At 66.5% G+C, this 115,343-nt stretch carries 94 protein-coding genes and 2 pseudogenes (1 of these 96 running past the window's edge); 33 read left to right on the top strand and 63 right to left on the bottom strand.

Going from position 1 to position 115,343, the window contains the following annotated elements; genetic code table 11:
- A protein-coding gene (locus tag F8S13_17185; protein KAB8141869.1) for a DUF4268 domain-containing protein crosses the window boundary here: on the bottom strand, positions 1-1,482 show its 5' portion. The gene continues 312 nt to the left of window position 1, outside the view; 1,482 of the gene's 1,794 nt are visible here — the first part of the coding sequence; it begins with the start codon at positions 1,480-1,482; its stop codon lies off the left edge, out of view.
- A gap of 197 nt (positions 1,483-1,679) precedes the next feature.
- Between F8S13_17185 and F8S13_17180 the strand changes: the two are divergent.
- Positions 1,680-1,859: pseudogene (locus F8S13_17180) on the top strand (peptidylprolyl isomerase).
- Positions 1,860-2,374: 515 nt separating this feature from the next.
- Here the strand turns inward: F8S13_17180 and F8S13_17175 are convergent.
- The 13 genes from F8S13_17175 to F8S13_17115 all read right to left on the bottom strand — a co-directional run bounded on the left by F8S13_17175 (position 2,375) and on the right by F8S13_17115 (position 15,840).
- Entirely contained in the window at positions 2,375-3,493 is a 1,119-nt protein-coding gene (locus F8S13_17175) for a WD40 repeat domain-containing protein (GenBank protein ID KAB8141868.1), read from the bottom strand.
- A gap of 100 nt (positions 3,494-3,593) precedes the next feature.
- Complete coding sequence (locus F8S13_17170; protein KAB8141867.1) at positions 3,594-4,679, bottom strand: WD40 repeat domain-containing protein; 1,086 nt, start codon at positions 4,677-4,679, stop codon at positions 3,594-3,596.
- A gap of 86 nt (positions 4,680-4,765) precedes the next feature.
- A complete protein-coding gene (locus tag F8S13_17165; GenBank protein ID KAB8141866.1) occupies positions 4,766-5,623 on the bottom strand; it encodes a hypothetical protein in 858 nt (285 codons plus the stop codon).
- A 166-nt stretch (positions 5,624-5,789) separates the two neighbouring features.
- A complete protein-coding gene (locus F8S13_17160; protein KAB8141865.1) occupies positions 5,790-6,227 on the bottom strand; it encodes a hypothetical protein in 438 nt (145 codons plus the stop codon).
- Complete coding sequence (locus tag F8S13_17155) at positions 6,224-6,667, bottom strand: NlpC/P60 family protein (protein ID KAB8141864.1); 444 nt, start codon at positions 6,665-6,667, stop codon at positions 6,224-6,226. The genes F8S13_17160 and F8S13_17155 overlap by 4 nt, the downstream gene beginning before the upstream one ends.
- 61 nt (positions 6,668-6,728) lie before the next feature.
- Positions 6,729-7,166 (bottom strand): hypothetical protein, encoded by a 438-nt coding sequence (locus F8S13_17150; GenBank protein KAB8141863.1) that lies wholly within the window; start codon positions 7,164-7,166, stop codon positions 6,729-6,731.
- A gap of 153 nt (positions 7,167-7,319) precedes the next feature.
- Entirely contained in the window at positions 7,320-8,876 is a 1,557-nt protein-coding gene (locus F8S13_17145) for a hybrid sensor histidine kinase/response regulator (GenBank protein KAB8141862.1), read from the bottom strand.
- 7 nt (positions 8,877-8,883) lie between these two features.
- Positions 8,884-9,324: a response regulator gene (locus F8S13_17140; GenBank protein ID KAB8141861.1), complete on the bottom strand. Its 441-nt coding sequence runs from the start codon at positions 9,322-9,324 to the stop codon at positions 8,884-8,886.
- Positions 9,321-11,609, bottom strand: coding sequence for a GAF domain-containing protein (locus tag F8S13_17135; protein KAB8141860.1), 2,289 nt, complete (start codon positions 11,607-11,609; stop codon positions 9,321-9,323). Before F8S13_17135 ends, F8S13_17140 begins: the two co-directional genes overlap by 4 nt.
- Before the next feature lie 591 nt (positions 11,610-12,200).
- On the bottom strand, positions 12,201-13,094 hold the full coding sequence (locus F8S13_17130; GenBank protein ID KAB8141968.1) for an EamA family transporter: 894 nt from the start codon (positions 13,092-13,094) through the stop codon (positions 12,201-12,203).
- A 469-nt stretch (positions 13,095-13,563) separates the two neighbouring features.
- Complete coding sequence (locus F8S13_17125; protein ID KAB8141859.1) at positions 13,564-14,364, bottom strand: glucose 1-dehydrogenase; 801 nt, start codon at positions 14,362-14,364, stop codon at positions 13,564-13,566.
- Between the two features lie 9 nt (positions 14,365-14,373).
- Positions 14,374-14,859, bottom strand: a complete 486-nt coding sequence (locus F8S13_17120; GenBank protein KAB8141858.1) for an ester cyclase — start codon at positions 14,857-14,859, stop codon at positions 14,374-14,376.
- 81 nt (positions 14,860-14,940) lie between these two features.
- A complete protein-coding gene (locus F8S13_17115; protein ID KAB8141857.1) occupies positions 14,941-15,840 on the bottom strand; it encodes a helix-turn-helix domain-containing protein in 900 nt (299 codons plus the stop codon).
- 73 nt (positions 15,841-15,913) lie between these two features.
- Here F8S13_17115 and F8S13_17110 point away from each other — a divergent pair, with 73 nt between their 5' ends.
- Positions 15,914-16,333 (top strand): ester cyclase, encoded by a 420-nt coding sequence (locus F8S13_17110; protein ID KAB8141856.1) that lies wholly within the window; start codon positions 15,914-15,916, stop codon positions 16,331-16,333.
- Positions 16,334-16,389: 56 nt separating this feature from the next.
- Here the strand turns inward: F8S13_17110 and F8S13_17105 are convergent, their stop codons facing one another.
- From F8S13_17105 to F8S13_17075, 7 genes are all read right to left on the bottom strand, one after another.
- Positions 16,390-16,719: a type II toxin-antitoxin system PemK/MazF family toxin gene (locus tag F8S13_17105; GenBank protein ID KAB8141855.1), complete on the bottom strand. Its 330-nt coding sequence runs from the start codon at positions 16,717-16,719 to the stop codon at positions 16,390-16,392.
- Positions 16,707-16,970: an AbrB/MazE/SpoVT family DNA-binding domain-containing protein gene (locus F8S13_17100; protein ID KAB8141854.1), complete on the bottom strand. Its 264-nt coding sequence runs from the start codon at positions 16,968-16,970 to the stop codon at positions 16,707-16,709. The genes F8S13_17105 and F8S13_17100 overlap by 13 nt, the downstream gene beginning before the upstream one ends.
- Before the next feature lie 1,021 nt (positions 16,971-17,991).
- Positions 17,992-19,035 (bottom strand): amidohydrolase family protein, encoded by a 1,044-nt coding sequence (locus F8S13_17095; GenBank protein ID KAB8141853.1) that lies wholly within the window; start codon positions 19,033-19,035, stop codon positions 17,992-17,994.
- A 122-nt stretch (positions 19,036-19,157) separates the two neighbouring features.
- Entirely contained in the window at positions 19,158-20,186 is a 1,029-nt protein-coding gene (locus F8S13_17090; protein KAB8141852.1) for a WYL domain-containing protein, read from the bottom strand.
- On the bottom strand, positions 20,183-20,416 hold the full coding sequence (locus F8S13_17085; GenBank protein ID KAB8141851.1) for a hypothetical protein: 234 nt from the start codon (positions 20,414-20,416) through the stop codon (positions 20,183-20,185). Before F8S13_17085 ends, F8S13_17090 begins: the two co-directional genes overlap by 4 nt.
- A 9-nt stretch (positions 20,417-20,425) precedes the next feature.
- Positions 20,426-20,998, bottom strand: a complete 573-nt coding sequence (locus F8S13_17080) for a hypothetical protein (GenBank protein ID KAB8141850.1) — start codon at positions 20,996-20,998, stop codon at positions 20,426-20,428.
- A 31-nt stretch (positions 20,999-21,029) separates the two neighbouring features.
- Positions 21,030-21,458: a YccF domain-containing protein gene (locus F8S13_17075; protein ID KAB8141967.1), complete on the bottom strand. Its 429-nt coding sequence runs from the start codon at positions 21,456-21,458 to the stop codon at positions 21,030-21,032.
- Between the two features lie 435 nt (positions 21,459-21,893).
- Between F8S13_17075 and F8S13_17070 the strand changes: the two genes are divergently transcribed.
- The 15 genes from F8S13_17070 to F8S13_17000 all read left to right on the top strand — a co-directional run bounded on the left by F8S13_17070 (position 21,894) and on the right by F8S13_17000 (position 39,714).
- Positions 21,894-22,280, top strand: coding sequence for a helix-turn-helix transcriptional regulator (locus tag F8S13_17070; protein ID KAB8141849.1), 387 nt, complete (start codon positions 21,894-21,896; stop codon positions 22,278-22,280).
- The gene (locus F8S13_17065) at positions 22,280-22,516 is read left to right on the top strand and encodes a thioredoxin family protein (protein ID KAB8141848.1); all 237 of its coding nucleotides are present in this window, start codon (positions 22,280-22,282) and stop codon (positions 22,514-22,516) included. The genes F8S13_17070 and F8S13_17065 overlap by 1 nt, the downstream gene beginning before the upstream one ends.
- Positions 22,517-22,597: 81 nt before the next feature.
- Positions 22,598-23,656: a permease gene (locus F8S13_17060; protein ID KAB8141847.1), complete on the top strand. Its 1,059-nt coding sequence runs from the start codon at positions 22,598-22,600 to the stop codon at positions 23,654-23,656.
- A 59-nt stretch (positions 23,657-23,715) separates the two neighbouring features.
- Positions 23,716-24,138, top strand: a complete 423-nt coding sequence (locus F8S13_17055) for a cytochrome c (GenBank protein KAB8141846.1) — start codon at positions 23,716-23,718, stop codon at positions 24,136-24,138.
- A gap of 556 nt (positions 24,139-24,694) precedes the next feature.
- Positions 24,695-25,717 carry a deoxyhypusine synthase gene (locus F8S13_17050; GenBank protein ID KAB8141845.1) on the top strand — a complete coding sequence of 341 codons (1,023 nt, stop codon included), beginning with the start codon at positions 24,695-24,697 and terminating at the stop codon, positions 25,715-25,717.
- A gap of 129 nt (positions 25,718-25,846) precedes the next feature.
- Positions 25,847-26,338, top strand: coding sequence for a hypothetical protein (locus F8S13_17045; protein ID KAB8141844.1), 492 nt, complete (start codon positions 25,847-25,849; stop codon positions 26,336-26,338).
- Between the two features lie 723 nt (positions 26,339-27,061).
- Positions 27,062-29,173 carry a peptide ABC transporter substrate-binding protein gene (locus F8S13_17040; protein ID KAB8141843.1) on the top strand — a complete coding sequence of 704 codons (2,112 nt, stop codon included), beginning with the start codon at positions 27,062-27,064 and terminating at the stop codon, positions 29,171-29,173.
- 81 nt (positions 29,174-29,254) lie between these two features.
- Positions 29,255-30,241 (top strand): ABC transporter permease, encoded by a 987-nt coding sequence (locus tag F8S13_17035; protein KAB8141842.1) that lies wholly within the window; start codon positions 29,255-29,257, stop codon positions 30,239-30,241.
- 38 nt (positions 30,242-30,279) lie between these two features.
- Positions 30,280-31,173, top strand: coding sequence for an ABC transporter permease (locus tag F8S13_17030; GenBank protein ID KAB8141841.1), 894 nt, complete (start codon positions 30,280-30,282; stop codon positions 31,171-31,173).
- A 2-nt stretch (positions 31,174-31,175) separates the two neighbouring features.
- Positions 31,176-32,165 carry an ABC transporter ATP-binding protein gene (locus F8S13_17025; protein KAB8141840.1) on the top strand — a complete coding sequence of 330 codons (990 nt, stop codon included), beginning with the start codon at positions 31,176-31,178 and terminating at the stop codon, positions 32,163-32,165.
- The gene (locus tag F8S13_17020; GenBank protein ID KAB8141839.1) at positions 32,149-32,988 is read left to right on the top strand and encodes an ABC transporter ATP-binding protein; all 840 of its coding nucleotides are present in this window, start codon (positions 32,149-32,151) and stop codon (positions 32,986-32,988) included. The genes F8S13_17025 and F8S13_17020 overlap by 17 nt, the downstream gene beginning before the upstream one ends.
- Before the next feature lie 120 nt (positions 32,989-33,108).
- A complete protein-coding gene (locus F8S13_17015) occupies positions 33,109-34,110 on the top strand; it encodes a glycoside hydrolase family 5 protein (GenBank protein KAB8141838.1) in 1,002 nt (333 codons plus the stop codon).
- Between the two features lie 1,146 nt (positions 34,111-35,256).
- Positions 35,257-36,579 (top strand): glycoside hydrolase family 5 protein, encoded by a 1,323-nt coding sequence (locus F8S13_17010; GenBank protein KAB8141966.1) that lies wholly within the window; start codon positions 35,257-35,259, stop codon positions 36,577-36,579.
- Positions 36,580-36,746: 167 nt separating this feature from the next.
- Entirely contained in the window at positions 36,747-38,792 is a 2,046-nt protein-coding gene (locus F8S13_17005) for a hypothetical protein (protein ID KAB8141837.1), read from the top strand.
- A 217-nt stretch (positions 38,793-39,009) separates the two neighbouring features.
- Positions 39,010-39,714, top strand: coding sequence for a glycoside hydrolase family 16 protein (locus tag F8S13_17000; protein KAB8141965.1), 705 nt, complete (start codon positions 39,010-39,012; stop codon positions 39,712-39,714).
- Positions 39,715-39,778: 64 nt separating this feature from the next.
- On the opposite strand, the gene F8S13_16995 is transcribed toward F8S13_17000, so the two are convergent.
- Both F8S13_16995 and F8S13_16990 read right to left on the bottom strand, forming a co-directional pair.
- Entirely contained in the window at positions 39,779-40,195 is a 417-nt protein-coding gene (locus F8S13_16995; protein KAB8141836.1) for a thioredoxin family protein, read from the bottom strand.
- A complete protein-coding gene (locus F8S13_16990; protein ID KAB8141835.1) occupies positions 40,192-40,653 on the bottom strand; it encodes a DUF4395 domain-containing protein in 462 nt (153 codons plus the stop codon). Before F8S13_16990 ends, F8S13_16995 begins: the two co-directional genes overlap by 4 nt.
- Before the next feature lie 305 nt (positions 40,654-40,958).
- Here F8S13_16990 and F8S13_16985 point away from each other — a divergent pair, with 305 nt between their 5' ends.
- On the top strand, positions 40,959-42,071 hold the full coding sequence (locus F8S13_16985) for a DUF3524 domain-containing protein (GenBank protein ID KAB8141834.1): 1,113 nt from the start codon (positions 40,959-40,961) through the stop codon (positions 42,069-42,071).
- Positions 42,072-42,191: 120 nt separating this feature from the next.
- Here F8S13_16985 and F8S13_16980 read toward each other — a convergent pair whose 3' ends face one another.
- The 17 genes from F8S13_16980 to F8S13_16900 form a co-directional block, all read right to left on the bottom strand.
- Positions 42,192-42,977 carry a GNAT family N-acetyltransferase gene (locus F8S13_16980; protein KAB8141833.1) on the bottom strand — a complete coding sequence of 262 codons (786 nt, stop codon included), beginning with the start codon at positions 42,975-42,977 and terminating at the stop codon, positions 42,192-42,194.
- Positions 42,978-43,025: 48 nt separating this feature from the next.
- Positions 43,026-43,844 carry an AAC(3) family N-acetyltransferase gene (locus F8S13_16975; protein ID KAB8141832.1) on the bottom strand — a complete coding sequence of 273 codons (819 nt, stop codon included), beginning with the start codon at positions 43,842-43,844 and terminating at the stop codon, positions 43,026-43,028.
- A gap of 381 nt (positions 43,845-44,225) precedes the next feature.
- Positions 44,226-46,064: an ABC transporter ATP-binding protein gene (locus F8S13_16970; protein KAB8141831.1), complete on the bottom strand. Its 1,839-nt coding sequence runs from the start codon at positions 46,062-46,064 to the stop codon at positions 44,226-44,228.
- Positions 46,065-46,092: 28 nt separating this feature from the next.
- Positions 46,093-46,827, bottom strand: a complete 735-nt coding sequence (locus tag F8S13_16965) for a tyrosine-protein phosphatase (protein KAB8141830.1) — start codon at positions 46,825-46,827, stop codon at positions 46,093-46,095.
- A gap of 11 nt (positions 46,828-46,838) precedes the next feature.
- Positions 46,839-48,665: an ABC transporter ATP-binding protein gene (locus tag F8S13_16960; protein ID KAB8141829.1), complete on the bottom strand. Its 1,827-nt coding sequence runs from the start codon at positions 48,663-48,665 to the stop codon at positions 46,839-46,841.
- Positions 48,662-49,573, bottom strand: a complete 912-nt coding sequence (locus F8S13_16955) for an NAD(P)-dependent oxidoreductase (protein KAB8141828.1) — start codon at positions 49,571-49,573, stop codon at positions 48,662-48,664. The genes F8S13_16960 and F8S13_16955 overlap by 4 nt, the downstream gene beginning before the upstream one ends.
- Before the next feature lie 120 nt (positions 49,574-49,693).
- On the bottom strand, positions 49,694-50,323 hold the full coding sequence (locus tag F8S13_16950) for a DinB family protein (protein KAB8141827.1): 630 nt from the start codon (positions 50,321-50,323) through the stop codon (positions 49,694-49,696).
- Complete coding sequence (locus F8S13_16945) at positions 50,211-52,019, bottom strand: ABC transporter ATP-binding protein (protein KAB8141826.1); 1,809 nt, start codon at positions 52,017-52,019, stop codon at positions 50,211-50,213. The genes F8S13_16950 and F8S13_16945 overlap by 113 nt, the downstream gene beginning before the upstream one ends.
- Before the next feature lie 275 nt (positions 52,020-52,294).
- Positions 52,295-54,052, bottom strand: a complete 1,758-nt coding sequence (locus tag F8S13_16940; protein KAB8141825.1) for an ABC transporter ATP-binding protein — start codon at positions 54,050-54,052, stop codon at positions 52,295-52,297.
- A gap of 90 nt (positions 54,053-54,142) precedes the next feature.
- Positions 54,143-55,522, bottom strand: coding sequence for a GNAT family N-acetyltransferase (locus F8S13_16935; protein KAB8141824.1), 1,380 nt, complete (start codon positions 55,520-55,522; stop codon positions 54,143-54,145).
- A gap of 74 nt (positions 55,523-55,596) precedes the next feature.
- Positions 55,597-55,830: a hypothetical protein gene (locus F8S13_16930; protein ID KAB8141823.1), complete on the bottom strand. Its 234-nt coding sequence runs from the start codon at positions 55,828-55,830 to the stop codon at positions 55,597-55,599.
- 41 nt (positions 55,831-55,871) lie between these two features.
- Positions 55,872-56,420 carry a GNAT family N-acetyltransferase gene (locus F8S13_16925; GenBank protein ID KAB8141822.1) on the bottom strand — a complete coding sequence of 183 codons (549 nt, stop codon included), beginning with the start codon at positions 56,418-56,420 and terminating at the stop codon, positions 55,872-55,874.
- A gap of 19 nt (positions 56,421-56,439) precedes the next feature.
- Entirely contained in the window at positions 56,440-57,009 is a 570-nt protein-coding gene (locus F8S13_16920) for a GNAT family N-acetyltransferase (GenBank protein ID KAB8141821.1), read from the bottom strand.
- Positions 57,010-57,064: 55 nt separating this feature from the next.
- Positions 57,065-57,598, bottom strand: a complete 534-nt coding sequence (locus F8S13_16915) for a GNAT family N-acetyltransferase (GenBank protein KAB8141820.1) — start codon at positions 57,596-57,598, stop codon at positions 57,065-57,067.
- A 13-nt stretch (positions 57,599-57,611) separates the two neighbouring features.
- Positions 57,612-58,592 (bottom strand): GNAT family N-acetyltransferase, encoded by a 981-nt coding sequence (locus F8S13_16910; GenBank protein KAB8141819.1) that lies wholly within the window; start codon positions 58,590-58,592, stop codon positions 57,612-57,614.
- A 74-nt stretch (positions 58,593-58,666) separates the two neighbouring features.
- Positions 58,667-59,647, bottom strand: a complete 981-nt coding sequence (locus F8S13_16905; protein ID KAB8141818.1) for a GNAT family N-acetyltransferase — start codon at positions 59,645-59,647, stop codon at positions 58,667-58,669.
- A 563-nt stretch (positions 59,648-60,210) separates the two neighbouring features.
- Positions 60,211-60,741, bottom strand: a complete 531-nt coding sequence (locus F8S13_16900) for a DUF1269 domain-containing protein (GenBank protein ID KAB8141817.1) — start codon at positions 60,739-60,741, stop codon at positions 60,211-60,213.
- A gap of 54 nt (positions 60,742-60,795) precedes the next feature.
- Here F8S13_16900 and F8S13_16895 point away from each other — a divergent pair, with 54 nt between their 5' ends.
- Positions 60,796-62,232: a LytR family transcriptional regulator gene (locus F8S13_16895; protein ID KAB8141816.1), complete on the top strand. Its 1,437-nt coding sequence runs from the start codon at positions 60,796-60,798 to the stop codon at positions 62,230-62,232.
- Position 62,233: 1 nt separating this feature from the next.
- Here F8S13_16895 and F8S13_16890 read toward each other — a convergent pair whose 3' ends face one another.
- The 4 genes from F8S13_16890 to F8S13_16875 all read right to left on the bottom strand — a co-directional run bounded on the left by F8S13_16890 (position 62,234) and on the right by F8S13_16875 (position 69,136).
- Entirely contained in the window at positions 62,234-63,019 is a 786-nt protein-coding gene (locus tag F8S13_16890; GenBank protein KAB8141815.1) for a response regulator transcription factor, read from the bottom strand.
- A gap of 79 nt (positions 63,020-63,098) precedes the next feature.
- Positions 63,099-65,456 (bottom strand): PAS domain S-box protein, encoded by a 2,358-nt coding sequence (locus tag F8S13_16885; protein KAB8141814.1) that lies wholly within the window; start codon positions 65,454-65,456, stop codon positions 63,099-63,101.
- Between the two features lie 211 nt (positions 65,457-65,667).
- Complete coding sequence (locus tag F8S13_16880) at positions 65,668-66,756, bottom strand: L,D-transpeptidase (protein ID KAB8141964.1); 1,089 nt, start codon at positions 66,754-66,756, stop codon at positions 65,668-65,670.
- Positions 66,757-67,168: 412 nt separating this feature from the next.
- Complete coding sequence (locus tag F8S13_16875) at positions 67,169-69,136, bottom strand: hypothetical protein (protein ID KAB8141813.1); 1,968 nt, start codon at positions 69,134-69,136, stop codon at positions 67,169-67,171.
- 391 nt (positions 69,137-69,527) lie between these two features.
- Here F8S13_16875 and smc point away from each other — a divergent pair, with 391 nt between their 5' ends.
- Positions 69,528-73,097 (top strand): chromosome segregation protein SMC, encoded by a 3,570-nt coding sequence (gene smc / locus F8S13_16870; protein KAB8141812.1) that lies wholly within the window; start codon positions 69,528-69,530, stop codon positions 73,095-73,097.
- 285 nt (positions 73,098-73,382) lie between these two features.
- Here the strand turns inward: smc and F8S13_16865 are convergent.
- The 3 genes and pseudogenes from F8S13_16865 to F8S13_16855 all read right to left on the bottom strand — a co-directional run bounded on the left by F8S13_16865 (position 73,383) and on the right by F8S13_16855 (position 76,340).
- Positions 73,383-73,931 (bottom strand): annotated as a pseudogene (locus F8S13_16865) (hypothetical protein).
- Positions 73,932-74,046: 115 nt separating this feature from the next.
- Entirely contained in the window at positions 74,047-75,567 is a 1,521-nt protein-coding gene (gene pap / locus F8S13_16860) for a polyphosphate:AMP phosphotransferase (GenBank protein KAB8141811.1), read from the bottom strand.
- A 302-nt stretch (positions 75,568-75,869) separates the two neighbouring features.
- Positions 75,870-76,340 carry a MarR family transcriptional regulator gene (locus F8S13_16855; protein ID KAB8141810.1) on the bottom strand — a complete coding sequence of 157 codons (471 nt, stop codon included), beginning with the start codon at positions 76,338-76,340 and terminating at the stop codon, positions 75,870-75,872.
- Positions 76,341-76,942: 602 nt separating this feature from the next.
- Here F8S13_16855 and F8S13_16850 point away from each other — a divergent pair.
- From F8S13_16850 to F8S13_16825, 6 genes are all read left to right on the top strand, one after another.
- On the top strand, positions 76,943-78,301 hold the full coding sequence (locus F8S13_16850; protein KAB8141809.1) for a LytR family transcriptional regulator: 1,359 nt from the start codon (positions 76,943-76,945) through the stop codon (positions 78,299-78,301).
- Between the two features lie 512 nt (positions 78,302-78,813).
- A complete protein-coding gene (locus F8S13_16845) occupies positions 78,814-80,415 on the top strand; it encodes an SH3 domain-containing protein (GenBank protein ID KAB8141808.1) in 1,602 nt (533 codons plus the stop codon).
- 175 nt (positions 80,416-80,590) lie between these two features.
- On the top strand, positions 80,591-81,658 hold the full coding sequence (locus F8S13_16840; GenBank protein ID KAB8141807.1) for a glucose-1-phosphate thymidylyltransferase: 1,068 nt from the start codon (positions 80,591-80,593) through the stop codon (positions 81,656-81,658).
- A 66-nt stretch (positions 81,659-81,724) separates the two neighbouring features.
- Positions 81,725-82,729 (top strand): MBL fold metallo-hydrolase, encoded by a 1,005-nt coding sequence (locus F8S13_16835; protein KAB8141806.1) that lies wholly within the window; start codon positions 81,725-81,727, stop codon positions 82,727-82,729.
- A gap of 59 nt (positions 82,730-82,788) precedes the next feature.
- Positions 82,789-84,051 (top strand): MFS transporter, encoded by a 1,263-nt coding sequence (locus F8S13_16830; GenBank protein KAB8141805.1) that lies wholly within the window; start codon positions 82,789-82,791, stop codon positions 84,049-84,051.
- A gap of 63 nt (positions 84,052-84,114) precedes the next feature.
- The gene (locus tag F8S13_16825) at positions 84,115-86,199 is read left to right on the top strand and encodes an alpha-galactosidase (protein ID KAB8141804.1); all 2,085 of its coding nucleotides are present in this window, start codon (positions 84,115-84,117) and stop codon (positions 86,197-86,199) included.
- A gap of 106 nt (positions 86,200-86,305) precedes the next feature.
- Here the strand turns inward: F8S13_16825 and F8S13_16820 are convergent, their stop codons facing one another.
- From F8S13_16820 to F8S13_16790, 7 genes are all read right to left on the bottom strand, one after another.
- Positions 86,306-87,400 carry a Gfo/Idh/MocA family oxidoreductase gene (locus F8S13_16820; GenBank protein ID KAB8141803.1) on the bottom strand — a complete coding sequence of 365 codons (1,095 nt, stop codon included), beginning with the start codon at positions 87,398-87,400 and terminating at the stop codon, positions 86,306-86,308.
- Between the two features lie 375 nt (positions 87,401-87,775).
- Entirely contained in the window at positions 87,776-88,174 is a 399-nt protein-coding gene (locus F8S13_16815) for a hypothetical protein (protein ID KAB8141802.1), read from the bottom strand.
- Positions 88,175-88,321: 147 nt separating this feature from the next.
- On the bottom strand, positions 88,322-90,223 hold the full coding sequence (locus F8S13_16810; GenBank protein ID KAB8141801.1) for an ABC transporter ATP-binding protein: 1,902 nt from the start codon (positions 90,221-90,223) through the stop codon (positions 88,322-88,324).
- Positions 90,224-90,238: 15 nt separating this feature from the next.
- Positions 90,239-92,056, bottom strand: a complete 1,818-nt coding sequence (locus tag F8S13_16805) for an ABC transporter ATP-binding protein (GenBank protein ID KAB8141963.1) — start codon at positions 92,054-92,056, stop codon at positions 90,239-90,241.
- A gap of 203 nt (positions 92,057-92,259) precedes the next feature.
- On the bottom strand, positions 92,260-92,865 hold the full coding sequence (locus F8S13_16800; protein KAB8141800.1) for a MarR family transcriptional regulator: 606 nt from the start codon (positions 92,863-92,865) through the stop codon (positions 92,260-92,262).
- A 205-nt stretch (positions 92,866-93,070) separates the two neighbouring features.
- A complete protein-coding gene (locus tag F8S13_16795) occupies positions 93,071-94,549 on the bottom strand; it encodes a glycogen synthase (GenBank protein ID KAB8141799.1) in 1,479 nt (492 codons plus the stop codon).
- 141 nt (positions 94,550-94,690) lie between these two features.
- Positions 94,691-95,347, bottom strand: coding sequence for a nucleoside monophosphate kinase (locus F8S13_16790; protein ID KAB8141798.1), 657 nt, complete (start codon positions 95,345-95,347; stop codon positions 94,691-94,693).
- A gap of 618 nt (positions 95,348-95,965) precedes the next feature.
- Between F8S13_16790 and F8S13_16785 the strand changes: the two genes are divergently transcribed.
- Positions 95,966-98,254 carry an AAA family ATPase gene (locus F8S13_16785; protein ID KAB8141797.1) on the top strand — a complete coding sequence of 763 codons (2,289 nt, stop codon included), beginning with the start codon at positions 95,966-95,968 and terminating at the stop codon, positions 98,252-98,254.
- Here F8S13_16785 and F8S13_16780 read toward each other — a convergent pair.
- The 3 genes from F8S13_16780 to F8S13_16770 form a co-directional block, all read right to left on the bottom strand.
- Positions 98,251-99,729 carry a hypothetical protein gene (locus F8S13_16780; protein KAB8141796.1) on the bottom strand — a complete coding sequence of 493 codons (1,479 nt, stop codon included), beginning with the start codon at positions 99,727-99,729 and terminating at the stop codon, positions 98,251-98,253. The genes F8S13_16785 and F8S13_16780 overlap by 4 nt on opposite strands.
- On the bottom strand, positions 99,726-99,965 hold the full coding sequence (locus F8S13_16775; GenBank protein ID KAB8141795.1) for a hypothetical protein: 240 nt from the start codon (positions 99,963-99,965) through the stop codon (positions 99,726-99,728). Before F8S13_16775 ends, F8S13_16780 begins: the two co-directional genes overlap by 4 nt.
- Before the next feature lie 350 nt (positions 99,966-100,315).
- Positions 100,316-101,971 carry a DUF11 domain-containing protein gene (locus F8S13_16770; protein KAB8141794.1) on the bottom strand — a complete coding sequence of 552 codons (1,656 nt, stop codon included), beginning with the start codon at positions 101,969-101,971 and terminating at the stop codon, positions 100,316-100,318.
- A 133-nt stretch (positions 101,972-102,104) separates the two neighbouring features.
- Here F8S13_16770 and F8S13_16765 point away from each other — a divergent pair, with 133 nt between their 5' ends.
- Positions 102,105-102,317, top strand: a complete 213-nt coding sequence (locus F8S13_16765) for a hypothetical protein (GenBank protein ID KAB8141793.1) — start codon at positions 102,105-102,107, stop codon at positions 102,315-102,317.
- A gap of 71 nt (positions 102,318-102,388) precedes the next feature.
- On the opposite strand, the gene F8S13_16760 is transcribed toward F8S13_16765, so the two are convergent.
- The 5 genes from F8S13_16760 to F8S13_16740 all read right to left on the bottom strand — a co-directional run bounded on the left by F8S13_16760 (position 102,389) and on the right by F8S13_16740 (position 106,245).
- The gene (locus F8S13_16760; GenBank protein KAB8141792.1) at positions 102,389-102,841 is read right to left on the bottom strand and encodes an auracyanin; all 453 of its coding nucleotides are present in this window, start codon (positions 102,839-102,841) and stop codon (positions 102,389-102,391) included.
- A 156-nt stretch (positions 102,842-102,997) separates the two neighbouring features.
- Positions 102,998-104,437: a glutamate formimidoyltransferase gene (ftcD, locus tag F8S13_16755; protein KAB8141791.1), complete on the bottom strand. Its 1,440-nt coding sequence runs from the start codon at positions 104,435-104,437 to the stop codon at positions 102,998-103,000.
- A 42-nt stretch (positions 104,438-104,479) separates the two neighbouring features.
- The gene (locus tag F8S13_16750) at positions 104,480-105,049 is read right to left on the bottom strand and encodes a hypothetical protein (GenBank protein ID KAB8141790.1); all 570 of its coding nucleotides are present in this window, start codon (positions 105,047-105,049) and stop codon (positions 104,480-104,482) included.
- Between the two features lie 56 nt (positions 105,050-105,105).
- Positions 105,106-105,654, bottom strand: a complete 549-nt coding sequence (locus tag F8S13_16745) for a hypothetical protein (GenBank protein ID KAB8141789.1) — start codon at positions 105,652-105,654, stop codon at positions 105,106-105,108.
- 102 nt (positions 105,655-105,756) lie between these two features.
- On the bottom strand, positions 105,757-106,245 hold the full coding sequence (locus tag F8S13_16740; GenBank protein ID KAB8141788.1) for a hypothetical protein: 489 nt from the start codon (positions 106,243-106,245) through the stop codon (positions 105,757-105,759).
- 380 nt (positions 106,246-106,625) lie between these two features.
- On the opposite strand from F8S13_16740, the gene F8S13_16735 reads away from it, so the two are divergent.
- The 4 genes from F8S13_16735 to F8S13_16720 all read left to right on the top strand — a co-directional run bounded on the left by F8S13_16735 (position 106,626) and on the right by F8S13_16720 (position 111,783).
- Positions 106,626-108,626: an alpha/beta hydrolase gene (locus F8S13_16735; protein KAB8141787.1), complete on the top strand. Its 2,001-nt coding sequence runs from the start codon at positions 106,626-106,628 to the stop codon at positions 108,624-108,626.
- Positions 108,627-108,744: 118 nt separating this feature from the next.
- Positions 108,745-110,121, top strand: coding sequence for an alpha/beta fold hydrolase (locus F8S13_16730; protein ID KAB8141786.1), 1,377 nt, complete (start codon positions 108,745-108,747; stop codon positions 110,119-110,121).
- A gap of 180 nt (positions 110,122-110,301) precedes the next feature.
- The gene (locus F8S13_16725; GenBank protein KAB8141785.1) at positions 110,302-110,907 is read left to right on the top strand and encodes a hypothetical protein; all 606 of its coding nucleotides are present in this window, start codon (positions 110,302-110,304) and stop codon (positions 110,905-110,907) included.
- A gap of 120 nt (positions 110,908-111,027) precedes the next feature.
- Positions 111,028-111,783 (top strand): HAD family phosphatase, encoded by a 756-nt coding sequence (locus tag F8S13_16720; GenBank protein KAB8141784.1) that lies wholly within the window; start codon positions 111,028-111,030, stop codon positions 111,781-111,783.
- A 3-nt stretch (positions 111,784-111,786) separates the two neighbouring features.
- Here F8S13_16720 and F8S13_16715 read toward each other — a convergent pair whose 3' ends face one another.
- Positions 111,787-112,611 carry a DUF1624 domain-containing protein gene (locus tag F8S13_16715; GenBank protein ID KAB8141783.1) on the bottom strand — a complete coding sequence of 275 codons (825 nt, stop codon included), beginning with the start codon at positions 112,609-112,611 and terminating at the stop codon, positions 111,787-111,789.
- Positions 112,612-112,834: 223 nt separating this feature from the next.
- Here F8S13_16715 and ettA point away from each other — a divergent pair, with 223 nt between their 5' ends.
- A complete protein-coding gene (ettA, locus tag F8S13_16710; protein KAB8141782.1) occupies positions 112,835-114,514 on the top strand; it encodes an energy-dependent translational throttle protein EttA in 1,680 nt (559 codons plus the stop codon).
- Positions 114,515-115,343: the final 829 nt, after the last annotated feature.

Here is a 115,343-nt window from a genome sequence, read left to right as displayed (position 1 = left end):
TGTGGCGTAGATCTGCGCCACTGTTCTGCCCTCTACCTGCGCGGTGTCGAGTGTCAGGTAGTGGCGCATGGTGGGGGTGGCGATGCGGAAGGCCCCAGGCGCGGCCTGCTCAAGCTCGGCCCGCAGCGTGGTGAAGAATGCCAGGTAGCCGCGCTCGTGCGAGCTGCTGCGGGCGAAGGTCACCCGCTCCTCGGCCATCACCACGGTGGCCACATGCCACCCTGCACCCAGCCACTGCTGCGCGTGCCCGTGGCTGGTGGTGTCGTTGCCCCACCACGCGCGATAGGCCCGCGCCGAGGGCGGCAGACCCGGCTCGCCCAAGATCTGGTCGATCTCGCCGAAGGTCATGGTCAGCTTGTCCATGCTCTGGGGCTGGCTGACCAGGTGGCCGATGAGCGGGGCGTAGCGCCCAGATGCGCCGCCCGATGACTCGGCGACGGTTGGGTCGGCGTCGGCGGTGCTTGGGCTGCCGCCAGACGCGGCGTGGTCGCTCGGCGTGCTGGTACCTTCCTGCCTAGTGGATGCTGCCTGCTCCTCTGGCTCATCCTCGGGCTGGGGCGCGAGCGCCGCGCCCTCGGCCAGCCCAAACGTGCGGTTTACCGCCTCCTCGTGGCGGGCCAGCCACTCCTTGCAGAAGCGCAGCTCCTCGCGCTGCTGGTCGCTGATGTTGTCGCGGAAGTGGGCCAGGGCGTTGCGGGTATCGCGTACAGATTGTAGTAGTGCAATTATTGTGGCCCGTTCGAGACTAAATACGTTAGTGTATTTTCTCCAGCGTGATTGGCTGGTAAGAATGTCGATATAGCCGTTGAGTGTGAGCTTATCAAATGTTTTTACTACGGGTGCTGTATAGATATATCGCCGAAATGTGCTTTCAAGGATGTCTGGGTTGATTGTTGAATTAGTAATACCAGCCTGAGAAAGATATGCGGTAAGAGCTTGTTGGAACTTTTCCTTCCTAACCCCAGGTGTGAAGGTAACAGTGTTGACCGCTTCCTGCCGCTTCTCCTCGTCGATCTCGCCGGTTGGGCTGGTGAAGGCCGCGTTGATGTAGCTCTTGATCATCTCCTCGATGTCGCGCACCATCATGATGTCCTGCGCGCGCTGGCGCAGGTAGGCCGTTGTGTCATAGGTGGTGATGATGGCGAGCAGCTGGCGGTGCTCGTCGACCACCAGGGCTACATCGCTCTGCTGCAGGCCGTCGAGCAGATCGAAGATGTCGTCATCGGTGCGATAGCTGGCTGGCACCCTGACCATCGCATCGCGCACCTTCAGGTTGCCGATGCTGCTGTTGAAGCGGTGCAGCGTGCGCAAGATCGAGTCGTTGGTGATCATCCCGATGGGCTTGTTTTGGCTATCGACGACGGGCAGCTGGCTATAGTCGTGCTTGATCATCTCCCCGAGCACACCTTTGATGCTGGCGTCCATCGTGGTGGTGATGACATCTGGCTTTCCGCGCAGTATGTCCTCGATTGTTGCAGGCATAGGGTTCGCTTCTCTTCTATCGATGTGTTTTCGACATACAGCATATATAGCGTATAAGGTTGGATGTAGATAGCACTCTTTTACATATGGTGATGGCTGATTTGTTTATCCTAACATAGAGCAAGAAGCGAGACAAATGTGATCTGCTGCAGGTGTAGGGCTTCTTGGCTATACCTGTCTCAAGGAAAATGAGCGCATTGGTCAACAAACCCCACTCTAGAAGGTGCAAAGCAGCGTGCAGATCGAGGGGTGAGGGGTGTGGATCGAGGGGTGAGGGGTGTGGATCGAGGAGCGAGGGGTGCGGATCGAGGAGTGAGGGGTGTGGATCGAGGAGTGAGGGGTGTGGATCGAGGAGTGAGGGGTGCGGATCGAGAAGCGAGGCGTGCGGATCGAGGAGTGAGGGGTGCGGATCGAGGAGTGAGGGGTGCGGATCGAGGAGTGAGGGGTGCGGATCGAGGAGTGAGGGGTGCGGATCGAGGAGCGAGGCGTGCGGATCGAGGAGCGAGGCGTGCGGATCGAGGAGCGAGGCGTGCGGATCGAGGAATATAGTGCGTAGGTCGATATATGCGGCGTGTCGATTGTGAGCCATGTAAGCTATAGAGAGGTAAGTCCTACCATGATCGAGATATAGCACCATCCCCCACGCTAATGACCCTTTTGTTGCCTAGATAACTCGTGCGGTGAAGAGCATGGCTCCTCCTCGCCGAGCAAGCACCGCCGCTGGATTATGCAGCGGTGGTGCTTTGCTTTCTTGCTCCGCCACCGAGCCGGTCGGATCACTATTGAGGGCGGCCTGGAGGCGCGGCACTAGGTGCTCGAACACGGCGGGCAGGCTCAGCACGCCGCTGTCGCCAGGGCGGCATGGCTTGCGGCATACCGCGGCTGCGCGGGGCTACGGTGTCTCGTCCGCCACCTGCCAGATGATCGTGTTCCCATCGTGGCTGTTGGTGGCCACATAGCGGCCATCAGGGCTAAAGCTGACGCTGCTGACCGTGTCGGTGTGGCCGTCGAGGCGATAGAGCTGCGCGCCGCTCTGCACATCCCACACGCCTGCGGTGGCGTCGGTACTACCTGCGGCGATACGCCTGCCATCGGGGCTGAAGGCCACCGAGGTGGTCCAGTCGCGTACCTGTGCGTGCGGCGCGCGGCCCAGCCGCCGATCCCATGCGCTGCTGATGGTGATCGTGCGCACCCGCTTCCCGGTCTCGACTTCCCAGATTGTGACGATGTTGAGGTCGTTGGCGGTGGCGAGGTAGCGGCCATCGGGGCTGAAGGCGAGGTCGCTCACCATATCCCCCTCGTCTTGGAATGTCCTGACAAACTGGTGCAGGTCGCGATCCCAGAGCACGGCCTGGCCGTTCTGACGACCCACCACAAGGTAGCGGCCATCGGGGCTGAAGGCGACGCTGAGCGCGTCGAACAGCATGGTTTCCTTTTCGCCCTCGGTGCCGATCCGCTCCTCAAAGGTTCCGCTGGCGATGTCGTAGATGAAGACGGCATATGCCTCGACCGCAATTTTTTTACCATCGGGGCTGAAGGCCACCTGATCGGCCAAGAAGAACGGTTTTGCAGCCTGCGCATTGGGGATGCGCAGCAGCTCGCGACCGCTGGCGCGATCCCAGATGATGACGCTGTCGCCGCCGACCATAAGCATGGATGCGTCGGGGCTGAGCTGCAGGTCATGGAGCCAGCTATCTGGCTCGTAGGTATTTTGGAGCGACTGTAGTTCTTTACCGCTGCCGAGCTGCCATGTCACCGCGCGGCTGCCGCTTGGCCCGATCAGCGCCGTGCTGTCGGGGGTGAATGCGGTGCGGACACGCGTGATCATCGATTTGTTTCTAGAGCGGATCGTTTGCAGCTGCGAGGCATTCGGGGTGCCTTGGATCACGATCAGGAAGATCCCGATCAGCGCGATGATCGCCACGACGGTGGCGAGGAAGATCAGACCGGCGGCTGGGCGGCGGGCGCGGCGCTGGGGTTGGGCGTCGGCGGGCTGCTCGAGCGATAGCATCGGTACTCCTTACAGGCTACATGAGCGTATTGGCTAGAAAGAGATACGCGCAGCCGCGCAATAGGTCGCATGCCTTTGATGGGGCAGCTGCGGCGATGCGCTAGGGTGCGGCGACTGACCACACTCGCACCGAGCCATCTGCCGAGCGTGTGACGAGCGATCGGTCGTTGGGGCTAAAGGCGATGCTGCTGACCATGCCGGTGTGGCCGGTAAGCCGATAGATCTGCACGCCGCTCCGCACATCCCACACGCCTGCGGTGGCGTCGTTGCCGCCTACTGCCAGCCTGCCGCCGTCGTGGCTGAAGGCGATGGCGCTGCTCCAGCTGTGAGGTTCGGCATGGGGACGCCGCCCCAACAGGGTGTCCCAGTCGCTGCCCACGGTGATACGGCGCGCAAGCCGCCCGCTGGCGATATCCCAGATGCTGGCGGTGCCATTGTCGTCGGCGGTGGCGAGGGAGCGGCCATCGGGGCTGAAGGCTAGGTCGCCCACGCTTGTTCCCCCGCCCTCGAAGGTGCGCACGATCTGGCGCGAATGAAGATCCCAGAGCGCGGTCTGACCGTTCTCTTGTCCCACCGCGATGTAGCGGCCATCGGGGCTGAAGGCCATGCCCACGAGTGTGACCAAACTGCGCTGCTGGGCGGGGATGTTCTGCTCGTAGGTGCCGCTGGCGATGTCGTAGATCGCGACACTGCCGGATTGGATGGCGAGTTTGGCGCTGTCGGGGCTGAAGGCCACCTGGTAGACAGGCTCGTCGCCCCTGCTGTTCGGCAGCGGGCGGATGCTGCGGATCTGTTTGCCGCTGGCGCGATCTAGCACGATGGCTTCGCTACCGCCTATGGCCAGCATCGTGCCGTCAGGGCTGATCTGCAGATCGTAGAACCATGGCTGGTCTCCCCCCGCGAGAGTGAACTGCGGCAGCTCTCTGCCGCTGGCCCGATCCCACGCCACCACCGAGGTCTTCTCGGTGCCGATGATCGACTCGCCGGTGGGCGTGAAGATCACACGGCTGCGCGCGAAGCCGGGTACGGCTAGGCCGGTGATGGCCTGGGTCTGCTGCGCTTCGGGGGCGGCCTGGGTGGCGAAGAGCGTGCCCCCAGCCAGGGCGATGGCCAGCAGGGCGATGGCTAGAAAGCATATGCCGGCCTTTGGGAGGGCGCGGCGCTGGGCTGCTGCGGTACTATTCACAGGTCAAATCCTCATGGACATGCTTACAGATCTTGCTGAAAAGAGATACGCAGCGTCCGCCACTTTGTCGCAGCGCGCCGCTTGTCTCACCTCAGCGTCGCCATCACCACGTCGGCGGGCGCGAAGGCGCGGAAGGGGAAGGTGCTGTAGCCCACGCCTCGGCTCACGATCAGGGTGCGCGACTGCGCGCCGCCCAGCGCAAAGATGCCCGCCGCGTACTGGCGGCACAGCGCGCCGCCGGGAACCAGCAGCGCCCGCCCCGAGGGCAGCGCCACCTGGCCGCCGTGGGTGTGGCCGGCCAGCGCCAGCGCGAACGGCTCGTCGCCCAGATTGGCCAGGGTGTCGGGGGAGTGCATGAGGATGATGCGGGTGCCGTCGGCCCCGCGCAGGGCGCGGCGGGCGTCGGGGTGCCCGGTGTCGGCGTCATCCAGCCCGCAGACCCAGATGTGCTCGAAGGGCGCGGGCAGCCTGCGGTTCTCGTTGATCAGCAGCTGGACCCCCGCCTGCTCAAGGTGGCGCATAATGATGTGGGGCCGCGCCCAGCGGTCGTGATTGCCTAGCACGGCGAAGCGCCCCAGCGGGGCCGGTATCTGGCCCAGGCGTCTGGCGAGCGGGCCGATATGCCGCTGGTGCAGCGACACGAAGTCGCCGCCCAGCAGCAGCAGGTCGGGCCGCTGCTGCTCGATGGCCCGGCACGCCGCCTCGATCGCCGCCCAGTGGGTGGTCGCGCCCACGTGGAAATCGGATGCGAAGGCGATGCGCAGAGCTGGCTGCCGTGCGCCGCCCTCGGCGTGGGCGATGTGGTGGCGGATGACGTGCGGCGGGGGCTGTAGGCCGCAGCGGTGGGCGAGGCGCGCTGGCCAGCCGCCCGCGTAGAGCAGCTCCAGCGCTGGCTCGCTCATGCTGCGCAGCGCGGCGATCAGGCGCGCGTGTTGGTGTGCCATGGTTCATGTTCCTGTTTGGCGCAGGTGTGGCGCACTTTTGGCGGAGGCGGTATCAGCAGAGATAGTTAGTTTAGCGCTTGATCTTTCAGGGGTCGAGCTTGTTTTGCTATGAAATCTACCAGTGCAAATATATTCCCATTGTTGTATCGCGCACTCTTTCGTTCACTCACCGCTCTCTGTCCTTGCCCCAGGCCGCGAAGGCGCGCAGGAATGCTGCGCTGGCCTCGCCTGCATGTGCGGGCTGGCTAGCCAGGGTGCGCGCCTTGGCCACCACGCGACGTGCGGCGGGGTCGCCCCGGTCCAGAACGGCCACATCATCGGCCAGCTCGCCCAGGATGGCGGCGACAATGGCTGGGTCGGGGTTGCCCTGGAGCGCGTGCTGGTGGAGATCTTCCAGATGCTGCGGGATGAGGCACGAGGCCGCCAGCGATCGAAGGTGGCGGTCGCCCGCTGCGCCGTGCAGCACCGCCAGGGCTGTGGGGTGGGCCAGCGGGCTGCGGCGCGAGCGCAGCTCGCCCTGGGCCGAGGTGGCCACAAACACATCGTCGCCCAGCGTGGCGTAGTCGGTGGTCCAGTCCTCATAGATCGGCGTGCCGTCGCTCACGGCGCGTCCCACTGGCGCGGCACGCAGCCCGCCAGCAGTCGCTCGGCGGGCACCCAGCCGATGTAGGCCGGGCTGGTCCATGTGGGCGGCGGGGCCAGCTGCTCGATGGCGCGCTCGTGGTCTACCCGCACCACATCCCACGCGTGCAGCACGCGCCCGTCGCCCAGCGCGATGCCCACGTGGCCCCAGCGCCTCAGGTCGCCACCGACAAGCCCTTGGCAGGCGTAGAACACCAGCGCGCCGCGCGGCGCTGGCTGGCCCCCCGGCTGCGCGCCGTAGGCATCCGCCGCCTCCTGCGCGGAGCTATAGCCGAACACCTCGATGCTATTGCCGCGCTCGAAGCAGTCCTCCACGAAGCCGAGGCAGCGCCCGGCGTACGATGGATCGCCCAGCCGCGCCTCGGCCCACGCCAGGGCACGGTCGATAATACTCTCGGTCATCCTCACCTCATGGGCTATGCTGGTTGTTCCTACCGATCTGCTTGCCCCACTCAGGTTACGCCTAGCGGCCCAGGGCAGCCTCGACCTCGGCCAGGTGGGCGTCGCGGTGGCGGGCGCGCTCGACCCAGCGCGGGTTGTGGGCGTAGAACTGCGCGAGCAGCTCGGGCGCGACCTGGGCGAGGTGCTGGTCGATGGCCTCGGCGGCGGCGATGGCCATGCGGGCTGCCTCGCGGGGCGGGATGGCGGCCCACAGCGGCAGCGAGATGTCGTTCACGCTCACGTCGATGGGCGGCACCGTGAGCTGCCCGGCCTGCTCGCTCTGCGTGATCATGTTGAGCGCCCGCCGATCCCAGAAGGCCAGGTGCGCCAGCGCGATGGCCACCGTCCAGTGCTCGCCCACGGGGCGCTGCATCTCCTCGTCGCTCAGGCTCTCCACCAGGCCGCGCAGCCGATCCAGCCCGGCGCGGTTGCGCTCGATAAAGGTGCGATCTTCTGTCATGCCATGCCTCACTTCTCTTTTTTGGGGGAATGATGCGGATGGGCTGATGATAGCACGGCGGGCGCGCGGGCAGATCGGCCCTGCGGGGCAGTTTGGGGCTGTCCGAAGAGGCAGGATGGTGCGCCGCAGCCCAGGCGGCTGCGGCGCAGGGGGCTATGGCACGGGCGTGCGCGGCAGCGTGACGGTGAAGGTGCTGCCCTGGCCCCGCGCGCTCTCGACATGGACAGCGCCGCCGTGCAGCTCGACGATCTGCCGCACGATGTACAGCCCGATGCCGTTGCCATCGATCGTGTGCGAGCTGGGGTTGATCGCGCGGTAGAAGCGCTGGAACAGCTTGGGGATGGCATCCGCCGCGATCCCCAGCCCCTGGTCGGCCACCGCCAGATCGACGGTGCTGCGGTGGGCGGTCAGGCGAACGGTGATCATGCCGCCGTCGGGGCTGTACTTCACCGCGTTGCTCAGCAGGTTGCGCAGCACCTGCTCTAGCCGCTGCTCGTCGCCCTCGATGTGCACGGGCTGCTGCGGCAGATCGAGGTGGAGCGTGTGGTGGGTCAGCGCGGGCCGCAGCTCGTCGGCGATCCGCTCGGCCATGGCGCACAGGTCGAAGCGGGCGGGCGCGACGGTGAACGCGCCCATCTCGATCCGCGACACATCGAGCAGCGACGAGATCAGCTGGTTGATGCGCGTGGCCTGGTCGGTGATGGTGCGCAGGGCGCGCAGCTCGCCCTCGCCCAGCGCGTTGGAGCGGGCGGCGCGGCGCATGAGCAGCTGGGCGTTGCCGAACAGCGGGGTGAGCGCGTTCTTCAGCTCGTGCACGCCCACGGCCAGGAACTGGTCGCGCATCTGCACCGCGTCCTCGGCGATGGAGCGGGCCTGGTTGGCCTCGGCGTAGAGCCGCGCGCGCTCAAGGGCCAGGGCGCACTGCTGGGCTATGGTCTGGATGTGGGCGCGGTCGTCGGCGTTGGGGGCGTGGCCGGGCGGGAAGGCCAGGCCCAGCACGCCGAGCGGCTGTGCGCCGACCAGCAGCGGGATGGCCACCGCCGTGTCGCCGCCGGGTGTCGCGCGCCACACCGCGCTGGCGCTGCGCTCGGCCTCGGCCATGGCCGCGTCAAGCGCGCCACCGGGGTCGCCCTCGATCTGGGTGCGCGCGTCCCTGGCCGAGGCCAGATCGAGCGCGAAGGCCAGCGCGCCCAGCGCCTCGCGGGCGTGCTGGGCCATGGTCGCGGCCACCTCGGCGGGGGCGAGCGCCCCCAGCAGCGCGCCGGTGAGGGCCTGGAGCTGCTGGATGCGCTCGGCGGCCCGCTGGCGCTCGTGGTGCAGCCGCACGCGCTCAAGCGTGTTGTCGATCGCGCGGGCCAGCTGCGCCGCCCCGAGCTGATTTTTGGAAAGATAGTCCTGCGCGCCGCGCTTCATGCTCTCCACGGCCACGGCGGTGTCGCCGCTGCCGGTCAGCATGATCACGGGCGCGGCCCCCTGCGTCTCGCCGGATAGGATGTCGAGCACGTCTAGCCCGCTCATGTCGGGCAGCATATAGTCAAGCAGCACACATGCTGGAAGGTGCCTCCGCCAAAGCTCGATTCCCTGCGACCCAGATTCTGCCTCCACTACCACCCACTCATCCCCTCGTGCGGTCACAAGCTGCCGGCGAATAGCAACACGATCCTCCTGCGCATCATCAATAAGTAGAATCGTCTTCAATTGGTTGCTCATGCGTTCGTTATTCGTGCGTTGGCAGCGCTACGGTCTCGATCCAATAGTTCAGAAGGTGTTTCATGCCCTGTCGAAAGCTGGCGTAGTTCACTGGCTTCACCTGGTAGCTGTTGGCCCCGGCGCGGTAGCACGCGTCGATGTCGGTGGGGTTGCTGGATGTGGTGAAGATGATCACGGGTATGGTGCGCAGCTGGGAGTCCTCCTTGATCATCCGCAGGAACTCGCGCCCGTCGGTGCCGGGCAGGTTGAGGTCGAGCAGGATGAACTGCGGGCGCGGCGTGGCCTGGCTGGCGTAGCTGCCGCGCCGGTAGAGATAGTCGAGCGCCTGATCGGCGGTGGTGCAGCGCGTGTAGGTGATGCCGGGCGCGTCTTTTGCCAGCGTGCGCGCGACTGCCTCGGCGTCCTCGTCGCTGTCTTCGATAAAGAGCAGGTGCTGAAGCTTTCTCATGGCGTTTGTTGGTCGTCGATTGTGCCTGGGCCAAGCGTGAAGGAGAAGGTCGTACCCCCGCCCGGCTGCGATGTGATCCAGATTTTGCCGCCGTGCCGCTCGATGATCTTGCGGGCGATGGTGAGGCCTGCGCCCACGCCGCCGCCGTACTCGCCGCGCCCGTGCAGCCGTTTGAAGATACGGAAGATCGCCTCGTGATGGTTTTCGGCGATGCCGATGCCGTTGTCGCTCACCGAGAAGATGTAGCCCTCGGCGGGCGCTCCCGACTCGTCGCGCAAGGTCACGCGCCGCGCGTCGACCCGCACGATCGGGATCTCTTTATCATTGTACTTGATCGCGTTCGAGATCAGGTTGCTAAACACCTCGCCGACGCGGGCGCGGTCGGCGTAGATGGTGGGCAGCGGCCTGGGGATCTGGATCTCGGCCCCGCGCTCGCGGATGCGCTGGCCCAGCAGCAGCACGATCTCCTCCAGCTCCTGGTTGAGGTCGACCATGGCGAAGGCCAGGTCGAGCCGCCCGACGCGCGAGTAGTGCAGCAGCGAGTCGATCAGCGTCTCCATGCGCTGGGTCAGGCGGATGAGGGTGTTGAGCTTCTGCTGGCCCTCCTCGTCGATCTTGTCGCTGTAGTCCTCCAGCAAAAAGTGCGAATAGTTGTGGATGCCGCGCAGCGGCTCCTTCAGATCGTGCGAGGCGATGTAGGCGAAGGAGTCCAGCTCCTGGTTGCTGCGCTCTAGCTCGGCGTTCAGCTGGGCCAGCTCGCTGGTGCGGCGGATCACCAGCTCTAAAATGGCGCGGCGCAGCTGGCCCGCCGCCTCGCGCTCGAAGGGCTGCCAGGGCGCGGATGTGCCCGCCACCTCCTGCTGCCAGAGCGCGAATGAGGTGCGCGGGGTCAGGCGCGTGCCCAGCGGCCCGACGGCCACGGGCTTGGTGGGGTCGCCCGCCCAGCTGACGGTGTGGCGGTACTCGGGGCGGAACCACAGGATGTACTCGGGCTGGTAGGCCGAGAGCCGCACCGCCATCAGGCCGCTGGCCACATCCGCGAAGGCCTGGGCCGGCGGGTAGCGCGCGGGCAGGGCGTGGGTGGCGAACACCGGGTCGCCATCCAGCGAGATCAGCCAGCGCACCAGGGCCTGGATCTGGGCCTCGCTGGGGGTGTAGCCCAGCCGCTCGACCGCGCCGTCGGCGCACACGGCCACGCCGCCCGCCTCGATCCAGCCCAGCAGGTTGGGCTGGCCCTGGGTCAGCCCCAGCCGGTAGTGCTCGGCCTCGGCCATCTGGGCCACCAGCTGGGCCTGCACGCTGGCCAGCTGCAGCATGTAGCCGTGCTGCTCGGCGTCCTGCTTGGCCTTGATCTGCACCGAGATCATGTGGGCCAGCAGCTCGCAGGCGGCGCGCGGCTCGTGGGCGATGTACTTTGGCCCGGCGTAGTGGTGGCAGGCCACCAGGCCCCAGAGCCTGCCGTCGTGGATGATCGAGATCGACATGGTGGACCGCACGCCCATGTTGCGCAGGTACTCGCTGTGGATGGGCGACATGCTGCGGATGGTGGTGTGGCTCAGGTCGAGCGGCGCGCCGGTGGCGGGGTTGATCTGCGGCACCAGCGGCACGGGCTGGGCGTCGTTGTCGGGCTTCATGCGCAGCCAGCTCTTCAGGTAGAGCGCGCGGGCCTGGCGCGGGATGTCCGACGCGGGGTAGTGCAGGCCCAGGAACGACTCAAGGTCGGGGCGGTAGGCCTCGGCCAGCACCGCGCCGGAGTCATCCTCGCGGAAGCGGTAGATCATCACGCGGTCGAAGCCGGTGAAGGCGCGCACCTGCTCGGCGGCGATCTGGCAGAAGCTGCGCAGGTCGGGCGCGGCGTTCAGGGCGGCCAGGATGTCGCGGGTGGCGGTGTAGATGTCGGTGGGGGCCTGCCGCACGGCGGGCTGCTGCTCCAGCTCTAGGATGAGCAGGCCGTCGTAGCGGTGGACGGTCGGCTCGAACCACGCGCCGCCCACCTGCATGGCGGGCAGGTAGCGCGGCGTGGCCTCGGCCAGGCGCGGCAGGATGTCGCGCCGCAGCAGCTCGATGTCGGCGGGGGCCAGCAGCGCACCCAGCGGCTGGCCCAGCAGCGCCTCGGGCGGGCGGCCCAGCAGCGCCTCGGTGTTGGCGCTGGCCTGCACGATCTGCAGCGCTGGCTCGACCATGGCCAGCAGCGCGCCGTGCGGCTGGATGCTGCCGGGGATGTGGATCGGCTCGCGGTCGCAGTTGGTCAGGTCGACGGGGGCGGGCTGGGGGGCATCGGTCATAGCAAACTCTTCCTAGCAGGTGGCCAGATGCCATCGTGTGGGCGGGGTGGCGGGGTGCGATGCCTGGATCTGGTGGCGAGCGCCAGCCTGGCTGGCCCTGCTCGCATGGAGCACATGCGAGCAAGCTATGATACCACGCGCTGCCGCGTTTTGGGGTGGGCGTGCGGCGGAAGCCAGGTCTCGGCGTTCGTACGCCACTGAAGATTCGTTACCACGAGGACGCGAAGGCGCGAAGGGGAGAAGGGGAGAAGGCGACCGATCACCTAGGGAGCATACCGCGCAACAGGTGGCACTTTTTTGGCGGGGCATTGGGATGCGGCAGATGACGCGACCCGGCGTACCGAGGCATGCGCTGCGGTTGCCACCTGCAGCAGTTGGGCATGCACGCGATACAATCATTGACGTAGGGGCGGGCGCGTGCCCGCGCTGCGTGCATCGCATGCAGCGTGGGCGTGTTGCAATGGATGTGTTGGGTCGTTTCCCCCTGACCTTGGGTTCTTCTACCTGCTATTCTGTGATTCTACCTGCTATTCTGTGATTCTACCTGCTATTCTGTGATTCTATCTGCTATTTTGCGATGATTATCTCTGTTTATTGTATTTCATCACCTTTCTTATATCGCACCGGCGGCCCTGCGCGGCAAGCTGGCCTCGCCGCGTGCAGGGCCAGCCCGCCCAGCACCAGCGCCCCGCCCAGCGCCTGCGCTAGGCCCAGCGGCCTGCCCAGCAGCGCGGCGTCGATCAGCGTGGCCACCAGCGGGGTGAGCAGCTGGAGCATGGATGCGGTGGCGGGGGCCAGTCGCTCCAGGCCGCGAAACCACAGCGCGTAGGCCAGCCCAGTGTGGATGAGGCCGAGCGCGGCGAAGATGCCGAGCGCGGCGGTCGTGAGCGGGGGTAGTGCGCCCTCGCGCCAGAGCGCCAGCGGCAGCAGGATGGCCCCACCGATCAGCAGTTGCCAGCCGGTGGTGGCCAGTGGCGCGCCCATGCTGCCCCAGCGGGCGGCCAGCGCGGTGGCCAGCGCCATGGCCAGCGCGCCCAGCGCCGCCGCGCCCGCGCCGACGGGGTCGAGCCGCGCCCCAGGCCTCAGCGCCAGCGTGGCCACGCCCGCCGCGCCCAGGGCCGCCGCGCCCAGCGCGCGCGCCCCGGGCCGCAGGCCCAGCAGCGGCCAGAGCAGCAGCGTGACCATGAACGGCTGCGTGGCGCTGATCGTGGCGGCGACACCGCCGGGCAGCCGCGCCGCCGCCATGAAAAAGAGCGCGAAGAACAGGCCGATGTTCAGCGCGCCCAGCGCCAGCAGACGAGGCCAGGCCCCCAGCGCAGGGCGCTGGCGCTGCGCCGCCACCATCAGCAGGCCGATCGGCAGGGCGCGTAGCGCGCCGATCAGCAGCGGGTGCCCCGGCATGGCCAGCATGCCGGTGAGCAGGTAGGTGCTGCCCCAGATGATCGGGGCGCAGGCGGTGAGCAGGAGGTTTCGCATAGATAGAATGGGGGGCGGCAGGGCCTTAACCCCGCCGCCCTCATATGGTGTCACTTTTTCCGTCGGCGTTGGGCTTTTTTCCAAAAGCGATGGCGGTGGTGGTTGATTACTGGGTAGATGCCCCCTTTGAACCCCCAATTTTGGGTGTTCCTATGCTGTTTCCTGGCTGCTGGTGTTGGTGCATATGGCCAGTTTGCACGAGCAGCACCTTCGCCGTATGGGAAGGGTGGGGAGATGACGGCAACGATCACTCATTGCGGGCATCGGATCGGGGGCGATGCCCGCAATGTGATTCATCGGGTGTAGGGGCGGGTTGTATGCCCGCCCCATTGCAACGCGGCATGCATCGAACCCCCACACGATGCCCACTGCGTATGGCAATGCGCTTCGCGCCGTATTGCATCGCACGGTATCCGATGATACCGATGCCCCGCCCAAGAAAGTGACGCCGCATGCGTCCCGCCGCCCGTGCGAGGCGCTACACGCTGGCGACCGAGCCGCCGTCCACGCGGTAGTTCGCGCCGGTGATGAACGATGCCGCCTCGGATGCCAGGAACACCACCGCCGCCGCCGTCTCCTCCGCCGTGCCCGCGCGGCCCAGCACGATGTTGGGGCGCTGCTGGCGCAGGAACGCGCGCTCGGCCTCGGCCAGGGTGATGCCCTGCTGTGCGGCCTGTTCGGCCAGCATGGCCTCCACCAGCGGGGTGCGGATGAAGGCGGGCGAGACGGTGTTCACCAGGATGCCCTCGCCGCCGTAGGCCTTGGAGAGGCTCTTGGTGAAGTTGATCAGGGCGGCCTTGGTGGCGTTGTAGTGCGCCATCTCGGCGTCGGGCTGGCTGCCCGACTCGCTGGCCAGGTTGATGATGCGGCCCCAGCGCTGCCGCCGCATGTGGGGCAGGGCAGCCCGCGTGGCCCGCACCGCCGAGAGCACGTTCAGCGCCCACAGCTCGTCCCAGTCTTCATCCTCTAGGGCGTCGAAGGGCGCGAACCGCCCGATGCCGCCCGCGTTGTTCACCAGTACGTGGAGGCCGCCAAGCTGCGCTACCGTGGTCTCCACTAGCCGCGCGGTGTCGGCGGCGCTGGTGGCGTCGGCGCGGATGCCCAGCGCGGTGCCGCCCGCCGCGCGGATCGCCTCGGCGGCCTCATCCAGGTCGCGCTGGGTGCGCGCGCTGATCGCCACGCTGGCCCCCTCGTGGGCTAGCCCCAGCGCGATGGCCCTGCCGATGCCCTTGCTTGCCCCGGTGACGAGCGCTACTTTCCCGCGTAGTCCTAGATCCATGGCTCCCCCCTACAGCTCGACCACGCCGAGCTGGATCATCAGCGTCAGGTTGTCTTCCAGATGCCAGTTCTCGACCACCTTGCCATCCACGATCCGCAGGATGTCGATCGCCAGAAAGTCGATCGGCTGCCCGCCGCCCTGCTTCCCGCCAAATGTCCCGGTGAAGCTGCCGGTGAAGCGCAGCCGCGCCGTGACCTTGTCGCCCACCACCAGCAGGTCGTCGATGGCGCAGCGCAGATCGGGCACGGCGGCGCGGAACTGCTCCGAGGCGAAGCGCGGCCCCTCCGGCCCCTGCGGGCGGCCTGCGGGCAGGGTGCTGTCGTAGAAGCTGGGCGCGATGGCGGTATCGAGGTGGGCGGGGTCGCCGGTGTCCCAGAAGGCGTAGAAGCTGCGAGCCGCGCGGATGGACGCCTGCGCGGCGGCCTGATCTAGCCCGCTGTCGACGGTGGTGGGTGCGGGCTGGGGCAGAGCCGATTTGGTGATTGCGACGGTCATATGCGGTCTCCTCTCAAAGCGATTGGCTGATGGGGAGACTATACGCCGCCGCAGCTAGCGGGCGGTAGGACAGCTGGGGGCCTACTCTGGCACTTTCTCTGGCATTCTGCGGAACTCGCCAGGCGAGCTGCCCGCGTGCCTGCGGAAGAAGCGCCCGAAGTACGAGGGGTCGTCGAAGCCCAGCTGGAAGGCGATCTCGGCCACGGCCAGGGGCGAGTGGCGCAGCAGCCGCTTGGCCTCCAGCAGCAGCCGCTCGCGGATGACCGCGCCCGCCGTGCGCCCGGTGGTGCGGCGGATGACCTCGCCCAGGTGGCTGGCGGTCACGTGCAGCTGCTGGGCGTAGCTGGCCACCGCGCCCTGCTCGGCGTAGCGCTGCTCGACCAGGGCCAGGAAGCGCTTGGTGAGCGCGTAGTCGGCGGTGGCGGCGGGCGCGGCCCCGGCCTGCGCCACTAGCCGCTTGGCCTCGATCAGCAGGATGTGCAGGTAGGCGCGCAGCATGGTCTCGCGGTCTTCCTGCTGGGCGCTGTACTCGTGCTGCAGGTGGCCGAGCAGATCGCTGAAGTGGGCCTGCCGCGCGGCCTCGACCGCCAGCGTGGGCGGCGCGTCCACCGCGTAGAACCACGGCAGGTCGGCCAGCTGGATGTGGCGCGCGCCCTCGGCGGCGAAGAAGGTGCTGGCGAAGCGCACCAGCTGGCCCTGCGGCGTGGCCTCGGGCGCGAAGTCCCAGCTGTGCACCTGCCCCGGCGAGAGGAAGCACAACATCGGCGGGGCGATGGCGTGGCTGCGGAAGTCGATGGTGATCGCGCCGCCGCCGCCAGTGATCCAGAACACCTCGTAGAAGCTGTGGCGGTGGGCAGCCAGGATGTCGCGGCGCGGCTGCCCGAAGGCCTGGGCCAGCGGCAGCACCTCGATGCCGGGGCCTGCGGACGCGGCGAGGTCGGGGATGCTGTAGATCGGAATGCTCGGGGCTGTCTGCTCCACGCGCGCTTTCCTTGCTGTGGTGTGTGCTCTGCTGCTATCATAGCACCGTGGCTAAGAAGAGGAGAGCACAGTGATGAGCACAGAGATCGAGCGGAACAAGGCCGCTGTGGTGCGCTTCAACAAAGAGGTGATCGAGGGCGGCAGCCGCGCGAGCTTCGAGGAGCTGATGGACCCGCGCTTCGTCAACCGCAGCGCCGCGCCGGGGGCGCCAGATGGGCCGGAGAGCATGTGGGGGTTCTTTACCAACGTGCTGCGCCCGGCCTTCCCCGACCTGGTGGTGGAGATCCACGACCAGATCGCCGAGGGCGACAAGGTGGTGACGCGCAAGTCGATCATCGGCACGCACCAGGGGCCGTTCTTGGGCATCGCCGCCACGGGCCGCCGCGTGACGATCAACATCACCGACATCGTGCGGGTGGTGGATGGCCGCTACTATGAGCACTGGGGCAGCGCCGACCTGTTCGGCGTGCAGGCCCAGCTGACCGCGCCCTAGGGCGGCGCGTGCGCACAAAAGCGGCTGGCCTCAGGTGTGGGGCCAGCCGCTTTTTGTTATTTGGAAAAGAGTTGTGCCAGCACATCAAGAACGTGTTGCTGTGTCCTCGTGTCAATTTGCCCAATATGCTTGAGCAGTCGCCGTTTATCAACAGTGCGAATTTGGTCAAGGATAATATGGCATTCACGATCTTCAAAAGTGCAGGTGACTCTTGTTGGATATGATCGCGATTTTGATGTCATTGGGGCGATTATTACAGTTTGGATATAGTCATTTAGCTCATTGGGCGAGATGATGAGACATGGTCGCGTTTTTTGTATTTCTGAACCAACAGTTGGGTCAAGGTTGACCACAAAAACATCAAAGCGTTTGGCTACCATTCCCATTCAGTTTCATCCCATACAGTTGGTGTGATCTCTGGGTCAAGAAGCTGATCATCGCCCATTTCGGCCATTTGCTGAAATGCTATAGCCCAGTTTGCGCGTGGCATAAGGCTTTTACGAATGATCAGCTGGTTATCTTGGATTTCCATCTCGATAGAATCATCAAACTGGAGTTGGTCGAGCAGTATTTTGGGAATGCGGACGCCTTGCGAGTTGCCGATCTGAACCAGATGTGTTCGGATGACAGAAGACATAGCGTACCTCCTTGCGTGATTACATTGTATGTACGTTTTTTCTCTCTGTCAATCCTCCATTTTTCTGCTATGGGTCATGGATGCCCTCTGCGCATAGTTGGTGAGTGGCTATTCAGGATGTCGGTGTTTTTTGGTGGGTGTGTGCCCCTGACATGGTGCCATTTTCTCGGGCTTTGCGAGGCGTTTTTGTGGAATTGCGCGTTGCTGTCGGCTAAGGTGCGCCTTCGTTAATAGTAGGCGTTCGTGGGTGGTGGTGCATGCCCTGTGCGGGCGGCACCACGGGCTCCGCGCCCTCAACAGGTGTCACTTTTCCCGTCGGCGCTGGGCGTTTTTTCATTCGGCGATGGCATTGGTCGATGTTTGGTGGGTGGATGCCCTGCGCGGGCAGCGCCTAGGGGCCTGCCCCTAGGAACCCCGCGAGGGGGTGTTACCCCCTTCGAAACCCCCAATTTTGAGCGTTCCTCTGCCGTTTCCTGGCGGCGGGCGTTCGTGCATATGGCCATCAAGACTCTCGCGGCACCTTCGCCGTATGGGACAGGTGGGCTGGTATGCCACGATCATGGTTTGGTACATGGTGCATGGTCGGCAGGGCTTGGCACGCATAATGATGCGTTTCGCCGCTTCCAAATGAGTCACATAGAAAAGTGACACCATGTGTGGCTCCGCGCCCTTGGATCCTCGCGAGGGGCGTTGCCCCTTCGAACCCCCAATGTTGAGCGTTCCTATGCCAAAATCAAGCGGCTGATGTTCGTGCATATGGCCAGCTGGCACGAGCAGCACCTTCGCCGCATGGGCCAGGTAGGTGGGGCTGGAAACATCGCGGAAGGCGATTGCAGCACAGCGGCCTCGCCCATCCGGCGAAGGCGCAACCGTATGACTGCTGGCCATGATCTCCACCGCAGCGGGAAGGCCTACCCCAGCGCAGGCAGGCCTTTTTTTGTTCTTTTGGAGTCTTGGGGTCTTGGTGGTAAAACGGTTCTTGTTCTCTTGGGGGTCTTGGTGGTGAAACGGTGTCTCCCCGCTAGCCGCGCTGCCGCAGGATGACGCGCTCGGCGTTGCGGCGGTAGACGCGCTCCAGCACGTCGTCGGGCAGGTGCAGGCCGTAGATCTGCCAGCGGCCCTGGCCGGGCGTGGGGCCGTCGCCGTAGGCGAAGTACTCGTCGTCGCTTTCGAGGAAGCGGTAGTAGCGCTGGTAGCCCGCCAGGTCGATGCCCGCATCCAGCCCGAACAGGATGCGGTCGGCGTAGCGCAGGAAGAAGCGGCGGGCGCTGTAGGGCTGGCGGCCCAGCTCGGCGATGCGTGCGCTGATGTCCACGTAGAAGTTGGGGCAGCGGTCGAGCAGCGCGCCCACCCAGCCCAGATTTTCAGCGTAGCAGCCCACGTGCGCGCCCACAAAATCGGTGCCGGGGTGGCGCTCGACCAGCCGGGCCAGCGCTTCGAGGATGCTGAGGAAGGGCGGGAAGGGCGGGCTGGGGAACTGCCAGTCGGGGTGGGCGTGCAGCTCCTCCCAGCGCTCGTTGGTGGCGTCCAGCGGCTCGAAGAAGGCCACCGGGTCGGCCACGTGGATCATCACGGGCAGGTTCAGCTCGCCCGCCGTCTGCCAGATCGGGTCGAGCCGAGGGTCATCGACCGCCGCCAGCTGGCCGTGGTGGTCGCGCACGTGCAGGCCAAACGGCTTCCAGATCTTCAGGCCCTCGGCCCCGCGCGCGGCCTGGGCGCGCAGCTGCGCCGCCGCCCACGCGCCGAAGCCGTCGCCGCGCTCGGCCCACTGCGCCCAGTCCACCCCGCCGAAGATCCGGAAGCGCTCGGGGGCGCGGGCCTTGAACTTCTCCAGCCGCTCGTTCAGGATGTGCTCGCCCCAGCCGCCATCGAGATCGACATACAGCTGCACGCTGGCCGCATCCATCGCCTCCAGCAGCTGCTCCACCGGCCTGCGGCTCCAGCCGCCGCCGAACTCTGGCCCTAGGTGGTTGTGAGCGTCGATCACGGGGAACTTGGGCGCGGGCACCTCGGTGCGCTTGGTGACGAGGGCGGGCCGGGGCTGGAACTGTTCGAGCGCGAGCATGGCAAACCTCCTCCTATACGCGTTGCTGGTGATTATAGGAGCTTCGGAGGAGAAGTCAAGCATAAATAAGCATGAATATGCTTATTTATGCTTGATAGTGCATGTTTTTGCGTGAATATGCGCTAGTGCCCGCTTGCCTGGTCGGGCAGGTAGGCCGCCACCATGCCGCGCACGGTGTCGCGGAACATCTCCACCAGCTCCGGTGGCGACTCGACGGTGCAGCCCGAGCCGTAGCGCAGCAGGATGTGGCGGGCCTGCCAGATATTGGTGATGGTGGCGGTGACGGTGGCGGTGCCGTCGTCGTGGTAGTCGAAGACCGTGTTGGGGAAGTAGGTCGCCACATCGCGCCGCTTGGCCACATTGCTGCTCAGGCGGTAACGCAGCTGGTAGGTGGGCGGCTGCGGGCGCGTGGGCGGCAGCACCTGCGGCAGCACCTTGGCCGAGCCGGGCACGATTCGGTCGATGCGGTAGTGCTTCGGCTCGTTGCGGATGGGGATATGTTCGCTGGAATCAAGCGGCGTGGCATCCAGGTAGCTATGGCCCTCGGGCGAGAAGAAGACCTCGTAGGGGGCCACGCGGAACCACGACTCGTGGTCGAAGGCGGCGCTGCGGTAGCGGAAGAACAGCTCGCGGTGCTTGCAGGCGCGGCGCACGGTGGCCAGCGTGGCCGCGTCGATCTGGTCGGTGCCGCCGTCGCGCAGGGCCAGGCTGATCGTGCCGTGCTGCCTAGCCAGCATGTCGCGCCGCGACTGGGGCAGCAGGCTGCGCACATGCTTGAGCAGCTGGTGGATGTAGGCGTGCTGGGGGATGGCCCCGCCCTCGGGGAAGGTCGCATCGAGGAACGAGAGCGCCTCCATGCAGGTGTCGGGCAGGTCGAGCAGGGCGAGTTCGCCCAGGTCTTCCAGCACATAGCGTCTGCTGCTGCGGTCGAAGCGGATATCGCAGCCGTACTCGGCCTTGAGCGCATCTAGGTCGTGCTTGAGCGCGGCCTGGGCGGCGACCGGGTAGCTCTCATCGCCGAGCGCCAGCCTGGCCGCATCGATCAGATCATCGGCGCGCTGCGGCTCGCGCAGCAGCTGGCGGATGAGGGTCAGGCGACGGCGGAAGGTGAACTGCGAGCTGCGCTTGATTCCTCCAGTATGGGATGTCATAGAGTTCCTCGGTACATGCGGGCGTAGCTATAGTATAGCAGGGCCTGGGCGTCGCTGGCGCTGCGGATGCCGCCTAACATCGGAGTGGTGATCAGCACCAGCTGCTCAAGCTGGGCGGCGCTGGCCCGCCAGCCGTGCAGCTCGTTCATGTGCTGGGCGAGGGGCAGCCACACCTCCAGGGTGCGCTGTAGCTCGGGCGGGCTGGCGTGGTTGTGGGGCGTGTCGGCCATGGGGTGCTCCTATTTCTTGCAGGCCGCGCGCAGCTGGGGCAGCACGTCGGGCAGGCCGCGCAGGTCAAAGCTCATCTCGGTTGGGGACTGCTGGAACGGCGTGAAGGAGAACAGCAGCCGCTCGTGCTTGGCCATGCGGTCGATGATCGCCGCGTCGGGGAAGAAAAGCCCTTTCCCATCGGTGGATTGCCCCATATTGATCAGCTCGGCCTTCTGCTGATCGAGCCGGATTCGCACAGATGCGTGGTCGAGGTTGCCTGATTCGACATCTGGCGGGACACCGGTCACAATATATGCTTCGGTGTACCGCTCTTTGCAGCGCAGTATGAGGACTGGCTGGATCTCTTTGCCCAATCCATTAGTGAATTGCTCCTCGGAGTTGAGCATGAGTGTGACCAGCGGGCTATCATCGAATGATGAGGTGTCGTTGCTCACATCCCACTTGCCGCCCTTGGGCACGGGCGTGGCGGTAGGGATGGCGGTGGGCTGCTCGGTCGGGGCGCTGGCCCCTGTGGCGCTGGCCCCGCAGGCGGCGAGGGCGCAGGCCAGCGGCAGCAGGATGATGGCGATGCGGTGTCGCATAGTGTTGCTCCTTGAACAGTGCGTATGGCCGCTACGAGCGGGCCAGGGTGACGATGGCCGGGGTGCGGTCGAACATCCAGAACGAGATCGGCAGGGCCAGCCCCAGCGTCGCGCCGATCAGGCCCCAGGCTACGCCCAGCCACAGCGCGCTGAACCACCAGCCCACCAGCAGGAAGTAGGCGGCCCGCATGGCGAAGGGGTGCTGCGGCACAGCGCCCTGGCTTACCACCACCGCGCCGCCCTGCACCGTCACGTTGGTGGTGGTGCGCGGCGTGCGCAGCGTGGTGACCTGGGGGATGCGGTTGAGCATCATGATGCCCAGCGGCAGGCCGATGATCGAGACCAGCAGCGCCCAGGCCAGCCCGGTCCACAGCGCGCCAAACCACACGCCGATGAACACGAAGTACAGGGCGCGCACCAAGCAGCCGGGGCCGCTGGCCTGGCTGGCCACCACCACCACGGGCGTGGCGGGCGCGGCCTGCGCGGTCACGTTCACATTCACCTGGGGGGCGAAGGCGATGCCCGCCGGGGCCACGGCGCTGGGCGCGGTGGCGATCAGGGGCGCGGCGGCGATGGGGGCTACGCCTGCGGCGGTGGGCAGGCTGGGCGCGGCGGGCGCTGGGGCTACGCTCGCCGATGTGACCGTGGGCGCGGTGGCGGCGGGCGCGAGGGCCGCGCCGCAGGCGGTGCAGAAGGCGTTTCCGTCGGCGTTTGGCTGATCGCAGCGGGTACAGTTCATGGGGCGCTCCTTTTGCTTGTTGGGTAGGCTTGTCGAGATCCGCTGGCTCTAGCATATCCACGGGCCGGGGCGCAAATGCGCACCGCTGCGGGGATCGGCTATGATATGTTTGGTTGAGAGATCGGCACGAAATATATTCAAGAACATGCATATACTATGGCTATGAAGAACACCCACTACGCCGCCGAGGCGGCGCTGTTTAAGCTGCTGGCCCACCCTGCCCGCCTCGCCATCCTAGAGGCATTGGGCCAGCAGCGGGCCTGCGTGTGCCACCTTGAGGCGCTGCTGGGGCTGCGGCAGGCCTATATCTCGCAGCAGCTCGCGGTGCTGCGCGAGAGCGGGCTGATCACTGATCAGCGCGAGGGGTGGAATATCTTCTACCGCCTGGCCCGGCCCGACCTGCTGGCGGTGGTGGGCGCCGCCCGCACGATGCTGGGCGGGCCGACGCCCGCCCTGGGCCGCCCGGCCAGCTGCCCGTGCCCGCTGTGCGCCAGCGAACGCCAGCAGCCGATCGCGCTGGCCGATGCTAAAGGAGCGAGATGATGAAGGATGTGAAGGTGCTTGGCCCCGGCTGCGCGAACTGCCAGCGGCTGGCCGCGATGGTGCAGAAGGTGTCGGATGCCGAGGGCGTGCCCACATCGGTCGAGAAGGTGACCGACTACGCCGAGATCATGCGCTACGGTGTGATGCGCACGCCGGGGCTGGTGGTGGAGGGACAGCTTGTGGTCTCGGGGCGGCTGCCCAGCGAGGAAGAGATCAGGGGATGGCTGGCATCCTAGCGCGCTGGCGAGGCCCATGGGTGGGCCTCGCCTTTTTTGGCTGAATGATATTCAGAAGTGTGCATATGTTAGGAGGCTGCTATGGGTGGCATATCGCTGGCGCGCTGGCCAAGGCCTAGCCGCGCCGATATGGGGCTGCTGGGGCGGGTGGCGGCGGGCGCGGCGGCGTGGCTGCTGGCCTACAACATCATCGAGCCGCTCTCGCGCTGGCTCACCTATGGGCTGCTGGGCCTGCCCGAAGGCTCGCACTTGGGCGAGTCGCTGGCGTTCTTTCTCTACGATGTGCCGAAGATCTTCCTGCTGCTTAGCGGCATGATCTTCATCATCACCATTGTGCGCTCGTTCTTCAGCCCCGAGCGTACCCGCGCTCTGCTGGGCGGGCGGCGCGAGGGTGTGGGCAATGTGCTGGCCGCGTCGCTTGGCGTGGTGACGCCGTTCTGCTCGTGCTCGGCGGTGCCGCTGTTCATCGGCTTTCTGGAGTCGGGCATCCCGCTGGGCGTCACCTTCTCGTTCCTGATCGCCGCGCCGGTGATCAACGAGGTGGCGCTGACCATGCTGCTGGGCATGTTTGGCTGGCGCGTGGCGGCGCTCTACCTGGCTTCGGGCCTGGGCATCGCGGTGGTGGCGGGCGTGGTGATCGGGCGGCTGCGGCTGGAGCGCTACGTGGAGGGCTTCGTCTGGCAGATCCAGGTGGGCAAGGGTGTGGATGAATCGCGCGGGCTGACGTGGGCGCGGCGGGTGGCGCAGGCCTGGGCCGCCGTGGGCGAGATCTTCGGCAAGGTGTGGCGGTATGTGGTGCTGGGCATCGCGGTGGGCGCGGGCATCCACGGCTACGTGCCCGAGCAGGCCATGGCGCAGATTCTAGGCCAGCAGGCTTGGTGGTCGGTGCCTGCGGCGGTGCTGGTGGGCGTGCCGCTCTACTCCAACGCCGCCGGGGTCACCCCGATCGTGCACGCGCTGATGGAGAAGGGCGCGGCGCTGGGCACTGTGCTGGCGTTCATGATGGCGGTGGTGGGCCTGAGCCTGCCCGAGCTGATCATCCTGCGGCGGGTGCTGAAGCCGCAGCTGCTGGCGGTGTTTGTGGGCGTGGTGGCGCTGGCGATCATCCTAACGGGGTATCTGTTTAACGCCGTACTCTAGGGTTTGCAACGGCGGTGGCGCTGTGCTACTGTGCCCCTGGCTTCGCTGTGGAAGAAGGGATGGATACAATGTCACTGTCTGATCGCGTGTGGCTGGGCTTGGCGCTGGCGCTGCTGGCCCTGGGCGCTGGGGCCTGCGCCCAAGGCCCCGCCGACCTGAGCGACACCTCGATCTCGTCGCGGGGCAGCGCGGCGGCGGGCGCGAAGGTGTTTCAGGATGTGGGCTGCGCGGCCTGCCACAGCGCCGGGCGCGAGTTCCTTGTCGGCCCGGGCATGGCGGGCATGTTCAGCGCCGAGGGGCCGACCCTGATGCCGGGGGTGAGCTACAAGGGCATGCTGCCCAACGCCCGCCCGCGCACCGAGACCAACGTGGCGCAGTGGATCCGCCAGGGCGGCCAGGGCATGATGGGAGTGATGGCCCCGCAGCCGCTGGACGACCAGCGCATGGCCGATCTGCTGGCCTACCTGCGCACGCTGGAGTAAGCGCATGCTCGTGAATGTCGGCTTTCCCATGCGCGATGGTGGTTCCGCGTGATGGGTGCGTGGATGCCCTGTGCGGGCGGCTGCCGATGAATTTCCATTGCCGACATCGACCCCGATCCGATGTTCGCAATGATCCGCAATGGCTGTAGGGGCGGATCTGGTGTCCGCCCCATCGGGATGCGCCGCCCGCATCGTAACCCCACCCGATGCCCACAGCGCGTGGCGATGCGATGCGCGCCGCGTACATCGCGCACATCGAACGCCCCGGCGATGCGCTGTACGCGGCGCGGGCGGGCACGAGACCCGCCCCTACGCCGCTGATCGCATTGGGCGCATGGGCCGGGTGAGAAGGGTTGGCTACGCCTCATCTCATGGCTATTTTTCCCTCTTCGCGCCGTCGTGTCTTCGTGGTGAAGAACGCGCCCCGAGCCATGCTATAATGCAGGCCTAGCCACGGCGGGGAACCGATGGCGGGCGCGCGAGCGCACCGTAGGCCCCGTGTCGGGGCTTTTTTTGTTGCCCCGGCATCGCTGTTCTACGCTACAGGAGCACGCAGATGCACGATCTTCTCCACACCCCGGTCGAGCACATCGACATCAAGTCCGTCGATGTTGTGCCGCTGATCGACATGATGGCCAAGACCGCCTTCCAGGCCCGCAACCTGGCCCGCGCCGCCGCCATCGCCCGCGACATGGTGGCCGACCCCACAGCCACCGTGATCATGACCCTGGCGGGCAGCCTGGTATCGGCGGGCCAGAAGGGCGTCCTCCTCGACCTGATGCGCGCTGGTGCGGTGGATGTGCTGGTCTCCACCGGTGCGAATATCGTCGACCAAGATTTCTTCGAGGCGCTGGGCTTCCGCCACTACCAGGGCACGCCGTTCGCCGACGACAACGCCCTGCGCGAGCGGGCCATCGACCGTATCTACGACACCTACATCGATGAGAACGAGCTGCGGGTGTGCGACGACACCATCCGCGCGATCGCCGACGCCCTGGAGCCGCGCGCCTACTCCAGCCGCGAGTTCATCCGCGAGATGGGCCGCCACCTTGACGCGCACCACCCCGATGCCGAGAGCATCGTGCTGGAGGCCTTCCGGCGCGACATCCCGATCTTCGTCCCGGCCTTCTCCGACTGCTCGGCGGGCTTTGGGCTGGTGGCGCACCAAGTGGCCCACCCCCAGCGCCACGTGTCGATCGACAGCGTGAAGGACTTCCGCGAGCTGACCATGGTGAAGATTGGCGCGGGGGCGACCGGCCTGATCATGGTGGGCGGCGGCGTGCCCAAGAACTTTGTGCAGGACATCGTGGTGTCGGCGGAGTTCCTGGGGCACGAGGTGGCCATGCACCAGTACGCCGTGCAGCTCACCGTGGCCGACGAGCGCGATGGCGCGCTCTCTGGCTCGACGCTGAAGGAGGCCAACTCGTGGGGCAAGGTGAGCCTGGCCCAGGAGCAGATGGTGTATGGCGAGGCCAGCATCACGCTGCCGCTGCTGGCGGGCTATGTGTACCACAGCGGCGTTTGGCATGGCCGCGCGCCGCGCCGCTGGGGCGCCCAGCTGGATGGCGTGGCTGCCTAGGCAATCTTGCGCGATGTCCATTTTTCGATAGGCAAAATGGACATCGCGCCCAGTAACATCCTCTATAATGGCGCGCATCCCCATGTGGCGCACCAGCGCGCCCGAAGCTGAAGAAGAGGAGCCGACGTCATGACCACCCGTACATCCGCCGGAGTCCGCCGTCTCATCGCCGCCCTCGCCATTCTCCTGCTGGGCATGAGCTTCGCCCCGCCCACCTACGCCAGCGGCACCAAGCTGACCCACGCCCAGGCCACCGCCAAGCTGAGCGCGGCTGGGATCACCTGGTCATCCAGCGGCGGCTGTAGCAACCGCAACAATGCCACCTGCACCTCGTTCGAGCAGATCAACTCGGGCACGATCGATAGCATCATCGTGTTCAAGAACGCCAGCGGCTGCGCGGTCAACATCACCGGCGGCACCGAGACCGGGCACGCCAGCGGCACCTACAGCCATTGGAACGGCTACAAGGTGGACATAAGCATCAGCACCTGCGTGAACAACTGGATCACCAGCGCCTACACCTACATCGGCGTGCGCAGCGATGGCGCGGCGATGTATCAGTCGGCGGCGGGCAACATCTACGCGCGCGAGGGCAGCCACTGGGACATCCTGTATTACTAGGCTACCTTTAAAATTTTAGAGGGCGCGTTTTCCCAGGGTGAAATAGTCTGGTTTTGTTCTGAGAAAACGCGCTTGGTAGCTAGTTCTTCACCCGAGCGCTTTTAAAATATCTAAAAAAAGCTGAGCTTGTTTAAGCTAGACCTAGTCGCTCAGCCTAGGGAGAGCGGCGTTTTCCCCCATCACAGTGCGGAATAGTCTCTAGGCGGGGGTGCCATATTGGCCTGCGGGTGTGAGCGGTGTTCATGATGCGTGATTTGATGTTAGGTATTTAGTGCTTTCTGAAGGCATAATATGCGGCGATGTAAGCTCAAATGAGGGCTCTTTTGCTGTCAGTTGGGTGTAAGGATGCTCTGTTTGTGGCAGTTTTAAACATAACCAAGGTTGTTGTTTAAAAGCTTTCGGTAAAATTTTAATAAAACTATACATCTTGACGCTGAAAGTAATTCGCGCTATACTATGCCCATCAGCTCAATAATTTTAATAAATTTTATAAACAGCACACTAAACGCAAAATCGTCTTGCATCTTTTCCACAGCGCTGTGGTTTGCTGATTTATCGTTAGGGGTCTTGATAGCCCTTCCCGAAGCTGATACGCCTTTCGGCTTTTGCCCGTAAGGCCACACCCAATGGCGGGTGTGTATTCCCTTCCTACGCTGGCTGCGGTGGCGCCGCCCGAGCGATGGTTACACAATTCCCCATGTTGTGTGATCCGCCCTTGGTGGTATGCCGCCTAGCTGTAGATTACAATCTGGTCAGGGGTTACCCATCTCAAAGAGGAGGACACGTCCAATGGTTAAGAAGTCCGGGTCCCTGCTGAGCGCTGCTGCTCTGCTGCTCTGTGCTTCGCCGCTGTTCGCAGCGTGCACCGGCGCAGCCTCGACACCCACACCACCACCGGCTAGCGGCTCTGGCACCACTGCAGTTGCAGGTGCGACCGATGCCGCCCAGCCAAGCACAAACACCAGCTCCGAAGTAAAAGATGTCACCGTCACCCTTCCCTTCCAGCAGGGTGGTATCACCAGCCTTGACCACGCCTTCTGGACCTCGCAGCTCTTTCTGAGCCAGGGCGTGATCTTCGAGGGCCTGTACGGCTACGACAAGGATCTGAAGGTGGTCCCCCGGGTTGCCGAGAGCGCCACCCCATCGGCGGACAACAAGGTCTGGACGATCAAGCTTCGCCAGGACAAGAAGTGGTCGAACGGCGACCCGGTGACGGCCAAAGATTACTACGCCGCCTGGATGCGCCTGATGGGCCCCGAGCTGAAGGATGCCCCGATGTGGGCCGGCATGTGGTCCAACATCAAGAATGCCAACGCCTTCAAGGCGGGCGCAGCCAAGCCCGAGGAAGTGGGCCTCAAGCTGGTCGATGACTACACCCTGGAGATCACGCTGATCCAGCCGAACGCGGCGCTGATCAACCTGCTGTGCATCTCCACCTCGATGCCGATCAACGCTAACTCGCTGAAGGAGCACCCGACCGACTGGTGGGACCCCAAGAATGGCGTCTACAACGGGCCATATGTGGTGCAGTCGTGGGTGAGCGGCGGCGATATCGCCCTGACCCGCAACCCCAACTACGTAGGCGACGGCATCGGCAATGTGAAGAACATTATGCTTCGCCCCTACCAGGATGCCAACTCGCGCCTGCAGGCATATGAGAATAACGAGATCCAGTTTACCTTCCTCGAGGATGCCAGCCAGCTGGCCTATGCCGAGAACGTGCCCGCGATGAAGGATAACATGAAGAGCGTGGTCAACGACATCATGTGGCGCGGTATCGAGTACAACCGCGCGGTTGACCCCGGCCCGCTTGCCGACCAGCGCGTGCGCCAGGCCTTTGCTCTCGCTATTGATAAGAAGACCATCACCGACAACGTGCTGGCAGGCCTGGGCACCCCGGCGGATGCCTTCAGCAGCATGCCCGAGATCGCCTCGAAGATTAAGCCGCTGAGCTATGATGTGGCCAAGGCCAAGCAGCTGCTGGCCGATGCTGGCTACCCCAACGGCCAGGGCATGCCCGAGCTGGTCTTCGATGCCCCGCCCGCTAACGATCCGCTGATGCCGCTGATTGAAGCGGTGGTCAAGATGTGGCAGGACAACCTGGGCGTCAAGGTCACCATCCAGAACCACGAGGGCCCCGCGTACAACACCCTGGTGTGGTCGAACTTCAACAAAGACATCAAGCCGGGCTTTGCGGTGCTGGGCGGACCGATGAACTGGTTCCAGCCGACCGACCTGCTGCTGGCCACGGGCCATATCTGGTGGTTCATGGACTTCAAGAAGGATGGCACCAAGCACTTTGTCGAGTTTGAGGACAAGATCAACGCGGTGAAGAACCTGACCGCCGCTGGCGACTGGGATGCTCTTCAGAAGCGTGCGGACGCCGTCTGGGCCAAGCGCCAGACGATCATGGAGACCGAGAAGGACAATTCCTGGGGCAAGCTGATGCAGACCCCGCCGACCTTCAAGGAGAACTTCGACCTGATCACCGAGCGGTTTAAGTCGGCTGCCGACGATGCCGCGAAGCTGAGCGCCTACCAGGATGCTGAGACCCTGGTGCTGAAGGAAGAGCAGGACACCACCAAGTACGGCGACCTGACGGAGAACAACCTGAAGGCCCAGCGCCTGCTGATCGCACTGGCCGAGAAGTCCATGGATGACGCCTACGACACCGTGGTGCCGCTCCAGCAGATGGCGATCGACTCGGCATGGATGGTGCCGGTCTACAGCGACAAGCTGTACTACACCACCGACCCGCGCCTCTCGGGCATCGTCGTGAACAAGCTCTCCTGGGGTGGTATCTTCCAGTACCAGTACCTACAGTGGAACGAGTAGTGTAGCCCTGTTTCTGTCCGCAGGCTGGCCAGCCAGCCTGCGGACAAACTAGCTTGATCTGCAAACTGTAGGGAGAAAACAATGCGTGTTAACTTCTTGTTTTTTCTGGCGAAACGCCTCTCACTGATCGCAATATCGCTTGTTGTTATTATCAGCATTTCCTATACCCTTCTCTGGTATGCGCCGGGCAACTACCTGGATGTCCAGCGCGCATACACCTCTATGTCGACCCAGTTCGCACAGAACAGCGAGGCGTACAAGCTTCAGAAGGCCATGTTCGAGGAGCGCTATGGCCTGAACAAGCCGCTCTACGCCCAGATCTGGACCTACGTCAAAAACGCGGCGACGTTTAACTTCGGCCCCTCCTTCCAAACCCCCACGGTGCTCATCCAAGACATGGTGCGCGAGCGCCTGCCCCGCACGCTCACGATCGTGCTGCTGGGGATAGGCCTAGCGCTGCTTGTGGGCATACCGCTGGGTGTGCTGGCGGGCTTCCGCCGCAACACCTGGATCGACTATGTGGTGACGGGATTCTCCATGGTGGGCCAGATCGTGCCGGTCTACGTGCTGGCGATCGTGTTCATCCTGGTGTTCGCCGGCAAGGTCTGGAACGTGCTGCCCGGCGGCGGCTGGAGCACCCCGTGGCCCAAGCCGCAGGAGCTGGTGCTGCCCGTGCTGACCCTGGCGCTTGGCCCGATCGCCGGTATCGCCCGCTTCACCCGCAACCAGGTGGCCGAGACCATGAGCCAGGAGTTCATCCGCACTGCTCGCTCGAAGGGCGTGCCCGAGCGCTTTGTGATCATGCGTCACGCGCTGCGCAACTCGCTCATCCCCGTCGTCACCACCACCGCACCGCAGATCGGCGCAGCCCTGGTTGGCTCGGTGTGGATCGAGAATATCTTCCGCATCCCGGGCATTGGCCAGCTGTTCGCCACCGCGCTGGGCGCACGTGACTACCCGCTGATGATCACCAGCGTGGTCATTCTGGCCCTGGGCGTGATGCTGGCGAACCTGATCGCCGATATTCTGTACAGCGTCCTTGACCCGCGCATCAAGCTGGAAGCGTAAGGGAGCGCCCCGCCCCATATCTCAGAGGAGAGATAGCCATGGCTCTGTCCGATACAATCCCGACTTCGGCTGCGGTCTCGGCCCCCGAGCCAGAGACACTGCTTCAAGTCTTCTGGCGGCGCTATCGCCGCAACCATATGGCGGTCGTTGGGCTGGTGCTGGTGATTATCTTTGTGATCGTGGCGATCTTTGCGCCCTGGATCGCGCCATACCACTACAACGAGCAGAATCTCTCGAACACGTGGAAGGCCCCCACATCTGCGCATCTGTTTGGTACGGATGACCTGGGCCGCGATCAGCTGAGCCGTGTGATCTACGCGGTGCGTACGGCGGCGATCGTGGGCCTGGGCACCACGCTGCTCTCGCTGCTGATCGGCGCGGTGATCGGTTCGATCTCGGGCATGCGCGGCGGGCTTGTGGACAATGTGCTGATGCGCCTTGTCGAGATCTTTAACTCCTTCCCATCCATCCTCCTAGCAGTCATTTTGGCCACCACCCTGGGACAGAGCGTGTTCACAATCGTGATCGCGCTGGCGGTGACAAGCTGGGCGGGCTACGCGCGGCTCATCCGCGGCCAGGTGCTGGCGCTCAAGAACCAGGAGTATGTGGCCGCCGCCCGCACCCTGGGCGCGAGCGAGGCCCACATCATCATGAAGTATGTGCTGCCCAACATCCTCGGCCCGATCGCGGTCTCGCTGAGCTTCGGTATCCCCTACGCCATGATCGCCGAGGCTGGCCTCTCGGTCATCGGCGTGGGCATCCGCCCGCCCGAGCCGTCGTGGGGCAACCTGATCCAGCTGGGCATCGCCAAGATGCGCGGCTTCCCCTACCTGGCCATCTGGCCCACCGCGCTGTTCAGCGTGGTGCTGCTGGCCTTTACCTGGCTGGGCGATGGCCTGCAGGAGATCTTCAACGCGAAGGGGGAGCGCTAATCATGGCACCACTACTTGAGGTCAAAGACCTGCATGTCGAGTTCAAGCGCCCCGGCGGCGTGGTGCATGCGGTGAACGGCGTAAACTTTACCGTCGAGTCCGGGCAGAGCCTGGGCATCGTGGGCGAGTCGGGGTCGGGCAAGTCGGTGACGATGCTCTCGCTGCTGGGCCTGATCGGCCAGAATGGCCGCGTGGTGGGCGGCCAGGCCCTGCTGAACGGCGAGGATCTGACCAAGATGAGCCCGAGCGAGCTGCGCGATATGCGTGGCCGCGACATCGGCGTGATCTTCCAAGACCCCATGACCAGCCTGAACCCGATCATGCGGATCGGCCAGCAGATCATGGAGAGCATGCTGGTGCGCAACACCTGCTCGCCCGCCGAGGCCAAGCGCCGCGCGATCGAGCTGCTGGGCCGCGTGGGCATCCCCCAGCCCGAGAAGCGCCTGATGGACTACCCATTTCAGTTCTCTGGCGGCATGCGCCAGCGCGTGATGATCGCCGTGGCCCTGGCGCTCAACCCGCAGCTGCTGGTGGCCGATGAGCCGACCACGGCGCTGGATGTGACCGTGCAGGCCCAGGTGCTCGATCTGCTGCACGAGCTGCGCCGCGAGATCGGCATGGGCATGATCATCATCACCCACGATTTTGGCGTGGCCACCAATTACTGCGATAGGATCGCGGTGATGTACGCGGGCAGCATTGCGGAGATGACCACGGTCGAGAAACTGGTCAACAACACATCGCACCCCTACACCCTTGGCCTGCTGAACAGCACGATGGAGATCGGCCACGGGCGCCAGTCGATCGAGCCGATCCCGGGCACGCCGCCCAGCGCCATGGTGGTGCACAAGGCATGCCCGTTCGCGCCGCGCTGCCGCTTCAGCACCGATCGCTGCCGCACCGAGAAGCCGCTGCTTCGCACGATTGAAAATGACCATATGGTGGCCTGCCACCACGCCGAGGAGGTGGCGAGCCATGTCCAGCACGCCTAGCGCAAACGACGGCACCATCCTGCGTGTCGAGAACCTGTCGAAGTATTTCCCCCGTGGCCGCGACCGCTTCGCCGCTGTGCAGAACGTGTCGGTCGAGCTTGAGGCGGGCAAGACCCTGGGCATCGTGGGCGAGTCTGGCTCGGGCAAGTCGACGCTCTCGCGCTGTATCATCCGGCTCTACGACCCGGAGGAGGGCAAAGTCTTCTTCGATGGCGACGACTTCACCGCGCTGTCGCAGCGCGACCTGCGCATCAAGCGCCGCAACATCCAGATGATCTTCCAGGACCCGCTGGCCAGCCTGAACCCCATGATGACCGTGCTGAAGACCATCGAGGATCCGCTGGAGATCCACGGCGTGGGCACGCCCAAGGAGCGCGTCCGACGCGTGCACGAGCTGATGGAGCTGGTGGGCCTCGACCTGGCTGCCGCCAACGCCTTCCCCTTCGAGTTCTCCGGCGGGCAGCAGCAGCGCATCGGCATCGCCCGCGCGCTGGCGCTGAACCCCAAGCTGGTGATCTGCGACGAGGCGGTGAGCGCCCTGGATGTGTCCATCCAGGCCCAGATCCTGCGTCTGCTGCAGGATCTGCAGAAGCAGCTGGGCCTCTCGTACCTGTTTATCTCGCACAACCTGGCGGTGGTGGAGCACATGAGCGACCAGATCGCGGTGATGCACCACGGTAAGCTGGTGGAGTACGCCCCCACCGAGGAGATCTTCCGCGCTCCCAAGGAGGAGTACACCCGCACGCTGATCGCCAGCGTGCCCCAGATCCCCCGTGGCCCGCTGGCCCGCCGACGGCAGGCTGCATCCTCTACCCAGGCCTAGCTTTTCCTCGCACGGCCCAGCGGGTGCGCGCCCGCTGGGCTTTGCTGCACCTTGGCCGTGGTGGCCCCTGCCTGCGGCCCACGATCCGCCCATTCCAACCCCAACTGAAGGATGCCAACGATGACAACCCGCTATGGCTTCAACTTTCTGTGGATGTTCTCCTCCGGCGGCGCGCGTCGCCCGCAGGCCGTGGATGAGCAGGCCCTCGACTTTATGGCCGACTTTGGCTTTAATTTCGTGCGCATTCCCACCGACTACCGCTTTTGGGTCAAGGATTTCGACTACTTCCACCCCGATGAGACGGTATTCGAGCAGATCGATAGCTACCTGGCCGCCTGCCGCGACCGAAAGTTCCAGATGAGCCTGAACATCCACCGTGGCCCCGGCTACTGCATCAACGGCAACGAGCTAGAGCGCCACAACCTGTGGGTCGACCAGGTGGCCCAGGATGCCTTTGTGTTCATGTGGGAGACCTTCGCCTGCCGCTACAAGGGCGTGCCAAACGATTTCCTTAACTTTGATCTGCTCAACGAGCCGCCGAATGAGGGCCAGTACGGCATGACCCGCGAGAACCACGCCGCGATCATGCGCCGTGTGGTGGCGGCCATCCGCGCGATCGACCCCGATCGCGAGATCGTGATCGACGGCGTGGGCGGCGGCCACCTGGCCATGCCCGAGCTGGCCGACCTGGGCGTGATCCACAGCGGGCGCGGCTACCAGCCCATGCCGGTGAGCCACCACAAGGCCCAGTGGTGGGATGGCGCGGCCACCGCGCCTGCGCCGGTCTACCCCGGCGTGGTCTGGCATGGCGTGGCCTGGGATCGCGATGTGCTGCGCGAGTTCTACCAGCCCTGGCGCGATGTGGCCGCGCAGGGTGTGAAGGTGCATATCGGCGAGTGCGGCTGCTACAACAAGACGCCAAACGATGTGGCGCTGCGCTGGCTGGGCGACCTGTTCGGCCTCTACAAGGAGCTGGGCTGGGGCTTTGCGCTCTGGAACTTCGCGGGCGACTTTGGGATCGTGGACCATGGCCGCCCCGGCGCGCGCTACGAGCAGCTGCGGGGCCTGAAGGTCGACCGCGAGCTGCTCGACATCCTGTTGGCCAGCCGCGTGGCGGCCTAGCCGCACGGTTACCCTGCCAGAGAAGCCCCTGCCGCCCGGTGTGGCGGGGGCTTTTTTGTTTGCGCTCAGCGTAGTTGGTGTCTTAGGAGCGAAAACCTCCTGCCCAACGAGCAAGCATAGGTTCTAGCTTGCCGCGCAGGGGCTATGCGTTTTGTCTGATGCCGCTTCGCATCGTGGTATCTTGGTGGTGAATCGGTCTTCTCCCCTTCGTGTCTTCGCGCCTTTGTGGTATTCGTTTCCTCTCGCTCCTTGGAGTCTTGGTGGTAAAAATGTCCTCCCCTTCGCGCCTTCGTGGTGAGAAACCCGCCGTAGTGCCGAGCGCGCAAGTGACAGAAGCCGCCACCTGCGGTATAATAGGCCGCATGAACGCGCCACCACAAGTGGCGCTGTTTTTTCGCGGACAGAGAACCGCCGCCGCTGGGGCGAATCCCCAGAGGAACTTCCCGACTTTCCGCCCAGCGTGGGCTTGCCCGCGCTGGAAGGCCACCTCGCGAAACCGTAAGCGAGGGCGCGGCGGCGGCAACGCCGACGTGACGCAAGACGGCAACAGCAAGCATTCCCGCCGGGCGACCGGTAAGGGCTGAAAGGGTGCGGTAAGAGCGCACCAGCGCCAGCAGCGATGCTGGCGGCTAGGCGACCGCGCTGGCTGATGGGAAGCAAGGTGCGTGGGGCAGGCTCATCGTGTGGGAGCCGTAAGGCGTTTGTACCACCCCGTTTGCTCGCATCGCCGCCGCGCGGGCGAGGGCAGGTAACACCTGCCAGACCACAAGCGGCCTACGCCTGGCGTAGAGAGAGATGGCGGCATAACAACAGAATCGGGGGTATGTTCTCTGTCCGCACCCCTTCTACGATCTCCCGCCGCTGGCGGACCCCAGGCCCTAGGTGGCATCTGCCGCCTAGGGCCTTCTGGTGCGCAAAAGTCCCCCTCGCCGTGACGCCTGCCGTGACGCCTGCGTGACGTGATTTTGCTAGTATAGCCCTATCATCCAACATCTCTACGAACGCATAGAGCCGGGCTGCGCTGGGCGGTCTGCGCCATGGATGTCTTCAGCTTGACAAAGGAGTGTAGCCGTGAGATACCGACGAGCAACGTTGCCGCTGCTGCTGGCGCTGATCCTTTCGGTGCTGCTGGCCCAGCCGCTGGGCATGGCCCGCGCGGCGGGCAGCGTGGGCTTTCACGTGGTGGGCCGCAACCTGGTGGATGCCAACGGGAACAACTTCATCATCCGCGGTACCAGCCACGCCTACACCTGGTATACCTCGCAGAACGCGTCGTTTGCCAACATCAAGGCTGCGGGCGCGAACACCGTGCGCGTGGTGCTGAGCAACGGCAAGCGCTGGAACAAGACCACGCCCGCCGAGGTGACGACGATCATCAACCTGTGCAAGACCAACCGCCTGATCTGTGTGCTGGAGGTGCATGACACCACCGGCTACGGCGAGGAGGGCGCAGCCGCCACGCTGGCCGAGGCCGCCGCATACTGGCGCGAGATCCAGAGCGTGCTGACCGGCCAGGAGGCCTACGTGATCATCAACATCGGCAACGAGCCGTATGGCAACACCAACGCCACCGGCTGGATCGCCGATACCAAGGGTGCCATCGCCTCGCTGCGCAGCGCGGGCTTCAAGCACATGATCATGGTCGACGCGCCCTACTGGGGCCAGGACTGGGGCAACGTGATGCGCGACAACGCCCCCGACGTGTTCGCCAGCGACCCCGACAAGAACACCGTGTTCAGCGTGCATATGTACGGCGTCTACGACACCGCCGCCGAGATCACCAGCTACGTCTCCTCGTTTGTCACGCGCGGGCTGCCGCTGGTGATCGGCGAGTTCGGCTTTAACCACTCGGATGGCAACCCCGACGAGGACACGATCATGGCCCAGGCCCAGTCGCAGGGCATTGGCTACATGGCCTGGTCGTGGAGCGGCAATGGCGGCGGCGTGGAGTACCTGGACATGGTGACCGGCTTCGACCCCACCAAGCCCACCAGCTGGGGCACCCGCGTGATCAGCGGCGCGAACGGCTTCCGCGAGACCTCGGTCGAGGCCTCGGTCTATGGCACCCCGGTGACGACGACGCCCGTGACGGCCACGCCGGTGACGCCCACCCCGGTGACGGTGACGCCGACCAAGACCGTGACCGCCACGCCCGTGACACCGACGGCCACGCCGGTGACGCCCACCCCGGTGACGGTGACGCCGACCTCCACCCCTGGCGCGGCCTGCAGCCCGGTGAGCGCCACGATCAGCGCGCCCTTCAGCTACGATGGCGCTGGCAGCTTCTGCTGGAAGACCAGCAGCCTGGGCAGCTACGTCAACTCGTGGAACATGACTAGCCTGACGATCAACGGTGTCAGCTTCACCAACAAGTGGGCCTCGTCGGGCAGCTTCCCGGCGGCGATCGACGGCTACTGGTACATCAGCTACAGCGCCCCCTACGCCTGGAGCCACTTCGAGGCCAAGTAGCCTCGACCTTTTCCTCTATTGCTACACCGCCCGTCGCTCAGCACCTGTTTGGCGCTGGGCGGCGGGCTACGTGTCTGCGGTGGGCGCGGGGTTGCGATCTGCCCCAAGCTATGGCACGATAGCGGTGTGAATCTGCGTCGCCACACACCTATCGTCGAGGAATACGTATGAGAAAATCCCTGCTCGATGTCGCGCTCGCCATCCTGGCGCTTTTTTTTGTTGTTGTTCTGGTCGGGATCTATGTTGGCTCCGAGCGGGCGTTCTACTGGTGGGATTTTCAGGCGTACCACGATATGGCCAAGTACATGGCGCGCACCTTCGCCGAGTCGCCGCTGCTATTCTTCGGTCTGCTGCGCGAGTCGATCCGCCGCGACTACAACTTTATCTTTACCGTGCCGCTGGTGCCCACGCTGGTGCTGTTTCACTACTCGCGCTTTGGCTATGTGCTGGGCGTGGCGCTGTTCTACCTGGTGCCGCTGGCCCTGGTGATGGGGGCGACCGTCAGGCGGCTCCTGGGCTGGCAGAGCCGCGCGGCCTTCTGGGTGGCGGTGTTTGTCACGTTGCTGCTGTCGGTCTCGTGGGCGGCGATCTTTCGCGGCTACCCCGACATTGGCGGCGCGCTGCTGATCGCCTGCATTATCTATGTGTACCTCACCGGCGGCACGCTTACGCCCTATCAGTCGGCCAAGATTGGCTTTCTGATCGCCCTGCTGATGCTGTTCCGACGGCACTTCACCTATAGCGCGCTTGCGATCATCATGTCTATAGCGCTCGATCAGCTGCTGCCGCTGCTGCCCGCGCTGCGGGAGCGCGGCTGGGCTGGGCTGCGCGCGCTGGTGGCCCCGTGCCTCGCGCTGCTGCTCATCCCGCTGACGCTGGTGGCCACGCTGGCCTTGATCGGTATGCCGTTCCTGGTGCGCCTGCTGACCAAGGACTACACGGCGCTCTATCTCTCCTACATGGTGCCGCCTGCGCAGATCGCGGGCTACCTCTACCGCCTGATCGGTGGCGCGGCGGTGCTGTTGGCGCTGTGGGGGCTGGCGGTGGGACTGCGCGGGCTGCCGCAGCGCCGAAACCGCATGTTTATCGTGGGCGTCGGTGCGCTGCAGGCGCTGCTGTGGGTGTTTCTCTCGCGCCAGGAGGCGGTGCACTACGGCGTGCAGTTTGTGCCGCTGCTGGTGGTGGGTATTGCCGAGCTATGCCTGTGGCTGTGGGGGCAGCCGCGCCTGCGCGGGCTGGCGGCGCTTCCTGCGGCCTGCCTTGTGGCAAGCCTGCCTATCGGCCTAGGGGCGCTGGCCCTGCCCAGCGCGGCGCAGGTGCTGGCCCCGCTGCCCACGCCGCCGATCTACCGCACCGACTACGATGAGGTGCGGCGCATGGTTGACTATCTGCGCGACATAACCAGGCCGGATGATGCGATCTATGTGGATGGCTCGTCGGATTTCTTCAACTACGACACGCTGCGCCAGGCCGAGATCATCTTCTACGGCGAGCAGCAGGCGCGGCTGAATCTGCCGGAGACGCCGCAGATCGACTCGCGCGATGTCTACCCGCTGCAGCTGCTGCTCACATCCGACTATGTGGTGATCTCCACGCCGTTTCAGTCCCATATCAATCCCGCCGAGCAGGATGTGGTGCGTTTCCCGATGGACGCTTTTGCGCAGCGCGCGCCGATCGCCCAGGATTTCGAGCTGCTGCCCACCAGCTTTCAGCTGCAGAATGGTGCGCAGATAGCGATCTATCGGCGCACTGCCCCGACTGCGCAGGCTACCGCCATCCGCACGCTGGATGCGATCCGCGCCGCGCTGGGCGGCGAGCGCCCTGGCAGCCAGCCCGACTGGGTGATGCTTGACCCAATTGATAGCGCTACCAGCGTACGCGTGGCGGATGGGCTGCTGTCGCTGACGCGCGCGGGGGCCACCAGTGCTGCCCCGGCCACGCTGCTGCTCAGCAGCGCGGGTGGCTCGGTGCTGAAGGTGGCTGGCGCGCTAGGCGCGGATGAAGGCGCATGCGCCCTGGTGCAGCCGCGACTGCGGCTGCTGGATGCCGACCAGCGCGTGCTGCGCGCGCTGGATCTGCCTGCGGCGCGTGCGGGCGAGGTCTTTGCTTGGTCGGCGGATGTGTCGGGCGCGCACACGGTGCTGCTGGAGCTTGTGCCTGAGGGAGCTGTGCCGTGTATGCTGGATGTGCGCGGCCTGCGGGCGCGGCCCTAGCTACCTAGGCACCCCAACTTTCTTAGTGCGATCAGCCGAGTTTTGGCTCCCTGATCGCTTTCTGTAGGTGCCTATTGCCTAAAATAGTTAAAAATCATTGACTTTTACAGGGCAGAAGGGTACTGTACCTGCGAACGCCTTACTATGATAGAGACCGTAAGGCAGAGCAATTCAGGAGGAACCCTCGATGATTATTCGTCGTTTGCTGCTTCTTGCCATGGCGATGCTGCTGCTAGCGAGTGCCAGCGGTGCTCCCGCGCAGGCCCAGGCACGCACTATCTCGTTTGGCGGCTACGAGTGGCAGGTGCGCGCGGACACCGGCGGCCCCGGCCCCAACACATGGAGCGCCGACAACGTGTGGCTGGACAGCGATGGCGCGCTGCACCTGAGGATCGATAAGGTGAACGGCGCGTGGCGCTGCGCCGAGCTGTACACCACCAAGCGGCTGGGCTTCGGCACCTACCAGTTCCAGGTGATCGGCCAGATCGATCAGCTCGATAAAAATGTGGTGTTGGGCCTGTTTAACTACCCCACGTCCGATGTGGGCGCGGACACCACCAACGAGATCGACATCGAGTTTGCCCGCTGGGGCAACGCCTCGTACCCGATCGGCAACTACACCGTGTGGCCGCAGAAGGCTGGCGCGGCCACTGCTGGCAGCACCTTCAACTTCACGCTGAACGGCACCTACACCACGCACCGCTTCACCTGGACCTCGAAGGCGGTCTCGTTCGCCAGCATGCACGGCCACCGCGATGACACCCAGAACAGCTTTGCCAGCTGGACCACGCCCAGCAGCTTTGCGGTGGGCCAGAAGCCGATGCCGGTGCACCTGAACCTGTGGCTGTTCGATGGCAAGGCACCCTCGAACGGCCAGAGCGTAGAGATCGTTATCAAGAGCTTCAAGTACACGCCCAGCTAGGCATGCGCCCCACACAAAAGCGGCGGGCCGGGGATCTTTCCTCGGCCCGCCGCTCTGCGATGCGCTAGGCCAGCACCGCTCTGCCTAGCGCCTGCTGGCCTAGGGTGGCTGCGCTGGCGTAGCCCTGGTTCAGGTGGCGCACGCTGCCGTCGCTACCCAGCACCACGGTGGCGGGCACCGTCAGAATGCCCAGCGTGTCCACGAGCTCGGGGTGCTCCAGCGCCGAGAGCGCCACCACGGCCACCTGCTCGCCCACGGCGCGCTGCAGCAGATCGAGCGCGGGTTTCTGGCGCGTGCGGCAATCGGCGCAGCTGGGGGTGCTGAACGCAACCACGGCGGGTCGCCCGGCGGGCACGATCTGGGCGAGCGGCGACACGTTGCCCAGCCGCCGCAGGTTGTGGGCCTGCCAGGCCCGCAGCGCGGCCCAGCCCGCGCCCACCGCCAGCGCCAGCCCCACTAATAGCGCGATTCGCTCGATCATGATGCCCTCGCGCGCAGCCGCTGGATCTGGAAGAACACAAAGCAGCCTGCGCAGAACCCGAAGAACAGGTTGACCGCCGCCAGCACCACTACCACCAGCCCCAGCCCCCAGCCTAGCGCCGCAGCGCCCAGCGCAAACGCTACGCTGGCCAGCACCAGCACGCCCGCGCCCATGCCCTGCGCAAAGCGGTGCGGCGCGCTGTCCTCGCTGCGCAGGTCGGGCGTGAGCAGCCCGGCGGGGCGCAGCCACTGGCGGTAGATCTGCTGGAACAGCCCCAGCGGCGGGTAGGCCGTGCCCAGCGCCAGCACCAGCGCCACGGCGGCAACCACCCACGGCAGATCGAGGATGAACGCCAGCGCCACAAACACAATGATACACGCCTGGTTGAAGCGTAGCTGCGTGTGGTCTACCAGCGGGCTGCCTGTGGGTGCGGCGCGCTGGGCGATAGTCTGCGCCATGGGAGTGCTCCTTCTTGAAAGGCGTCTTTGTTGCTTAAGTATGGCACCTCTATTATATAATTACTTTATCAAGTAAATCAAGTATTAATCTTGATCTGAACTTCTGCGCTTGGATGGGGAAGAGTACCTGCGGCCAAGAGGTACGGCGCTGTTCAAGCACGCTGCCGCTTTTGTGCCAGGCCTTGGAGCATAATGGTAGAGAATCTTTGTGCCTTCGTGTCTTCGTGGTAAATCATCCCCGCCTGCTTGAGAACGCTCTCACCGTGTCTGCGGTCGGCCCGCCAAAATACGCTACAATGCGGCCCATGCGAATACTCTTTCTCGACCCATTCCACGGCGGTTCGCACGCCGCCGTGTCGCAGGGCTACGCCCAGCATAGCCAGCACGAGATCACCCTGCTGACCATGCCGATCAACGGGGGCTGGCGCTGGCGCATGCGTGGCGCGGCGGTGACTATGGCCCGCATGCTGCGGCAGCTGCCCGACCCGCGCGGCTACGACCTGATCGTGACGACCGACATGCTCGATCTGGCCAGCTTCCTGGGGCTGGCGCGCGGGCTGGTGGGCGACACACCCGTGGCGCTCTACATCCACGAGAACCAGCTCACCTACCCGCTGCCGCAGGGGCGCTCGCGCGATCTGGCCTTCCCGTGGGCCAACTACACCGCCGCGCTGGCCGCCGACGCGGTGTTCTTCAACTCGGCGTTTCACCGCCAGGTGTTTCTGGAAGCGCTGCCAGGGCTGGTGGGCCGCTTTCACGACCACCAGGAGCTGGACCTGATCGAGGGCATCGCGGCGCGGTCGGGGGTGCTGCACCCTGGGGTGGATCTGGCGCGGCTGGCGCAGGGCGCGGGCGTGGCGCGCGGCGGGCAGCCGCCCGCGCTGCTGTGGAATAGCCGCTGGGAGTACGACAAAAATCCTGCGGCCTTTTTCGCCGCACTGGAAGAGCTGGAGCGGCGCGGGGTGGACTTCCGGCTGATCGTGGTGGGCGAGCACATCGACCCCAACCACGCCGACTTCCTGGCGGCCCGCGAGCGCTTCGGCTCCAAGGCCCTGGCCTGGGGCTTCGCGCCCGACACCGCCAGCTACGCGCGGCTGCTGCACCAGGCCGATATCGTGGTGAGCACCGCCATCCAAGAATTTTTTGGCATCAGCCTGATCGAGGCCATGTACTGTGGCTGTGTGCCGATCGCGCCCCAGCGGCTCAGCTATACCGAGGTGGTGCCCGCCACCCTGCATACCCAGTGCCTCTACCGCACAGATGCCGAGCTGGCCGATCGGCTGGCCGCCGCGATCGGGGGCCTGCCCGAGGGCCTGCGGCAGGAGGCCCGCAGCAGCGCCGCCGCCTACGATTGGGCGCAGATGGCCCCGCGCTACGATAGCGCCTTCGCGGCGGTGGCCCGCCGCGCCCCGCTGTGATGCGCTGCGAGGCCACTAGGCGAAGGCTGGAAGCCTTTGCCTACGGGCAACCGTCCAGCCTTCAGACCCTTGGAGCCTTGGTGGTTAAAACCTTCGCGTCTTCGTGGTGAGAAAAGAATCCTAGCCCTGGCGCTTGCGCACCTCGATCTCCCAGGTCTCGAACAGCGGCTGCATGCCCAGGCTGCGGGCCACGGCGATCGAGGCGTGGTTGTTCTGGCGGCTCACGTAGATGGCCTGCTTGCCCTTGGCGCAGATATCGCGGGCGGCGGCGGCGGCGCACGCGCGGGCCACGCCGCGTCGGCGCGCGTCGGGCGCGGTGAACACCGCCGAGACCTCCTCGGTGTCGTCGATCGGGTAGGATGCCACGGCGTGACCGATCAGCTGGCCGCCCTCGACCACGCCATACACCCGCCAGCCCCGGATCATCCAGTACGAGAGCGCGATAGCGCTGAGCGAGCAGGGCGTCATGTCGAGCGCGGCGTCGGCGCGGGTGAGCAGGCGGGCGGCCACCGGCGGCGCGGGCGGCGCGGCGCGGGTGCCCAGGTAGACCATGCCCTGGCCGGGCGTGTGGGCGCGGCCCAGGTAGCGCTCCAGCAGCGGCAGGAACTCGCGGCGGTGCGCCACCCACGTGGCCGAGCTGGGCCACATGCCCTCCTCTAGCAGCGCCAGGAACGACTCGGCGTCCACGGCGTCGATCATCACGGTGGGCAGCGCGTCGGGGATATTGGCCTCGCCGGCCACCACCAGGCCCACGGCGGCACAGCCCGCAGCGCGCTGCAGGCCATAGACCGCCTCGACCGGCTCGAACAGCAGCGCGCCGAGGATGGCGAGGTTGTGGGCGGTGTCGCGGGAGAGGAACTCGTGCGCCACATCGTGCGGGAGATCGTCGATGATAGATATCTGCATAGCCTATTGGCCAGGGCTGGGTGCGCCAGCCCGTGGCGTGGGGCGGGGCTAGCTGCGGTGCTGCCGCATCCAGCGCACGCCGTAGTCCACCAGCGGCTTCTGGGGCATAAGCCGCGCCGTCGCCATGCCGACCGGGCCTTTTCGCTCAAGGCCGGTCTCCTGCGCGAAGGCCGCGCCGATGTCGGGGAAGTCGTCGTCGTTGAAGTCGAGGTCGCGGAACAGCACCCAGTTGCGCTTGCCCCGGATGGAGACCGGCGCGCCCTGGTTGATCCACTGCTTGCTGCGGTACTCGGCGCGGTACTCGGCCAGGTGCAGCGAGGTGTTGTTGCCATGGCCCACGCCCAGCAGCAGCACGTGGGCATCCAGCTCGTACAGCCGCGCCAGGGGCGAGTGCTCGCCCAGGCTGCTCTCCAGCCGGTGGCCGCCGGTGATCTGCTGGGCGTGCCTGCCCCACGCCGCAAACGAGCACTGCGGGTGGGCGCTGCGCAGCACGCCGGGCTGGCAGCGGAAGCACTCGGCGATCGCGCCCATCTTGCGGGTTGGGGTCAGGGCCGGGTCGAAGGCGGGCATGGTCTGGCGTATGGTGTCCCACCATGCCTTGGGCACGGGCGGGTTCTGCCACTGCGCCGGGTCGCTCAGGTCGGCGCTGAAGGCGGGCATCACCAGGGTGCCCTGCGGGCCAAGCGCGCGCTCCAGCGCCAGCACCGCCGCCACCGGCCCGCCGCACACCCAGCCCAGCGCGCTCAGCGACGCGTGGACAAGTATGGTCATGCCGGGGGTGATCCCCAGCGCCGCCAGCTCGGCGGCGAGCGAGTCGAGCGTATTGGGCTGGCTTTTCTCGAAGCTGATCGTCGCAAGTTCTGGCATCGCGGTAGTGTCTCTGCTGTGCTGATCCCGCCTGATCATAACGGCGATGGCGTCGGCGGATCAGGCGGGTGTATCATACCATGACTTTGGGCTGCACCAAAAAAGTCGTGGTGTCCGTTCTTCTGTATGCGCTGGCATAGAAGCTGCTTAGTGCCAGGTAGCTGGTGTACAAGTGCTTTCGCAGAAGGAGGCATGCGATGACTTCTCGAACCATGGATTTCTACCGCCGCCTGCGCGAGCGGCGCGATGCCCTCCGGCGACGGGCGACATTCTTCGAGCGCATTCTCTGGCTGTGGCAGTAGCCGCCGCGCCGCCATATGACATAAAGATGCGCGCCAGGATCAGATCCTGGCGCGCATCTTGTTGTGCTGGCCGCGCTTGCTACAGCGCCCCGACCGACTCGATATACTCAAGCGACTGGTGGCGGAAGTAGGTGTTGTAGAGGTCGGCGTAGTGCCCGCCGCTGGCCATCAGCGTGTCGTGGCTGCCCTCCTCGATGATCTGGCCCGCCTTCAGCACGATGATGCGGTCGGCGTTGCGCACGGTGGAGAGGCGGTGGGCGATCACGATGCTGGTGCGGTGGGTCATCACGTCGTCCAGCCCGGCCTGGATCTGGGCCTCGGTGAACGGGTCGACGCTGGCGGTCGCCTCATCCAGGATGAAGATCGCCGGGTTCTGCAGCAGCACGCGCGCCAGCGCCACCAGCTGCCGCTGGCCCAGCGAGAGCCGCGCGCCGCGCTCGCCCACGTCGCTCTGCAGGCCCTCGGGCAGGTCGCGCACCCAGTCGCCGCCGCCCAGGTGCTGGGCGGCCTGCTCGACCTCGGCGTCGCTGGCGTCGGGGCGGCCATAGCGGATGTTCTCGGCCACCGTGCCCGAGAACAGGAAGGGCACCTGCGGCACCAGGCCGATCTGGGTGCGGTAGGCCGCCAGGTCGAGCGTGCGGATGTCGCGCCCGTCGATGCGCAGCTGGCCGTGCTGGAACTCGTAGAAGCGCGTGATCAGGCGCACCAGGCTCGATTTGCCCGCGCCAGTGTGGCCCACCACCGCCAGCGTCTGTCCGCTGGGGATGTCCAGCGAGAAGTCGCGCAGCACCCAGCTTGGCTCGGCCAGGCTCTGGGCCTGGTTGGCGTCGCCAGCGTAGCTGAACCACATGTGGTCGAACTCGATGTGGCCGCGCACCGCGCCCGGCTGCTCGCTGGCGGTCTGCACCACGTTGGGCGTGGCATCGATCAGCGCGAACACGCGCTCGCTGGCCGAGAGGCCCTGCTGGAACTGGCTCCAGAACGAGGCGATGCTGGTGAGCGGGTAGAGCAGCGAGCCGAGCACCTGCACGAACAGGAACCACTCGCCCGCCGTCATCTGGGCGCCCAGCGCCCGCTGCGCGCCGAAGTAGACCACCACCGCCGTCACGATGCCGCTGAGGATGTCGAGGATGGGGAAGATCGTGTTCAGCACCCAGCCGCGCAGCAGCCGCACGCGGTAGACCAGCCCGTTGGTCTGCTTGAAGTCGTCGTAGATCGCGGCCTCCTGGCGGAAGCTCTTGGCCACGGCGATGCCGCTCACGGTCTCCTGGATCTTCGAGTTGACCTCGGCGGTGGCGCGCTGGCTGCGCTGGGTGATCGTGCGGGCGATGTGGCGGAAGCTGAGGGCCACCACGAACACCACCGGGATGATCGTGATCACCATCAGCGCCAGCCCGGCGTTGATCGCGAACAGGATGCTGGCCACCATCGTCACCAGCAGGAACTGGCTGAACAGATCCATGGTGAGCGTGACGGTGTTCGAGAAATCCTGGGTGTCGGATGTGACGCGGCTGACGATCTTGCCCGACGCGTACTGGTCGAAGAACGACATGTCGCGCTGCATCACCGCCGTGAAGGCGTCCTCGCGCAGCGCCAGCACCACGTTGCCCACCACCTTGGCCGAGAACGACTGGCGGATGTAGTTGAACAGCCAGCCCATCGAGCGCAGCAGCGCCACGCCGCCGGCCAGGGCCAGCGCCACCTGGGCGGCGGGGTTGCCCTCCAGCATGTCGATCCCGCTGGAGATCACGAAGGGTGCGGCGGCCTCGGCGGCGGTGCCCAGCACCACCGCGCCCGCTACCATCAGCATCGAGCGCAGGTGGGGGCGGAAGTAGTCGGCGATCCTGCGGATCAGGTCGCGGTCGCTATAGGTGCGGTCGTAGTCCTCGGCGTCTAGGCCGTCGAGCACAAAGCCCATAGAGGTAACCTTCTTTCTGCCAGTGCGCCTATTCCACCAGCTTCTGGCGGAGCTTCTCCAGCGTCGCGGGCGCGAGCCCGATCTGTTCCATATAGCCGCCGAACCCGCCGTACTCGGCGTCCAGATGCGCCAGCGTGTCGATCATCACCTCGTAGCGCGATTCCATCATGCGCTCGAAGCGCTCCATGTCGGCGCCCTGGGCGCGCATCTTGGCCCGCATCGGCTCCTCCAGCGGGCGCAGCAGCGCGTTGCTCATGGCGTAGTCGGTGGCCAGGGTCTCGTGGTCCACGCCCAGCGCACCCAGCGCCAGCAGGATGACCATGCCGGTGCGGTCTTTGCCCACCGCGCAGTGCACCAGCACCGGGTCGGGGTCTTCGGCGATGGCCTGGATGACGGCGCGGAACTGGCCGCCGCAGTGCCTGAGCGCCAGCTGGTAGAACTCGCCCAGGTTGTTGGCGGGCTTGTCCACCACGTAGCGCTCGCGGTCGTCGAACAGCGGCATGGCGGCGTAGCGCATGGGCGGCGCGACCAGGGTGTGGTAGCTCTCGCGCTCGGCCTCGCTGGGGCGGCGCAGGTCGATCAGGGTGCGCAGGCCCAGCTGCGCCAGCGGACCCCAGCTGGCCTGGGGCATCAGGTGGGGGCTGGCCGAGCGCAGCAGGGTGCGCCAGCGCGTGGTGCCGCCGCGCGCCGGGTAGCCGCCGATGTCGCGCAGGTTGTAGCAGCCCTCGATGGTGATGAGACGCTCTGGTGTGGATGTGGTCATGGGTCTTCCTTTCAGGCTGCCACGGTGGGGGCGCTGGGGGCTGGCGCGGTCTTCTGGCCGTAGCGGGCGAAGATCCGCTGGTAGGCCTCGCTGTTGGCCAGCAGCTGCTCGTGGCTGCCCTGCGCCACCAGCTCGCCGCCGCGCAGCACCAGGATGCGGTCGGCCCAGCGGATCTGCGAGACGCGGTGGGTGATCAGCAGCGTGGTGCGGTTCGACATGATCTTGCGCATGGCCTTCTGGATCTCGTCCTCGGTGGCGCTGTCGATCGCGCTGGTCGAGTCATCCAGAATGAGGATGCGCGGGTTGGTCAGAAAGGCGCGGGCGATCGCCAGCCGCTGGCGCTGCCCGCCCGAGAGCGTGACGCCGCGCTCGCCCACCACGGTGTCGTAGCCCTCGGGCAGGGCCACGATGAAGTCGTGGGCCTGGGCCTCGCGCGCGGCCTGCTCGATCTGCTCGCGGGTGGCCGTGCCGGGCGCGCCGAAGGCGATGTTCTCGGCGATGGTGCGCGAGAACAGGAAGATGTCCTGCTCGATGGTGGAGATCTGGGCGCGCAGGCTGTCCAGGCTCCACTCGCGCACATCCACGCCGTCGATCGCCACCGTGCCCGCCGTGGCGTCGTAGGTGCGGTTCACCAGCTTGGTGAGCGTGGATTTGCCCGAGCCGGTCTGCCCCACGATCGCGATCGTCTCGCCGGGCTGGGCCTCGAAGCTGATCTGGTGCAGCACCGGGCTGCTGGGCGCGCCCTCTAGCCCAAGGTCGTTGTAGCCGAACGACACGCCGCTGAAGCTGATCGCGCCCTGCATGGCCCTGGACTGGCCGCCCGCGTTCTCATCCAGCTCGGTCTCGGCGTTGATCAGGGCCAGGATGCGGCCAGCGCTGGCGATACCCAGCTGCACCAGCGAGAAGGTGAACAGCGAGATGAAGGTCGGGAAGTTCAGGATGCCCATCAGGCCCATGAACCCGACGACCTGGCCAATGGTGAGCGCGCCGCCCATGTGCAGCAGCAGCGCGTGGCCGAATGCCACGCCGAAGGCCATGCCGTAGAGCAGCAGCGGCAGGTAGCGCGCCTTGATCTGGCCCTCTTTGATGAACAGGTCGCGGTAGGCGCGGGCGCGCTTCGAGAACTTGCGCAGCTCCTGCGGCTCCTGGGCGTAGCCCTTCACCACCTCCACCCCGGCCACGGCCTCGGCCAGGCCGCTGTTCAGGTCGCCAAACTGCTCGCGCATGCCGCCGCTCACCGGCTCCAGCTGGCGGCTGTACTGGCGCAGCGCGAAGCCGAACGTCACCAGGAACACCAGCGGCACCAGCAGCAGATCGGCGCGGATGAGCGCGATGCTGACCAGCGGCACCACGGTGAACATGATCGACTCGACGATCATGCTGGCCCCGGGCGAGATCATGTAGTTCAGCTGCTGCACGTCGTTGGTGGCGCGCGCCATCACGTCGCCCACCTGCTGGCGGTTGTGGAAGGTCTGGCTTTTGCCCAGCAGGCTGATGTACAGCTCCTCGCGGGCGTCGCGCTCTAGGCTCTGGGCCAGGGTCTCGACCACCAGCACTTTCACTAGGTCGAATATGCCTACGCCGCAGCGCACCGCCAGCAGCAGCAGCGTGATCTGCCAGATCTGCTCGCCCGCTGTGGCCCCGGCGCGGGTCACCACGTCGAAGGCGTCGCCGATCAGCACCGAGCCGTAGCTGTACAGCCCGCTCGATACCACGTTGCCCAGCACGATCAGCAGGGGCAGCCACCAGTAGCGCCCGATGTGCGAGAGAATCCAGCGGACGGGGGTTCGGGTGTTGTAGCGGTGTGCGTTGGTGACCGTAAACTCAGCTCGTGTCACGAAGTCGTCTCCCTTGCTGCGCGGCGGCCCGCGCTTGCTTGCACCATCTCTAGGACATACTCGACCACGGTGGCGAGGTCGTCGTGGCCGTAGCCTGCGGCGGTGGCGGCGGCGAAGTGGGCCAGGGCGGCGGCGGATGTGGGCATAGGCACGCCCGCATCCTGGCCGCTGGCGATCATGGCGATCAGATCCTTGCGCACGCCGGTCACGTCGAAGGCTACCTCTTGCTCGGCCCCCAGCAGCAGGGGCACCTTGGCGCGCATGGCGGGCAGCGATACGGTCGAGTCGAGGTAGACATCCAGCATCTGCGCGCGGTCGAGCCCCAGCTGCTGGCCCATGGCCATGGCCTCGGCCAGCCCGGCCCAGTAGATCGCCATCGGCAGGTTCAGCGCGAGCTTCATGGTGGTGCCGCTGCCCGCCGGGCCAAGGTGCACGGTGCGCCGCCCCAGCGCATCCAGCACCGGCTGCGCCCGCGCCACGTCGGCTGCCTCGCCGCCCGCCAAGATGAGCAGCGTGCCCTCGCGGGCGGGCTGCAGCGTGCCAGACACCGGGGCGTCGATCATGTGCGCGCCGCGCGCCGTGGCCGCGCGGTGCAGAGCCAGCGTGGTGCTGGTGCGGATGGTGCTCATCTCGATCAGTAGTTTGCCGCCGACATCGGCCTGCAGGATGCCGGTCGGGCTATTGTACACTTGTTCTACTGCCAGATCATCGGTCAAAATGGTGAGAACCAGATCTGATCTTTCCGCCAGGGCCGCCGGGGTGGCGGCCCACGCCGCGCCCTGCGCCAGCAGATCGGCGGCCTTGGCCTCGGTGCGGTTGTGCACCGCCAGCGTGAAGCCCGCCCCCAGCAGCCGCTCGGCCATCGCCGTGCCCATGCGCCCAAGCCCGATCAGTCCGATGCGTTCCATAGCTCGCTCGCTTTCTGCGCTATCTGGCTGCCCGCGCGCCGCCGCGACGCACGGGCAGGGCGGCCCGTGGTGCTGGCCGCCCCGTTGATACTATAGCGCAGCATCTGTGTTCTGTGGGCGCTAGCCCAGCAGGGCGCGCAGCTCATCCAGGTGCTGGCGCTCGTGGTCGCGCAGCGAGCGCAGCAGGTACTCGGGCAGCGTGCCCTGCCACTCGGCCCAGGGCTGCGGCTTGGCCATGGTGGCCGGGTCGAGCGAGGCCAGGTAGGCCAGCAGCAGCTCGCGCACCTCGGCCAGCTCGGCCAGCTGCTGGGCCAGGCTCAGGTGGGCGCGGGCCGCCACCTCGGCGGCGTTGAAGGCATCCTCGTGGATCACGCGCTCGCGCATCGGCTCGGGCGTGCTGCCCGTCTCCAGCCGCGCGGGCATGCTGCCCACCACCCACGTCTCCCAGGCGGCCAGGTGGGCCAGCACGTTTTTTACCGACCACGTGCCGTATACCACCCGCTCGCTCTCCGCCTCGCTGCGCCGCGCCACCCAGGCCAGCAGCTCGGCCCGCGTCGCCGCGAGCGCGCCCAGCGCCTGCTCTACCGTTGTGCTCATGGCATCGCCTTTCGCCTCAGGCGCGGGCCAGCTGCCCGCGTCAGGTGGAAGATAGCACACCTGCGGGGGCGGCGCTGGCGGGCGCTGGCCGCTCGCGCTGCTCCTCGCCCGCCCAGATCTGCTGCATCTCGCGGTTGCTGGCCAGCAGGCCATCCAGCGTGCCCACCGCGTCGATCTGGCCGTCCTTCAGCACGATGATCTGGTCGGCGCGGCGCAGCGCGGTGTGGCGGTGCGAGACCGCGATCACCGTGGGCGGCGTGGGCATGTCGGCCAGCCGCGCCCACAGCAGCTGCTCGGTCTCCACATCCAGCGCGCTGGAGAGGTCGTCGAACACCAGCAGCTCGGCGTCGCGGGCGAACATGCGGGCGGCGGCGGCGCGCTGGATCTGCCCGCCCGAGAGCCGCACGCCCTTCGGCCCCACCAGGGTCTCCAGGCCGTCGGGCATGTGGGCCATGTCGTGGTCCATCACGGCGCGGTGCAGCGCCTGGGCGATGTCGGCCTGGCGCTCGGGCATGCCCAGCAGCAGGTTCTCGCGCAGTGTCTCGGAGAACAGGCGCGGCACCTGGGCGGTGTAGGCCGCGCGCGGCGGCACCATGAACGCGCCCGCATCCTCCACCAGCGCGCCGTTCCAGCGGATCTGGCCCGCCTCGCTGGGCAGCAGGCCCAGCAGCGTGCGCAGCAGCGTGGTCTTGCCGCTGCCGATCCGCCCGGTGATCACGGTGAACGAGCCGCGCCGCACCACAAAGCTGGCCGCCGCGATGCCGCGCCGCGTGTCGGGGAAGCGGTAGGTCAGGCCATCCACCGCCAGCGTGGCCAGCGGCTCTACCGCGCTGCGCGGCGTGAAGGCCAGCGGCTGGGCCTCGGGGGCGATCGGGCTGGGGGCCACCAATGTCTCGGGGGCTGCGCCCTGCAGCAGCGTGTTCAGCCGCGTGTACGAGACCGAGGCCTGGCGGTAGCGCGCCATCACGATGCCCAGCATGCCCGCGAACTCGCTGATCCAGCCGAGGTAGTAGACAAACAGCGCGAAGTCGCCCACCGTGAAGCTGCCCGAGCGCATGGCGGCGGCGGCCAGCAGCAGGATGAGGCCGGTGCCCACGTTCACCGCGTTGGCGAACACCGAGTCGAGCAGCTCGTTAAAGATCTTGTCGCGCACGCCCGCCTCGCGCCGCCGGTCGTTCAGGGCCTGGAAGCGGCCCAGGATCTGGCGCTCGGCACCGGCCACCTTGATCGCCTGGACCGCCCCGAAGATCTCGCCCAGGAAGCCCGTGACCGCGCCCGCCGCCTCGCGGCTGGCCTTGCGGTACTCCTCGATCCGGTGCGCCAGCCGCTGGGTCACCACCACGATCAGCGCCAGCGGCAGCAGCACCACCAGCGTGATCGGCGCGTTGATGCTGATCATCACGCCCAGCCCCACCAGCGCAAAGCAGATCAGCGAGACCAGATCGTTGAAGTACATCACGCTCCACAGCGTCTCGTCGATGTCGTCGCGGAACCGGCTGATCGCCTCGCCCGAGGAGGCGGGCAGGGCCTTTGCGCCGGGGCGCTGGAGGATGCGGGCCAGCAGGTTCTTGCGGATGAGCGCGCCGCAGCTATACACAAAGCTGGTGTTGGTCAGCGGCAGCACGAAGTAGCACATCATGCGCCCCAGCGCGCAGGCGAACACCAGCGCGATCAGCGCCTCTAGGCTGAATCGCGCGGGCGCGCTGCCGCTGAGCGCGTTGAAGAACTCGCGCGAGAGCAGGCCGGGCACCATCTCGATCAGGATGGCCCCGATGATCCCGCTCAGGTTGAAGGCGTAGAACAGCGGCTGGAAGCGGATCAGCCGCACATAGTATTGCCAGGGTTTCATCCCTTTTTTCCTTGTGCACCACACGGGTGCGCGAACGCTGATCGATCTATGATGGTTTACCACCAAGGCACTATGGCATGTCGGGCTTGCACCGTGGCATGTCGGGCTTGCACCGTGGCATGTCGGGCTTGCACCGTGGCATGTCGGGCTTGCACCGTAGCAAAACTTCAGATTCTTGGAGTCTTGGAGCCTTGGTGGTAAACGGTTCCCCGTGCCTTCGTGTAAACAGTCACTCGCGTCTTCGTGTCTTCGTGGTAAACCTAGTGGTAGAAAACCTACACCAGCACGTCGTCGAGGCCCTTGTGCAGCAGCTTGGCGAAGCGCGAGTCGGGGTTGGCACGCAGCACCTCGGTGGGGCCGTACTCGCAGATCCGCCCGTCCTCTAGGATCAGGATGTCGTCGGCGCGCAGCACCGTGGCCAGGCGATGGGCGATGATGATGCCGGTGCGCTTGGCCAGCAGGCGGTCCACCGCCCGCTCGATCATGCGCTCGGTGGCCGGGTCGAGCCGCGAGGAGGCCTCATCTAGGATGATCAGGCCAGGGTCGCGCAGGAACACCCGTGTGAAGGCCAGCACCTGGGCCTCGCCCGCCGAAAGCCCGCCGTTGCCAGCGGCCAGCACCGTGTCTAGGCCATCGGGCAGGGTCTGGAACCAGGGCAGCAGCTCCAGATCCTGCAGCACCGCCATGATCTGCGCATCGGTGATGGTGGGGTCGAAGAAGGTCAGGTTCTCGCGCACGGTGGCGTGGAACAGCTGCACCTCCTGCGTCACCATGCCCACGCGCTGGCGCAGGTTGTCGATGCTGATCGTGCGGATGTCGCGCCCGGCCAGGGCGATCCGGCCATCGGTCACATCGTAGAGCCGGAACAGCAGGCGGGTGAGCGTGGTCTTGCCGCTGCCGGTGCGGCCCAGGATGCCCAGGGTGCGCCCGGCGGCGATCCGCAGGTTCAGGTCGTGCAGCACGGTGTCGCGCGCGCCATCGCCGTCGTCGTAGGCGAAGCCCACCGCCTCGAAGGCCACATCCAGCGGGCCTGCGGGCAGGGCGTCCGGGCCATCGGCCAGGGCGCTGCTGAAGCCGTACAGCTCGCCCACGCGCACCACGCCCGCGCCAGCCTTCTGCAGATCTTCGATCTGGCGCGTGATCTGGATGACGGGGCGCAGCAGCGCGTCGGTGTAGAAGAACAGCAGGTAGACCGTGCCCAGCGTCATGGTGCCAGCGTAGAACGAGGTGTGGCCCAGCCAGTAGCTCAGGGCGCTGGCCACCGCGAAGAACAGCATAGGCGTCAGCCATGTCAGCGAGCCGATCACCGCCGCGCGGCGCTCGAAGTGCAGGCGGCTGGCGCTGCGCTCGGCCAGGCGGCGCATGGTGTGGTCGATCGCCCCGCTGGAGCGGATGTCCTCGGTGCCCGACAGGCGCTCCTCGATCAGGCCGAACAGGGCGGCGCTGGCCTCGCGGGCCTTGGCCCAGAACGGCACAGTGAGCTGCTGCACCTTCAGCAGCGTGAAGAACAGCGCCACCGCCAGCAGCGTCATGCCACCGCCGATCCGCCAGTCCTCCAGCCAGAGCACCACCAGCACGCCCAGCATCAGCAGCACGTTGCCCAGCACGCGGATGACGAACTGCGAGAAGAAGTTGGCCATGGCGGTCACATCGCCGTCGATCCGCTCGATTAGCTCGCCGGGGGTGCGGCCCTTGTGGAAGGTCATGTCGAGCTTGAGGCAGTGGAAGGTCAGGTCGGCGCGCAGGCCGTTGGTGGCGCTCCATGCCAGGTTCTCGCTGATGTAGGAGGCCCAGAGCGAGAGGCCCTGCGCCAGCAGCGCGATGGTGATGAAGAGGCCCGCCACCCCAAACAGCGCGCCGAGCGGGCTGGCGGGCTGCTGGGCGGTGTCGATGAAGAGCCGCAGCAGCTGGGGGTTGAGCAGCTGCATCGCGATGCTGGAGAGCAGCAGCACGGCCAGCAGGATGACCTGGCGGCGGTAGGGCTGAAGGTAGGTTGCCAGCAGGTTCCAGTAGCTGCGAAGATGGTTGAGCATGGTGTCACCTATTCCATAAGGCTGGCCGAGGGCGCGCCGCGCGGTGCGCTCCTCGGCGGGTGGGCTGGGTCGCTGGGGTATGGGCGTGCGCTATTCGAGGCTGAGCACCCAGGATGTGCGCTTGGGGAACAGCGCCTCGATCAGGGGGCGGCCCTCGTCGTCGGCCCAGACATCGGGGTACACGATGCGCAGCTCGTCGATGCTGCGGTGGCCCATCAGCACGTGGCTGAAGACCAGCGGCGGGAAGGCCGCCATCGGGCCAGGCTCCCAGTTGTGGCCCTGCTTCCACGGCTCCACGGCGGTCAGCCTGCCCTGCTCGAAGGCCATGCGCAGCCCGCCACGGTAGAACGAGATCCGCAGCTCGCCGCTGTGGCCGCGCACCACCGGCGACTCGGCCAGGCGGCGCTCCAGCACGGGCTGGATGTGCCGGATGAACGCGGGCAGGTCGGCCACGCGCACGTACCAGGCGTAGGGCTTGTCCTCGTTCTTGATCATGCCGCCCGCCGCTTGGTAGAAGGGGTGCGAGGCCCCGAAGGCCAGCGCGATCACCGAGGCCTCGGGGGCCTTGTCCTTCTGGATCTGGCGCGGCGCGGCGACGGACTGGATGCCGCGCAGCAGCGAGGGCAGGATCTGGCGCATGTTGACGCCCTCGGCGACCCAGGCGCTGCGCACGAAGATCACCTCGCCCCAGCGCAGCGGCACAAGCGCCGCGTAGGCTAGGCGCTGGCCCTCGGCGTCGGTCAGCACGTGCAGCAGCAGGCCCTCGCCCGACTGGCGCTCGCCGCTGGCCAGCGCGAAGGGCCAGTAGTCGGCGGGCACGTTGGATGCCACCGCCAGCGGCTGGCCGTCGCATAGGCGGCGGCTCTCCTGGGCGTACAGCTCCTGGATGAAGGGCAGGTCGTCTGCTTCGGCGGCCCGCATGGTGTATGGCTCGGCCTCGCCCTCCTTCAGCTTGGGGATGTTGGCCAGCGGGATGAAGCGGTCGCCGTGCAGGTCGAGCGCGAACTCGTAGCCGAACTGGCGGTAGTAGTAGGGGATGCCGGTGATGCCCTGGGCCAGGTCGCCGCGCTGATCGCTGCGGGCGTGGATCAGCTCGAAGACCGCGCGGATGAGGCCGCGCTGGCGGTACTGGGGCATGCTGGCCACGATCTCGGGCCGCCCCACCGGGAAGGCGATCTCCTCGTAGCGCCACTCCTGCTTGAGCAGGCAGGTGGATGCGGCGATCGTGCCGGTGGTGGTGTCCTCGACGATGGCGATGTCGCCTAGGTCGATCAGCGGGTGGGTGCCCGCCATCAGCTCGCGCGTCCAGTGCTGAAGGTAGATGTTGAGCGGCTCGTCGGCGGTTCTGCGGAACACGAAGCCGTAGAGGTCGGCGATCTTCTCGGTGTCGGCGGGGGTGGCCCAGCGGAGCACCAGCCCATCGCCAAGCTCGCGGCGATAGGCGTGGTCGTGGGGGGGTAGCGTTGTCATGGCTGGCCTTGCCTTTTTCTATCAATGGCCGTGGGGCGCTTGGCCTGCGTGGGCCGAGCGCCCCACGGGCGGGGCTACCGTTGGGTGGGCATCAGATCGTTGGCGATCGATATGGGCTGCTGCCTGCGCGCGTGGCACTGGAGCCACCTGCCGAAGGCCACCAGCGCGGCCCCGAGGGCCTGTGCGGTCTGCTGGGTCAGGCTCGGCCCGCCGATCTGCTGCAGCAGCTGGCGCTGCTGGGCTTGGGCGACCCAGGCCTGCTGGGTGTATTTGGCACAGATAAGATCTTCTTGGTCGGATGTATACATCATTGTTCTCCTCCCGCTATCTGGGCCAGCTGCGGCCAAGACTACGGGTGTGTGAGCTGTTTTTCTCGTAGGGATGTCCACTCGTCGCGGAGCATGCCCATATGCACGATATCGACGTACTGGCCGCGGAAGAAGGTGTGCTGGCGCAGCCGCCCCTCCTCTACAAAGCCGATCTTGCGGTAGGCCTTGAGCGCGCGCTCGTTCACCGCCAGCGCCTCAAGGTACACGCGCCGCCAGTTCTGGTCGTAGAAGGCCCAGTCGAGCAGCAGCGCGATGGCCTCGCGCCCGTAGCCGCGCCCCACGTACTCGGGGTGGTAGATGCCGATGCCGAACTGGGTGGATGAGTCGCGGCGGTGGCTGTGGTGCAGCCCGCAGTCGCCGATGATCTGGCCGTCGGCCTCGATGGCCAAGAAGGACGGCTCTTTGTCTTCGAGGTGCTTCTCGAAGCTCTTCTCCCAGCGGGCCAGCGATTCCGGCTCCCAGTTGCCATTGCCGTACTGGATCAGCTCGACGTTGCGGGTGAGCGCGTGCAGGGCTTTCAGGTCGTCCTTTTCCACGGGGCGGAGCGAGACAAGCTTGCCTTTCAGCATGGTCGGTTCCTCTTTTGCTCTATGGTGCGCGGCATTCTGATGCGGCGCTTCGGATCTCGTGGTTGCGGGCTTGGTCCCACTCCTCGCGGAGCAGGCCCATATGGATGATGTCGATGTACTGTCCACGGAAGAAGGTGTGCTGGCGCAGCCGCCCCTCCTCCACAAAGCCGAGCCTGCGGTAGAGCCGGAGCGCGCGCTCGTTCAGCGCGAATGCCTCCAGCCAGACGCGCCGCCAGCCCTGGTCGTAGAAGGCCCAGTCGAGCAGCAGGCCGATGGCCTCGCGCCCGTAGCCCTGGCCGACGTACTGGGGGTGGTAGATGCCGATGCCGAGCTGGGTGGAACCGTCGCGGCGCTGGCTGTGGTGCAGCGTGCAGCTGCCGATCACCGTGCCCGCCACCTCGATCACCATCCAGGCGCTGGGCTGGCCCTCTAGGCTTTTGTCGAAGAACATCTGCCAGCGGGCCAGCGGCTCTGGCTCCCAGCAGCCGTTGCCAAGCTGCACCAGATCCACGTTGCTGCGCATGGCGTGCAGCGCCTTCAGGTCTTCCTGCTCGGCTGGGCGGAGCGTCACCCGCGTTCCCTGCAGCATAGTTGCTTCCTCATGTCCTGTGTTGCGCGCAGTACGCAGGTGCGGCGCTCCAGCGCTAGCTGCTGCGAATGGCGTCCCACTCCTCGCGGAGCATGCCCATGGTGATGATGTCGACGTACTGGCCTTGGAAGAAGGCTTGCTGGCGCAGCCGCCCTTCTTCCACAAAGCCGATCTTGCGATAGGCCTTGAGCGCGCGCTCGTTCACCGAAATCGCCCGCAGCCAGACGCGCCGCCAGCCCTGATCGTAGAAGGCCCAGTCGAGCAGCAGGCCGATGGCCTCGCGCCCGTAGCCATGGCCCACGTAGCCGGGGTGGTAGATGCCGATGCCCAGCTGGGTGGCCGAGTCGCGGCGGTTGCGCTGGTGTAGCGTGCAGAAGCCGATGACCAGACCATCGGCCACGATGGTGAAAAGATCCTCGGTGGGATCTTCGGCATGCTGCTCGAACTCGCGCTGCCAGCGGGCCAGCGACTCGGGTCTCCAGCTAAAGCCTGTCAGCTGCACCAGCTCGACATTGCGGGCGAGCGCGTGCAGCGCCTCCATATCGTCTTTCTCGGTTGGTCGGAGCGTCACGCGGGGGCCTTGCAGCATCAGTCAGACCTCTCTAGTACTCGTAGCGCTTCCAGAAGCTGATGTGGCGTCTGTCCTGCACGAACCCCGCCGACTGGTAGAGCTGGAGCGCGCCGCTGGGGTTCTCGGCGTCCACGTTCAGGCGGGCTACGGTCGCGCCGTCCTCGCGCAGCTTGGTGATACCGGCCAGCAGCATGCTGCGGCCCAGGCCCAGCTTGCGGTGGCCACGCCGCACGCCCAGGATGCAGACCCAGCCCTGGTGGGTGCCGTTGCGCTGGTTGTAGTCTGTGTCGATCAGGCAGAAGGCGAAGGCCGCCACCGCGCCATCGGGGGCCACGGCGATCAGGTCGTGCTCGCGGCGGTAGTCCTTGTTGCTCAGCCAGTGGCGGTGCCGCTCGATGGTGCGCGGGTGGAAGTTGTAGTGGTCGATGAACGACAGGTTGTAGGCCTCCACCCACCTCACCTCATCCTCGGCGTTCTCCACGTGGCGCAGCGCGTAGCCCTCGGGCAGCGCGAAGGCCGGGATGGGCTGGGTGAGATCGCACTCCATGGTGAAGAAGTAGCGCACCCCGCGCATCCCAAAGCCCTCCAGCAGGTCGATCTGAAACTGGTAGTGGTCGGGCGCTCCGGCGCGCAGCTCCACGGGCTTGTGCTTCTCGCTGCGCATAGCGCCGATGCGCGCATCGACCCATTCCAGCACCTGCTGGGCCAGCTCGGGCGTGCGGTGCTGGGGGTGGATGTGGAAGTAGAGCGATACCTCCACAAATGCGGCGTGGTCATCCGCCGCGCGGGTGGGCGTCTCGGCGTAGGCGATCAGCTGGCCGCCCTCATCCTCCCAGAGCTGGGTATCGCGCGCCGGGTCGAAGCCGGGCCGCGTCAGCTCGGTGCGCAGATCCTCGACGCTGTAGCTGTCGTCCAGGTGGTCGGTCGCGTCGCACAGGTTGAAGAGATCGGCGATCGACTGAAGGTCGTGCTCTCCGGCGTGGGCGCGGGTACGATAGGCGGTCAGGCTCATTCTGCTTCTCCTTATTGCTGCGCATCGCGTGCAGTTCTTCACGCCGCACGTTTGCCTTGCGGCGAGGGCGGCTGCTACTTGTCGAGCCGCTTCCAGTAGTCGATGCTGCGCTTGGCCTGCACGAACCCCGCCGACTGGTAGAGCTGGAGCGCGCCGCTGGGGTTCTCGGCGTCCACGTTCAGGCGGGCCACCTTCATGCCGTCCTGGTGCAGCTTGGTGATGCCGGCCAGCAGCATGCTGCGGCCCAGGCCCAGCTTGCGGTGGCCGCGCCGCACGCCCAGCATGTACACCCAGCCGTGCTCGGCACGGTTGCGCTGGTTGTAGTCCTCGTCGATCCAGCAGAACGCGATGGCGGCGACGCTGCCATCGGCGGCCACGGCGATCAGGTCGCGCTCGCGGCGGTAGCTCTTGTCGGTCAGCAGGTGGCGGTGCGACTCGATCGCGCGCGGGTGGAAATTGTAGTGGTCGATGAACGACCAGTTGTAGGCGTCGACCCACTTCTCCTCATCCTCGGCGTTCTCCACGTGGCGCAGCGTGTAGCCCTCGGGCAGGCTGACCGCCGGGATGGGCTGGGTGAGGTCGCGATCCATGCTGAAGAAGTAGCGCACCGGCTGCATCCCATAGCCCTCAAGCAGGCCCTGCATGTAGGTGTAGTAGTCGGGTGCCCACGACCGCACCTCCACCGGCTTCTGCCGCTCCTGCAGCAGCTCGTGGAGGCGCGCATCGGCCCAGGCCAGCACCTGCTGGGCCAGCTCGGGCGTGCGGTGCTCGGGGTGGATGCGGATGTAGAGCGACACCTCGGTGTGCGCCGAATCCTCGGTCGGGTTGCGGATAGGCGTCTCGGCGTAGGCGATCAGCTGGCCCTCATCCTCCTCCCAGAGCTGGATGTCGCGCTCGGGGTTGAAGTGGGGGCGGGTCAACTCGTTGCGCAGGTCGTCTACGCCGTAGCTATCATCCAGCTTGTCCACGGAGTCGCACAGGTTGAGCAGATCGACGATTGGCTGAAGGTCGTGCTCTCCGGCGTAGGTGCGGCTGGCATAGGCGGTCGTGCTCATCGGGTGTTCCTCCTTACTTTTGGTCTTTATGGGTGGCGCGCACGCCCGCGCCGCGCAGGCGTGCGGTGGATGGCAAGAGAACGTGCATTTCCTGGCTCTTGAGTGCGCACTTAACCAAGGCGCTGCACCCATATGCGGGGGCGCAAGAGTCGAGAAAGACACGCAGCAAGGCCACACCGATACGGGTGGCACAGCGCGTCGTTATACGTACGGTCTTACGGGCGTCCTGATGAGCTGATCGAGGCTGTCGTGCGGCATGCGCACCAGCGGGGTGTCAGCGAGCGAGGCGCAGCTGTGCCCAGGCGATTGTGATTTCTGCTGTGTTGGACATTGGCGTTTCTCCTCATCCGCTGCAACAGCGCGGTACCTGGGCGCTTCTTCGGGTGCCGCTGGGGCGGAAGAAGCAGTGCTTCTGCTGGTGGTCGTTGGTCGTGGGTGGAAAGTCAACAGGATTGATTGTACCAGAGACCCTGGCGAAACTCGATGCTACTTTTGGCCGATGTTCGCGTGGTATCGCTGGGGCCAGGGGATGAAGCGCCGCTCCATCCCCTGGCCGCCCGTCGCTAGCCGCTGGCCAGCAGCCGAGGGTCGAGATCGTAGGCGTGCGCCACGGCCTGGTGCTGGGCCAGCAGCGCCAGCGCCGCCTCGGCCTCGCGCGCGGGGATGGCGGCCAGCAGCGCGGCGTCGCCTTGGGCCAGGGTCGCGCCCAGCTGGCGCAGGAAGTCCTGCGCGAAGCCCGCGTCGCGCCCGGCGCTGATCTGCTGGCCCATGGCCTGGCCGAGCGGGCCACCCTCGGCGGGGCCGAGCGGGCCGCCCGCCAGCGTGTTGGCGAAGCCGACCAGCCAGCCCAGCACCGCGCCCGCCGTCGCGTCGCGGCGGATCTCGTCGCGCTCGGCGCTCTCGTCGATCTGCAGGGCGCCGCTGGCGTCGCGCGTCAGCAGCGCCACATTGTGCGCGTGCACCTGGCCCACATGCTGCCGGATGGCGCGGGCGGCGGCGGCGGCGCTGGCCTCGGACCCCGCGCCGCTGAATACGCCCGCGATCAGTTTGGTGTGCGACATAGCCTGTTCCTTTTGTGCTACACTGATAGCCATATTTCGAGGAATGGACTTTTCTACGAGGGCGCTGCGCCCTCAGATCGCCGCCCTATGAACTGCGACACCGCCCGCCGATTGATCGAACGTGGCACCCGCCCTGGCAGCGGCCACCCCGCCCGCGCCCAGCTAGGCTTTCACCTCTCCACATGTGCGGCGTGCCGCTCCTACTACGACGAGCAGACCCACGACCAGCTGCTCGCCTCGCTGCTCGCCATGGATGCCGACCCGGCCCCAGCCGCGCCGCTGCCTGCTGCTGTCGCGCCGCCGCCGCTGCCGCGCCGCGCTAGCAGATGGCGGTGGCTGGCCATGGGCGCGGGGGCGGTGGCGCTGCTGGCCGCGCTGGCCCTGGTGGGCTGGGTGGTGTTTACGCTCGGGCGCATCCACCGCAGCGCGCAGGCCTATCAGATCGCCACCACCATCCCCGCCACGCCCACCAGCGCGGCGCTGGCCCCGGTGCTGCCGGTGGTGGCGAGCACGCCCATGGCGGCGGCGCGCGCGCCCACCGCCGCGCCCACCACAGCGGCGGTAGCATCGCTGCCCACCGCCCCGCCGCTGGCCCTGCCCACGCAGACGATCACGCCCGTGCCGCTTGACACCATCCTGGCGGCCAGCCGCGCCACCCCCGCGCCCCAGCAGGGCGGCGGGCGCGGGGTGCTGCAGGTCGCGCCCGACCGCGACGGCGCGGTCACGATGCTGCTGCTGGGGGTGGATCGCAGGCCGCACGAGGGCGGCGGCACCCGCGCCGACACCGTGATCGTGGTGCGGCTCGACCCCGACGCGCAGCGCGTGGCCATGCTCTCGCTGCCGCGCGATCTCGTCGTCTCCATCCCCGGCTATGGCTACGCGCGGATCAACGCGGCCCACGCCTACGGCGATCAGGATGGCGCTGGTGGCGGGCTGGCGCTGATGCGCAGGACAGTGAGCGGTCTGCTGGGGGTGCCTATCGACTATGTTGCCGAGATCGATTTTGCCGGGTTCGTTGGGGCGATCGATTCGATCGGCGGGATCGATATCAATGTGCCGAGCGAGATCTACGACCCCGAGTACCCGACCATGGACTACGGCTACACCGTGGCGCACTTTCTGCCCGGCGAGCAGCACATGGATGGCGAGCGAGCGCTGATGTATGCCCGCACCCGCCACGCCGATAGCGACTTCCGCCGGATGGATCGCCAGCAGCAGGTGCTGATGGGCGTGCTCGACAACATGCGTGCGAAGAACTCATTCCAGCAGCTGCAGAGCATCGCCGACATCAGCGAGGCCATGCGCAGCTACATCCAGACCGACATCTCCGAGCAGAAGATGGCCAGCCTCGCGTGGGGGTTTCGCAGCCTCGCGCCGAGCGCGGTCGAGCGCTACTCGCTCAGCGGTGCCGATATTGTGGAAGGCACCAACCCCGAGGATCCCTACGCTCTCACCGCCGCGCCTGGGGCGATCGCGCGTCTCACCCAGCTGCTGCTGCACGGCGTGGCCGCCCAGGCGCGCTAGGCTACTTGCTGGCCTCTAGCTCGGCCTCGCTGCGCGGGATAGTCAGCATATAGCCAATCCCGCGGTCGGTGGCGAAGTAGGCCGAGCCGAGCTTCTTGCGCAGATTCAGAAAGTGGGTGCGCAGCAGCCCCTTGGCCTCGAACTCGTCGAGGTTGAGCTGGTGGGTCGAGCGCACGATCGCGCTGTAGCGGTGCACCTGCTCGGGGCGCTCGGCCAGGTAGCACAGCAGCGCGTACTCGATCGGGGTCAGCTGCACCTGGCGGCTGCCGATCCACACCTGCTTGCGCGAGGTGCCGATGCTGATCTCGCCCACGCGCAGGTTGGCAGGCGGGCTGGTGGCGATCGCTGCGCCGGTGTTGGGCGCGCCCACGTGCAGGAAGTCGGTGAGGATCTGGGCCGCGTCGCGCAGGCGCTGCTCGGACTGGTAGCGCTGCACGGCATCGGCCACCGAGTTGAGCAGGTACTCCTCGTCGCATGGCTTCAGCAGGTAGTCGTGCGCCCCAGATCGCACCGCGGCCACCGCCGATTCGAGCGAGCCGTGGCCGGTGAGCAGGATGACCGCAGGCCGCCGTGTGAGGCAGCGGGCGGTGTGCAGCACCTCGATGCCATCGATATCGCCCATCACGATATCGGTGATCACAACGGCAAAGTGCGTCTGCTCGAGATGATCGATGGCGGCCTCGCCATCGGGGGCCTGGGTCACACGGTACCCGGCGAGGGTGAGCCATGATGCCAGGGCGCGGCGCATGGTATTGTCGTCGTCTACAAGCAAGATGTCTGCTGTCATAATCGAGCCTTTGAACAATAAAGTTTAGGCGGCACCGAAGCCCGCCCACCTGAACGGCCTTTTCCCTCACCGATACAACCTAGGTACCTCCTCGTCGTGTGGGCGTGGTGCTGATCGGTAGCGCGACCCAGAAGGTGCTGCCCTGGCCTGGCCTGTCGGTGGCCCAGAGCGTACCGCCGTGCTGCTGCACAAGCTGCCTGCTGATCCACAGGCCGAGGCCCGTCCCCTGCTCTTTGGTGGTGATAAACGGCTCGAAGATCTGCTCGCGCAGGCCTTGAGGCAGCCCAGGGCCGCTATCGGTGATAGCGATCACCATGCGCTCGGCCCCCGCGCTATCCGCGTCGGGGGCCAGCTCGACCCGCACCCCCAGCCGCCCGCCTTGCGGCATGACATCCAGCGCGTTGATGATCAGGTTGATCACGATCTGGGTCAGCTCGTCGGCCCGGCCGTAGATGAAGGGCAGGTCGCTGTCGATCTGGCGCTCGATCACGATATGCTGGTCGCGGATAGTTTTCCCGAGCATCAGCATCACGCGGTCGATCAGCGCGGCGACATCGACCGGTGCGACGAGCATGGTGGTGGGGCGGTAGAAATCGAGCAGCTGTCGCACGATCCGCCCCAGCCGCCGGATCTCCTCAAGCGCATCATCCAGAAAGCCCTGGCTGTCCTTGGGGGCCATGCGCTGCATCAGCTTGAGGTTGGTCTGGATAGTCTGCAGCGGGGTGTTGATCTCGTGGGCCACGCTGGCGGCCAGCTTGCCGCTGGCAGCGAAGTGCTCGGTGCGGATCAGCTGCTCCTGCAGGCGCACGGTCTCGGTCTCGTCAATCACATGCATGATGATGTGGTTGATCTGGCGGGCCTGGCCGATCGCGGTGACGCGGATGTCGAGGATGCGGGTGACCCCGTCGGGGGCGGTGTAGCGGTTGTGCTGAGCGCGCTGCCGCCCGACGGTAGACAGCTGCTGTGCTAGGTGGCCGGGGAAGCTCGGTGACGCCTGCTGATAGACCTCGGGCCAGGGGCGATCGAGCGCCAGCTCGGGGGCGATGCCAAGCAGGTTGGCCAGGGTGCGGTTGATCACCTGCACCTGGCCGTGCCGATCGAGCAGCAGCAGGCCATCCTCCAGCCCGTTGAACAGATCCTGCAGCAGCCGCTGGGTGTGGTTGAGGTGGCGGTTTCGCGAGGCCACGTCGTTGTAGGCGGCGGTCAGCAGCCGCTCGGCCTGCTTGCGGATGCTGATGTCGTGCACCACGATGATGAGCGTGGGCGTCGCCTCGGGGGGCAGCGGCATCGGCGTGCAGCTCACGTCGGCGTAGAAGCGCTGGCTATCCTTTCGCCGCATGACATACTCGATGCTGTGGCCGCTCTGGATGTCGGCGATGATCTGCCCGCCGCTGCCTGGCTCGCCGTCGATCAGCGCGCTGATGTTCATGCCATGGATCGCCTCGACGGGAGCATACCCGAAGAGCGTGGCCGCCTGGCTATTGCAGAAATTGATCGTGCCATCGGCGGCGGCAAGCAGGATGGCGCTTGGCGAGGTGTCCATGAGCATGCGGTAGCGCTCTTCGCTGTGGGGCCAGCGCGTGAGGCTCTGGGGCAGGCCGTAGTGGATCTCGACCGACTGGCTGGATCTGGGCGGGCGCGACTGCTCCTGAGGGTAGGTGATGTCGTGCAGGATGCTGATGTGCAGGTTGTCCTCGATCCGGCAGATCACATACTCGACCTCGCGGGTCTCGCCGTCTGGTCGGCGGATGCGGGCGATCCCGCCGCCGTAGCCATCATCGTAGTAGTCACTTAGGCTGTCGCGAAGGTACTGCGTGCTGATCCCCAGCGCGTGCGAGATGTTCAGGTTGACAAGCTGCTCGGGGGGGTAGCCGAAGATCGCTGCGGCGGCCTTGTTGGCCTGGAAGATGATACCGTCGTCGTTCGAGATCAGCACGGCGTTGATGGTGTGCTCGGTGAGCACCTTGTAGCGCTCGCTGACCGCCCCGATCAGGTGGGGGAAGGGCGGTCTATCCGCGCCCGCCTGGGCCTGGGCGTTGCGCAGGCGGGCGATGGCCAGCGCGGCATGTTCTACCAGCAGCCGGGCTGGCTCGTGCTGATCGTCGCTGGCGATGGCGGGTGCGGGCAGGAAGAGCATGAGGTCGTCGGCGAGCGGGGCGTAGAGGCCAGCAGGGGGGGTGCCAGGGCCGGTGGCGTGCGGCTCGCGGCGCTGGGCCACGCGGTCGAGCCAGTCGGTCGGGGTGCGCCGCTCTCCATCAGCGGCGTGCCAGCCGATCCGGCTGCGGCGGATGATCGTGGCGCCGGGGGCGTCATCAAGCAGGGCTATGGCGTCGAGCAGGGCGCGTTCGACCTGCGCCTGGTCGGCGGCGGCCTGTATGGCGTAGCATGCCGAGAGCGCCGTCACCGCGAGAGCGGGCTGTTGGGTGGTCGATTCCATAGGTGCCTAGGTGCCGCCGCAAGTGCGCTAGCCCTCGTCCGAGGGACGTCTGGCCGGGGTGGGCTGGGTTGGCTGGCGGGCCGTTTGGTTGGGCCTCTGCCGATATGCTTGGTGGTGCTGTGTATACCCCGTATAGTGTTAGGGCTGATTGTGCCATAAGAATCTGCAATTGGCAATTGTCGAGATTCACCCCCTGCGTAGGCGGCCTCGGCTAATAGCTGATATTCACGCTGGTGCCGATGTCGGCCCATTCGTAGAGCCACTGGGCGTCGTCGATGTTGAGGTTGATACAGCCGTGCGACATGCGCGTGCCGGTGCCCCACTTGTCGTGCCAGTAGGTGCCGTGCAGCGCCACGCCGCCCACCACGTATTGCACCCATGGCACCGAGGGCACATACCACGACTCGCTGCCTATCGAACCGACCATGTCCTGGATCGGGAGCTTGTCGTAGATGGCGAAGCTGCCGGTGGGTGTGTTCATGCCATCCTGGCCGCTGGCCACCAGCGCGTGGTACACCGGCACGCTACCCTCGTAGGCGATCAGGCTCTGGGTGGTGAGGTTGACCTCGATGCGGCGCTCGTAGTTTTTGGGCGACCAGGCCACCGCGCCGCTGAAGGGCTGCACCTCGGCGGTGGGCGCGCCGCGCAGGCGAGCGGCCTGCTGGCCCAGGGCGGCCAGCCGAACCTCGTGCAGGGCGGCCAGCTTGAGGCCTCGCGCGGCCACCTGCTGGCGGTAGAGCGGGTACAGCTCGTCGGGGAAGTGCTCGAACTTGGCGCGCTCGAAGTACTGCACGGTGCGCAGCTGGCCGTCGATGCTGCTGGTCTCCTGCAGCGGCTCGCTGATCGGGTAGCCGAAGATCTGCAGCCCGCCGCGCTTCTGCCAGAAGATCAGGAATGCGCCGCTGAGCGTGTGCCCGGTCTCGCGGAAGTACATGTCGCCGCCGTCGGGGCTGCCCGGCGCGAAGCTGCGGCCTGCCGCCAGCTGGCTGCCCAGCAGGGCCAGCTGGATGCTGCCCGACTCGGGGTTGTACTCGAACTTGGCCTGGCTGAAGTACTGTACCACCTTGCCATCCTCGACCAGCTCGTCGGTCACTGGATCGCCGAAGATGAGCTGGCCGCCGTTTTCTCGCCAGAAGCTCAGGAAGCCCGCGCGGTCGCTCAGGTGGTGCCTGCTGGAAGGGATGTAGACCGTCGAGAAGCTAGGTAGCCCTTCCAGCGGGGTCGGCCCCAGGTTGGCGCGGCGGGCCATATCCTGCTGCTGCGCGGCGGTGACGGCATCGGCGGCCTGCTGCTGGCTCATACTGGGCGTGAAGTCGGAAGCGCCGCTGGCCGGGACGGGCTGCAGGGTGGGGGTGCCGCTGGGGATGGCCTGGGCCACCAGCGGCGCGACCGCGTGCGCCGCGAGCGCCCCCACCGTGGCGATCAGGGCGAGTGTGCCGAGAAGGGTGATTCGTTGGATTCTGCTCATGGTCGGCCTTTAGGAGATGGCGTGGCTATCTGTTTGCTCTGCCGCTCTATTATACGCCGGATGCCGCCAACATGCCTATGTAGTGGCTTATGTGTCTGTGATGTGCGCGTGAGGCCCGCCAGAGGCGGGCCTCACGCGCAGCAGCGCGCTGGGGCGGCCCGGACGCTCTTCTTGCTTATGAGCATGAACGAGCCATCGGGGAAAGATTGGCGACTGCAATTGCTGTGAGGATGGGGCAGCACGTTTAGGGTGCGCCGCCCGCCACGGCCATTGGCACCAGGGTCTGCTGGAGCGCCTGGACATTGTCGCGCGTCACCGGGGTGAGCGATGTGATGATGTTTTCCAGCGCCGCCGCGCGCTCCTCGGGGGTGCTGTAGATGTCATCGAACTGGATGCTGATCGGCTGGCCCTGCCCAGCGATGCTGCTGACCACGGCGATGCTGCTGCCTGGGGTGCTGCCGAGGCTGTAGCGGTACGCGCCCGCGCTATGCTCGGCGGGGTCGAGCTGGCCGTACTGCAGCACGTCGCCGCCCTGCGAGAGCGTGATGGTGCGGAACTCGCCCTCGTAGAGCAGCGTGTAGGCCGGGCGCAGCCCGCTGGTGTTGCGGTCGATCAGCAGCCCGCGCATCGGCTCGGGCAGGGCGGTGGGCACCAGCAGCGCGCTGGTGCTGCTGCGCTGGGCCTCCTCAAGGGTCGTGAACAGCTCGCTGGGGATGTTGGGCAGGCTGAGGCTGCGCACGCCGGTGATCTGGATGGCATCCATGGTGTTGGCGATGCTGAACTGGCCGACCGGGGCGTTCTCCACCAGCTCGATCTGCTCGGCGTACCATGGCCGCTGGCTGGCCGACTCGCCGCCGCGCTCGGTTAGCACCGTGACATCCAGCAGGGCGTGCAGCTCGCGGTCGATGGCGAGCAGCACCTGGCGCTGCTCGCCATCCGCCTGCTCGCCGGGGAGCATGGTGGTGGTGTAGCGCAGCAGCAGCGCATCGCGCCCGAGCATCTGGGTGTTGCCCAGCAGCCCCGCGCCCTGGGTGCGGGCCTGGGCCAGGTAGAGCGCGCCGATGTCGGGCTTGATGCTGCGCTCGCTGATGTGCGGGCTGTCGGCCACCAGCGCGCTGCGCAGCACGGGCATGGCTGCCTGGGCCTCGGCTGGGGGCATCTGGTAGACCAGGTTGCGGGCCTGGTCGGGGGCAAAGCGCGCCCAGCGCGGGCTGCCGTAGTACTGGATGTTGCCAGTGCCGTCGGCGCGCAGGGCGAACATGGCGCGTCGGGTGCTATGCACGTCGACCGATAGCCGGTTGGGGCTGGCGAAGTCGTACCAGCGCTCGATGGTGATGTCGTCGCCGTTTGGCATGGCGGCGCGGTAGCGCTCGTGTAGGGTGCCGCTGCCGCGCTGGCCCTGGTCGAAGCGGTGGATGGCGGCATCGAGCACATCCGCCGCGCTGAGCGCTAGCGCAGGCGCGGCGGGCGGGCTGAACAGCCCTGGCACCACCATGATCAGCGCGCTGGCCAGCAGCACGCCAGCCACCAGCGCGGCCAGCGCCTTGGCGCGGCGGGGGCGCTGCGGCCTTGGCGCGGCGGGGGCGGGCTGTGGCGCGGCGGGCGGGTCGATGGCGAACAGGCCGGCGATGGCTATGGGCAGCAGCTCGGCCACGCGCTGCATGGCGTCGCGCTGGGCGCGGGTCTCCTCGTCGGCGAAGATCTGGCCGCGCAACGCGGTGGCCTCGTCGGCCCCCAGCCTGCCGCGCAGCCACGCGTCCATTTGCACCAGGTCGGGCGGGGGTGTGTCGGCGGGGGCGATACCCAGGCGCAGCGCCGCCGTGGCGCGGAAGCTGGCCAGCGCGGCCTCGGCACCCTCGCCAGCGATCGCGGCTAGCTCGTCGGGGGCGAGGCCGCGCAGGTAGTGCAGCCCCACCGCCAGCCGGGTGGCGGGCGGCAGTTCGGCCAGCAGCCGTAGCAGCGCATCGGCCTGGGGCCTGGGCAGGGCGGCGCGCTGGCGCTGGGTCGGGCCGGGCCGCCAGCGGCCATAGCGCGCGGCGCGTGGCAGCATGGCGCGCAGCAGCGCCTGCTCGGGCTGGCCCGGGGCGCTGGCGGCCTGCCGCACGGCCTGCTGGATGTGCAGCGCGGCGCGCCGCATGTCGCCGGTGAGCAGCAGCGCGAGGCGGAACAGCTGGTCGTAGCTGGCCTCCACAAGATCATCTATCGAGGGCATGGGGTGTGTCATGTGCCAAGGGGGAGCGTCACGATGCACTGTTGGGCATCCTGGCCGCTCGTGAGTTGGGTCGCTGGAAGGCCGAGGGCTGGTGGGCTGGGCCGCTGGCGCCTGGCCCATCCAGCGAAGGTGCCAGATCGCTGGCGCTGGCCATGATCCATCCCGTAGCGGGAAGGCCCAGCCCAGTGCCGCCGCCCGTTTTCTCCTCGCCCTGCGGCCCTAGGCGGGCGCAAGGCGAGCAAACTATGCTCTGTCATGATGGGGAGTTCGGCTGGGCTTGTCAACCTTCTATGCTATAATGCGGCCAAGTCTCATCCCTCTCTAATGCAGTATTGTGCTGCGTACGAGCGATTCTCGCACGCGGCTTTGAAGATAGTCGGCCACAGATCGCATGCACCTCAAACGGCTAGAAATCCACGGGTTTAAGACCTTCGCCGCGCACACCGTGCTCGAATTTCGCCCCGGCATCACCGCCGTGATCGGCCCCAATGGCTCTGGCAAAAGCAATATTAATGACGCCGTGCGCTGGGTGCTGGGCGAGCAGAGCCAGGCGGCGCTGCGCTCGAAGCGCACCGAGGACATGATCTTCAGCGGCGGCGGCAGGCGCGCGCCCTCGGGCTATGCCGAGGTTTCCCTAACCATAGATAACAGCGACCGCGTGCTGCCGCTGCCCTACAACGAGGTGACGATCACCCGCAAGGCCACGCGCGCTGGCGACAACGAGTACTACCTGAACCGCAGCCGGGTGCGCCTGCGCGATGTGCAGGAGGCGGTGGGGCCGCTAGGCGGCTCGTACACCATTATCAACCAGGGCTTGGTGGATGCGGTGCTGACGCTGCGCCCCGAGGAGCGCCGCCGCATGTTCGAGGACGCCGCCGAGATCGGCACCTTCGTGTCGCGCAAGTCGGATGCCGAGTCGAAGCTGCGCGAGACCGGCGCGAACATGGAGCGCTGCGCCGATGTGCTCTCCGAGCTGGAGCCGCGCCTGCGCTCGCTGAAGCGGCAGGCCAGCCTCGCGCGCAGCTACCACGAGCTGAACGGCGAGCTGCGCGGGCTGCTGCTGCGCCACTACACGGCGGCCTGGGCGACGGCCCGCCGCACCCTGGCCGAGGCCGAGGCCGCCGAGTCCGCGCTGGCGGGCGAGCTGAATGCGCGCCGCGCCCACCAGGCCGCCGCCAGCGCCGAGCTGGCCAGCGCGCGCGCCGCGCTGAAGGAGCTGCGCGACCGGCTGGGCGAGCTGCACACCGAGAGCAGCGGGCTGCACAGCCAGGCCGAGCTGGCCCAGCGCAACCTGGCCGTGGGCACCGAGCGCCTGGCCGCGCTGGCCCGCCGCGAGGAGGAGGCCGAGCGCAGCCTGCGCGAGCTGGGGCTGCGCCACGAGGAGCTAGAGCTAGAGCGCGCCGCCATCGCCCAGCGCGGTGCCGAGGCCGAGGCCCGGCTGGCCACGGCCCGCGCCGAGGCGCAGGCCCACGCCGAGGCGCAGGCCCACGCCGAGCGCGAGCTGCGGGCCGCGCGCCAGCAGCTGGATGCGGCCCAGCGCGAGGAGGCCGCCGCCCAGGCCGCGCTGGCCCAGGCCGGGCAGCGCGCCAGCCAGCTGGGCCAGCGCCGCGCCACGCTGGGCAGCGAGCACCAGCGCCAGGCCGATGCGCTGCGGCAGGCCGAGGATGCGGCTCAGAAGCTGCGCGATGGCGCGGCCAGCCTGGAGCAGCGCCTGCAGGCCGCGCAGCAGGCCCGCGCCGACGCGCAGCAGGCCGAGGAGCAAGCCCGCGCCGAGCTGGATCGCCTGCGCGGCGAGCGCGCCAGGGCCGAGGAGTCGCTCTCGCAGGCCCGCCGCATCCTGGCCGACCTCGACGCGCGGCTGGAGAGCCTCACGCGGCTGCAGCGCAGCTACGCGGGCACCTTCGCGGGCGTGAAGGCCGCCATGCAGTGGGCCGAGGCGCAGCGGCGCGAGGGCTTCGCGCTGGTCTCCTCGCTGGTGCGCACGCCCAGCCACCTGGAGACGGCGGTGGAGGTGGCGCTGGGGTCGCGCCTGCAGAACATCGTGGTGGAGCAGTGGGGCGACGCCGAGGATGCGATCGCGGCGCTGAAGAAGAGCGGCGCAGGCCGCGCCACCTTCCTGCCACTGGACACCATCCGCCAGCAGCGCGGCGATGGCCGCCCGCGCCTGGATGACGAGCGCGGCGTGCTGGGCGTGGCCGCCGAGCTGGTGGACTACGACGAGCACTACCGCGACGTGATCTGGAGCATGCTGGGCCGCACGATCGTGGTTGAGGATCTGCCCACCGCCCGCCGCGTGCTGCGCGGCCTGGGTGGCGGCTGGTCGCTGGTGACGCTGGCGGGCGAGCAGGTGAGCGGCGGCGGCGCGGTGACGGGCGGCGCGCAGATCAAGGAGTCCGGCGTGCTGCGCCGCGAGCGCGAGCTGCGCGAGCTGCCCGAGCAGGTGGAGCAGGCCCGCGCCGCCGCCGCCGAGCAGCAGCAGGCCCGCGCTGCGCTTGAGGGCGGCATCGCCGCCGCCGAGCGGGCCGCGCGCGAGGCCGAGGCCGCCCGCCGCCGCGCCGGGCAGGAGCTAGAGCAGCAGCGCGAGGCCGAGGCGCGGGCGCGGCGCGAGCTAGAGCGCGCCGAGGGTGCTGCCGAGCTGCAGCGCCGCCGCGCCGAGCAGGTGGCCGCCGACCTGGCCGCGCTCGACGCTCAGGAGCAGTCCCTGGCCGAGGAGCGCGCCCGCCTGGCCGAGCGCGAGCAGGCCGCATCCGCCGCGCTGGCCGCCCTGCGCGAGGCCGACGCGGCCCGCGCCGAGCGCGAGCGCGCCGCCCAGGCCCGCCTGGCCGAGCTGCGTGCCGCCGCCGCCGCCGTCGAGGGCGAGCTGCGCGCCGAGCGCGCCCTACTCCAGTCGCACGACCAGCAGCTGGCGCGGCAGGCCCAGCAGCAGCGCGAGGCCGAGCAGCGCATCGCCGACATCGGGCGCGAGCGCGTGGCCTCGCAGCAGCAGCTGGCCGCGCTGGAGCAGACCCACGCCGCCCTGCTGGCCCAGATCGACCAGCTGCGCACCCTGATCGGCCCCGCCGAGCACGAGCTGGAGGAGCTGGAGCAGCGCCGCGCCGAGCTGGAGCAGCGCGAGGCCGGCCAGACCAAGGCCCTGCTGGAGGCCGAGTCGGCCCATGGCCGCGCCTCGGTGGAGGCCCAGCGCGCCAAGGATCGCCAGGATACCATCTGGGAGCGCGCCGCCGCCGACGATGTGGACGTGGAGACCCTGCCGCCGCCCGAGGATGCTGCCGAGGCCCCCGCCGACATGGCCGAGCAGATCGCCGCCATGCGCGGGCGCATGGCGCGGCTGGGCGCGGTGAACCCGCTGGCCCTGGAGGAGTACGAGCAGGCCAACCAGCGCTACGAGTTTATGACCACGCAGATAGGCGACCTGCAGCAGGCCGCCCAGTCGCTGCGCGAGCTGATCGCCGAGCTGGATGCGGCCATGCGCGACCGCTTCGAGCGCACCTTCGCGGCCATCGCGGTGGAGTTCGAGAAGTGCTTCGTGCGGCTGTTTGGCGGCGGCGAGGCCAAGCTGTTTCTCACCACCGGCGGGGGCGATCAGGCCGATGGCGCGGCCAGCATCGATGACTATGGGGTGGACATAACCGTGCGCCCGCCCGGCAAGCGCCAGCAGAACATCGCGCTGCTCTCCGGCGGCGAGCGGGCGCTCACGGCCTCGGCGCTGCTGTTCGCCATCCTGGCGGTCAACCCCACGCCCTTCTGCATCCTGGATGAGGTCGACGCCGCGCTGGACGAGGCCAACGTGGGGCGGTTCCGCGCCATGATCAGCGACCTGGGCGAGCAGACCCAGTTCCTGCTGGTGACGCACAACCGTGGCACTATCGAGGTGGCCAGCACTATCTACGGCGTCTCGATGGGCGACGACGGCGCATCGCGCGTGCTGAGCGTGCGCCTGGAGGAGCTGGTGGCCGAGTAGGCGCGATCTGCCTGATCGGTGATTTGGCAGAAAAAAGATGATCACCGCAGTTTGTTTGATCGATACTGATAAACAAACAGGCGGTGATCATCTTTTATATAGTAGAGAAAAAGTGCGAGCCGTGCTTGCTCATTTTCGCCCCTTCCGAATCTTCGAGTCTTCGAGTCTTCGTGGTAAAGAATCGCTGCCAAACGAGAACGCACAGGCTCGCTAGGCCCGTCGCATGCTGGGCTGCGCGGCCATGCCCTGCTCCTCGCGCTCCTTCTGGGCCAGCTCGGCCCGCGAGCGCTCCTCTAGCACGGCGATGTTCATCCACGCCGCCACCACCGCCCCCGCGCTGTCCAGGATCAGGTCGCTGATCGTATCATCCAGCCCCGAGACGATCTGCTTGGCGACCACGAAATCGGACAGCCACTCGCCGACCTCCCACAGTGCGCCCAGCGCGATGCCCAGGCTGGCGATCACCACGATAAACAGCACACGGTGGTCGTAGAAGCTGGCCATCATGCGCTCGAACAGCAGGTAGCCGAAGGCCAGCGTAAACGCGAAGATCGTGAAGCAGTGGGCGATCTCGTCATAGAGGCCGGGCTGGTTGTACAGATCCCAGGCCCAGCCGCCCGCATTGATCAGCGCGGCCAGCACGAACAGCATGTCGAACAGCGTGGGCAGCCGGTGCTCAAGCTTCATGAATGCGAATGAGGCCAGCAGAAAGCCGCCCAGCGCGGCGGCGGCCAGCCAGTTGGCACGGAAGAGCATCAGCAGCGTGGCGCTGGCCAGCAGGCCCTGCCCGAACCACGCGATCGTGCGGTAGCCCTTCCAGTTGGTGTGCAGCATAGCGGTATCCTTTATATGTAGAGAAAAATGCGCTACCGCCGCTATAGCAATCGTCGCGCCAAAAAAGAAGCAGCCCTGAGGCTGCTCTTGTGCGCGTGCTGCTTTCGATTACGGCCTAGAGCTTGACCTTGCCTAGCTCATCCTCAAGCTGCCGCACGATGGTGCGGATGGTGCGGATGCGACCGTATAGCTTGTCCTCGGAGGCGACCACGTGCCAGGGCGCGCGCGGCGTGCTGGTGAAGCGCACCATGTCCTCCACCGCATCCTCGTACTCGTGCCAGCGCTCGCGGTTGCGCCAGTCCTCGTCGGTCAGCTTCCAGGCCTTGTAGCGCACCGCCTTGCGCTCCTCGAAGCGGCGCAGCTGCTCGCCGGGGCTGACGTGCATCCAGAACTTGCAGATGATCGTGCCGAAATCCACCAGCTGGCGCTCGAACTCGTTGATCTCGGCGTAGGCGCGCTGCCACTCGTCGGTGCGGGCGAAGCCCTCGATGCGCTCGACCAGCACGCGGCCATACCACGAGCGGTCGAAGATGGCGATCTGGCCGCGCTGGGGCAGCCGCCGCCAGAAGCGGTAGAGGTAGTGGTGCTGCTTGTCCTCGCCGTCGGGCTTGGCGATTGCGTGCACCACATAGGCGCGCGGATCCATCGGCTCGGTGATCCGCTTGATCGTGCCGCCCTTGCCCGCCGCATCCCAGCCCTCGAACACCAGCACCACCGGGCGCTTCTGCTTGTAGGCCGCCAGCCCCAGCAGGTAGAGCTTGGCCTGCAGTTTGGCCAGCTTGTGGTTGTAGTCCTGCTCATCCAGCCGCTTGCTCAGGTCCAGCGAGCGCAGCACGCTGGCCGCGTCGTAGGCGGGCGGCGTGCTGGCGGGGGCGGGCGGCGCGGGTGGCGCGGGGCGGGCGGCCAGGGGCATGGTCGCGCCCTCGTGGGGCTGCACGCGCTGCTCGATCTTGGCGATGATCTGCTCCAGCACGGTCAGCTGAGCGTAGCTCTTGTCGTTGGCGGGGATGATCGTCCAGGGCGCGTTGGGCGTGGTGGTGCGGGCCAGCAGATCCTCGGTCACATGCCAGAAGCGGTCGTAGTGCTTGTGCTGCCAGAGGTCGTCGGGCGTCACCTGGATGGCGGTGACGCGGTTGGCCAAGATCTCCTCGAAGCGCTTCTGCTGCTCTTTTTTCGAGATGTGTAGCAGAAACTTGAGCAAGATCACGCCATCGTCGTTGAGCATGCGCTCGAACGAGACGATGTCTTCGCACTGCTGGATATAGTCGGCCTGCGAGAGATTCTTCTGCGCGCGCCCGTTGATGACCTCGCGGTACCACGAGCGGTCGAAGATGCCGATCTCGCCATAGGCGGGGATGCGCTGCCAGAAGCGCTTGAGCCAGGGGTATTCGCTATCCACCGTGGTGGGCGGGGTGATCGGGTGGATGCGCAGGCCGCGCGGGTCGAGCCGTCGGCTCAGCGCCCCGATTGTGCCGATCTTCGATGTGCCAGCCCACCCTTCAAAAATAATCGCGATCGGTATCTTGGAAGCGATGATCTCAACTTCGAGATCGTACAGCCGCTGCTGCAGTTTTGGTAGCTGCCGCTGATACGTTTCTTTGCCGACCGTTCGGTCAAGATCGACGCGGTCTAGCATAGCTGAACCTCATGATGCATAGACGCTTGTGCTACGATGAGGAATTATACCATTGGCAGCTATGTGGCGCATTCATAGGTGGTTGCGATAGCTCCATTTAGGTGTGATGTTCGATGAGAACTGCTCGCCCTCTGCTGTCGTCTTTTGGCTATGGGCGTGCGATACTCGGCAGTAGGTGTGCGATGCGCAAAAGAGCTACCTATCTATCGTTTCTCTGGTAGAAGTGGCGGTCATTGCCAGAAACTGCTATTACTCGTGTTACAGGGTGTTTTACAATAGAGTAGAAAACAACGCTTTTGTATTTAGTCGTTGGTGATCGGTGTATTGTGGTGGAGCCGGTCCAGGAAGCGCTGGAGGAACTGGGCGAATTCAGATAGGTCGGTGTCGGTGAACATATTGAGCGCTTTTTGCATCTCCTCGCGGCGCGCGCCCACGGCCCCATTGAGCCGTCGCTCGCCCTCGGCGGTGAGCGCCACCTCGATCACGCGGCGGTCGTTGACATTGCGCGCCCGCTCCAGCAGCCCGTCGGCGATCAGCCGATCCACGATCCCGGTGAGCGTGCCCGCCGATTGGCGTGTCAGGTCGGCCAGCAGGCTCATGCGGCAGGGGCCGCTGTTCTGCACGGCAAATAGCGTCATCAGCTGGGGCAGCGTGAGGTCGATCTCGGGCTGGGTGAGGGTATGTGTGATCTGCTTCTGACTATGCCACACAATGGCGTACATCATCTGGTCGATCATGCCGATCTGGCTGGTACGGGCGACAGGTGAGTTCATACACAACCTTCTTCCCACAGGGGGCTACGTCTGATAGTGGATTGATAGAAACAGAGTTCAGGACGGGTTAAGGAAACGGAGTTTTACACCAGCGAATTTTGGTGCGGGCCTATCGTATCAAGGTATACGCTGCATGTCAATGCGCAATTTTTTGCAAAAAATCCTATTACTTGACAGATCGATCAGGCCGAGTGAATGCGCGGCGTCGCTAGAATGCTTCAGAAGAACATAAAATCTTTACATCGATATTTTTGGGCGTCAACTATTTGTCACGTGTATTGCCCTGTAAGGAAAGTAACGGTAGAGAGATGTAAGGATTACCTGAACAACTTTCATATCTCTACCTTTTGCTTGTATCGTTTTCATGCGGATTTCACCGCCCTGCCTTGCGTCGTAAGGCAGCAGCGATCTGCATCACAAAGCCAAAAATGACCAGGCGTGAGGCGGGCACTGATGCGAAGGGTAAGCTATTCTTTGAATGAATTAAACAAAAAAATATTTACAATTTTGAAGGCAGATAAAGCGCTAGAACTTGACGGGCATGCTACCATAGTTAGGGGTTTGCGCCGAACTAGCTGCAAAGACATCCTAGGAATACGTCAATGAACTGCGATGCTTCTCGCCACCTTCTTGACCGGGGCCTGACCCCCGGCTCGCAATCCCCCGAGCGCGCCCAGCTCGGTTTTCACCTGGCCCAGTGCGCCTCGTGCCGGGCCTACAGCGCCGCGATCGAGGCCCGGCTGCTCGATGCGCTGCTGAGCATGCCAGCCGCACCGCCGCCGCGCGCCGAGCAGCCTGTTCTGCCGCCGCCGCCGCCCAGCCCAGCTATGCTCGCCACCCCATCGCCGCGCCCCATGGGCCTGTTCCCCACCAAGGCGGTGCTGGCCTCGCTGGTAGTGCTGGGCGTGCTGGTGGCCGCCAGCATGGTGGGGCCAGATCTGCTGCGGCTGCTGCACATCCACCAGAATGTGCAGGCCATGACCTCGCCGCGCGCCCCGCAGCAGGTGGCGCTGGTGGCACCGACCGCCGCGCCCACCCAGGCCGCGCCGACTGAGGCCGCGCCCACCCAGGCTGCTGCTACCGCCGCACCGCTGCCCACCGCCACCGCCACCCTGGTGCCCACCGCCACCCTGGTGCCCACGCCCGCCCCCAGCGGCCCGATCACCATCGCGCTGCTGGGCACCGACCAGCGCCCCGGCGAGACCGGCGGCGCGCGCAGCGATGCGATCATCGTGCTGCGCATCGACCCCGAGCGCAGGCGGGTGGCCATGCTCTCGCTGCCGCGCGACCTGTATGTCAAGATCCCCGGCTATGGCTACAGCCGGATCAATAGCGCCATGATGTATGGCCGGGGCGATGTGGCGGCGGGCGCTGCGATCGCCAAAGACACCCTGGAGCACGCGCTTGGTACGCCGATCGACTATACGATGACTATCGACTTTCAGGGCTTTATCGATGCAATCGACGCGATCGGCGGCGTGACCGTGCATGTCGACCGCGAGCTTCACGATAACAAATTTCCCACCATGGACTATGGCTACGCCAAGGTGCACTTCCCGCAGGGCGACCAGCACTTCGATGGTGAGACCGCGCTGATCTACAGTCGCATCCGCCACCCCGATAGCGACTTCGCGCGCATGAAACGACAGCAGATCGTACTCACCGCCGTGCTTGGCCGCTTCCGCGAGCAGGGCCTGCACGAGAATATCGCCCAGCTCGACGCGGTCACCACCGCGCTGCGCGCCTATGTCCACACCGATCTGCCCGAGGAGCGGCTGCTGGGCCTGGCCTGGGCCATGCGCGACCTGACCCCCGCGCAGATCGAGCGCTACACCCTGGATCAAAGCCTGGTAACGTTTGGCGTGGGCGATGACCGCTGGGCCGAGCAGCCTGTGGATGGGGCCTTTGATCTGGTGGCGAAGCGCCTGCTTGAGGGCGATCCTGAGAAAATGCTGAAATAGGAAAGGCTTTCCACTTACGTCCCGTTTTAATCCAACTGTCATTTTGTTTGCTTGTTCTTTTTGTTGCAAGATTTGATTATATACCGTCACAAAGCCGAATAATCGTTGTATTGACAAACGGCCAAACATAAATTAATATGGCGTTAATCGCATGGTTGTAGCTTTATATCTCTTCCATGTGTGAGATGCCTTTCAGAAGGCTCTCAGCATCCATTCAGCGACGCGTTTCTGAGGCTGCGGTCGCGCAGCTGCAGCAACCGTTGTTACGGCGGGCCTATTGTTGCATCCACAGTCGATAGCGTCTTGCAGCGCCACGGATTTTTGGGCGCATGGGTTTGCAACAGCGCTTTGTTTCCATAGCCGCCAGCGCTTTTTGCGCAGCTGGCGAACCTATGGTATAGTCGGCCAAGTTTGCAGCAATATTCAATGGCGTTTTTATCCACACACTATGCATAATCGTTTGGGTAAGACGGCCACGCTACGCCGCAGACACAAGCATGAGGAGATGCTCCATGATTGAGCAGAGTCATCGGCCCCTGTTGCCTACGGGATTACAAGATCTCGATAGCTTGCAGCGGCGGGCGAATCGCGGACGTGTGCGCTACCAGCGTGTTAACGGTTCGTCCACTCTCCAGTGGCAACAGCTCCAGCAAGCACTCCGCTCCCCACTTCGCACCCTTTCGCGCATCCCCACGCGGTACTTCCTCCATGGCGCAGTTATGCTTGCCCTCCCTGTTGCGGTGGCGCTCAGCCAGATCCGCCCGGGCGTGATGCTGCCCACGGCCCAGCCGATTGTGACTCAGGGCAGCGCCGATCTGGCCGTCCCTGCCTCACCGTTGGGCATGGATGATACGCTGGTCGGCGACCCACCGCTGGATGATGCCGAGATCCCCGCGCCAGATTCGTTGGTCTCGCGCTCGGAGGCGTTCGCGCCGGTGGTGGTGGATGCCATGATCGCAGGCGACATGATCTACCTGCGAAATGGCCCTGGCACTGATTACGATGCGGTCGCCCGCATGGCGAAAGACACGCCTGTCGAGGTGATCGGCACATATAACGACTGGTATCAGATCCGCGAGGCCCCGGGCAAGCCGGTCTACTGGGTCTCGGGCGCGCTGCTTGACATGGCCGATGGCGCGCAGTACACAGTGTTCCAGATCGAGCAGTCGGCCATCCCCGCGCCGCCGCCGCCCAAGGTGGCCACCGTGCGCGAAGAGGGCCTGCAGATGCGCGATGGCCCCGGCACGAACTATGTCTCGATGAGCAAGTTCAGCGCTGGGCAGCAGATCGAGCTGCTGGAGCGCTACCAGGATTGGTACCACGTGGGTATCCCCGGCGGTGCCGATGGCTGGGTGAAGGGCGAGTTTTTGAACATCGACGCGGCGATCAACAACCGTCTGCTCGATGCGATCAGCATCCCCGACCCGAACCCGGCGCTGGTGGGCCGCACCCGCGAGGATCAGATCAACCTTCGCCAGGGGCCGGACTCCAAGTATGCCAAGGTGGCGATGATCAACGCCGGCGCGCAGCTTGACCTGGTGGGCAAGTACAACGACTGGTACAAGGTGAAGCTTGCCGATGGCAAGGCCGCCTGGGTCTTCCGCGACTACCTGGATGTGACCGAGCGCGTGGCCCGCCGCGTGGGCGTGACCAAGGACTTCCCGGCGCTGCCCAAGGCGGTGGCGAAGACCACCACTAAGTCGGGCAAGAGCGGCGGCACGATCAACTTCTCGAACGTGCCGGTGAGCGGCGACCTGGCCTCGTACGCGCTGAACTTCGTGGGCGCACGCTACCGCTACGGCGGCACCTCGCCCAGCGGCTTCGACTGCAGCGGCCTGACCTCGTATGTGTATGCCAAGTACGGCGTGCGCCTGCCTCGCACGGCGGCCTCGCAGTACGGCGCTGGCACCAAGGTTGGCCCCGGCGAGCTGCAGCCCGGCGACCTGGTGTTCTTCACCGGCACTGCGGCCAAGCGCGGCATCACCCACGTGGGCATCTACATCGGCGGCGGCAAGATGGTTCACGCCTCGACCCCGCGCTACGGCGTGCAGGTGTCGAGCCTGAACAGCTCGTACTACCAGTCGCACTACTACGGCGCGGTTCGCCCGCGCTAGCCCGTGCGCCTGGGCATCGCCCGGAAGATCGCCGGGGTGCATCTGCTGCACCCCGGCCTTTTTTGTGTGTTATGATGGTGCAATTCTGGCGGGGGCAGTGCGGGCTGGATCTGGCCACGACATCCGCCTTCTCCATGCTGAGTTCGGCTACAACGATAGAGGAGCATACACTTTCATGAAGGGTCTCATTCTGAGCGGCGGGAAGGGCACTCGCCTGCGCCCGATCACCTACACGAGCGCCAAGCAGCTGGTGCCGGTCGCCAATACCCCGGTGCTGTTCCGCGTGATCGAGTCCATCCGCGATGCTGGCATCGATGAGATCGGCATCGTGATCGGCGACACTGGCCCCGAGGTGCGCGCGGCGGTGGGCGATGGCAAGCGCTGGGGCGTGCGCATCGAGTACATCCCCCAGGACTCGCCCGCTGGCCTGGCCCACGCGGTGAAGATCAGCCGCGACTTCCTGGGCGACGACCGCTTCGTGATGTTCCTGGGCGATAACTGCATCCAGGGCGGGATCTCACCGCTGATCGAGCAGTTCGGCTCCAGCAGCTACAACGCGCAGATCGTGCTGAAGCGTGTGCCCAACCCGCAGTCCTACGGCGTGGCCGAGCTGGATGAGCGCGGCCAGATCCTGCAGCTGACCGAGAAGCCCCGCGAGCCGAAGTCGGACCTGGCGCTGGTGGGCATCTATATGTTCGACGAGAGCATCTGGGAGGCGGTCGAGTCGATCAAGCCCTCTTGGCGCGGCGAGCTGGAGATCACCGACGCCATCCAGTGGCTGGTCGAGCATGGCCGCAAGGTGTTCCCCTATGTCCACGAGGGCTGGTGGATCGACACCGGCAAGAAGGACGATATGCTGGAGGCCAACCGCCTGGTGCTGGACGAGATGCAGCCGCGCGTGGATGGCTATGTGGACCGCGACTCGCACGTGATCGGTAAGGTGATCATCGAGCAGGGCGCGGAGATCGTGAACAGCACGATCCGCGGTCCGGCGATCATCGGCGAGGGCACGCGGCTGGTGAACGCCTACGTTGGGCCGTTCACTTCGATCTACCACCACTGCCTGATCGAGAACAGCGAGGTCGAGCACTCGATCGTGCTGGAGCACAGCGTCATCCGCGATCTGCCCAGCCGCCTGGAGGATAGCCTGATCGGGCGCTATGTCGAGGTGCGGCGCTCGCCGCTGCGGCCCAAGTCGTACCGGCTGGTGCTGGGCGACCACTCGACGGTGGGCGTGCTGTAGCGTTTGTCGCTGCGGTGAGAGGCGGGCTGGCATGCGTATGCCAGCCCTTTTTTTATGGGGTGCTGTATGGCGCTGACGGTAGAGGTGCTGGGCGAGCCTGGGCGCGACAACGCGGCCTATGTGCGCGCCGACAGCGGGCGCGAGCTGGTGCGGCTGCTGTTCGACTGCGGCGAGGGCACGGCCGCGCAGCTGGGCCGCGCCGAGGCCCAGGCGGTGGATGCGCTGCTGTTCTCGCATTTGCATATGGATCATGTGGCCGGCTTCGACAGCTTCTTCCGCATGGTCTACAGCCGCACCGGTAGGCCGAATATCATCTACGGCCCGGCGGGCACCGCCGAGATCATGCAGCACCGCATGCGCGGCTTCCTGTGGAACCTGGAGGAGGGCGACCCCGCCGTGTGGGATGTGGTGGATGTGCTGCCCGACCGCCTGGAGCGTGCGCGCATGCGGCTGGGCGAGGCATTTGCCCAGCGCTACCCCCAGCCCGCGCAGCCGCGCCAGGGCGCGCTGGTGTGGCAGACGCCCTCGCTGCGCCTTGAGGCGCTGCAGCTGGACCACCGCACGGCCTCGCTGGCCTATGTGCTGCGCGAGCGGCCCCGGCTGCATGTGCGCGCCGAGCGCCTGCCGGAGCTGGGCCTTGCGCCCGGGCCGTGGCTGCAGCGCCTGAAGCAGCCGGGCGAGGGCGAGATCGCCATCGGCGGGCGCAGCTTCGAGCTGGCCAGCCTGCGCGCCGAGCTGATCGTGGTGGAGCAGGGCCAGTCGTTCGCGTACTGCACCGATTTCCTGCTGGATGCGGCGGCGCTGGAGCGGCTGGCCCCCGCGCTGGCGGGCTGCGACACGCTGGTGTGCGAGTGCCAGTACCGCGCCGCCGACGCCGAGCTGGCCGCGCGCAACTTCCACATGACCGCGCCGCAGGTGGCCGAGCTGGCGCGGCGGGCGGGCGTGGCCGACCTCATCCTCTTCCACGTGTCCGACCGCTACCGCCGCGACGATCTGGCCGGGATGCTGGCCGAGGTGCGGGCGATCTTTCCGGCGGCGCGCTTCCCCGCGCACTGGGCTATCGACGGATAGCCCGCAGGCGCAGCCGTGGTATGATGGGGCGAGGGCGGAAGCGAGCACAGGGGGCCTCCATGGCGACAGAACACGCCGATGCCGTGCTGAGACGGCACGCGGCGCGCAACTTCTGGGTGAATGTGGGAGATGGGGTCTCCTATATCTTTGGGATCAGCATGATCTCGCGGCTCACGGTGATGCCGCTGTTTGTGGAGAAGCTGGGCGGCAATGCGCTGGTGCAGGGCCTGCTGCCCACGATCTACTACATTGGCTGGCTGATGCCGAGCCTGTTCATGGCCCCGGTGGTCGCGAGCATGGCGCGGCGTAAGCCGTATATTCTGTTCGCCACGATCTTCGAGCGCGTTGTCTTCCTCATCCTCGGCATCCTGCTGCTTTCTGCGCCGGATCTCCCCCACCCGACGATCCTTGTCCTCTTCTTTATACTCTTTACGGTCTACGCCTTCGGATCGGGCTTCACCTCGACCGCGTGGCAAGATTTTGTGGCCCGGATCATCCCCAAGCGCCGCTGGGGGATCTTCTTTGGCATGCAGAATGGCGTCGGTGGCATCTTTGGCGTGGCCAGCGCGTGGGTGGCCACCACGCTGCTGCGCGACATGCCCTTCCCACAGAGCGTGGGCGTGCTGGCGCTGCTGTGCTTTGTGGGCCAGGCTATCTCCTACGGCTGCCTGGCGCTGTCGGTGGAGCCGCCGCAGGATGCCCAGCCGCGCACGCCCTGGCGCGAGTTTATGGGTGGGATCATGCCGCTGCTGCGGCGCGATGCGGCGTTCCGGCGCTACCTGTTCTGCCGCGCGGCGATCGCGCTGGGCTTCGTGGGGCACAACTTCCTGACCGCCGCGCTGCTGGCCCGCTTCCAGGTGGCCGACGCCGAGATCGGCGTGATCACGGGCGTGCTGATCGGGGCGCAGGCGGTGGCCCACGTGCTGATGGGCGCGCTGGCCGACCGCTGGGGCCACAAGCAGGTGCTGGTGCTCTCCACGCTGCTGGGTATGGTCACGCTGGTGCTGGCGGTGGTTGCCCCCGACGCCTCGTGGTACTACCTGATCTTCGCGCTGATGGGCGCGGCCCAGGCGGGCTACACGCTCTCGGGCTTCACGCTGATCTTCTCGTTCAGCACGCCCGCGCTGCGCCCGACCTACATTGGCGTGGCCAACACGGCGCTGGCCCCCGCCGCCGCGCTGGGGCCGCTGCTGGCCGGGGCGGTGGCCGCCGTGGCGGGCTACGAGCTGCTGTTCGGCGTGCTGACTGTGATCGGCGTGGCGGGCATGCTGGCGCTGCAGCTGTGGGTGCGCGTGCCGCATGTGGCCGAGCTGAATGACTAGCCGCGCCCGTACGCATGCTTTTTCTTTGGCGCGACCGTGCGCAATCTGACATAAGAGATTTCTATGCCAATCCACACCACATCCGATGGCTGGGTGCTTGAGACCCAGAACACTGCCTACGCGTTTGGTCTCACTTCCCACGGCCTGCTGGCCCAGCGCTACTGGGGCGCGCGCCTGCCCTACCCCGAGGACTACCCCGCGCCGGTCGAGCCGCCCGAGTGGACGTCGTTCAATAGTACGGCCCAGCGGGTGCTGCACGAGTACCCGGCCTATGGAGGCACCAAGTACCATGAGCCGTGTCTGGCGGTGCGCTTCGCCGATGGCGTGCGCGACACCGTGCTGGCTTTCGCCGGGGCCGAGGTCAGCGGCGAGACGCTGGCCATCCACCTGCGCGACACCGCCTACCCGCTCAAGGTCTCGCTCTACTACCGCCTGCACCCCGGCAGCGACCTAATCGAGCGCTACGCCGTGCTGACCAACGAGGGCGAGCAGCCGATCACGATCGAGCGGGCGCTGAGCGCGCAGTGGCACGTGCCCTGGGGTGGCGACTACCGCCTCTCGTACCTCACTGGGCGCTGGGCCGATGAGTTCCAGCTGCGGCGCGAGCCGCTGGTGCGCGGTGTAAAGCTGCTGGAGAGCCGCCGCCTGACTACCAGCCACCATAGCAACCCGTGGTTCGCGCTCGACCGTGGCGCGGCGGATGAGGATACGGGCGAGGTATGGTTTGGCGCGCTGGCCTGGAGCGGCAACTGGAAGATGTTGGCCGAGGTGACCGACTTCGGCTCGACCCGCGTGAGCATCGGCCTGAACGACTGGGACTTCGCGTGGCAGCTGGGCGCTGGCGCGAGCTTCACCACGCCAGCCAGCCTGGCGGGCTACACCGCCCACGGCTTCGGCGCGGCCAGCCGCATGTTCCACGACTTCGTGCGGGCACAGGTGCTGCCGCATGGCGCGGAGCTGCACAAGGTGCTGTACAACTCGTGGGAGGCGACCTTCTTCAACGTGGATGCGCCCTCGCAGATGGCCCTGGCCGAGCATGCCGCCGCGCTGGGCGTCGAGCTGTTTGTGATGGATGACGGCTGGTTCCCCGGTCGCTCCAGCGACAACGCGGGCCTGGGCGACTGGTGGCCCGACCCGGCCAAGTTCCCCGACGGTCTGACCCCGCTGATCGACCGCGTGAAGGAGCTGGGCATGGAGTTCGGCCTGTGGGTCGAGCCGGAGATGGTGAACCCCAACAGCGACCTCTACCGCGCCCACCCCGAGTGGGTCATCCACTTCCCCACCCGCGAGCGCACCGAGGCGCGCGGCCAGCTCATCCTCAACCTGGCTCTGGCCGAGGTGCAGGACCACCTGATCGGGCTGCTCGATACGCTGCTGAGCGAGAACGACATCCGCTTTATCAAGTGGGATATGAACCGCAATGTGAGCGAGCCAGGCTGGCCCGCCTATGAGGGCGAGCAGCGCGAGCTGTGGGTGCGCTATGTGCAGGGCCTCTACCACGTGTGGGGCACGCTGCGCGCCCGCCACCCCCACGTGGTGTGGCAGAGCTGCTCGGGCGGCGGCGGGCGCGCCGACCTGGCCATCCTGCGGCTGGCCGACCAGATCTGGGTGAGCGACAACACCGCCGCCGCGCCGCGCCTGCCCATCCAGGAGGGCTTCTCGCAGCTGTTCCCGGCCATCACCATGGAGGCCTGGGTGACAGACGCCGACCGTGGCAGACTGCCGCTGGAGTTCCGCTTCCACGTGAGCATGTGCGGCTCGCTGGGTGTGGGCGGCCACCTGCTGCACTGGGATGACGCGGAGCGGGCCGAGGCCACGCGCCTGATCGCGGCCTACAAGCAGGTGCGGCATGTCATCCAGCTGGGCGACATGTACCGGCTACGCTCGCCGCACGCCGAGCCGTTCTCGGCGGTGCAGTATGTGTCGAAGGATCGGGCCGAGGGCGTGCTGTTCGCCTTCCGCACCCACATCGCCCGCCCCGCCGAGCTGCCGCCGCTCTACCTGCGCGGCCTCGACCCGACCGAGCGCTACGAGGTGGAGGGCCACGGGGTGCGATCGGGCGCGGCCTGGATGCAGGCGGGCCTGCGCGTCGAGCTGCCCGGCGACTTCTCCAGCGTGATGCTGAAGATCGTGCGGGTGGAGGCGTAGTTCCAGCCCGCTCGCTCTACGCGATCTGTGATACGCTGCGTACATTCGGTACACAAAAACGCCCTGGGCCATTGTGGTGGCCCAGGGCGTTTTGTGCAAAAAGCGGCTAGGCCTGCGGCACCCAGCCTGCGGGCAGCGCCTCGGGGCGGGCGCAGGTGCTCTGCATCTGGATGTGCTGCTCTTGGTTCGATGCGTCGTGGAACGAGTGCATCAGGTCGAGCACGTGGTAGGCCAGCTCGCCGCTGGCGCGGTGCGTGCGCCCGGTGTGGATGGCCTCGGCCATGTCGGCCACGCCGATGCCACGGCTGTTCTCGGCGTAGCCGTGGGTCAGCTCCACATCGCGCCACTCGTTGGTCTCGTTGGTCCACAGCTGCACCGGCCCGCCGAAGGTGTTGGGGTCGGGCACGCTCAGGGTGCCGGTGCTGCCGTAGATCTCGATGCGCGGCAGGCGGCTGGCGTACACGTCGAACACCGTGATGATCGTGCCCACCGGGCCGCTGGCGAAGTCGAGCAGGCCCGCGATGTAGGTGGGGGTGTTGACCTTCATCATGGTGCCGTTCAGCGGCTGGCTGGTGATCATGCGCTCGGCCCAGGTGACGCGGGTCGCGCCGGTGACGCGGCGCACCGGCCCCAGCAGCGAGACCAGGGCGGTGAGGTAGTACGGCCCCATGTCGAACATCGGGCCAGCGCCGGGCTGGTAGAAGAAGTCGGGGTTGGGGTGCCAGCGCTCGGGGCCGCGCGACATCATGAACGCGGTCGCGCCCACCGGCTCGCCGATCGCGCCGTCGTCGATCAGCTTGCGGCATGTCTGCAGGCCCGCGCCCAGGAAGGTGTCGGGCGCGCAGCCCACGCGCAGGCCTTTCTGGGCGGCCAGGCCCAGCATGCGCTTGGCCTCGTCGCGCTCGATCGCCAGGGGCTTCTCGTTGTACACGTGCTTGCCCGACTCGATCGCCTGGATGGCCACCGAGCCGTGGGCGGCGGGGATGGTCAGGTTGATCACGATGTCGATCTCGGGGTCGGCCAGCAGATCTTCGACCGAGCAGGCCTTGGGCACGCCGTACTTTTCGGCCTGGGCCTGGGCGCGGGCCAGGTCGATGTCGGCGCAGGCGCGGATGGTGATGTTGGGGAACTTCTGCGGCGACTCAAGGTAGATGCCGCTGATGTTTCCTGTGCCGATGATCCCGACGTTTGTCTGCTTCATAGCGGTTCCTTTTGTGGGTTGGTATGTTGTGGCTGGTTGCGGCTGTGGCGGGCATGGCCAGCGCGATCGGCAGCGGGGCGATGGGCGCTGCGGGGCGGGTGTGTGGCGGTTGTTCTGGCTGCATCATCGCACAAGCTTCGTCGCTGGTAGTGCTCCTGAGAGCGGTTTCACTAGAGACACGGTACCATAGTTTGCGATTGTGTGCAAAATCTGCACTGTGGCGCTGCCTATGGTCTCGCGTAGCCCTGATAGCGCTTTCACCTGAATGATAGATGAGCGCTGGATGGGCTGCAATCCGCCGTTGTTCGTATTTCTCGCTGAGCAAAAAAAGGCGGGCGTGGATTGTTCCACGCCCGCCGCGCCTGGGTGGCGAGGCTAGAGCTGCGGCTCGCGGAGCGAGAGCGCGATGCGCTGGCCCAGCCGGTAGAGGATGCTGGTGTTGATCATCACGCCCACCACGCCCAGCGCCAGCATCTCGGGCTGCCAGGCGTTGGCGCTGGCCTGCAGGCCGTCGCTAGCCAGCAGCGCGCCGAGCGAAGTCCACGGGATGCCCAGCAGCATCAGCATATTGGAAGAGAGGCCCCCGCCAGCCAGCAGCCCGATCAGCATCAGCGCCGTGCCGAGCAGCAGGTAGAAGCCTGCGAAGAGCGCCCCGAAGCGCGCGCCGATGCCGCTGTTCAGGCCCGAGTCGGATGGTTTGCGCATCAGCATAAAGGCGATGGCGCATGTGGCGGCGATCAGGGCCGCGATCAAGAACATGTTGCCAAGAACCATGGTGTGCCTCCTCGTTGTATCTAGCCTTAATGACGAGTGTAGCAGCCAAAAGGTTGCAGATGAACGAGGCAGCGCTTTCATGGCCCTGATGTGGCGCTGCGGCACACCTGATAGCGCTCTGGGCGCTGTGTGTGCCGCAGTATCAGGCTAGTTGGCGGCCAGCGCCTCGGCGGGCAGCGCATCTGGCTCCTCGCGGCGGAACTGGCTCATGTACAGGTCGTAGTAGGCCCCGCGCTGGGCCAGCAGCTCGGTGTGGCTGCCGCGCTCGATGATCTGGCCCTGCTTGACCATCAGCACCATGTCGGCGTTGCGGATGGTGGAGAGGCGGTGGGCGATCACGAAGCTGGTGCGGCCCTGCAGCAGCCGGTCGAAGGCCTGCTGGATGACCCGCTCGGTGCGCGTGTCCACGCTGGATGTGGCCTCATCGAGGATGAGGATGCGCGGGTTGGCTAGCGCCGCGCGGGCGATGGCGATCAGCTGGCGCTGGCCCTGGCTCAGGCCGCCACCGCGCTCGCCCAGCACGGTGGCATAGCCGTCGGGCAGCCGCTCGATGAAGCCGTGGGCCGAGGCCAGCTTGGCGGCGGCCACCACCTCGTCGTCGCTGGCATCCAGCCGACCGTAGCGGATGTTCTCCATCACCGTGTCGGAGAACAGGAAGCTGTCCTGCAGCACGATGCCGATCTGGCCGCGCAGGCTCTCGGCGGTCACGTCGCGCACGTCCGCGCCGTCGATCAGCACCGCGCCCGCAGTCACGTCGTAGAAGCGCGGGATGAGGTTGATGATCGTGGTCTTGCCCGCGCCGGTCGGCCCGACGATCGCGATGGTCTGGCCAGGCTGGGCGGTGAAGCTCACGTCGCGCAGCACCGGCTCGCCCGGCTTGTACTCGGCGGACACGTGGCGGAACTCGACGGTGCCCTGGATGGGCGCGAGCGCAGTGGCGCTGGGTTTGTCGGCCACCTCGGGCTGCTCATCCAGCAGGCCGAAGATCCGCTCGCCGCCAGCGATCGCGCTCTGCACCGTGGTCCACATCACGGCGATCTGCTGGATGGGCTGGTTGAAGCGCTGCACGTACTGTAGGAAGGCGAAGACCATGCCCAGCGAGATCGCGCTGCCGCCCAGCAGCGGCTGGCCACGGATCACGCTCAGGCCACCCACCACCACCACGATGGCGATCGCCAGGTAGCCCAGCGCCTCCAGCACGGGGTTGAGCGCGCTGGTGTAGCTGGCCGCGCGCACGTTGGCGTCGCGGTTGGCCGCGTTGGTGCGCCGGAACTGGTCGATGCTCTCGTCCTCGCGGTTGAAGGCCTGCACCTCGCGCGCCCCGGCGATGCTCTCCTGCAGGCCCGCGTTCACGTTGCCCATCTCCTGGCGGCTGGCGCGGTAGGCCTTGCGCGCCTGCGAGGAGAAGAACCAGGTGGCCACGGCCATCAGCGGCACCATGCTCAGGCTCAGCAGGGCGTAGGGCAGGTTGTCGCTCATCATCTTGAAGCTGATCCACACGATCAGCACCGCGCCGGAGAGCACGTTCATCAGCGCGAAGCCCATGACCTGCTGGATGGTGTCGGTGTCGGATGTGATCCGGCTCATGATATTGCCCGCCTCGTTGCGCGAGTAGTAGCCCAGCGAGAGGCGGTGGATCTGGGCGAATAGATCCTTGCGGATGTCCACCAGGGCGTGCTGGCCGGTCCAGTTCATGGTGTAGAAGGCCACGCCGCCCAGCAGCGCGCCCGCGATGTAGATGCCCACCAGCAGCAGCACCAGGCCGCCCAGCCCGGCCAGCTTCTGATCGAGGGTGGCGCTGGCGCTCACGGTGGTGTACCAGCAGCTCTGCGGCTCGGGGTAGAGGTAGCAGTCCACGGCCTGGGCCAGCAGGTCGGGTGTGGCCACCTGCACCCATGTGTTCAGGGCTACGCAGGTGATCGCCAGCACCACGCCGTACCAGTAGCGGCCTAGGTATTGCCAGAAGCGGCGCAGGGTGGTGCCGGTGTCTATCGGCTTCTGGACCTCGCGCTCCAGCAGGTGGCGCGGGCCGCCGGGGTGTCCCATCATAGGTTTGGCTCCTTGCTATGCGGCCTGGCCGCTCTCCACCGCCTCGGCGTCACCCACCAGCTGCGATGTGTAGATCTCGGCGTAGATCGGGCTGCTCTCCATCAGATCCTCGTGCTGGCCGCTGGCCACGATCTCGCCCTTCTCAAGCACCAGGATCACGTCGGCGTTCAGCACGGTGCTGATGCGCTGGGCGATCACGAAGCTGGTGCGCCCGTGCATCAGGTTGTCCAGCGCGTGCTGGATGTGGGCCTCGGTGGCCAGGTCGACGCTGGATGTCGAGTCGTCGAGGATGAGCAGGCGCGGGTTGAGCAGCAGGGCGCGGGCGATAGCGATGCGCTGCTTCTGCCCGCCCGAGAGCGTGGTACCGCGCTCGCCCACCGGCGTGTCGTAGCCCTGCGGGAACGACATAATGAAGTCGTGGGCCGAGGCCGCGCGGGCCGCCGCCTCCACATCCTGCTGGCTGGCCTCGGGCCGCCCGAAGGCGATGTTGTCGCGGATGCTGCCCGAGAACAGGTTGGTCTCCTGCAGCACGATGCCGATCTGGCTGCGCAGGCTGTCGATGGTCACGTCGCGCACGTCGTGGCCGTCGATCAGCACCGCGCCCTCGGCCACATCGTAGAAGCGCGGGATGAGGTTGATGATCGAGGTCTTGCCGCTGCCGGTCGCGCCCAGCAGCGCGATGGTCTGCCCTGGCCGGGCCGTGAAGCTCACGTTTTTCAGCACCGGCTGCTGGTTGCCCAGGTAGCGGAAGGTCACATCGCGAAATTCCACGGTGCCGCTGATCGCGGGCAGCTCGGCGGCGTCGGGCTTGTTGGCGATCTCGCTCTTGGCATCCAGGATCTCGAAGATGCGGGCCGCCGAGGCGCTGGCCTGCGACATCAGCGAGATGATCATGCCCAGCTGGCCCAGCGGGAAGAAGATGTAGATCAGGTAGAGGCTGAACTTCTGGTACTCGCCCAGCTGCAGCGTGCCGCCCAGGATCTGGCTGCCGCCGAAGTAGAGGATGAGCGCCTGGCCCAGCTGCGAGATCAGGAAGATCAACGGGAAGAGTGTGGCGAAGGTGCGCCCGACCTTCAGCTGCTGCTCCATCACGCTCAGCGCGGCGGCGTTGAAGCGCGTGGTCTCGTGCGGCTCGCGGGTGAAGGCCTTGACCACCTTGATGCCCGCCAGATTCTCCTGGAGGATGGTGTTGAGCTTGGAGAGCCTGCGCTGGATCTCGCCGAACAGCGGCCTGGTGAGGATGCCGAAGCCCATGAACAGGCCGATGGCCAGCGGCAGCAGCGGCAGCACCCACAGCGCCAGCTGCCAGTTGGTGGCGAACAGGATGACCAGCGTGCCGACCAGCAGCAGCAGCGACTGGATGCTGAGCAGCAGGCCCTGCGACATAAACTGGCGCACCTTCTCGACGTCGTCGGTGGCGCGGATCATCAGCTGGCCGGTCTGGTTCTGGTCGTAGTAGCTGAACGAGAGCCGCTGGATCTTGGCGAAGATGGCGTTGCGCAGGTCGAAGGCGATGCCCTGCGAGGTCTTCTCGGTCATATACGCCTGCAGGAAGGAGAAGATGCCGCGCATCACCGCGAAGGCCAGGATGATCAGCGCGGCGGATGTGAGCGCCTGCTCGGCGGTGGCGGAGGCGTGCTGCACGGCCTCCAGCGTGGTGCCCGCGCGCTGGGCCGCTGCGGCCTGCTGCTCGGGCGGCACGGTGGTGAGGATCTCGTGCGCGGTGGCGCTGGTCGTCACCGCGTTGATCATGTTCTGCACCAGCTGGGGCACGGCCATCTGGGCCACGGTGGCGATCAGCAGGGCCACCAGGGCGGTAGCGGCGCTGCCCATCTGTAGGCGCAGGTAGGCTAGGGCGCGGGTGAGCGCGCCGCGCGTGGCCGGGTCGGGGGCGGGCCTGCCGGGGCCGCGCGCCGGGCCGGGCTGGGTTCGGGTCTGTGCGTGCAAGGTTTGCTCCTTTTTCGACACAAGGGGAACTGGCACCGCGTGCGGCTCCGCGCGGGCGCTCGGCTGGTAACGTTGGTTCTGCTGCCGCGCTAGCTGCTGCGGCGCGCTGGGCAGTGCTCGCTAGCGCTGTCGCTGGCGTCGGTCAGCGCGGCTGCGGCCCGCTCTAGTAGGCGCAGCACCTGGGCCTGCTCGTCGTCGCTGAGCGTGCTGAGCAGCGCATCCATATGCGACACCTGCTGCTCGTAGAAGGCGCGCAGCAGCGCCTGGCCCTCGTCGGTGAGCGTGATCAGGGCCACGCGGCTGTCGCTGGTGTCGGCGCTGCGGCTGATCAGGCCCGCCTCGTCCAGCCGCCGGATGAGCGACGTGACCGAGGGCGGCGTGAGGTCGAGCGCGCTGGCCAGCTCTTTCATGGGGATGGCTCTGTCGGTATGGGCCAGCGTGTAGAGCACGCGGATGTGCGATGCGGAAAGCCCGAGTTCGCTCATGGCGCGGCTGGCTTTGCCCGTTTTCAGGTGGCGGATCTGGAACAGCACGCGTACGAGGCGCTGGGCGTTGGTTGGCTGTGTCATGGGCACTATCATTTCACACAAATTAGTTAGATGAACTAACTGAACGGTATGATACGCCGCCCGCCACGGCTTGTCAAGATCGTCTTTTGCCTGAGTGTAGAAGTTACCGATATATCGACAACGCATAGTATATCGATATATCGGTAATTGTCAAGCCTTCAATTTGATCAGGGTCTAGGCGTCATGTCGGCCGTCCCTTTGCGCTTTCACGGCACTTGTTCCCATTCGTTCCCTTGGTGCCTTGGTGTCTTGGTGGTAGAAAACTGGCCCCGGCCCTACGGCACAGCAAAGGGCCGACGGGTGCGCCCCGCCGGCCCTTGGTGCTGCCCGCCTAGCCCTGCGATTGCGCCTCCAGCGCCCTGCGGTACAGCTCGACATAGCGTCGCGCGCTGGCCGACCACGAGTGGTCGGACGCCATGGCCCGTGTCACCAGCTGCTGCCAGCGATCGCGATCGCCGTAGCTGGCCACCGCGCGCGCGATCGCATCGTAGAGCGCGGCGGGGTCGTAGCTGGCGAAGGTGAAGCCATTGCCATCGCCGCTGCTGGCGTCGTAGTCGCGCACGGTGTCGGCCAGGCCGCCGGTGCTGCGCACGATCGGGATGGCCCCGTAGCGCAGCGCGATCATCTGGCCCAGGCCGCATGGCTCGAACCGCGAGGGCATGAGGAACATGTCCGACCCGGCGTAGATCTTCTGCGTCAGCGTGGCGTTGAAGGTGAGGAAGGCCTTGACCTGCTGCGGGAAGCGGCCCTGGAACTCGGTCAGGCGATCGTGGTAGCGCTGGTCGCCGGTGCCTAGCACCACCACCTGGATGTCGTGGTTGCGCAGCAGCGGCTCTAGGATGCTGTCGATCAGGTCGAAGCCCTTCTGGTTCGACAGCCGCGAGATCACGCCCACCAGCGGGGTGTGCGGGTTCTCGGGCAGGCGGGCCTCGCGCTGGATGTCGGCCTTGCACAGCCGCTTGCCGGCCTGGTCGGCCAGGCTGAAGTTGGCGGCCAGGTGGGTATCGGTCTGCGGGTCGTTCACGTCGGTGTCGATCCCGTTCAGCACGCCGAACAGGTGGTCGCTGCGCTCGCGCAGCACGGGGTCAAGCCCCTCGCCGTACTCCGGCTCCAGGATCTCGCGGGCGTAGGTCTCGCTCACGGTGTTGATGATGTCGGCGTAGTAGATGCCGCGCCCCATAAAGTCCACCGCGTCGCCCAGGTGCGGCAGGGCGGGCTGGGCGATGTAGCCGTACTCATCCACCCCGGCGATCTCCAGCACGCGGTTGCCGAACACGCCCTGGTAGGCCAGGTTGTGGATGGTGTAGACGCTGGCGGTGCTGGCGAAGAACGGATCATCCTTGTACACCGTCTTCAGCCAGTTGGGGATGATCGCGGTCTGCCAGTCGTGGCAGTGGATGATGTCGGGCTGCCAGCCGATCTGGCGGGTGGCCTCGATCGCGGCGCGGCAGAACAGGATGAAGCGGTCGGCATCATCCTCGTACATGTAGATGCCCTCGCGGTCGAAGTAGCGGGCGTTCTCCACCATGTACACCGGCACATCGCCGCCGTGCGAGGCGATGCTGGTCTGCAGGATGCTCACATCCACCATGCGGTCATCCAGCGGCACGCTGAAGCTGGGGATGAACTCGGCCAGGCCGAAGCGGTCGCGCCGCACGCGCCCGTAGCGCGGCATGGCCACGCGCACATCGTGCCCCTGCTCCTTCAGGGCCTTGGGCAGCGCGCCGACCACATCGGCCAGCCCGCCGGTCTTGGCGAACGGCACCATCTCGGCGGAAACCATCAATATCTTTAGCGGGTGATCTGCCATACGACGCCTCGTTTCATCGTGTGTCGGCTTGTTTGTTGGCTTGAGTGTGGACCATGGGCTATGCGTGAGGCGCTGCGATGTAGGTGTGGGGGGACGCTGCCAGGCTCGGGGGCAGCGCCGCCACACTGCGGCGCTTGCGGGCTATCGGACCAATGGCGCAAGGGCGGCGGTAGCGCGCTCGATCACCGTGTCGGGCGGGGCGCTGGCATCGATCACCAGCAGCCTGCCGCGCTCGCGGTAGAAGCTGATCAGCGGCTGGGTGCGCTCGTGGTAGACCGCCAGGCGCTGGCGCACCAGCTCGGGCGAGTCGTCGTCGCGCTGGGTGAGCGTGCCGCCCCGCGCCTGGCACTGGGCCACGGCGGCCTCGTCCTCGATATGGATGGGCCAGGGTGCCTCGCCGGGGATGATGCATGTTCTGCGCCCGCTCATACGGCGGATGACCTCGGCGTCGGGAACCTCTAGGTTGATCACGGCGGTGAGGCTGCGGCCCAGGCCAGCAAGCAGCTGCTCAAGCGTGACGGCCTGGAACTGGGTGCGCGGGTAGCCATCCATCAGAAAGCCTTGGTCGGGGGCCAGCTTGCCGAGCACATCGCGGATGAGCCGTGCCATCAGCTCGTCGGGCGCAAACTCGCCGCGCTCTAGCAGCGGCTCGACCTCTAGCCCGATCGGGGTGCGGGCGGCCATTTCATCACGGAGCCGCTGCCCCGTGGCGATGAGCGTCAGACCGTGCCGCTCGACCAGCGGCTTGGCGACTGTGCTCTTCCCTGAGCCGGGCGGGCCAAGGAGCACAAGGTTCATGGTTCTCTCCCACTGTGCCAAAATACTTCCCCCCATTATAGCGCACCGTATGCCACGGGCTGTTGTGGCCTGTGGGCCTGCTGTGAAGGTTCGTCTATTGAATAAGTCGGGTGCGCCGCTGGTGGGGGCTGGGCGGGGTGAAAAAGGGAGCGCCGCTGCGAAAACGGCTTGCGCCGGAGTGAAAATTGCTTGCGCCGCTGGTAAAGGCGGGCGGGTGAATCAGCAGGTTTGATCATTGGCGGCTTCGATCATGTTGGCGGTTCCTCGTGGTTGGTGGGTGTGTGCCCTGCGAACCCCTAATTTTGAGCGTTCCTATGCTGCTCGCTGGCGGCTGGTGTTCGTGCATATGGCCAGTTTGCACGAGCGGCACCTTCGCCGCATGGGCCTGGTGGGTGGGGTTTGCCTTGGTCGAGCGTTCACTTGGTTCGCTGGTACATGGTTCTTGTTACCCTTGGAGCCTTGGAGTCTTGGTGGTATATGGTTCTTGTTGCTCTTGGAGTCTTGGTGGTGAAAATTCTCGTGCCTTCGGGTCTTCGTGGTAAACAGATTGCCCGCTTGCAGAGAATGCTATAATCCTAGCAGCCGCGCAGGTGTAACGCATTCGTATGCCGTGGAGCGATGTTCGAGGAGGCCACCGTGAGCGAACCGCCGACCTACGATCCCATGCTGCCCGATGATGCGCTTGGCGATTTTCGCCCCGCGCTGCCCAGCGAGATCGCGCTGCTGCCGCTGGCCGGCCTGCTGGCCTACCCCACCATGGTCACGCCGCTGGCGGTAAGCCACCCCTCATCGGTGCAGCTGGTCGACGAGGCGCTGGCGGCGGGCGAGCTGGTGGCCTGCTCGACGCTGCGCACGCCCAGCCGCCCGCAGCAGATCCAGGCCGCCGCGCTCTTCCCCATGGGCACGCTGGCGGTGGTGCATCGGCTGCTGCGCCTGCCAGATGGCACGCTGCGCGTGGCGATCGAGGGCATCGACCGCATCCAGATCGAGGAGATCACGCAGCACACGCCCTACCTGCGGGCGCGCTTCCAGATCGTGCCCGAGCAGCTGGGCGACGCCCAGGCCAGCGCGGCGCTGGTGGCCGAGGTGCGCATGCTGGCCCAGCGTATGCTGGCCCAGCTGGCCGCGCCCAGCGACGATCTGCCCGCCCAGCTGGCGTCCGAGCACGACGCGCTGCGGCTAGCCTACCTGGTGGCCAGCCACATGCTGTTCCGCAGCCCCACCGACGAGCGCGAGTCGATCCTCTCGGCCCCTACGGCCCAGGCCAAGCTGCAGCTGCTGCGCGACATCCTCTCGCGCGAGGTGGGGCGGTTCGCGCAGCGCGCCCACGCCCTGTCGGCCCAGCCTGCCGAGCCGCCGCTCGCCGATGGCGAGCAGCTGCTGGCGCGGGTGCGGGCCTCGGCGATGAGCGCCGAGGCCAAGGCTGCGGCCAGCCGCGCGCTGGGCCAGATCCGCCAGGGCGCTGCCGACCCGCGCGCGGCGGCGGCGTATGTGGAGGGGCTGCTGGCGCTGCCGTGGGGCCAGCGGGCCGGGCCGCCCGCCGACCTGGGGCAGCTGCGGCAGGCGCTGGATGCGGCGGCCTACGGGCTGGATGAGGCCAAGGCCCTGCTGGTAGACCACCTGGCGCTGCGGCGGGGCGAGTCCCTGCCCGAGACGGTGCCCTGCCTGGTGGGGCCGCCTGGCGTGGGGCGCTCGCACCTGGCGCGGGCCTTGGCCGCCGCGCTGGGCCGCCCGCTGGCCCGCGTGTCGCTGGCCGCCGCGCGCAGCCCCGCTGATCTGCTGGGCGGCCCGGCTGGCCCTGGCCTGATCATGGCGGCGCTGGCGCGGGCCGGGGCCAGCGATGCGGTGCTGCTGCTGGAAGATGTGGATGCGCTGGCACCAGCGGCGCGCGCCGAGGCAGCACAGGCGCTGCTGGCCGCGCTGGATGCGCCGCGCAGCCTGCGCGACGGCTACTATGGGGTGGCCTGGGATCTCGCGCCCGCGCTGGTGGTGGCCAGCGCGCAGGTGTGGGAGCACGTGCCGCCCGCCGTGGCGGCGCGGCTGGAGCCGGTGGCGCTGGCGGGCTACGCGCTGGGCGAGAAGCTGGCTATCGCGCGCCGCCACCTGCTGCCCGCGCAGCTGCAGGCCCATGGCCTGCACCCCGACCAGCTGCGCGTGACCGATGGGGCGCTGCGGGTGGCGGTGGCCGAGTACACCCGCGAGCCGGGGCTGCGCGGCCTCGACCGCGCGCTGGGCACGATCTGCCGCAAGCTGGCGGCGGAGGTGGCCGAGGGCCGCGCCCTGGCCATGCGGCTGGTGGATGAGGATGCGGCCCGGGCCTACCTGGGCCGCCAGCGCCACGCCCCCGACGAGCTGGCGGCCCCGCCGCGCCCCGGCACCGTGCCCGCGCTGCTGCTCACGCCCGAGGGCGGCGACATGCTGCTGGTGGAGGCCACGGCCATGCCGGGCGGGCTGGGCTTCATGCTCACTGGCCACGCGGGCGATGCGGTGTACGAGGTGGCGCAGGCCGCGCTCTCGTGGGTGCGGGCCGAGGCCGCCGCGCTGGGGCTGGATGCGGGCTTCTTCGCCGCGCACGACATCCACATCCACATCCCCAGCGGCGCGCTGGCCTCGGACACGCCCGCGCTGGGGCTGGCGGTGGCGGCGGCGCTGGCCTCGCTGGCCAGAGGCAGGCCGCCGCAGGCGCGGCTGGCGCTGGCCGGGGCGCTCACCGTGGGCGGGCGGCTGCTGCCCGCGCCGGGGCTGCGCGAGCGGCTGCTGGCGGCCCAGCGGGCCGGGGCCGCCAGCGTGGTGCTGCCCGCCGCCACCGCCGCCGAGCTGGCGGCGCTGCCCGCCGAGCTGCGCGGCAGCATCCGGCTGGTGGCCGCGCAGCGCGCCGATGTGGCGCTGGCGGCGGCGCTGGCCTAGTCGGGCGACCAGGTGTAGCCGCTGCCCATGGTGGCATCAATCGACCGGATCGTCGAGCCATTTTGGTCGAGGATGGTGAACACCGCTACGTGTGGCCCCTTTGACATCCCATCGTATGTGATCACATATGCCCCATCGGGGGACCACTCGGGCCAGTTTCCGGCGGCGCTGCCGCTTTTGGTGCCGTCGGTATGGACGATCTGGGTTTGCTCTATGCTTGGCGGTAGCCCGCTGTTCGTCGAGATTGCCAGCGCATTGCTGTCAGGCGACCAGGCTATTTGTGAAAACCCCGCATCAATGAATTTGGGCTGCGAGCCATCCGCCGCTGCGATGTAGATTCCTTGTGCGCTGCTGCTGGCACCGGCCACTGCGGGTACGCCGTAAAACGCCAGCTGTGCACCATCGGGCGACCAAGACCACGTCGAATTCCACCTGTAGACTTTGGTAGCCACATCTACCGCGCTGCTGCCATCGCCGCTGCTTACCTTCAGCGTGCCCTGCTCCGTCTCGCTGTTTACATTAGTCACATAGCCCAGCCTGCCCGTGGCCGACCACGAGAAGCTGCTGGCGTTTGCGGCGATCTCCTTGGTGCTCTTGTCGGCCAGGGTGTAGACCGAGAGCTTCTGGCCGTGCAGGAAGGCGAAATGCGCCCCATCGGGCGACCACTCGCCCGCGTAGCTATCGGCGCTGCCCACATCGGCGCTGATGCTGGCGAGGCTGCGGTCGGCGGTGGTGAAGAGCGCCACCTGGCTGGCGGTGGCGAAGGCGACCACGCCGCCCTTGGGCGACCAGCGCGCCGTATTCGAGAGCGCGGCCTCGGCTATGCTGGCGCTGCCGCCTCCGGCCACATCCGCAAATACCAGATCTTCGGTGTCTGTCACCGTGGCGCTTGCCGAGGCCACCACCAGGCCCCGCGCATCGGGCGACCACAGCAGGCGCTGGCCGGTGGTGTCGAGCAGTTTGGTGGGCGTGCCTCCGTGGCTGTCGCTCACATAGGTGCCGTCTGCTGCGGTGTAGGCCAGCTTGGTGCCCACTGGTGCCCACTCGTAGGTGCTGGCGGTGGGCAGGTCGGTGGTGATCGTGATCATGCTGGTGATGCCGCTGTCGATAGTGTGCAGCGAGATGGTGTCGCTGATGGTGGAGTAGTAGGCGATCTGATCGCCCTCGGGCGCCCAGCTGCCGCCGTAGGTGCCGTGCATAATGGGTGCTTCGACCTCGATCGGCAGGGGCAGCGATTGTGTCTTGCTACCATCGAGGCTGCTCACGCCGAGGCTGTTGCAGCACTGGCTCGTATAGGTCTTGGCCAATGAGCTGAGGAGCCGGTGGTTGTTGGGGCTGCGCACATAGGGGAAGTAGACGCTGTAGATTTGGCCCTCGGCGGGCTGGGTTGAGGCATTGGCCGCCAGCGGGGCAGCCCCGGCCAGGAGCGCGGTGCAGGCCAGGAGCGCTAGCGCTTGGGTGTTTCGTTTGATCATTGGACTTGGACCGCTTTCATTTCAGGAAAAAGAGTGACAAGTTCATGTTGATCTAGCATAGCCGAATGAGATGGCGAAAAGAAACGCATAGACTGACAGCTTTCTGCTTTTTTTGTCAGGAACGCGCTAGCGGCAATGTATGTGCCCTCGAACAGGCCTTGTAGCTGGCGGCGGGCCATTGATGCGATGGCGATAGCGGCTATGGCGGTCTTCCAGCGAGCGATGGAGGAAAACATAGACACATCCTTTGTAGTAAAGCACTTCTTATATGAGAATAGTGTAGTGTTTTACTAGGTGTGCTTCCACTATTTTATGTGATTTTATCCGGATGAATGCAAAAGGTATGGTTAGATAATGTAAATAGAGAGAAGGTATTCTGGAAATTGGATGATATTATTAATATTGCGTACAAAATAGCGTATAGTTGTGAATAATATGCGTAGAAATAGCATGGTGTTTATTATTTTGGATATGTCTATGCTATATGTGCTTGTGTGCTAAAATAAAATAAAAAGAGCCACCCAATATTGAGTGGCTCTTTTTCGACCTTCCAGAAATGGTTGGCCCGATGGATTTGTGGCAGGCGCTACGGTGCGCCCACCAGCTCGGTGCCGCTCCAGACGCCGTGGGCGACCAGCGAGGCGAAGCTGCCAGGGGCCAGGGTTGCCGGGGCCAGCGTGGCGTCGAGCGCGCCCTCATCGTCGGCGGCGGTGCGGGGCAGCTCGGCGACCGCGCCACCCGTGGTGTTGGCCCACAGCGCCACCGGCTCGCCCGGGATGAAGCCCTGGGCGCGGATGCGCAGGCCGCCGTCCGCCGTGGCGATGGCCAGGGTGGCGGCGGGGGCGCTGGCGGCCTGCTCGGCCACCGTCACCTGGGCCAGGTTGCTCTGGCCCGCGCCGCCGTCCGCCGCATCATCCCACGATGTGGTCAGCCGCCCGCCGATGGTGGCGCCCACGGGCGCGGTGGGCAGCACCTGCAGCACCACGGTGGCGGTCAGGGTGTCGCCGGGGCGCATGGGGCCGAAGCTAAGCGTGACCTGGCTGGCCGAGGCCTCGCGCACCCACGAGTCGCCCCGGCTGAAGCTGGCGCTGAGCAGCTGCACCAGCGCGGGGTCCAGCCCCAGCGTGGCGCGGGTGGTCTGGCTGCTGCCCTGCCCGTGGTTGCGCACCACGATCGTGTAGGTCAGCTGCTCGCCCGTCCGAACCGCGCCGCTGGGCTGGGCGCGCTGCACCACGCCCATGGTGGCGCGGTGGTGGTGGCGGCTCTTGCCGTGCCCCGCGAAGACCAGATCGGTCGTCAGATCTTTCTTCAGGAAGCTGCCCGATGGCTTGCCATCCGGCCACGAGAAGCGCTTGATGTCGTGCTGGTCGCAGACATACAGCGTATCTTTGGGGCCGTAGGTGATGCAGTTTGCCAGCTCGATGTCGGTCTCAACCGCCCTCAGCAGCGCGCCGCTGGTGGAGAAATGAAAGATCTTCCCCTTGTAGGGGCCAGATGTGCCGGTGCGATTGACCGGATCTTCGATGGTGATGAAGCTGCCATCAGGGGCAAAGGCCATTTCCCAGCCGAGCGCCTGGCCTGCCGCATCCAGCCGAACCGGGCTGAGAAATGCCTTGGCGCGCGGGTCGAAGCGCACGATTACCTTGTTGAGATTATCAAGCAGATAGATATAGCCATGTGGCCCGATCTTCACATCGCTCGCCGTAAACGAAGGCGTGGAAGGATCGGGGTAGGCGCTGGAAAGATCAAACAGCGTGCCGATCACATCGCCGGTCTTGGGGTCGATCTGGTAGAGCTTCAGCTTGGTGCTGAGCGCGTAGAGCGTGCGGCCCTCGCCAGCTAGCAGCTTGGGGCAGCCCAGCTCGGCGTCAGGGGACAGGGTGGTGATATAGCGGCCTGTCGATGCGTTGAAACGGAAGATCTGAGCGCGGCTGCCGCTGTAGGCCTTGGCGATCGACACCACATTGTCATCACCGGCGGCGATCGAGCATGTTGGGCGCAGATCATCGCCCGGCATCAGGTTGCGCACCAGCTTGCCGGTGGCCACACGGTACATGCCTGCGCCATCCTCGTGGTCGATGGTGAAGGCATACTCGCTGCCCTGTGCCGCCGCACCCTGGGCGGCCAGTGTCTCCGCTGCGCTGCTGGGGGGGGTGGCCTGGGCCGCCTGCATGCCCATCATGGCTGCGCAGGCGATCGTGCTGCCAAGAATGGTGAGCTTCCAGTGCCAAGACGCCTTCATAGTCGCATACCTTTCCAATAAAAGAAAAGATCGGCGTTATACTACTATCGGGCAGGGTTCCTGTGAAGTATTGCTTTCTTCGCTTTTCCTGACGATTTGCTCAGGGCGAGATTCGGCTGTAAGAGGGGATAGAATGAACTGCTGGCATTGCGAGCGCCCGGCGCATGGGGCGTGTGTGTTCTGCGGTCGGGCGGTGTGCAAGGATCACGCCCGCGAGCTACCGCATATTGTGGCGCTCTATGCCGATGTGAAGGGCAAGCAGAAGGCGGTGGTGACGGCGCGGGCGCTGTTCTGCGGGGTGTGCGAGCCGCGCGAGGATCCGGTGGAGATGCCGGAGCTGACATAAGAAAAGGCAGATGGCGGCGGCCTTGGCGGCCGAGCCTTCTGCCTTGGGTGTGCCTGTGGCGTTGGGCGCGCTTACTTGACGGTGAGCGTGCCCTTCATGCCGGCGTCGTAGTGCGCGGGGAAGGTGCAGATGTAGGTGTAGGTGCCCGCCGGAAGCGCCGGGATGTTGATCGTCTCGCTCTTGCCGCTGTCGAGCACGGTGCCTGCGGCAAGCACGTTCTCGTTGCCCTTCGGCACGTAGTCGGCCTCGCCCTGGCCCGCCGTGTTGACCTCGGCAGCCACATCGTCGCCGCCCTTGACCAGCACAAAGTTGTGCTGCAGGCCAGCCGACTTGTTGTTGTATGTCAGGGTGACGGGGGTGTTTGCAGCAGCGCTCAGGCTGGTCTCCTTGAAGGAGATCGCGTCGCCGGTGTCGAGGGTCAGGCCGCCGCCGCCACCGCCGCCGCCACCGCCGCCGCATGCCGAAAGGGCGAATGCGCCAACAACCGCGACGCCCGCCATCAGGGTACGAACCTTCGAGAACATTTTCTGTCCTTTCTTCACTTTGTGCCTTCGTAGGCACCTGTGTATCTTATCACAATCAAAGGCGAGCGTCAAAACAGTGCGCTAGAATGCGCTCTTGGATCGTGATAGGTGGTGTTATGGTGCCGCTTTGGCTTCTGCACATGGTATGCCACCGTACTAGGCCAGGGGGTCGATCCGCGCGAGCAAATCGCGGGCGCGCTGGGTGTAGATAGCAAACTCTTGGTCGAGCAGCTGGCGCTGCTGCTCTTCAAGCTGGGGCAGGATGTCCAGCGCGCGCAGGCGGGCGGTGGTGGCCACCGAGTGGGCCAGATGCACTACGATGATCGATCGCGAGGTCTCGTCGCTGGCGGCCAGCGAGGCCAGCGACTCGGTGGCCTTGACCGCGCGGCGGGCGATCAGCAGCAGGGCCTGGGCGCGCACCGTGACGTTGGGCGAGCGCTCCTCCTCGGTCAGCTCGATCAGCTCGCGCCCGAGCACCCGCAGCATGGCGCGCACCCGCTCTTGGATGCCAGCCGATGTCAGCTCCTGCACGGCGGCGGCCAGGGCCTGCACCGAGTGCGACCAGAGCGTGTCCATCTGCGATTCGAGCGGGAAGGGCGGACTGCCAGTGCCGTTGCTGGCGGCCCCGTTGTGGTTCGACCGCTGCTCGGCCCGCCGCGCCGCCAGCCGGGCGCGCAGGGTCTTGGCGTTCTTGCGCTCGTTGTCGATCTCGATCGCCTGGGCCAGCCTGCGCTCAAGGATCTGGGCGTCGGCCAGGTGCGGCAGGCGCAGCACCACCTTGCCCGCCTCGATCAGCGCGTCCTCGGGGATGAGCCCCACCAGCTCGCCCGCCGTCACCTGCGCGCCGTAGGCCGCCGCCTCGCGGGCCACCATGTCCACCGCGCGGTGGATGGGCGTGTGGCGGTAGTCCACTAGGTTCATGGAGACCTGGGCGCGCCCGCCCACCAGCATGCCTAGGGCGCGCACGCCGCGCAGCCCGCCCGAGGAGCCGCGCACCGCGCGCGCCACATGCTTGGCGATCGACACGTCGCTGGTATTGAGGAAGAGGTTGTAGGCGATCAGCGGCTCGCGCGCGCCGATCACGGTGGCGCCGGCGGTGCCCATGCGGGCCGGGCCGTAGTCGGGGGCGCGGGCGGGGTCGTGCTGGATGCTGTCGCGCAGGCCCTCGTACTCGCCTTTTCTCAGGTTGGGCAGCTCGCGGCGCTCGGGCGTGGTGGCGGCGGCGCTGTAGAGATACACCGGGATGTCGAGCATGGCCCCGATGCGCTTGCCGACCAGGCGGGCCAGCTCGATGCACTGGTTCATGGTCGCGCCGCGCAGAGGCACGAAGGGCATCACATCGGTCGCGCCGATGCGGGGGTGCTGGCCCTTGTGCTGGTTCATGTCGATCAGCAGTGTGGCGGCCTCGGCGGCGCGGAAGGCGGCCTCGGCCAGCGCGTCGAACTCGCCTGCGAAGGTGATGACGCTGCGGTTGTGGTCGGGGTCGATGTGGATGTCGAGGACATATGCGCCCGAGACGGCGCGCACGGCGTCGGCGATGGCGTGGATGATCTCGGGGCGGCGGCCCTCGCTGAAGTTAGGGATGCATTCGATCATGGTTTTGTGATGCAGACTAAGATGGCTGAACCAGCTAGTTCCCTAGGGTGATGTGGCGCTTGCGCCCTGCTGGCCCCCCGCGCTGGGCAGGAATGCCAGAATATCGATCCGCGAGCGCCCGACATCGATCCAGTCGCCAGCCGCAAGCTGCGGCTGGCCCAGCGCCTCATCGAGCCGCTGGGCCGTCATATGGGTGCGCACCCCGATCACCCCCAGGCCCACATCGAGCAGCAGCTCGGTGTACATCATCTCGTAAGGCAGGTGCTCTTTCTCGGTCTCCCACGATGGCACGGCCAGCACGCGCCCGCTGGCGGTGGGCTGGGTGCTGGGCCTGCCGCCCAGATCTGGCTCGGCCTGCAGGCCTGCGTGGCGCTCGCCCTGCTGCATGCGGATGGTGCTGAGCAGGAATACCAGCTGGGCGCTGCCCTCGCGGCCCGCCTGGGTCAGATCGACGCGGTGGTGGCGGTCGACCACGCCCAGCTGCAGGCCGCCGGGCAGGCTGAAGATCAGCAGCGGCAGGTAGCGCCGCCCGTCGGCGTGGAGCGCGCCGGGCACCACCTGTGCGAATCGGCAGGGCAGGCTTAGCTGGCTGGCTTGTGGGAACTGCGGCATAGCTTTGTCCGGTCTGCGGGCTGCTGGCCACCGCCCCGCGTGGCCGCCGCCGCGCGCTATGGGTCGGCCCGCTGCAGCGCCTCGCGCAGCGCCGCCACGAAGTCGCGCGGCTTGGCCGGGCTGATCAGCAGCGGCATGTGGTCGATCCGCGCCAGCGCTACCAGCCGCTCGCGGTTGGTGGCCGAGAGCGCGATCTTGCCGTAGGGCTGCAGCTGGAATGGCCCCTCGTAGCCGAACACCCCGGCGTTGAAGGCCGAGCGCAGCCCAACGCGCGGCACCTCGGCCATGGCCGCCGCCTCGGAGACCCCCAGCAGCTGCTTGTAGGGCAGCCGCACCCGCCGCCATAGCCGCCGCCGGATGATCAGCTCGGTCGCGCCGATCTCGTAGCGGGTGGGCTGGATGGCGTAGTTGAGCAGCAGGAAGATCGCCAGGGCCGCCGCGATGCCGACCGCCACCACCGCCGCCGGGATCGGGATGCGGCTGAGGTAGGAGAAGAGCGCGGGCAGCATCAGGATGCCGCCGAGCATGGCGACCCCGGTGGTGATCCGCTCGGCGTAGCTGTCGAGCGGTGCCGCTTCAAATGTCGGTACGGATCTGGGTGTCATATGGTACAGCTGCAAACGATGCTCTATCATACCATGGTTATGCGTAGCGCGGGGATGTTTTGCGTGCGGGTTAGGATGGCTGCGCTGTCACATGGTTTACCATCAAGCTGCCAATCCACCAAGGGAGCAAAAGAATACGAATACCATGAAGGCGCGAGCATACGCAGGGAAGAAAACGGGAGCGCATACCGCCAAGCCATCAATCTGCCAGTGGGACAAGCAGATGTTCCTGTGCTCTGCTGGCGCTATGCCGCCGGAAGGCGCGCACCAGGGGCCAGCGGTTTTGTGTGGCGGGCCGGTGAACTGGCTATGGGCATTTGGATGCGGCGCAAGCATCATGTCGAGCCGTGCAAGCATCATGTCGAGCCGTGCAAGCATCATGTCGAGCCGTGCAAGCATCATGTCGAGCTGTGCAAGCGTCATGTTGAGTCGTGCAAGCATCATGTCGAGCTGTGCAAGCATCATGTTGAGCCGTGCAAGCGTCATGTTGAGCCGTGCAAGCATCATGTTGAGCTGTGCAAGCATCATGTTGAGCCGTGCAAGCATCATGTCGAGCTGTGCAAGCGTCATGTCGAGCTGTGCAAGCATCATGTCGGCCTCGCCCATCCGGCGAAGGCGTACCGAGATGCCAACTGGCCATAATCCTCACCGTAGCAAGAACGCCGCCTTTAGCGCAGGCTGGCTGCTTTTTCCTAGCGGAACCTCGGCAGCCTGTATATCGCGTCGATAATGGTTTTTGCAACCCGCATGGTCGCCTGGCGCGATCGCAACATCTTGCCGCGCCTAGACGTGAGATGCTTGCACTTCCCTGATTCTGCCATGTTTTTTTACCCACCCCCGAACGAGAATGCTTTGGCGCTGCTGGTGCGCGCGCCATGGCCGACGTCGGGCGGCTGAAAATGGTATGATGTGCCTGTCAGATTGTACGCGGTGGGGTGCTACCCATCGCCAGGAAGGAGCCTCTGATCACTATGCGTTCTCGCTTTTTCGGCGCGCTGCTTATCGGCACGCTGCTCTCTGCATGCTCGCTCGGCCCCTCGGCTGGGCAGGCCACCCCGCAGCCCCAGGCCACGGTGGCGGCTGGCCAGACCGCCGCGCCAGCCGCCTCGCCCGAGGCCACCGCAGGCGGCGAGCCAAGCGCCACCGCCGCAGCCCAGGGCAATGGCAACTACGCCAGTGCCAAGTGCATGTTCGAGGTTCCCAGCGGCCTGGATGTCGAGTGCGGCTTCCTGACCGTGCCCGAGAACCGCACCAAGGATAACGGGCGCACGGTGAAGATCGCCGTCGGCATCTTCAAGACCGCCAGCAAGAACCCCAAGCCCGACCCGATCGTGTACCTGGAGGGCGGCCCCGGCGGCAACGCGCTCTCGGGCTGGTCGAAGAACTTCGAGCGGATCTTCGCGCCGATCGCGGGCGACCGCGACTTTATCATCTTCGATCAGCGCGGTACCGGCTACTCGGAGCCAAGCCTGGCCTGCCAGGAGTATACCGACGAGGCCTACTACCAGCTGGATAAGCACTACACGCTGGAGGAGTCGACCAAGCGGATCAACGATGCGCTGTTCAAGTGCCACGACCGGCTGGCCAAAGAGGGGGTGGACTTCACCGCCTACAACAGCGTGGAGAGCGCCGCCGACCTGGACGACCTGCGCCAGGCGCTGGGCTACAAGGAGTGGAACGTCTACGGCATCTCGTATGGCACGCGCCTCGCGCTCACGGCCATGCGCGAGCACCCCGATGGCATCCGCAGCGTGATCCTCGACTCTGTCGTGCCGCTGCAGTCGAGCGAGGCCGAGACCCCGGTGGATGCCAATCGCTCGTTTACCACCTTCTTCGAGGGCTGCGCCAAGGACGAGGCCTGCAACACGGCCTACCCCAACCTGAAGGACACCTTCTACAAGCTGGTCGACCAGCTGAACGCCAACCCGGTGACCGAGGAGGCCACCGACCCGGATGACGGCAAGACCTACAAGGTGCTGCTGAGCGGCGATAGCGTGATCGGCACGCTGTTCTTCGCGCTCTACCAGACCAGCGCCATCCCGCTGATGCCGCGCGCGATCGCCGATGCGGCGGCGGGCAAGGACTACTCGCTGCTGGTGCGGCTGGCCTACCTGAGCACCATGCAGAACAAAGACATCAGTGTGGGCATGCTCTACACCGTGCGCTGCAACGAGGAGATCCCCTTCGACACCTCCGAGCAGCTGGCCGCCGCCGACGATGCCTACCCCGAGCAGCGCGGCCTGTTCGATGCGGGCAACTACACCCCGATCTGTAACGCCTGGGATGCGGGCAAGGCCCCGGCCGACGAGAACCAGGCCGTGAGTAGCGACCTGCCCACCCTGGTGCTCTCGGGCGAGTACGACCCCGCCACGCCGCCCGCCGACGCCGAGGAGGCCGCCAAGACGCTCACGAAGAGCTTCTACTTCAACTTCCCCGGCTATGGCCACGGCCAGAGTGTGGATGGCGGCTGCGCCACCGACATCACCACCGCCTTTCTGGATGACCCGACCAAGCAGCCTGACTCGGCCTGCATCGCCGACCTGAAAGGCCCCGAGTTCGCCGTGCCCGAGGGGCCGATCACGCTGAAGAGCGTGGAGATCACCGACGGCCACGTGAAGAGCGTGGTGCCCGAGGGCTGGGAGCAGGTGAGCGACGTGGCCTACGCCAACAAGACCGGCGACCTGGCCATCCTGCAGTTCCGCGCCGCCCAGAGCGCCGAACAGACGCTCGACCTGCTCAAGCAGCAGTTCAGCATCACCGATGACGTGGCCTCCTCGGGCGACCACACCAGCGCGAAGCTCACCTGGAAGCTCTACACGCTGAACATCCAGGGTGAGATCGGCGACCTGGCCCTGGCCGAGGATGGCGGCGAGACCTACGTGGTGCTGGTGGTCAGCCCCAAGGCCTCGCACGACGAGATCTACAGCAGCCTGTTCATCCCTGCGCTGGATGCGCTTGAGCCGCTGAAGTAGCGCACCCTGTCGCGCGCCTGGGCCACCCTGCCCTGGCGCGCGGGCCTGCCTGTTGCTACGGCGGCTGCCTGCCTCGGTGGCCGCATATGCCCCCCGACGCCGCACCAGGAGCAAAACGATGCCGATGTACTCCTTCAACGGCCAGCGCGTGCATATCGAGGAAGATGGCCCGATCAATGCGCCGCGCGCCCTGCTCATCCACGGCTGGTCAAGCTCGTCGTTCACGTGGGCACCTATCCTGCCCTCGCTGCGCAAGCGCTACCGCTGCTACGCGATCGACCTGCCGGGCTTCGGCAAGTCGCCCGCGCCCGCCACGCCGCCCACCATCGATGGCTACGCCGATCTGGCCGGGCAGATCATCGAGCAGCTGAGCGACCGACCCATCCTGGTGCTGGGGCACTCGATGGGCGGGCAGATCGCCGCCACCCTGGCGCTGCGCAACCCGATGGTGATCGAGCGCATGGTGCTGCTCAACCCCGCGCTCAGCGGCAGGCTCTCCAAGCGCGTGAACATGCTGATCGCGCCGCACGTGCTGGTCGAGCGCTTCCCCTTTCTCGAATGGCTGATCTACATTCTGGCCCAGACCCCGCTGGACTACACCGACTATCTGCTCAAGCCATCCAACTTCGCCGAGCGCGCCCAGCTGAACGCCGACGACTACCAGCGCATCCGCGCCGACGCCCGCAGGCGCGGCCAGGGCAAGATCCGCGCGATCTGCTTTCGCGCGATGAAGCACGGCGACCTGCGTGGCAAGCTGGGCCGGATCGAGCCGCCCGCGCTGGTGATCTGGGGTGCAGAGGATGATATCGTGCCGCTGCGCGACGCTGGCGCGGTGGCCGACGAGTGGCCGCGCGCCGACCTGCGCCTGGTGCCAAATGCGGGCCACTGGCCGCAGTTCGAGCAGACGGTGCCGACCCTGCGCCACATCGCCCAGTTCCTGGGCCTGCCGCCCGAGACCGATGGCCCCGCGCCCGAGCACCAGGATGTGGCCGATATCCAGGCCACCGCGCAGTTCCTGCGCAGCTGCGAGCTGGGCGGCATGCTGGGCGACGCCCAGCGGCTGCGGCTGGCCTCGCTGGTGCAGACCCACAGCTACGGCGCTGGCGAGATGGTGGCGCGGGCCGACACGATCGGCGACGAGATGTACATCGTGCAGGATGGCACGCTGGAGGTGTGGCTGCGCCCCGACGCCGAGCTAGGCCGCCACGGCAGCCCCACCAAGCTGGCGGTGGCCCACAGCGGCGACGTAGTGGGCGAGCTGGCCCTGCTCGACCGCGCGCCGCGCAGCGCCGATCTGCTGGCTGGCCCCGATGGCGCGGTGGTGCTCACGCTCTCGCAGCAGACGCTGGACACCCTGGCCGAGGACGACCCGCGCATGGGCATGCATATGATGCAGAATCTGGCCGTCTCGCTGGGGCGGCGGCTGCGCACCCAGAACTGGCGTGCCGCCAGCGCCGCCCAGCCCGCCCCCGACGCGCTGGCCGATTCGCCCTAGCCACATGCGCAGATCAGGCCCCCGCACCCTGGGCACCGCCAGCTGGCGGTGCCTTTGCTGTGCGGCGCTGGCACATGGCTTGCTTCTATTGGCCGTATGGTGGAAGGTGTGGCTGCCTGGCCCGCTTCCCACCGCCCTGGATGGATTGTCAGGCTCATTCGATGAAGAAGGAGAGATACAATGACAGGAACCCAGCGAGCCGCCCACGAGAAGGGCAGCAAGGCAAACGACGCGCTGACCCGCTATGTGGGCGACACGATTGCGCTGACCAAACATATCCACGAGGCTGTCGAGCGCCAGCTGCACGACGATCGCGCCAAGGCCGATACGGCGGCCTACCCGATCATCACGCGGCTGGATGCCGTGCTCGAAAGCCAGATCAGCTCGTATGAGGCGCACCTGAAGCACCTGGGCGAGAGCGCCACATCGCCAGTGAAAGAGGTGGTGAGCGCGGTGGCCGGCGTGTTTGCGGGCCTGACCGATAAGGTGCGCGGCGACCCCGTCTCGAAGATGCTGCGCGACGACTACACCGCCCTCTCGCTGCTGGCCATGGCCCACACCATGCTGCACACCACCGGCCTGGCGCTAAAGCACCCCTCCACCGCCGAGCTGGCCCAGCGCACGCTGAAGGAGATCACGCCCATCCTGATCGATATCAGCGAGCACATCCCGCTTTCGGTGGTGCGCGAGCTTATCGATGAGGGCGAGCAGGTCGACACCGGCGTGGGCGAGCAGGCCGTGAAGAACACCCAGCAGGCCTGGGAGCGCGATGTGACGGGGAAGTAGCCCGCCCCACAGGTGTGTGATCAAAAGCGACGCCGCGCCACCCCGGCCACTGGCCGCGCAGGTGGTGCGGCGTCGCCCATGGTGCCGCGCAGCGGCGGCGCGAAGAAAAGGAGCAACCCCATGCGCTACCAGGCAGTGATCCTCGATATCGATGGCGTGCTGGCCGCGCTGCCCCACGAGCAGGCCTGGCGCGAGGCGCTGGCCCGCCTGATGATGGGCGAGTGGCTGCCCATCCAGCCCGAGATCCACTACAACCCGCAGGCCTTCACCCGCGAGCGCTACCTGGCGCTGGTCGACGGCCAGTCGCCCGAGCGCGTCGCCCAGGCGCTGCTGGATGTCTTTCACATCCCCGACCCGGACGGCAGCCGCGCCACCCTCTACCGCGTGCAGAAAGATGCCATGCTGGAGGAGCTGGTCCAGCGCGGCGAGTTCACAGTCTACCCCGACACGCTGCGCTTCCTGCTGCGCATGAAAGACCAGGGCCTGAAGCTGGCGGCGGCCTCGTCCTTGCCCCACGCGGGGGCGGTGCTGGGCGGGGTGGATGTGAGCGCCTTTGTGGAGGGCGGCGGCCTGATGGGCGAGGCGCTGGGCATCGCGCTGCCCGCAGGCGTGTCGCTGCTCGACATGCTCGACGCCGACGTGGGCGGCTCCCCGGCCAGCGCGGGCGCTGCCGACATGGCCGCGGCTGCGGCGCGGCTGCTGGGCATCCCGCCCGAGCGCTGCCTGGTGCTGGCCAGCCCGGCGGGCGCGGCGGCGGCGCGGGCGGCGGGCATGGGCGCGGTGGCGCTCGATCGCGGCGGCGGCTCGCCCCAGGCGCTGGCCAGCCTGGATGATCTGCCTATCGACACCCTGCTAGGCGATGCGCGCACGGCCTAGCCGCTAGAGCGACCCCAGGCCCAGCAGGGCCAGCGCCGCGAAGATCAGCGGCTGGTGCAGCAGGTAGATGATCAGCGAGTGCCTGCCGAGGAAGCGCAGCCAGCGCAGCGGGGCGGCCCCGCCCAGCTCGGGCAGGGCGAAGCTGCGCTGGCCGCCGGGGTAGAAGAGCTTGCCCGCTGCCACGCCGAACAGCGCCGGGGCCAGCCACGGGAACAGCGGGTAGTAGTCGGCCATGGCGCGGTCGTACTGCTGCACGCCGAAGGGGATGAGCCACGGGTCGGGGCTGAACACATTGGCCACCGCCGCGCCGATGGCCACCGCCACCACGCCCGCCAGCACGTTGGCCCAGGCGGGCAGCCGCGCGCTGGCGTAGGCGATCAGCAGCGCCACACCCTGCAGGTGCAGGATGCCGAAGACGATGTACTCCTGCGGCATGGCCACAAATGTCACCGCTGTGACCAGCAGCCCGCAGCCGAAGATCTGCGCCGCCCGCCGCAGGTAGGGCACCAGCTCGCCCGTCACCTTCTCGCGCCGGATGGCCAGCGACAGCCCCAGCAGCAGCATAAATGCCGAGCCGATGCCGCGCGCAAAGCCCTGCCAGCCCGCGATGAACACATTCACCTGCGACACGCCGAAGTAGTACAGGTTCCACATCAGGTGGAAGTAGACCATGAGGATGACGGCTAGCCCGCGGGCCGCGTCGATCTCCCAGTAGCGCGAGGCGGCGCGCTGGGGTGGCTTGGGTAGCATAGTGCCGAGCTTCATAGTGTTGGTGGCTGCCTTTTTTGCTGTGGGATGGCGGGGGGCGATTGCTGTATCGCGCAGCATGATGCTGCGCGTCTTTGTGCCTTTGTGGTAAAGGTGTTCTTGTTGCTCCTTGGAGCCTTGGAGTCTTGGTGGCAAAAGAATCTGCGTTCTGCCTGCGAACACCTAGACCATGCCTGGCGGGGCGGGGCGCGCTAGCGCGGCGGATTCTTGTGCTACACTGTGTAGCCCGAGCGCCGCTATTATCGGCGAGCGCCTGTATTCATGCAAGCAAGAGAGGTTCTGAGTGACGGATACGCAGAAGGTCATCTACTCTATGATCGGGGTGAGCAAGGTGGTGCCGCCCAACAAAGAGGTGATCAAGGACATCTCGCTCTCCTACTTCTACGGCGCGAAGATCGGCGTGATCGGCCTGAACGGCGCGGGTAAATCCACCCTGCTGCGGATCATGGCCGGGGTCGATCAGTCCTACAACGGCCAGATCACCATCTCGCCCGGCTACACCATCGGCTACCTTGAGCAGGAGCCGCAGCTGGATGATACCCTGACCGTGCGGCAGGTGGTCGAGCAGGCCGTGCAGCCGATCGTCGATCTGCTGCGCAAGTTTGACGAGATCAACGAGAGGTTCGCCGAGCCAGATGTCGATATGGACGCGCTGCTGGCCGAGCAGGCCGAGGTGCAGGACAAGCTGGACGCCACCAACGCCTGGGATCTGGACAGCCGCCTTGAGCTGGCCATGGACGCGCTGCGCTGCCCGCCCGCCGACACCTCGGTGGCGGTGCTCTCCGGCGGCGAGCGGCGGCGCGTGGCGCTCACCAAGCTGCTGCTGCAGGAGCCGGACATCCTGCTGCTGGACGAGCCGACCAACCACCTCGATGCCGACTCGGTGGCCTGGCTGGAGCGCCACCTGCAAGACTACAAGGGCACCGTCATCACCGTCACCCACGACCGCGCCTTCCTCAACAACATCGCGGGCTGGATCTTGGAGCTAGACCGCGGGCGCGGCATCCCCTGGCGCGGCAACTACTCATCCTGGCTGGGCCAGAAGCAGGAGCAGCTGGCCAAGCAGGAGAAGGACGAGTCTCAGCGCCAGAAGACGCTCAAGCGCGAGCTTGAGTGGGTGGGCATGAGCCCCAAGGCCCGCACCACCAAGAACAAGGCCCGCATCACCGCCTACGAGTCGCTGCTGAACCAGAGCGCCGAGAAGGGCGAGCGCGAGCTTGAGATCTTCATCCCGCCGGGGCCGCGCCTGGGCAATGTGGTGGTGCAGGCCAAAGGCGTGGCCAAGGGCTACGGCGATAGGCTGCTCTACGAGAACCTGAACTTCGAGCTGCCCGCTGGCGGGATCGTGGGCATCGTGGGGCCGAACGGCGCTGGTAAGACCACGCTGTTCCGCATGATCACCGGGCAGGAGACCCCCGACTCCGGCGAGCTGGCGGTCGGCTCGACGGTGCAGCTGGGCTATGTGGACCAGAGCCGTGCCACGCTCAACCCCGACAACACCGTGTGGGAGGAGATCAGCGAGGGCGCGGAGATCATCCAGCTGGGCAGCCGCCAGGTGAACTCGCGGGCCTATGTGGCGCGCTTCAACTTCGCCGGGTCGGATCAGCAGAAGAAGGTCGGCGCGCTCTCCGGCGGCGAGCGCAACCGCGTGCACCTGGCCAAGGTGCTGAAGAGCGGCGCGAACGTGCTGCTGCTCGACGAGCCGACCAACGACCTGGATGTGCACACCCTGCGCGCGCTGGAGGAGGGCCTGCAGAACTTCGGCGGCTGCGCCGTGATCATCTCCCACGACCGCTGGTTCCTCGACCGCGTGGCCACGCACATCCTGGCCTTCGAGGGCGAGAGCCAGGTGGTGTGGTACCCCGGCAACTACTCCGACTACGCCGAGGACCGCCGCAAGCGCCTGGGCAAGGCCGCCGACACCCCGCACCGCATCGTGTACCGCAAGCTCACCCGCGACTAGCTCGCACGCTCCCCCCGCCGCCCCGCATGGGCGGCGGGTTTTTTTTGCCACGAAGACAAAAGAACGGTTTTACCACCAAGACGCCAAGGCACCAAGGGCAAGAAATGATAGTGGAATAGGGCGAGAAGCCAACCCTCCCCACCCGGCCCATGCGGCGAAGGTGCCGCTCGTGCGAACTGGCCACATGCACGAACACCAGCCGCCTGTTTTCAGCATAGGAACGCCCGAAATTGGGGGTTCCAAGGGGGCAACGCCCTCCCATGGTGTCACTTTGTTCGGGCATCGGGATGCGGTACACGGGGCGATCTGATGTGCCGGGCGTGCGCGCGATGCCATCATCGCCGTAGGGGCGGACCTGGTGTCCGCCCACGCCGCATGTCATTGTCGTCATCGAACACACCTTCGATGTGAGCGATGCGGTTGGCGTGGAGCGCATCGGAACTCGCCGTAAGCATCGGATCGGGCCTCGATGCCTGCGGTGCATGGCGATGGGGCGGACACCAGATCCGCCCCTACACCCGGTGTAGAGCATTGCGGTCATCGCCCCCGACACGATGACCGCAATGTGTGATTATCGTCGCTGCCTGCCCACCCGGCCCATGCGGCGAAGGTGCCGCTCGTGCGAACTGGCCATATGCACGAACACCAGCCACCTGTTTTCAGCATAGGAACGCCCGAAATTGGGGGTTCCAAGGGGGCAACGCCCCTCACATGGTGTCACTTTCTTAGCCAGGGCGTCAGGATGCGGCAAGACCCGCAATCATGCGTGCCAGACTATGCACACCACCAGTTGCGCTCCCAGCAAGCAATCCGCCTCAACCCATGATCG

The organism is Chloroflexia bacterium SDU3-3 (assembly GCA_009268125.1).
Lineage (GTDB): Bacteria > Chloroflexota > Chloroflexia > Chloroflexales > Roseiflexaceae > SDU3-3.
This window is presented reverse-complemented; position numbering and strand designations above follow the sequence as displayed.

Excerpts from the sequence above, each read along its gene's own strand:
- F8S13_16850 (KAB8141809.1), top strand. The coding sequence starts at position 76,943 with ATGAACTGCGATGCTTCTCGCCACCTTCTTGACCGGGGCCTGACCCCC.
- F8S13_16800 (KAB8141800.1), bottom strand. The coding sequence starts at position 92,865 with ATGCGTTGTCGATATATCGGTAACTTCTACACTCAGGCAAAAGACGAT.
- F8S13_16825 (KAB8141804.1), top strand. The coding sequence starts at position 84,115 with ATGCCAATCCACACCACATCCGATGGCTGGGTGCTTGAGACCCAGAAC.
- F8S13_16765 (KAB8141793.1), top strand. The coding sequence starts at position 102,105 with ATGAACTGCTGGCATTGCGAGCGCCCGGCGCATGGGGCGTGTGTGTTC.
- F8S13_16940 (KAB8141825.1), bottom strand. The coding sequence starts at position 54,052 with ATGCTCAACCATCTTCGCAGCTACTGGAACCTGCTGGCAACCTACCTT.
- F8S13_16970 (KAB8141831.1), bottom strand. The coding sequence starts at position 46,064 with ATGGGCTTTGTGCTCGACGGCCTAGACGCCGAGGACTACGACCGCACC.
- F8S13_16855 (KAB8141810.1), bottom strand. The coding sequence starts at position 76,340 with ATGAACTCACCTGTCGCCCGTACCAGCCAGATCGGCATGATCGACCAG.
- F8S13_16895 (KAB8141816.1), top strand. The coding sequence starts at position 60,796 with ATGAACTGCGACACCGCCCGCCGATTGATCGAACGTGGCACCCGCCCT.
- F8S13_16990 (KAB8141835.1), bottom strand. The coding sequence starts at position 40,653 with ATGGCGCAGACTATCGCCCAGCGCGCCGCACCCACAGGCAGCCCGCTG.
- F8S13_16760 (KAB8141792.1), bottom strand. The coding sequence starts at position 102,841 with ATGTTCTCGAAGGTTCGTACCCTGATGGCGGGCGTCGCGGTTGTTGGC.
- F8S13_16840 (KAB8141807.1), top strand. The coding sequence starts at position 80,591 with ATGAAGGGTCTCATTCTGAGCGGCGGGAAGGGCACTCGCCTGCGCCCG.
- F8S13_17030 (KAB8141841.1), top strand. The coding sequence starts at position 30,280 with ATGGCTCTGTCCGATACAATCCCGACTTCGGCTGCGGTCTCGGCCCCC.
- F8S13_16745 (KAB8141789.1), bottom strand. The coding sequence starts at position 105,654 with ATGACACCCAGATCCGTACCGACATTTGAAGCGGCACCGCTCGACAGC.
- F8S13_16885 (KAB8141814.1), bottom strand. The coding sequence starts at position 65,456 with ATGGAATCGACCACCCAACAGCCCGCTCTCGCGGTGACGGCGCTCTCG.
- F8S13_16900 (KAB8141817.1), bottom strand. The coding sequence starts at position 60,741 with ATGGCTATCAGTGTAGCACAAAAGGAACAGGCTATGTCGCACACCAAA.
- F8S13_17035 (KAB8141842.1), top strand. The coding sequence starts at position 29,255 with ATGCGTGTTAACTTCTTGTTTTTTCTGGCGAAACGCCTCTCACTGATC.
- F8S13_16845 (KAB8141808.1), top strand. The coding sequence starts at position 78,814 with ATGATTGAGCAGAGTCATCGGCCCCTGTTGCCTACGGGATTACAAGAT.
- F8S13_17145 (KAB8141862.1), bottom strand. The coding sequence starts at position 8,876 with ATGAGCAACCAATTGAAGACGATTCTACTTATTGATGATGCGCAGGAG.
- F8S13_17005 (KAB8141837.1), top strand. The coding sequence starts at position 36,747 with ATGAGAAAATCCCTGCTCGATGTCGCGCTCGCCATCCTGGCGCTTTTT.
- F8S13_16890 (KAB8141815.1), bottom strand. The coding sequence starts at position 63,019 with ATGACAGCAGACATCTTGCTTGTAGACGACGACAATACCATGCGCCGC.
- F8S13_16835 (KAB8141806.1), top strand. The coding sequence starts at position 81,725 with ATGGCGCTGACGGTAGAGGTGCTGGGCGAGCCTGGGCGCGACAACGCG.
- F8S13_17020 (KAB8141839.1), top strand. The coding sequence starts at position 32,149 with ATGTCCAGCACGCCTAGCGCAAACGACGGCACCATCCTGCGTGTCGAG.
- F8S13_17085 (KAB8141851.1), bottom strand. The coding sequence starts at position 20,416 with ATGGCCGACACGCCCCACAACCACGCCAGCCCGCCCGAGCTACAGCGC.
- F8S13_16985 (KAB8141834.1), top strand. The coding sequence starts at position 40,959 with ATGCGAATACTCTTTCTCGACCCATTCCACGGCGGTTCGCACGCCGCC.
- F8S13_16795 (KAB8141799.1), bottom strand. The coding sequence starts at position 94,549 with ATGGCAGATCACCCGCTAAAGATATTGATGGTTTCCGCCGAGATGGTG.
- F8S13_16950 (KAB8141827.1), bottom strand. The coding sequence starts at position 50,323 with ATGGCCTGCTGGCCAGCAACCGCGAGATGCAGCAGATCTGGGCGGGCG.
- F8S13_17045 (KAB8141844.1), top strand. The coding sequence starts at position 25,847 with ATGACCACCCGTACATCCGCCGGAGTCCGCCGTCTCATCGCCGCCCTC.
- F8S13_17095 (KAB8141853.1), bottom strand. The coding sequence starts at position 19,035 with ATGCTCGCGCTCGAACAGTTCCAGCCCCGGCCCGCCCTCGTCACCAAG.
- F8S13_17080 (KAB8141850.1), bottom strand. The coding sequence starts at position 20,998 with ATGCGACACCGCATCGCCATCATCCTGCTGCCGCTGGCCTGCGCCCTC.
- F8S13_16810 (KAB8141801.1), bottom strand. The coding sequence starts at position 90,223 with ATGATGGGACACCCCGGCGGCCCGCGCCACCTGCTGGAGCGCGAGGTC.
- F8S13_16905 (KAB8141818.1), bottom strand. The coding sequence starts at position 59,647 with ATGAGCACGACCGCCTATGCCAGCCGCACCTACGCCGGAGAGCACGAC.
- F8S13_17175 (KAB8141868.1), bottom strand. The coding sequence starts at position 3,493 with ATGCTATCGCTCGAGCAGCCCGCCGACGCCCAACCCCAGCGCCGCGCC.
- ftcD (KAB8141791.1), bottom strand. The coding sequence starts at position 104,437 with ATGATCGAATGCATCCCTAACTTCAGCGAGGGCCGCCGCCCCGAGATC.
- F8S13_17140 (KAB8141861.1), bottom strand. The coding sequence starts at position 9,324 with ATGAGAAAGCTTCAGCACCTGCTCTTTATCGAAGACAGCGACGAGGAC.
- F8S13_16910 (KAB8141819.1), bottom strand. The coding sequence starts at position 58,592 with ATGAGCCTGACCGCCTATCGTACCCGCGCCCACGCCGGAGAGCACGAC.
- F8S13_16785 (KAB8141797.1), top strand. The coding sequence starts at position 95,966 with ATGTTCGAGGAGGCCACCGTGAGCGAACCGCCGACCTACGATCCCATG.
- F8S13_16815 (KAB8141802.1), bottom strand. The coding sequence starts at position 88,174 with ATGGTTCTTGGCAACATGTTCTTGATCGCGGCCCTGATCGCCGCCACA.
- F8S13_16725 (KAB8141785.1), top strand. The coding sequence starts at position 110,302 with ATGACAGGAACCCAGCGAGCCGCCCACGAGAAGGGCAGCAAGGCAAAC.
- F8S13_16715 (KAB8141783.1), bottom strand. The coding sequence starts at position 112,611 with ATGCTGCGCGATACAGCAATCGCCCCCCGCCATCCCACAGCAAAAAAG.
- F8S13_16775 (KAB8141795.1), bottom strand. The coding sequence starts at position 99,965 with ATGTTTTCCTCCATCGCTCGCTGGAAGACCGCCATAGCCGCTATCGCC.
- F8S13_17120 (KAB8141858.1), bottom strand. The coding sequence starts at position 14,859 with ATGACCGTCGCAATCACCAAATCGGCTCTGCCCCAGCCCGCACCCACC.
- F8S13_16720 (KAB8141784.1), top strand. The coding sequence starts at position 111,028 with ATGCGCTACCAGGCAGTGATCCTCGATATCGATGGCGTGCTGGCCGCG.
- F8S13_17015 (KAB8141838.1), top strand. The coding sequence starts at position 33,109 with ATGACAACCCGCTATGGCTTCAACTTTCTGTGGATGTTCTCCTCCGGC.
- pap (KAB8141811.1), bottom strand. The coding sequence starts at position 75,567 with ATGCTAGACCGCGTCGATCTTGACCGAACGGTCGGCAAAGAAACGTAT.
- F8S13_17150 (KAB8141863.1), bottom strand. The coding sequence starts at position 7,166 with ATGACAGAAGATCGCACCTTTATCGAGCGCAACCGCGCCGGGCTGGAT.
- F8S13_16880 (KAB8141964.1), bottom strand. The coding sequence starts at position 66,756 with ATGAGCCAGCAGCAGGCCGCCGATGCCGTCACCGCCGCGCAGCAGCAG.
- F8S13_17000 (KAB8141965.1), top strand. The coding sequence starts at position 39,010 with ATGGCGATGCTGCTGCTAGCGAGTGCCAGCGGTGCTCCCGCGCAGGCC.
- F8S13_16965 (KAB8141830.1), bottom strand. The coding sequence starts at position 46,827 with ATGACCACATCCACACCAGAGCGTCTCATCACCATCGAGGGCTGCTAC.
- F8S13_16935 (KAB8141824.1), bottom strand. The coding sequence starts at position 55,522 with ATGACAACGCTACCCCCCCACGACCACGCCTATCGCCGCGAGCTTGGC.
- F8S13_17070 (KAB8141849.1), top strand. The coding sequence starts at position 21,894 with ATGGCTATGAAGAACACCCACTACGCCGCCGAGGCGGCGCTGTTTAAG.
- F8S13_16750 (KAB8141790.1), bottom strand. The coding sequence starts at position 105,049 with ATGCCGCAGTTCCCACAAGCCAGCCAGCTAAGCCTGCCCTGCCGATTC.
- F8S13_16770 (KAB8141794.1), bottom strand. The coding sequence starts at position 101,971 with ATGAAGGCGTCTTGGCACTGGAAGCTCACCATTCTTGGCAGCACGATC.
- F8S13_17090 (KAB8141852.1), bottom strand. The coding sequence starts at position 20,186 with ATGACATCCCATACTGGAGGAATCAAGCGCAGCTCGCAGTTCACCTTC.
- F8S13_16780 (KAB8141796.1), bottom strand. The coding sequence starts at position 99,729 with ATGATCAAACGAAACACCCAAGCGCTAGCGCTCCTGGCCTGCACCGCG.
- F8S13_17040 (KAB8141843.1), top strand. The coding sequence starts at position 27,062 with ATGCCGCCTAGCTGTAGATTACAATCTGGTCAGGGGTTACCCATCTCA.
- F8S13_17165 (KAB8141866.1), bottom strand. The coding sequence starts at position 5,623 with ATGGCACACCAACACGCGCGCCTGATCGCCGCGCTGCGCAGCATGAGC.
- F8S13_16740 (KAB8141788.1), bottom strand. The coding sequence starts at position 106,245 with ATGATGCTTGCACAGCTCGACATGACGCTTGCACAGCTCGACATGATG.
- F8S13_16875 (KAB8141813.1), bottom strand. The coding sequence starts at position 69,136 with ATGCCCTCGATAGATGATCTTGTGGAGGCCAGCTACGACCAGCTGTTC.
- F8S13_16735 (KAB8141787.1), top strand. The coding sequence starts at position 106,626 with ATGCGTTCTCGCTTTTTCGGCGCGCTGCTTATCGGCACGCTGCTCTCT.
- F8S13_16975 (KAB8141832.1), bottom strand. The coding sequence starts at position 43,844 with ATGCCAGAACTTGCGACGATCAGCTTCGAGAAAAGCCAGCCCAATACG.
- F8S13_17135 (KAB8141860.1), bottom strand. The coding sequence starts at position 11,609 with ATGACCGATGCCCCCCAGCCCGCCCCCGTCGACCTGACCAACTGCGAC.
- F8S13_16915 (KAB8141820.1), bottom strand. The coding sequence starts at position 57,598 with ATGCTGCAAGGCCCCCGCGTGACGCTCCGACCAACCGAGAAAGACGAT.
- F8S13_17050 (KAB8141845.1), top strand. The coding sequence starts at position 24,695 with ATGCACGATCTTCTCCACACCCCGGTCGAGCACATCGACATCAAGTCC.
- F8S13_16830 (KAB8141805.1), top strand. The coding sequence starts at position 82,789 with ATGGCGACAGAACACGCCGATGCCGTGCTGAGACGGCACGCGGCGCGC.
- F8S13_17055 (KAB8141846.1), top strand. The coding sequence starts at position 23,716 with ATGGATACAATGTCACTGTCTGATCGCGTGTGGCTGGGCTTGGCGCTG.
- F8S13_17065 (KAB8141848.1), top strand. The coding sequence starts at position 22,280 with ATGAAGGATGTGAAGGTGCTTGGCCCCGGCTGCGCGAACTGCCAGCGG.
- F8S13_16930 (KAB8141823.1), bottom strand. The coding sequence starts at position 55,830 with ATGTATACATCCGACCAAGAAGATCTTATCTGTGCCAAATACACCCAG.
- F8S13_16730 (KAB8141786.1), top strand. The coding sequence starts at position 108,745 with ATGCCGATGTACTCCTTCAACGGCCAGCGCGTGCATATCGAGGAAGAT.
- F8S13_17100 (KAB8141854.1), bottom strand. The coding sequence starts at position 16,970 with ATGTCTTCTGTCATCCGAACACATCTGGTTCAGATCGGCAACTCGCAA.
- smc (KAB8141812.1), top strand. The coding sequence starts at position 69,528 with ATGCACCTCAAACGGCTAGAAATCCACGGGTTTAAGACCTTCGCCGCG.
- F8S13_16820 (KAB8141803.1), bottom strand. The coding sequence starts at position 87,400 with ATGAAGCAGACAAACGTCGGGATCATCGGCACAGGAAACATCAGCGGC.
- F8S13_16920 (KAB8141821.1), bottom strand. The coding sequence starts at position 57,009 with ATGCTGCAGGGAACGCGGGTGACGCTCCGCCCAGCCGAGCAGGAAGAC.
- F8S13_16945 (KAB8141826.1), bottom strand. The coding sequence starts at position 52,019 with ATGAAACCCTGGCAATACTATGTGCGGCTGATCCGCTTCCAGCCGCTG.
- F8S13_17025 (KAB8141840.1), top strand. The coding sequence starts at position 31,176 with ATGGCACCACTACTTGAGGTCAAAGACCTGCATGTCGAGTTCAAGCGC.
- F8S13_16980 (KAB8141833.1), bottom strand. The coding sequence starts at position 42,977 with ATGCAGATATCTATCATCGACGATCTCCCGCACGATGTGGCGCACGAG.
- F8S13_16805 (KAB8141963.1), bottom strand. The coding sequence starts at position 92,056 with ATGGGCAGCGCCGCTACCGCCCTGGTGGCCCTGCTGATCGCCACCGTG.
- F8S13_17010 (KAB8141966.1), top strand. The coding sequence starts at position 35,257 with ATGGCCCGCGCGGCGGGCAGCGTGGGCTTTCACGTGGTGGGCCGCAAC.
- F8S13_17060 (KAB8141847.1), top strand. The coding sequence starts at position 22,598 with ATGGGTGGCATATCGCTGGCGCGCTGGCCAAGGCCTAGCCGCGCCGAT.
- F8S13_17110 (KAB8141856.1), top strand. The coding sequence starts at position 15,914 with ATGAGCACAGAGATCGAGCGGAACAAGGCCGCTGTGGTGCGCTTCAAC.
- F8S13_16995 (KAB8141836.1), bottom strand. The coding sequence starts at position 40,195 with ATGATCGAGCGAATCGCGCTATTAGTGGGGCTGGCGCTGGCGGTGGGC.
- F8S13_17155 (KAB8141864.1), bottom strand. The coding sequence starts at position 6,667 with ATGACCGAGAGTATTATCGACCGTGCCCTGGCGTGGGCCGAGGCGCGG.
- F8S13_16955 (KAB8141828.1), bottom strand. The coding sequence starts at position 49,573 with ATGGAACGCATCGGACTGATCGGGCTTGGGCGCATGGGCACGGCGATG.
- F8S13_17105 (KAB8141855.1), bottom strand. The coding sequence starts at position 16,719 with ATGGGAATGGTAGCCAAACGCTTTGATGTTTTTGTGGTCAACCTTGAC.
- F8S13_17125 (KAB8141859.1), bottom strand. The coding sequence starts at position 14,364 with ATGGATCTAGGACTACGCGGGAAAGTAGCGCTCGTCACCGGGGCAAGC.
- F8S13_16925 (KAB8141822.1), bottom strand. The coding sequence starts at position 56,420 with ATGCTGAAAGGCAAGCTTGTCTCGCTCCGCCCCGTGGAAAAGGACGAC.
- F8S13_16790 (KAB8141798.1), bottom strand. The coding sequence starts at position 95,347 with ATGAACCTTGTGCTCCTTGGCCCGCCCGGCTCAGGGAAGAGCACAGTC.